Source organism: Frankia sp. R82 (assembly GCF_023716925.1).
In the GTDB taxonomy this organism is placed as follows: Bacteria; Actinomycetota; Actinomycetes; order Frankiales; family Frankiaceae; genus Frankia.
In genome coordinates this window covers 1-112,887 of sequence record NZ_JAMQQG010000020.1, presented here as the reverse complement: position 1 = coordinate 112,887, position 112,887 = coordinate 1, and the positions used below count along the sequence as shown (strand labels likewise).

General features: G+C 70.6%; 72 protein-coding genes and 3 pseudogenes. 41 read left to right on the top strand and 34 right to left on the bottom strand.

The window, feature by feature from the left end; translation table 11 throughout:
* From ND747_RS06195 to ND747_RS06180, 4 genes are all read right to left on the bottom strand, one after another.
* A partial coding sequence (locus ND747_RS06195; protein WP_251732490.1) for an AzlC family ABC transporter permease occupies nt 1-558 on the bottom strand: 558 nt, incomplete at its 3' end.
* Nucleotides 559-607: 49 nt separating this feature from the next.
* A complete protein-coding gene (locus tag ND747_RS06190; RefSeq protein ID WP_251732489.1) occupies nt 608-1,459 on the bottom strand; it encodes a hypothetical protein in 852 nt (283 codons plus the stop codon).
* Nucleotides 1,460-2,309: 850 nt separating this feature from the next.
* Nucleotides 2,310-3,329 (bottom strand): hypothetical protein, encoded by a 1,020-nt coding sequence (locus ND747_RS06185; protein ID WP_251732488.1) that lies wholly within the window; start codon nt 3,327-3,329, stop codon nt 2,310-2,312.
* 483 nt (nt 3,330-3,812) lie between these two features.
* Nucleotides 3,813-4,262 (bottom strand): MmcQ/YjbR family DNA-binding protein, encoded by a 450-nt coding sequence (locus tag ND747_RS06180; protein WP_251732487.1) that lies wholly within the window; start codon nt 4,260-4,262, stop codon nt 3,813-3,815.
* Nucleotides 4,263-4,833: 571 nt separating this feature from the next.
* On the opposite strand from ND747_RS06180, the gene ND747_RS06175 reads away from it, so the two are divergent.
* Nucleotides 4,834-6,573 carry an MFS transporter gene (locus ND747_RS06175; protein WP_251732486.1) on the top strand — a complete coding sequence of 580 codons (1,740 nt, stop codon included), beginning with the start codon at nt 4,834-4,836 and terminating at the stop codon, nt 6,571-6,573.
* A gap of 304 nt (nt 6,574-6,877) precedes the next feature.
* Here ND747_RS06175 and ND747_RS06170 read toward each other — a convergent pair whose 3' ends face one another.
* On the bottom strand, nt 6,878-8,356 hold the full coding sequence (locus tag ND747_RS06170; RefSeq protein WP_251732485.1) for a WS/DGAT domain-containing protein: 1,479 nt from the start codon (nt 8,354-8,356) through the stop codon (nt 6,878-6,880).
* 795 nt (nt 8,357-9,151) lie between these two features.
* Here ND747_RS06170 and lpdA point away from each other — a divergent pair.
* On the top strand, nt 9,152-10,555 hold the full coding sequence (gene lpdA, locus ND747_RS06165) for a dihydrolipoyl dehydrogenase (RefSeq protein WP_251732484.1): 1,404 nt from the start codon (nt 9,152-9,154) through the stop codon (nt 10,553-10,555).
* Nucleotides 10,556-10,625: 70 nt separating this feature from the next.
* Here the strand turns inward: lpdA and ND747_RS06160 are convergent, their stop codons facing one another.
* From ND747_RS06160 to ND747_RS06150, 3 genes and pseudogenes are all read right to left on the bottom strand, one after another.
* Entirely contained in the window at nt 10,626-11,186 is a 561-nt protein-coding gene (locus ND747_RS06160) for a Zn-ribbon domain-containing OB-fold protein (RefSeq protein WP_251732483.1), read from the bottom strand.
* Nucleotides 11,187-12,037: 851 nt separating this feature from the next.
* Nucleotides 12,038-12,733, bottom strand: a pseudogene (locus ND747_RS06155) (histone deacetylase); the annotation flags it as partial.
* Between the two features lie 104 nt (nt 12,734-12,837).
* Nucleotides 12,838-13,125 (bottom strand): annotated as a pseudogene (locus ND747_RS06150) (transcriptional regulator); the annotation flags it as partial.
* 310 nt (nt 13,126-13,435) lie between these two features.
* Between ND747_RS06150 and ND747_RS06145 the strand changes: the two are divergent.
* The 5 genes from ND747_RS06145 to ND747_RS06125 all read left to right on the top strand — a co-directional run bounded on the left by ND747_RS06145 (nt 13,436) and on the right by ND747_RS06125 (nt 19,702).
* A complete protein-coding gene (locus tag ND747_RS06145) occupies nt 13,436-13,837 on the top strand; it encodes a PPOX class F420-dependent oxidoreductase (protein ID WP_251732482.1) in 402 nt (133 codons plus the stop codon).
* A 37-nt stretch (nt 13,838-13,874) separates the two neighbouring features.
* Nucleotides 13,875-14,747 (top strand): class II glutamine amidotransferase, encoded by an 873-nt coding sequence (locus ND747_RS06140; RefSeq protein WP_251732481.1) that lies wholly within the window; start codon nt 13,875-13,877, stop codon nt 14,745-14,747.
* Between the two features lie 430 nt (nt 14,748-15,177).
* Entirely contained in the window at nt 15,178-18,108 is a 2,931-nt protein-coding gene (nirB, locus tag ND747_RS06135) for a nitrite reductase large subunit NirB (protein ID WP_251732496.1), read from the top strand.
* A gap of 74 nt (nt 18,109-18,182) precedes the next feature.
* Nucleotides 18,183-18,509, top strand: coding sequence for a nitrite reductase small subunit NirD (gene nirD / locus ND747_RS06130; protein ID WP_251732495.1), 327 nt, complete (start codon nt 18,183-18,185; stop codon nt 18,507-18,509).
* Nucleotides 18,506-19,702, top strand: coding sequence for a uroporphyrinogen-III synthase (locus ND747_RS06125; protein ID WP_374216155.1), 1,197 nt, complete (start codon nt 18,506-18,508; stop codon nt 19,700-19,702). Before nirD ends, ND747_RS06125 begins: the two co-directional genes overlap by 4 nt.
* Before the next feature lie 77 nt (nt 19,703-19,779).
* Here ND747_RS06125 and ND747_RS06120 read toward each other — a convergent pair whose 3' ends face one another.
* Complete coding sequence (locus ND747_RS06120) at nt 19,780-21,429, bottom strand: HNH endonuclease signature motif containing protein (RefSeq protein WP_251732480.1); 1,650 nt, start codon at nt 21,427-21,429, stop codon at nt 19,780-19,782.
* 264 nt (nt 21,430-21,693) lie between these two features.
* Nucleotides 21,694-23,211 carry an MFS transporter gene (locus ND747_RS06115; RefSeq protein ID WP_374216154.1) on the bottom strand — a complete coding sequence of 506 codons (1,518 nt, stop codon included), beginning with the start codon at nt 23,209-23,211 and terminating at the stop codon, nt 21,694-21,696.
* Between the two features lie 313 nt (nt 23,212-23,524).
* On the opposite strand from ND747_RS06115, the gene ND747_RS06110 reads away from it, so the two are divergent.
* Together ND747_RS06110 and ND747_RS06105 are read left to right on the top strand one after the other, a co-directional pair.
* Nucleotides 23,525-25,312, top strand: coding sequence for an alkaline phosphatase D family protein (locus ND747_RS06110; RefSeq protein WP_251732478.1), 1,788 nt, complete (start codon nt 23,525-23,527; stop codon nt 25,310-25,312).
* A gap of 310 nt (nt 25,313-25,622) precedes the next feature.
* Entirely contained in the window at nt 25,623-29,993 is a 4,371-nt protein-coding gene (locus ND747_RS06105; RefSeq protein WP_251732493.1) for a bifunctional nitrate reductase/sulfite reductase flavoprotein subunit alpha, read from the top strand.
* Here the strand turns inward: ND747_RS06105 and fxsT are convergent.
* Together fxsT and ND747_RS06095 are read right to left on the bottom strand one after the other, a co-directional pair.
* Nucleotides 29,987-33,082, bottom strand: a complete 3,096-nt coding sequence (gene fxsT / locus ND747_RS06100) for an FxSxx-COOH system tetratricopeptide repeat protein (protein WP_251732477.1) — start codon at nt 33,080-33,082, stop codon at nt 29,987-29,989. The two genes, ND747_RS06105 and fxsT, sit on opposite strands and share 7 nt — an antisense overlap.
* A gap of 395 nt (nt 33,083-33,477) precedes the next feature.
* Nucleotides 33,478-34,038 (bottom strand): Rieske (2Fe-2S) protein, encoded by a 561-nt coding sequence (locus ND747_RS06095; protein WP_251732476.1) that lies wholly within the window; start codon nt 34,036-34,038, stop codon nt 33,478-33,480.
* Nucleotides 34,039-34,259: 221 nt separating this feature from the next.
* Between ND747_RS06095 and ND747_RS06090 the strand changes: the two genes are divergently transcribed.
* Together ND747_RS06090 and ND747_RS06085 are read left to right on the top strand one after the other, a co-directional pair.
* Nucleotides 34,260-35,408, top strand: coding sequence for a DUF2889 domain-containing protein (locus ND747_RS06090; protein ID WP_251732475.1), 1,149 nt, complete (start codon nt 34,260-34,262; stop codon nt 35,406-35,408).
* A gap of 530 nt (nt 35,409-35,938) precedes the next feature.
* A complete protein-coding gene (locus tag ND747_RS06085; RefSeq protein WP_251732474.1) occupies nt 35,939-36,889 on the top strand; it encodes a LysR family transcriptional regulator in 951 nt (316 codons plus the stop codon).
* 13 nt (nt 36,890-36,902) lie between these two features.
* On the opposite strand, the gene ND747_RS06080 is transcribed toward ND747_RS06085, so the two are convergent.
* From ND747_RS06080 to ND747_RS06055, 6 genes are all read right to left on the bottom strand, one after another.
* On the bottom strand, nt 36,903-39,104 hold the full coding sequence (locus tag ND747_RS06080; RefSeq protein ID WP_251732473.1) for a beta-ketoacyl synthase: 2,202 nt from the start codon (nt 39,102-39,104) through the stop codon (nt 36,903-36,905).
* Nucleotides 39,091-45,453 (bottom strand): type I polyketide synthase, encoded by a 6,363-nt coding sequence (locus ND747_RS06075; protein WP_251732472.1) that lies wholly within the window; start codon nt 45,451-45,453, stop codon nt 39,091-39,093. The genes ND747_RS06080 and ND747_RS06075 overlap by 14 nt, the downstream gene beginning before the upstream one ends.
* Nucleotides 45,454-45,520: 67 nt before the next feature.
* Nucleotides 45,521-46,174, bottom strand: a complete 654-nt coding sequence (locus ND747_RS06070) for a GDSL-type esterase/lipase family protein (RefSeq protein WP_251732471.1) — start codon at nt 46,172-46,174, stop codon at nt 45,521-45,523.
* A 32-nt stretch (nt 46,175-46,206) separates the two neighbouring features.
* Nucleotides 46,207-47,433, bottom strand: a complete 1,227-nt coding sequence (locus ND747_RS06065) for an NAD(P)/FAD-dependent oxidoreductase (protein WP_251732470.1) — start codon at nt 47,431-47,433, stop codon at nt 46,207-46,209.
* A 129-nt stretch (nt 47,434-47,562) separates the two neighbouring features.
* Nucleotides 47,563-49,959, bottom strand: a complete 2,397-nt coding sequence (locus ND747_RS06060) for a 2Fe-2S iron-sulfur cluster-binding protein (protein WP_251732469.1) — start codon at nt 49,957-49,959, stop codon at nt 47,563-47,565.
* A 38-nt stretch (nt 49,960-49,997) separates the two neighbouring features.
* Nucleotides 49,998-50,744: an SDR family NAD(P)-dependent oxidoreductase gene (locus ND747_RS06055; RefSeq protein WP_285900066.1), complete on the bottom strand. Its 747-nt coding sequence runs from the start codon at nt 50,742-50,744 to the stop codon at nt 49,998-50,000.
* Between the two features lie 453 nt (nt 50,745-51,197).
* Between ND747_RS06055 and ND747_RS06050 the strand changes: the two genes are divergently transcribed.
* The 10 genes from ND747_RS06050 to ND747_RS06005 all read left to right on the top strand — a co-directional run bounded on the left by ND747_RS06050 (nt 51,198) and on the right by ND747_RS06005 (nt 62,721).
* On the top strand, nt 51,198-52,766 hold the full coding sequence (locus tag ND747_RS06050) for a PfaD family polyunsaturated fatty acid/polyketide biosynthesis protein (RefSeq protein WP_251732467.1): 1,569 nt from the start codon (nt 51,198-51,200) through the stop codon (nt 52,764-52,766).
* A gap of 300 nt (nt 52,767-53,066) precedes the next feature.
* A complete protein-coding gene (locus ND747_RS06045) occupies nt 53,067-53,873 on the top strand; it encodes an MBL fold metallo-hydrolase (protein ID WP_251732466.1) in 807 nt (268 codons plus the stop codon).
* Nucleotides 53,874-53,875: 2 nt separating this feature from the next.
* On the top strand, nt 53,876-55,201 hold the full coding sequence (locus tag ND747_RS06040) for an ABC transporter substrate-binding protein (RefSeq protein ID WP_251732465.1): 1,326 nt from the start codon (nt 53,876-53,878) through the stop codon (nt 55,199-55,201).
* A complete protein-coding gene (locus ND747_RS06035) occupies nt 55,198-56,172 on the top strand; it encodes a carbohydrate ABC transporter permease (RefSeq protein WP_251732464.1) in 975 nt (324 codons plus the stop codon). Before ND747_RS06040 ends, ND747_RS06035 begins: the two co-directional genes overlap by 4 nt.
* Complete coding sequence (locus ND747_RS06030) at nt 56,169-57,014, top strand: carbohydrate ABC transporter permease (RefSeq protein ID WP_251732463.1); 846 nt, start codon at nt 56,169-56,171, stop codon at nt 57,012-57,014. Before ND747_RS06035 ends, ND747_RS06030 begins: the two co-directional genes overlap by 4 nt.
* 8 nt (nt 57,015-57,022) lie before the next feature.
* Nucleotides 57,023-58,132, top strand: coding sequence for an ABC transporter ATP-binding protein (locus ND747_RS06025; RefSeq protein ID WP_251732462.1), 1,110 nt, complete (start codon nt 57,023-57,025; stop codon nt 58,130-58,132).
* A complete protein-coding gene (locus ND747_RS06020; RefSeq protein WP_251732461.1) occupies nt 58,129-58,695 on the top strand; it encodes a DUF4442 domain-containing protein in 567 nt (188 codons plus the stop codon). Before ND747_RS06025 ends, ND747_RS06020 begins: the two co-directional genes overlap by 4 nt.
* Nucleotides 58,682-60,316, top strand: a complete 1,635-nt coding sequence (locus ND747_RS06015) for a long-chain fatty acid--CoA ligase (RefSeq protein WP_251732460.1) — start codon at nt 58,682-58,684, stop codon at nt 60,314-60,316. The genes ND747_RS06020 and ND747_RS06015 overlap by 14 nt, the downstream gene beginning before the upstream one ends.
* A gap of 78 nt (nt 60,317-60,394) precedes the next feature.
* Nucleotides 60,395-61,909: a cytochrome P450 gene (locus ND747_RS06010; protein WP_251732459.1), complete on the top strand. Its 1,515-nt coding sequence runs from the start codon at nt 60,395-60,397 to the stop codon at nt 61,907-61,909.
* Nucleotides 61,906-62,721 carry a tyrosine-protein phosphatase gene (locus ND747_RS06005; protein ID WP_251732458.1) on the top strand — a complete coding sequence of 272 codons (816 nt, stop codon included), beginning with the start codon at nt 61,906-61,908 and terminating at the stop codon, nt 62,719-62,721. Before ND747_RS06010 ends, ND747_RS06005 begins: the two co-directional genes overlap by 4 nt.
* 51 nt (nt 62,722-62,772) lie before the next feature.
* Here ND747_RS06005 and ND747_RS06000 read toward each other — a convergent pair whose 3' ends face one another.
* On the bottom strand, nt 62,773-63,663 hold the full coding sequence (locus ND747_RS06000; protein ID WP_251732457.1) for an ABC transporter ATP-binding protein: 891 nt from the start codon (nt 63,661-63,663) through the stop codon (nt 62,773-62,775).
* Nucleotides 63,664-63,916: 253 nt separating this feature from the next.
* Here ND747_RS06000 and ND747_RS05995 point away from each other — a divergent pair, with 253 nt between their 5' ends.
* The 7 genes from ND747_RS05995 to ND747_RS05965 all read left to right on the top strand — a co-directional run bounded on the left by ND747_RS05995 (nt 63,917) and on the right by ND747_RS05965 (nt 69,813).
* Nucleotides 63,917-64,714, top strand: a complete 798-nt coding sequence (locus ND747_RS05995; RefSeq protein ID WP_251732456.1) for an enoyl-CoA hydratase/isomerase family protein — start codon at nt 63,917-63,919, stop codon at nt 64,712-64,714.
* A gap of 516 nt (nt 64,715-65,230) precedes the next feature.
* The gene (locus ND747_RS05990; RefSeq protein ID WP_374216156.1) at nt 65,231-65,770 is read left to right on the top strand and encodes an RNA polymerase sigma factor; all 540 of its coding nucleotides are present in this window, start codon (nt 65,231-65,233) and stop codon (nt 65,768-65,770) included.
* Nucleotides 65,767-66,531 carry a Rieske (2Fe-2S) protein gene (locus ND747_RS05985; protein ID WP_374216153.1) on the top strand — a complete coding sequence of 255 codons (765 nt, stop codon included), beginning with the start codon at nt 65,767-65,769 and terminating at the stop codon, nt 66,529-66,531. Before ND747_RS05990 ends, ND747_RS05985 begins: the two co-directional genes overlap by 4 nt.
* A 182-nt stretch (nt 66,532-66,713) precedes the next feature.
* On the top strand, nt 66,714-67,175 hold the full coding sequence (locus ND747_RS29705) for a cupredoxin family copper-binding protein (RefSeq protein ID WP_251732453.1): 462 nt from the start codon (nt 66,714-66,716) through the stop codon (nt 67,173-67,175).
* A gap of 80 nt (nt 67,176-67,255) precedes the next feature.
* Nucleotides 67,256-68,176 carry a metallophosphoesterase gene (locus tag ND747_RS05975; RefSeq protein ID WP_285900076.1) on the top strand — a complete coding sequence of 307 codons (921 nt, stop codon included), beginning with the start codon at nt 67,256-67,258 and terminating at the stop codon, nt 68,174-68,176.
* A gap of 214 nt (nt 68,177-68,390) precedes the next feature.
* The gene (locus ND747_RS05970) at nt 68,391-68,744 is read left to right on the top strand and encodes a group 1 truncated hemoglobin (RefSeq protein WP_251732451.1); all 354 of its coding nucleotides are present in this window, start codon (nt 68,391-68,393) and stop codon (nt 68,742-68,744) included.
* 184 nt (nt 68,745-68,928) lie between these two features.
* Nucleotides 68,929-69,813, top strand: a complete 885-nt coding sequence (locus tag ND747_RS05965) for a hypothetical protein (RefSeq protein WP_251732450.1) — start codon at nt 68,929-68,931, stop codon at nt 69,811-69,813.
* Nucleotides 69,814-69,830: 17 nt separating this feature from the next.
* Here the strand turns inward: ND747_RS05965 and ND747_RS05960 are convergent, their stop codons facing one another.
* A complete protein-coding gene (locus ND747_RS05960) occupies nt 69,831-71,396 on the bottom strand; it encodes a WD40 repeat domain-containing protein (RefSeq protein ID WP_251732449.1) in 1,566 nt (521 codons plus the stop codon).
* Nucleotides 71,357-74,620: a TIR domain-containing protein gene (locus ND747_RS05955; protein ID WP_251732448.1), complete on the bottom strand. Its 3,264-nt coding sequence runs from the start codon at nt 74,618-74,620 to the stop codon at nt 71,357-71,359. The genes ND747_RS05960 and ND747_RS05955 overlap by 40 nt, the downstream gene beginning before the upstream one ends.
* A 212-nt stretch (nt 74,621-74,832) precedes the next feature.
* Here ND747_RS05955 and ND747_RS05950 point away from each other — a divergent pair, with 212 nt between their 5' ends.
* The 7 genes from ND747_RS05950 to ND747_RS05920 all read left to right on the top strand — a co-directional run bounded on the left by ND747_RS05950 (nt 74,833) and on the right by ND747_RS05920 (nt 91,064).
* A complete protein-coding gene (locus tag ND747_RS05950) occupies nt 74,833-75,858 on the top strand; it encodes a fumarylacetoacetate hydrolase family protein (RefSeq protein ID WP_251732447.1) in 1,026 nt (341 codons plus the stop codon).
* Between the two features lie 387 nt (nt 75,859-76,245).
* Nucleotides 76,246-78,042 carry an HNH endonuclease signature motif containing protein gene (locus ND747_RS05945; protein ID WP_251732446.1) on the top strand — a complete coding sequence of 599 codons (1,797 nt, stop codon included), beginning with the start codon at nt 76,246-76,248 and terminating at the stop codon, nt 78,040-78,042.
* Between the two features lie 813 nt (nt 78,043-78,855).
* The gene (locus tag ND747_RS05940; RefSeq protein ID WP_251732445.1) at nt 78,856-82,419 is read left to right on the top strand and encodes a DEAD/DEAH box helicase; all 3,564 of its coding nucleotides are present in this window, start codon (nt 78,856-78,858) and stop codon (nt 82,417-82,419) included.
* Nucleotides 82,412-83,635 carry a hypothetical protein gene (locus ND747_RS05935; protein WP_251732444.1) on the top strand — a complete coding sequence of 408 codons (1,224 nt, stop codon included), beginning with the start codon at nt 82,412-82,414 and terminating at the stop codon, nt 83,633-83,635. Before ND747_RS05940 ends, ND747_RS05935 begins: the two co-directional genes overlap by 8 nt.
* Before the next feature lie 348 nt (nt 83,636-83,983).
* Nucleotides 83,984-88,219 (top strand): TIR domain-containing protein, encoded by a 4,236-nt coding sequence (locus ND747_RS05930; protein ID WP_251732443.1) that lies wholly within the window; start codon nt 83,984-83,986, stop codon nt 88,217-88,219.
* Nucleotides 88,216-89,520 carry an extracellular solute-binding protein gene (locus ND747_RS05925; protein ID WP_251732442.1) on the top strand — a complete coding sequence of 435 codons (1,305 nt, stop codon included), beginning with the start codon at nt 88,216-88,218 and terminating at the stop codon, nt 89,518-89,520. Before ND747_RS05930 ends, ND747_RS05925 begins: the two co-directional genes overlap by 4 nt.
* A 476-nt stretch (nt 89,521-89,996) precedes the next feature.
* A complete protein-coding gene (locus ND747_RS05920) occupies nt 89,997-91,064 on the top strand; it encodes a magnesium transporter CorA family protein (RefSeq protein WP_251732441.1) in 1,068 nt (355 codons plus the stop codon).
* Nucleotides 91,065-91,106: 42 nt separating this feature from the next.
* Here the strand turns inward: ND747_RS05920 and ND747_RS05915 are convergent, their stop codons facing one another.
* Nucleotides 91,107-91,934, bottom strand: a complete 828-nt coding sequence (locus ND747_RS05915; RefSeq protein WP_251732440.1) for a helix-turn-helix domain-containing protein — start codon at nt 91,932-91,934, stop codon at nt 91,107-91,109.
* A 70-nt stretch (nt 91,935-92,004) separates the two neighbouring features.
* On the opposite strand from ND747_RS05915, the gene ND747_RS05910 reads away from it, so the two are divergent.
* The 3 genes from ND747_RS05910 (at nt 92,005) to ND747_RS05900 (ending at nt 94,451) form a co-directional block, all read left to right on the top strand.
* Nucleotides 92,005-92,949 carry a TIGR03564 family F420-dependent LLM class oxidoreductase gene (locus tag ND747_RS05910; RefSeq protein WP_251732439.1) on the top strand — a complete coding sequence of 315 codons (945 nt, stop codon included), beginning with the start codon at nt 92,005-92,007 and terminating at the stop codon, nt 92,947-92,949.
* Nucleotides 92,950-93,001: 52 nt separating this feature from the next.
* The gene (locus ND747_RS05905; protein WP_251732438.1) at nt 93,002-93,616 is read left to right on the top strand and encodes a TetR/AcrR family transcriptional regulator; all 615 of its coding nucleotides are present in this window, start codon (nt 93,002-93,004) and stop codon (nt 93,614-93,616) included.
* 76 nt (nt 93,617-93,692) lie between these two features.
* Nucleotides 93,693-94,451: an SDR family NAD(P)-dependent oxidoreductase gene (locus ND747_RS05900; RefSeq protein ID WP_374216152.1), complete on the top strand. Its 759-nt coding sequence runs from the start codon at nt 93,693-93,695 to the stop codon at nt 94,449-94,451.
* Between the two features lie 202 nt (nt 94,452-94,653).
* On the opposite strand, the gene ND747_RS05895 is transcribed toward ND747_RS05900, so the two are convergent.
* Nucleotides 94,654-95,151: a MarR family transcriptional regulator gene (locus ND747_RS05895; protein ID WP_251732436.1), complete on the bottom strand. Its 498-nt coding sequence runs from the start codon at nt 95,149-95,151 to the stop codon at nt 94,654-94,656.
* 99 nt (nt 95,152-95,250) lie between these two features.
* Between ND747_RS05895 and ND747_RS05890 the strand changes: the two genes are divergently transcribed.
* Complete coding sequence (locus ND747_RS05890; RefSeq protein ID WP_251732435.1) at nt 95,251-95,862, top strand: NAD(P)-dependent oxidoreductase; 612 nt, start codon at nt 95,251-95,253, stop codon at nt 95,860-95,862.
* Between the two features lie 61 nt (nt 95,863-95,923).
* On the opposite strand, the pseudogene ND747_RS05885 reads toward ND747_RS05890, so the two are convergent.
* From ND747_RS05885 to ND747_RS05870, 4 genes and pseudogenes are all read right to left on the bottom strand, one after another.
* Nucleotides 95,924-96,635, bottom strand: a pseudogene (locus tag ND747_RS05885) (toluene monooxygenase); the annotation flags it as partial.
* A gap of 81 nt (nt 96,636-96,716) precedes the next feature.
* Nucleotides 96,717-97,160 (bottom strand): SsgA family sporulation/cell division regulator, encoded by a 444-nt coding sequence (locus ND747_RS05880; protein ID WP_251732434.1) that lies wholly within the window; start codon nt 97,158-97,160, stop codon nt 96,717-96,719.
* Nucleotides 97,161-97,247: 87 nt separating this feature from the next.
* Nucleotides 97,248-98,366 (bottom strand): phosphatase PAP2 family protein, encoded by a 1,119-nt coding sequence (locus ND747_RS05875; RefSeq protein WP_251732433.1) that lies wholly within the window; start codon nt 98,364-98,366, stop codon nt 97,248-97,250.
* Between the two features lie 193 nt (nt 98,367-98,559).
* On the bottom strand, nt 98,560-99,660 hold the full coding sequence (locus ND747_RS05870; protein WP_251732432.1) for an ABC transporter substrate-binding protein: 1,101 nt from the start codon (nt 99,658-99,660) through the stop codon (nt 98,560-98,562).
* 609 nt (nt 99,661-100,269) lie between these two features.
* Here ND747_RS05870 and ND747_RS05865 point away from each other — a divergent pair.
* Nucleotides 100,270-100,431, top strand: a complete 162-nt coding sequence (locus tag ND747_RS05865; protein ID WP_251732431.1) for a hypothetical protein — start codon at nt 100,270-100,272, stop codon at nt 100,429-100,431.
* Between the two features lie 537 nt (nt 100,432-100,968).
* Here the strand turns inward: ND747_RS05865 and mftD are convergent.
* Nucleotides 100,969-102,147: a pre-mycofactocin synthase MftD gene (mftD, locus tag ND747_RS05860; protein ID WP_251732430.1), complete on the bottom strand. Its 1,179-nt coding sequence runs from the start codon at nt 102,145-102,147 to the stop codon at nt 100,969-100,971.
* 188 nt (nt 102,148-102,335) lie between these two features.
* A complete protein-coding gene (locus tag ND747_RS05855; RefSeq protein ID WP_251732429.1) occupies nt 102,336-103,571 on the bottom strand; it encodes an amidohydrolase family protein in 1,236 nt (411 codons plus the stop codon).
* Between the two features lie 390 nt (nt 103,572-103,961).
* Here ND747_RS05855 and ND747_RS05850 point away from each other — a divergent pair, with 390 nt between their 5' ends.
* On the top strand, nt 103,962-104,627 hold the full coding sequence (locus ND747_RS05850) for a TetR/AcrR family transcriptional regulator (RefSeq protein ID WP_251732428.1): 666 nt from the start codon (nt 103,962-103,964) through the stop codon (nt 104,625-104,627).
* A gap of 324 nt (nt 104,628-104,951) precedes the next feature.
* Here ND747_RS05850 and mftC read toward each other — a convergent pair whose 3' ends face one another.
* The 5 genes from mftC to ND747_RS05825 form a co-directional block, all read right to left on the bottom strand.
* The gene (mftC, locus tag ND747_RS05845) at nt 104,952-106,274 is read right to left on the bottom strand and encodes a mycofactocin radical SAM maturase (RefSeq protein WP_374216151.1); all 1,323 of its coding nucleotides are present in this window, start codon (nt 106,272-106,274) and stop codon (nt 104,952-104,954) included.
* Nucleotides 106,271-106,534 carry a mycofactocin biosynthesis chaperone MftB gene (mftB, locus tag ND747_RS05840; protein WP_251732491.1) on the bottom strand — a complete coding sequence of 88 codons (264 nt, stop codon included), beginning with the start codon at nt 106,532-106,534 and terminating at the stop codon, nt 106,271-106,273. Before mftB ends, mftC begins: the two co-directional genes overlap by 4 nt.
* Nucleotides 106,535-106,674: 140 nt before the next feature.
* Nucleotides 106,675-106,794, bottom strand: a complete 120-nt coding sequence (gene mftA / locus ND747_RS05835) for a mycofactocin precursor MftA (RefSeq protein ID WP_251732427.1) — start codon at nt 106,792-106,794, stop codon at nt 106,675-106,677.
* Between the two features lie 186 nt (nt 106,795-106,980).
* Nucleotides 106,981-107,757: a polyprenyl diphosphate synthase gene (gene uppS, locus ND747_RS05830; RefSeq protein ID WP_251732426.1), complete on the bottom strand. Its 777-nt coding sequence runs from the start codon at nt 107,755-107,757 to the stop codon at nt 106,981-106,983.
* Nucleotides 107,758-108,312: 555 nt separating this feature from the next.
* Nucleotides 108,313-112,887 (bottom strand): type I polyketide synthase (locus tag ND747_RS05825; RefSeq protein WP_251732425.1); only part of this gene is annotated, 4,575 nt, incomplete at its 5' end.

Here is a 112,887-nt window from a genome sequence, read left to right as displayed (position 1 = left end):
CGCCAGGGCGGCGCGGCGGGTCGCGGCATCGCCCCGCAGCGCGGGCAGGACCAGGGCGAGCAGGACGGCGGGGAAGGCGGCGTCCAGGCCGAAGGCGTCCGGGTCGGGCACCGCCCGACCCGCGAACGCGCCGGCCAGCACACCGAGGTTCCACGCGACGAACAGGCCGAGGCCGCAGGCCCAGAACGCGGCCCGGTCCCGTCCCGACGGACGGCGGGCCAGCGCGAACACGACCGTCTCGTCCACCAGCAGGTGGCTGCCGACCAGCCGGCGCAGCCAGCCCGTACCCAGCGCGTCGCCGATCGCGAACCCGTAGGGCAGATGCCGCGCGTTGACCAGCAGACACGCGGCCACCGCCGGCGCCACCGCCCCACCGGCGGCGAGCAGCCCGACCAGCAGGAACTGCGACGCCCCGCCGAACACCACCACCGACAGCAGCACCGGCGCCCACACCGGCAGCCCCGCCCCCACCGCGATCGCTCCGAACGACGCCCCCACCAGCGCATCCGCCCCGCAGACCAGGGCAACGTCGCGCAGCACCTCCCGATCGCCCGTCATGCCACCGACACCGTCACGAGACCCTCCGCCGTCACGAGACCCACTGCCGTCACGAGCCGAGGGCGGCCGGGGTGGCCCATTCGGGGGCGACGGTGGTGCCGTCGACGGTGAGGCTGTAGCCGCCGTCCTCATCGAGCTGGGTGACGAGCAGGGCGAGCAGGGTCTGCAGCCGGGCCAGGCGTTCGCTGCCGGCGGCGTGCGGGGACCGCAGTGCCTCGACGAACGGGTCGAGCCAGCTCGCGAACTGTTCGTCGTAGTGGTCGTGGAAGTAGGCGAATCCGACGCAGACGGTGGCGGCGGCCTCCGGTCCGCGCATCAGCTCACCGATCGCCCGCTGCTCCTCCCGCCACAGCATGAACCGCGACCCGGCCGAAAGCTCGGCCTTGCGCAGTGAGCTCGCCCCCGCCGGCGGCCCGTTCTCGTCAGCTCCTGCCGCGGACGGGGCCTCGTCGTCGAACTGGTCGGCGGAGAAGACGCGGCCGATGTCGGCGAGCAGGGCGGCGACGAGCCGGGTGTCGGCGGCGCTGTCGAAGCGCAGCAGCGCCAGCCGCGAGTAGAGAATCTCCAGCGTGCCGAAGTAGCGGGCCACGCAGTACACCGTGCCGAGCACGGCGAGCCGCCCACGGCGCTGGGTCGATCCCAGATAGGCGTGCAGGCCACCCTCGCGGATCGTGTGCAGCCGGGCGCCGAGGTCGACGACGGCGAGTAGCAGCGGCTCGCGGTAGCGGTCGAGTTCCGCCTTGGCCGCTGAACGCTTCTCGTGGTCACGCGCCGAACGCTCCGACTCGTACCGCATCCGTTCCAGCTCGATGCCCTGGCGACGGGTCCACACCGAGGCCCCGACGGACACGGCGACACTGGCCACGGACGTGATCAGCGCGGCGACAATACCCGCGTCCACCGCACCCCCGCCCGCTCTCCCACCGTCCTCGGCCGTCCTCGGCCGTCCTGTCCTCGGCGGTCCTGTCCTCGGCCGTCCTCCCGCCGTTCTCGGCCGTTTGACCCGCCACCGTTGATCATCCTAACGTCACAGGACGCCCCACACCGGCGGTTTGCCACATACCGCCGCCGGGCCCGGCCCGCTGGGCGGTTTTTGTGGATCGGGGGTCTGTCCGTGCTCCGACGTGCCTCGCTCCAACGTGCCTCGCTCCGACATGCCTTCTGCCGTGTACGCCCGGCCGTCGCAACCCCCACGATCCGCGGGTCCGGGCCGACCGATGGTCCTGGCTCGTGGGAATGTAGGCGTCTCCTCACGTTCCGCCCAGACATGTCGGAGCGCGACCACCCCGGGAATCGGTAGACGTTCCACCAGAACATCCTCGCCCCGTTCACCCCCGACACGCGTCGACCGACACCTTCCGCGTCACCCATGCCACTTCCTGTGACAAAACCGGCTCGGTCAGGGATGACCGAAAGCCATGATTCATTCTTGCCGAGGCTTAGTGAAGGATCTGCGGACCGGAACCTTCACTCCGCCTCGGCAAGAATCCGTGACTTGGCGAAGTGGCCGCCGTCCAAGGCGGGCACGGGAGCACGGGGGCCCGGGGGCATGGGGCATGAGACGAGGAGGAGGCTGCCGTGGTCAGGGCGCGATGCACGGTCGCTGGGCACGGTGGTCTTCGGGCTGTGCGACCACGGTTCGTGGAGTGGTCCCGGGCGTGGCAGCGAAAGGGCCGTCCTGCGGACGCCTGGTGGTGACGTGGTCATGTTTCGCGAACAACGAGGATTGACCAGGACTCACGAGAAGTGGCCTATGGCACGGCGAGGGTGACGGCGGCGGTGTGCGGGTGGCCACCGGCGCGGAACTGCAGGTAGAGCCGCCAGGCGCCGGCGCGGGGCAGGTGGGCGTCGAAGGTGAGAGTGGGGCCGCCGTGACCGGTGGCGCCGTGACCGGTGGCGCCGTGACCGGTGGCGCCGTGACCGGTGGCGCCGCGACCGGTGGCGACGGAGCCGGCGACGACAGAGCCGGTGGGATGCAGGTGCGCGAAGGCGAGATCGCCCTGGTGGAAGGCGCTCAGGTGGGCATAGCTGGCCAGGTAGGGCTGCAGATCGGTGACGGGGCGGCCATCCCGGCTCACGGTGACGGCCAGCGGACCTGCCATCCCGGCCCGCAACGGGCCCCGGGGCATGGACAGGCGCAGGGTGTAGCCGTCCACGGTGGTGGTGGTCGTCGGCGCCGGTACCGGCGTGGGGACGGCCGCTCCCGGGATGGTGATCGGGGTGCTGAGCACGAACGGCATGACTCGTCCGTCCACCGGGGTCGTGAACGAGGCGTAGGCGCGGTAGAAACCACTCGCGGGGGCGGCGAGGTTGGCCGTCCACGTGCCGTCGGTGGCCATGGTCGGATGGACGTGCTGGAATCCGACCAGGTCGGAGCGAATCAGGTACAGGTGCATCGTGGCCCCCTGTTCCTGGACGAATCGGGTGATCGCCCGACCACCCGCGCCGCGCACCTGAAACCGCAGCTCCACCGGCCAGTTCGCGGCAAACCGCGTGGCCGCCGGCACCAGCGTCACCCCACCCACCCCGGCTGCCAGCCCCTCACCACCGGTTGCGCCGGGTCGCCCGAGCCCGGCCGGCGTCGGCGGGGCAGACGTCCCGGGCCGGGAGCCGGGCATGCCGGCTGGCTGGTCAGCTGGCTGGGCCGGGGACGTGGCGGTGACCGGGACGTGTGCCTGCGACGCATGCCCGGGGCCTGTGGCGCCGGTGGTGTCGGCGCCACAGGCAGCAGCCGCGACCGCGACGAGAGCCGCGACCGCGAACCCGACCACGGCAGCGGGCCACCGGACCGGGCGGGAGCCGACGGCGTTCTGTCCGGCGCCATGAGCCCAACCGGTACAGGAGCGGGCAGCACGAAAGCCTGCGGTACGAAAGCCTGCGGTACGAAAGCCTGCAGCGCGAGAGCCTGCGGTGCGGGGGCGGGCAGCCAGCATCGAACAGAGCCCTCCTCCGGGCGGAAAACGGGGGTCACACGCCCGGGTATCCCGCGGCGGGGAAACCCGGTTTCGATCCGGACCACAGACGCGGGATGTCCCGCCGCTCGGGAATCCCGCGCCGTCCGGCGTCTACGGGCGTTCGCCGCCATTCTAGGAAATGCGCCGCGTCTCACCCCACCATATGGCTCCCCCAGCCTTTCTCCGGACCCGCGAAGACCACCTGCCGGCGAACGCCGTTCACCAGTGAACGCCGTTCACCGACAGCTATCCCGAGATGGGAGCTCGCGACAATCGGATGTCCACAGAAGGGCGATGCCGTCAGCAGGGTTTGTCGGGGTGACGCTGGTCGAGGTGACGCTGGTCGAGGTGACGCTGCGCGAGCCGCTTCGGGGCACGGACCAGCCATGCCTCGGTGAGCAGCTCCGTGAGTTCGGCGACCCCGATCTCGCCGAGACGCACCAGCACCGCCGGGAAGTCCGCGAAGTGGGCCACGGTGAAGTACGCGTCGGGATCCTCGGCGATCAGCGCCGCCCGCACCCCGACATCGGCCACCCGGACGGCCAGCGGGATCTCGCCCGTGCCGACAACCGCGTCCGCCGCGGCGCCGCCCGGGTCGGCCCGCAGCACCTCGAGGTCAGCCCGACGAAGCGGGCGTTCCCACGCGAATGTCGCCCTACGCACCCGCCAGGCAACGTTGCCGTAGGACGTCCCCTCGCTGACCTCGGGCAACCCGAGCGCGATCCGCCGAACGTCCGCCCAGCCAGCCACGAACACCACTCTAATGATCTCGCCACGGCCACGGCCGTCCGGTGTTCACTGCCCCCGCTCCCCACGTTCGCTGCCGCCGCCGATTCTGCTGTTGGGAGGCCCTGCCGGCTTGTTCTGGGCGACGGGGGCACCACACTTCGGCCACGGTCACTTTCTACGACGCTCCTGTCGGGCGCCTCGGGTATGCAGGATGCACATGGGTCGCCATGGGGGCTTTTGTGTCCCGTTTGCCGCCCCACGACGACCCGTGTGGGCGGATCTTGCTGTGGGGCCGATGGCAGGGCGCGGTGGCGGCGGGGGTGATGTTGCTGCCTGTGCGAGCGATGCGGGTTTTGGCTGCGGAGAGTAGTGGGCGGACTGACGGGCGGCGAAATCATGACGCCTGTGTCGCCACCGAGCCGGTCAGCCGGGTCTGGTGAGAAGCCGGTGCCAACGCCGGTTCCGGTGCTGCCCAGGTAGGGATATTGATCCGTGGACGGGGCACAGGGGCGAAGTCAACATCGGCGTCCCGGCTGCACAGGCGCATCGCAGGCACGGACACGGGGTGCGGATCCGGACGCGGGGAGGTGGCATGGGCGACCACGGCACGGCGGGCGACACCACAGCGGCGGGCGACACCACAGCGGCGGGCATCACAGGGGCGAGCAACACGGCGGCGAGCAACACGGCGGCGAGCAACACGGCGGCGAGCAGGACGGCGGTGGGTGACACCAGAGCGCAGGACGGTCCGTCGCCCGGTGGCGGCACGTCGGGGGTCGTCCGCACGGCGATCCCGGCCCGGCTGGACCGGTTGCCGTGGGCCCGGTTCCACTGGTTGATCATCATTGGCCTGGGGACGGTGTGGATCCTCGACGGCCTTGAGGTGACCATGGTCGGTGCGGTCGGCTCGCGGCTGACCGAGGACGGCAGCGGAATCTCGCTGTCAGCCGGCGACATCGGCACCGCCGCGGCCATCTACGTGCTCGGGGCCTGCCTCGGCGCCCTGTTCTTCGGCCAGCTCACCGACCGGTTCGGCCGCAAGAAGCTGTTCATCCTCACCCTCGGCGTCTACATCACGGCCACCACACTGACCGCCTTCTCCTGGACACCGTGGTTCTTCTTCCTGACCCGCTTCTTCACCGGCGCCGGCATCGGCGGCGAATACGCGGCGATCAACTCCGCGGTGGACGAGCTCATTCCCGCCCGGGTACGCGGCCGGGTCGACCTGCTCATCAACGGCACCTACTGGGCCGGGTCGGCCGCCGGGTCGGGCCTGACCGTCTTCTTCCTGTCCGAGAACATCTTCCCGACCAACGTGGGCTGGCGGCTCAGCTTCGGGCTCGGCGCGCTGCTGGGCCTGGTGATCCTCATCGTCCGCCGGCATGTGCCGGAAAGCCCGCGCTGGCTGTTCATCCACGGCCGGGCCGACGACGCCGACCAGATTGTCGGCGACATCGAATCGTCGGTGGAGGCGGACACCGGCCGGTCGCTGCCGGCAGCGAACGGCACCATCACGGTTCGCCAGCGCCAGGTCATTCCGCTGCGGACGATCGCCGAGACCGCGTTTCGCACCTATCCCCGCCGCGCCGTCCTCGGGCTCTCCCTGTTCGTCGGTCAGGCCTTTCTCTACAATGCCTTCACGTTCGATCTGGGCACGATGCTCACGACGTTCTACGACGTGAGCTCGTCCGCCGTGCCGGTGTTCCTCGTCGTCTATGCGCTGGGCAACTGCGCCGGGCCGCTGCTGCTCGGCCCGCTGTTCGACACCGTCGGACGCAAGCCGATGATCGCCGGAACCTATCTGGCGGCAGCGGTGTTCGGTGTGGTGCTGGCGGTTCTGTTCCATTCCGGGGCGCTGACCGCATGGACGTTCCTCGCGGTCGTGGCGGTCACCTTCTTCTTCGCCTCGGCGGGTGCGAGCGCGGCCTATCTCACCGTCAGCGAGATCTTCCCGATGGAGACCCGGGCCCTGGCGATCGCGTTCTTCTACGCGATCGGCACCGGCATCGGCGGCATCGCCGGCCCCCTGCTGTTCGGCCATCTCATCGACACCGGACGCACCGGCCCGGTGATGGTCGGCTTCCTCGTCGGCGCGGCCGTGATGGCGATCGGCGGCATCGCCGAACTCCTGCTCGGCGTGGACGCGGCCGGCCGCTCCCTCGAGGAGATCGCCGCCCCCCTCACCGCCACCGAGGACGCCACCGTCTCCTCCACCTCCACCTCCACCTCCACCGCCTCCGCTCAGCCCGCGGGCCCAGGCCGTCCCGGCAGAAGTCAGGTAGGCGTGCCCGGAGCCACCTCGGCGCCGGGCACGCCACACCGACCGCAATGACCCCGAAAACTACACAGCGCCACCGGCATCGTTTGCTCGTAATGCGATCTTTTGGCGTTGCACTCGATGGGGTGCAGCGAAGACGGCGCGGGGTCGGCGCGAGGTGCGCGGTGGCCTCCAGGGGCGGGCATCCAGGGCCGTGATCAGCCGAAGCCAAGACCAGGCCCGAGGCCAAGGCCGAAGCCAAGGCTCAGAACCGGAACCGGAACCGAGGCGGGCGCCGGCCGGGAGGAGTGCCGGCCGGATCCCGACGGCTGCATGGTGGATGCGGGCGGCGCAATCAGTGCACCGGGAGGCATTCGTCCTACCGGGCGCGCGATCCCGGATGACGTTGGTGCGGAACCTGCACGCCGATCGGCGCGAGGCGGTTCATCTCGTCGAGTTCGTGTCGCCACAGGGTGGCCAGTCGCTCGTGGTTCGGGACGCTCTCGCTGGCGGCGAAGCTGATGCCGACCCGGTCACCGACGCCGAACAACGCCACCGACAGGTGCTGACGGCCGGCGAGCAGCGGTCCGGTGCCGATCAACTCGGTGACCTTGCGACCGGCGACGTGCAGCGGGCCACCGACGGTGCGGGCGTTGGTCGCGACCATCGCGAGCTCGTGGGTGCGTCCCCCGAAGCTGGCCGCGTACGACAGCATCCGCGGGGTGGCGCGCTGGGCGACCGCGGGGAACAGATGATGTTCGACCAGTCCGATTCCACCGCGCTTGAGCCCCTTGGTGACCTCGGCGAGCCGGGCGATTCGGTGGGCGGCGTCCGGTTCGCCGCAGGGCAGGGCGACGCGTACGCCCGAGGTGTAGTTCGACAGGACGTTCTGGTCGGCCGCCAGTCGGATGCTCACCGGCATCAGCGCGTGCACCGGACGGTCGTCGTTGCGCCATTCGAACTCCGACCAGGTGCGGATGGCACCGGCCAGCGCGGCCAGGTAGACGTCGTTGACGGTGGCGTTGTGCCGACGGGCCGCGGCCCGGATCTCGCCGAGGTCGGCGGTGGTCCAGGTGTGCCGGGCCGGGCCCTGCGGCGGGCCGCCCCAGGCGTCGAGCACCCGGGTCGGAGCCAGGACGTTCAGCCCTCGGGTGACAAAACGCAGGTAGTCGGCGGCCTTGGGCCGCGCGATGGACGCGGGCAGTCCGATGTCGGGATCGTCATCGCCGCCGAACAGCAGGTGCAGCGCCCGATAGAGGGCCGCGCCGTCCTGGGCGATGTGGCTGGTGCGGTACACCACCACCGAGCCGGACGTCGTGCCGCGCCCGGCCGGTCCGCCGCCCGACGCGCCGTCGAAGGACGCGCCGCCGGATGTTCCCGTGCTGTCGCAGATCAGGTAGATCTTCCACGGCTGGGTGGTGGTGTCGGTCGGCCAGGTGGCGATCTGGTCGATGGCGGCGCGGATGCGCCGGTCGCCGACGGCGTCGCTGTAGCCGAGCCGTTCGGCCTGCTCAAGGGTCGGCAACGGGACGGCGACGACGTGCGCGTCGACGTCCATGTCCGGCTGGGAGACCCAGTGGGTCTCGGTGACCGTCGAGCGGCGGTCGGTGGGGCGTACCGTCACCGTCTCCAGCCGGTCGGTGAGCATCAGTGCCCGGGGCTGACGCACCCGCTCGGCGATGTGCGCCCGCAGGTCGGCGAGTTCCACCGGACCATCAAGGAAAAGCACCGCGCCGACATCCTGGAACTCGCCCGGATTGAGCTTGTGGAAGGCGAGATAAGCTCGGTCGCCCGCAGTGAGCGGGCGTGCGAAAGCCCGGTTGTAGCTGGTCTTTGAGACCGTGTCGACGAGCGTCATCAGGCGCGCCCCCCACCCGAGGCCGGGCAGTTTTCCCCACCCGAGGCCGGGCCATGCTTCCCACCCGAGATCGGGTGGTGGGCGCAGGCGCTGATACCCCTCGGAACAATGCTAGCAGAACGGCGGGAAAGTGCGCCGCGCGGACCTGTACCCATGGACCTGTTTATCCCCGGGCCGTTCCGCCCTGACAACCTTGTGTCCCAGGTCTCGAGCTAACAGGACGTTAAACGCTGCGAGCCCGGGACCCCCCGCCCAGGTATCACCACGTCAATGCAGCCAAAACGGGTCTCCCGCGGCCCCCCGATGGCACTCTCGTGCATCACCACGAAAAGGCCGAACGTCTCCTACCGGCGGGGTCGCCCGAATGTCCCGGCCAGGCCGGACCGCTCCCGACCGCCGCACGTTCCCGAACTGCCCAACCCGCCGCACCCGCCGCACCCGCCGCACGCTTCGTCGACCCGATCTCCCCAGCCACTCTTTGTCCCGCTGCCTGCACCCCAGGGCCACCACCCGCCCGCGTCCAGCCGTCCCGAGCGCCCGAGCGCCCGACGTTCCGACTGCCGACGTTCTGAGCCCAGCGCAGCCCCCACCCCCGCCCGAGCGTCCGGTACCCTCGGCGGCCCGATCATCCGGGGACCCGGTCGTCCATCCGGGGGCCCGACGTCCCGGCCAGTTCGGGCAATGCGGGACGAACTGTGCCCCCCAGGCAGGGGACGGTCAGCCCACCCGAGGTGTGACCGAACGCCGGGTGACAGCGTCGTCGCCGGGCTGTCCAGGGTCGTTAGGCTTCCAGGTGTGAGCGAACATTTCGACGTGGTGGTGCTCGGCGCCGGGCCGGGCGGATACGTGGCCGCGATCCGAGCTGCCCAGCTCGGTCTGACCACGGCGGTGGTGGAGGAGAAGTACTGGGGTGGGGTGTGCCTCAACGTGGGCTGCATCCCGTCCAAGGCGTTGTTGCGCAACGCCGAGTTGGTACACACCCTCACCCACGAGGCCAAGACCTTCGGCATCTCGGTCAGTGGCGAGCTGTCGTTCGACTACGGTGAGGCGTTTCGGCGCAGCCGCAAGGTCGCGGACGGCCGGGTCAAGGGCGTCCACTTCCTGATGAAGAAAAACAAGATCACCGAGTTCAACGGGCGCGGCACGTTCGTGGACGACCACACCCTGTCGGTGGCGACCGCGGACGGCTCCACCCAGCAGGTGACCTTCGACCATGTGATCATCGCTGCCGGCGCGACCCCGCGGCTGCTGCCGGGCACGTCCCTGTCGGACCGGGTGGTCACCTACGAGCAGCAGATCCTCACCGAGACACTGCCACGCAGCATCGTCATCGCCGGCGCCGGCGCGATCGGCGTCGAGTTCGGCTATGTGCTCAACAACTACGGCGTGGACGTCACGATCGTCGAGTTCCTCGACCGGATGGTGCCGCTGGAGGACGCCGACGTCTCCGCCGAGCTCATCAAGCACTACAAGAAGGCCGGGGTGAAGGTCCTCACCTCGACCCGGGTCGACTCGATCGACGAGTCCGGTGACCTGGTGCGCGTCACCGTGACCGGCAAGGACGGCACGTCCCAGGTACTCGAGACCGAGAAGGTGATGCAGGCGATCGGCTTCGCGCCGAACGTCACCGGTTACGGCCTGGAGAACACCGGGGTCGCGCTCACCGAGCGCGGCGCGATCGACGTCGACGAGTACGCCCGGACGAACGTCCCGCACATCTTCGCCATCGGGGACGTGACGGCCAAGCTCATGCTCGCGCACGCCGCCGAGGCCATGGGGATCATCGCCGCCGAGACGATCGGTGACGCCGAGACCTACCCGATCGACTACGTCATGGTGCCGCGCGCCACCTACTGCCAGCCGCAGATCGCAAGCTTCGGCTACACCGAGGCGCAGGCCCGCGAGCTCGGTTTCGATGTGCAGGTCGCCAAGTTCCCGTTCATGGCGAACGGCAAGGCGCACGGCCTCGGCGAGACCGCCGGCTTCGTCAAGATCCTTTCGGACGGCAAGTACGGCGAGCTGCTCGGCGCGCACATGATCGGCCCGGACGTCACCGAGCAGCTGCCGCAGCTGACCCTGGCCCAGCGCTGGGATCTCACCGTGGCCGAGCTCGCCCGCAACGTGCACGCCCACCCGACCCTCGGCGAAGCCGTGAAGGAAGCCATCCACGGCCTCGCCGGCCACATGATCAACTTCTGAGGCGACCCGCCTGCCGAGCCGGCTCCCCCTGTGCGGCGGGCCGGCTACCGAGGCGCACCCGCACCCGAGGTCAGCGTGCCCCGGCGGCGGCCGGCACCCGCGGATGGAACACGACGCGGGGTTCGGCCGAGCCGGGCCGCAACGCCAGGGCCGCGCGTACCGGCTGACCGATCGTCACCGCGGCCACCGGTACCCCTTCGAGCCGCCCCGGGAGCCGGATCCCCTCGTCCAGGGTGACCAGGGCGAGGGCGTACGACGGACGTCCCGTGAACACCGGTGTGTCGGGATGGCGCATCACGAGAAAGCTGTCCACCACTCCCGCGCCGCTGGCCGCCTCGAAGACGGTCGAACCGGCGCAGAACCCGCAGGGACGTCCCGGCGCGGGCTCCAGCCAGGCCCGGCACCGCTCGCACCGGGACAGCACGAACCGTTCCTGTCGCATCGCCGCCCACAGATCCTCGTCACAGGCGCGCACCATCTGATGCGGACGGGTGACCTCACCCGCGTTCGCCGGCGGTGAGAGGTCCCGTTCGTCCCACTCGACGATCGCGTCCCGTTCGGCGGTCATCTCCCGCCCCGATGCCATCTCCAGCCCCGATGCCGTCTCCCGCCCGGTCACGACAGCCGGCATGTCCGGCACGGCCGACGTCGGCGACGCGGACCGGTCGATCACTCGTACATGCGGCTGGCCACTGATCACCTGACTTACCCCCGTCCTACGTGCCGGTTCCTTCCGTTCCAGCACAACACCACCGGACAACACCTGCCCCCGTTCCGCCCATTTTTGCTGGGCGGTCATCAAACCGGCTTCCCTGTTCACGGATCTCCCCTGGTCGCCGGACATCCCATCCGCGCGGCCCGTTCTCCTGCAGCCCGGCATCGTCCGTGCCACGGTCGGACGCCTGGTCAACATGCCGGTTCGCGCTCTTGGGGGTGGTACGCCCGGCAGTGCCCCGCCCCGCAGCCACACTCGTGCCCACCCGACCGGCGCCGTCCGCCCACCCACCCCACACACCGGCAGCAGTCGCACCACCAGGAACTTTGCGCGCCGCCTCGGACGATCAAGCACCCACCCCCAGCACATGGGACCCTCAACCGGGGACACATCGATGGCGACACCCGCCGCCTTCGGCCCAGCCCACCCCCACCGCCGCCCGCCCCCACCAACCATCGCCAGCCGCCAGCCGCCAGCCGCCAGCCGCCAGCCGCCAACCATCGCCAGCCGCCACAGCTCGCGGCGCGGTCAGGGCGTGGCGCGGTCAGGGCGTGGCGCGGTCAGGGCGTGAGGCTGTTCTGTCGGAGCGTGAGGCTGTCCTGTCGGGGCTCGGCGCCGTCCCGTTGCGCCGCAATCTGTGGTGCCGCCGCACCGTCGGGCTGACCCTGACCCAGGCCCTGGGGCTGGGGCTGGGGCTGGGGCTGGGACGGAATGGAGCTGGGTAGCCCGAGGACGGGTTGCGCGAGGGTGGTGTGGTCGTCGGGGGTGAGCAGGCGCTCGATGGCGACGGGGGTCCAGTGGCCGGCGGCGCCGGGGCGGGACGCGAGGTAGTCGGCGATCTGCTCGGGGGGCCAGTCGTGTGCCTCGCGCAGGCCCGCGGCGAGCATCGTCAGGTAGCCCTCGGAGGGGGCCGTCAGGGGCACGTCGGCCATGCGCCAGGGGGCGGTGAAGGTCAGCACCGGCACTCCCCCGCTGTGTCCGACGAGGACAAGCGTCTCGTACCGGCCGGAGCCCACCTGGGCCCGACCGGTCTGCAGCACGGCGGCCAGGTCAAGGTCGGCGTCCGGTGCGCGGTGCATCTCCTGCGCGGCGACATCGGCGAACTGACCGGCGGTCAGCAGGTAGGCCCGTCCGGCCACCTCTCCGGCGACGGTGGGGTCGTAGAAGGCGACTCCACCCGTCCAGATCGCCGACTCCGACGCGAAGTACATGGCTCCCGGCAGCAGGACCGGTGCGGCCAGCCGCGGCGGGCGCGGATCGCGGCAGCCCGGATGCCGGTGCGAACTTCCTGGTGGGCAGCCGCCGGCAAGGTAGTAGGTGAGCCGGGAAAGGCGCAGATTCGAGCCATAACTCGCATACCAGACCAGCTCCGGCCCGGCCGCGCTGGCCTGACCGGTAGGGCCGGCCTGACCGGTGGGGCCGGCGGGATCGAGCGGCAGAGCCGTTGCAGGGGCCTCGCGCATCGATCCAGCATGAACACTGAACGCCTGCAATGCCACGAGAATTGCCACTCAGGTGGCCATCGAACGAGCAGGTGGCCGTCCGACGTTCGCCCGCGGTCGCCGGCCGGTGCGGTGCAGACCAGCAGGGTGAGGCCGAGGTGGAGGGGAACCTTCAGGGCCTGAAAGTTCAGCTCGAGCGGGCCGATCACGGGGTGGCACAGACGCTTGCGCCCGGTGCGGTGAAACCGGACGTTGTGGGCCGCCCAGCGGGTGCGAAAGTCGGTGCTGCGGGTGGACAGCTCGCCGATCAGCGCAATCAGCTGCCTGTCGCGGGAATTTCGGCCGGCCTCGGAGCGCAGCATCGCGGCCACATCATCGGCGGTGCGGTCCCAGCCGGTGAAGAAGTCCCGCGCAGGCGGGTCGAGGCCGTCCGGCGATCACCACAGCGCCGAACAGCTGCAGATGATCGATCGCTGATCCCCGGGCCGACATCCCTGCCGCAACGGTCAGGCCGGTCAGGCCCCGGCCGCGGTCAGGTCGAGGTCGGCTCGTCAGCTCGCGGGCGTGGTCGGGTGTTGACCTCAACCCGACGTCACCTTCTACGGTGGCGCCGAAGCCCCGTCCGCGTTCCACCAGGCCACCGGGCCACCAGGCCACCAGGCCACCGGGCCACCGGGCCACCGGGCCGCGGGGCCGCGGGCTGCCCCACGAGAGGAGCACACCATGGTCTTCACCTCGGTCGAACTCGAGTACCTGCGTTCCCAGCGCCTCGGCCGGCTGGCAACCCTCACACCGGACGGGACGCTACAGAACAGCCCGGTCAGCCACGTCGTCGACGACGCCACCGGCGTGATCAGCATCTATGGCTACCACCTCGGCACCACCCGCAAGTTTCACAACATCGCCGCAAACGGGCAGGTCGCCTACGTCGTGGACGACATCGCCTCGCTCGAACCCTGGACGGTACGCGGCGTGGAGATCCGCGGCACCGCCGAGGCGCTGCGCGACATCATCCCGCCGACCGCACAGCTGAGCCCCGAGGTGATCCGCATCCATCCCCGCCGGATCATCAGCTGGAGCCTCGGCACCGACGGCACCCACGGTTCACGCCGCACTGTGACGTGAGCCTGGGTACCCGGTGGCCACGGTAGAGTCACTGCACATGTGCAGGCTGTTCGGACTGACCAGCGCCCCGCACGTCACCCGGGCCACGTTCTGGCTGCTGGACGCGCCAGACAGCCTGGACGAGCAGAGCCGTCGCAACCCGGACGGCACGGGCCTCGGCTTCTTCGCCGCGGACGGACGCCCCGAGCTGTTCCGCCAGCCGATCGCGGCCTGGCAGGACCAGCAGTTCGCCGCGCACGCCCGCCACGCCCGGTCGACCTCCTTCGTGGCGCATGTGCGGCATGCCTCGACCGGCGCGGTGTCGGTGCCCAACACCCATCCCTTCGAACGCTCGGGGCGGCTGTTCGCGCACAACGGTGTGGTCGAGGGACTGCCCGCGCTGGAACACCAGCTCGGAGCGGAGGTCATGGCCAGTGTCGGCGGCGAGACCGACTCCGAGCGGCTGTTCGCGCTCATCGACCGGGAGATCGACGCGGCCGGTGGAAACGTCGCCCGCGGCATCACCACCGCGGCCCGCTGGGTGGCCGCCGAACTGCCGCTTTACAGCATCAACCTGCTGCTGGCCAGCGCAACCGAGCTCTGGGCTCTGCGCTATCCCGATACCAACAGTCTCCACGTGCTGCGTCGCCCGCCCGGTGGCCAGCACGGTGGACGGGCACTGCACCACGCCGACGCAACCGGTGCGACCCGGGTGCACGCCTCGGATCTCATCGAGGTCCCGGCCGTCGTCGTCGCCAGCGAGCCGATGGACGAACACCCTGACTGGCGGGCCCTGGCCAGCGGCGAGCTGCTGCATGTCGGTCCGCATGGCGAGGTGACATCCAGGATCGTCCTACCCGACCCGCCGGCCCACCCGCTGCAGCTGGCCGACCTGCGTCCCGAGGCCGCCACCTCCCAGCACGTCGCCTGACCAGGGCGGACGCCCATCACCCAAGGCCGGTGTCACATTTCCACCGACCCGACGCAACGTCCCAGGTGACCCTGGATACCACAACCATCACATTCTCTCTCCCTCGAACCAATGTCACCCATGATGCACCGTAAAGAGCGAGCTAAATCCCACATTCCCACCCACCCACCCACCCACCCACCCAGAATCTCCATCCCGCACCACTTTCCCCACGGCGGCCCCGCGCCGCTTCCCCAGTGCCATTCAGGCGGCCGCCGCACACGAAAATCCCGACCAACAGCCCGGCGCGGCTATTCCGCACAGCGGTCCCGCAGGCACGGTGAGGCGGATTTATCGCCGCGTTAACGTCGACGCACAGACGGGTCAACAAGACGCCGACACCATCACGGACGTGGTCGACACAAGACAGCTGGTCGTCGTCGGTAACGGAATGGTCGGGCAGCGGTTCGTCGAGGACCTGCGAGAACGCGACACCGACCGGACCTGGCAGGTGACGGTGTTCGGCGCGGAACGCCAGCAGGCCTACGACCGGGTGGCGCTGTCCTCCTGTTTCGACGGCGTCGACCCGCAGACACTCGATCTGGTGGCTGACGGCTGCTACGACGGCCACGACTACGTCCTGCACCTGGCCGAGTCCGTCGACGCCGTCGACCGCGCCGCGCAGACGGTGACGACCAGCCTCGGGCGAACCGTCGGCTACGACGCGCTCGTGCTGGCCACCGGTTCGTCCGCGTTCGTCCCACCGGTGCCCGGTGCCGATCTGCCCGGCTGTTTCGTCTACCGCACCCTGGACGACCTGGCCGCGATCCGCACCGCCGCCGAACGCGCCAACAGCAGTTCTCCCAACCACCCTGCCACCAGCAACCCCGCTTCCAGCAACCGCTGCGCAGGCATCCCGAGCCCCGCACCGACGCCGCTGGGGTTGGTCGTCGGCGGCGGGCTGCTCGGCCTGGAGGCCGCCCGCGCGCTGCGCCAGCTGGGACTCACCGTCCACATCGTCGAGATGGCCGACCGGCTCATGCCCCTGCAGGTGGACGACGGCGGCGGCGCCCTGCTGCGCCGTCTCGTCGAACAGCTCGGCGTCACCCTTCACCTGGGCACCTTCGCGGCTGCAATCACCGCCGCCGAACCGCTCGCCGTCCCCGATGCCTCGACGACTCCGGCGAACACTCCCGCGCCCCTCACCGTCCCCGAACCGGGCACAGCCCCCAGGACCACTGCAGAGACCGGGCCGGCGGTGGACGCGTCCGGGCACCTGGTGGTGTCGTTGGGGGACGGGACGACGCTGGCAGCAGATGTCGTCGTCTTCGCGGCGGGTGTGCGACCACGCGACGAGCTTGCCCGAGGCGCGGGGCTGGCCGTGGGCGAGCGTGGCGGGGTCGTCGTGGACGGCGGCTGTACGACCGCGGATCCGGCGGTGTTCGCGATCGGCGAGTGCGCGTGCATCGGCGGCCGGGTCCACGGGCTGGTCGCACCGGGGTATGCGATGGCGACGCTGCTGGCCGAGCGCCTGCTCGGCGCCGAGGGCCGCGAACTGGGCGCTACGGACACGTCCACGAAGCTCAAACTGCTCGGCGTGGATGTGGCGAGCTTCGGTGACGCGCTGGCCAGCACCGCCGGGGCGCTGGAGGTGACCGTCAACGACCCGGTGGCCGGCAGCTACGCCAAGCTCGTCGTCTCCGACGACGCGTCCACGCTGCTCGGCGGAGTCCTCGTCGGCGACGCGTCGAAGTACGCGCTGCTGCGCCCGCTGGTGGGACGCCCACTGCCCGGGGACCCATTGTCCATGATCGCCCCTACCGGCGCCGATTCCGGCGCCAGCGCCGGAGCGGTCGGGGTCGCCGCGCTGCCGGCGGACGCGATGGTCTGTTCCTGTCATGCGGTGACCCGCGGGGCGATCGACACGGCCATTGCCGACTCGGGGCTCACCAGCGTCGCCGATGTGAAGGGCTGCACGAAGGCCGGCACCGGCTGCGGCTCGTGCGTGCCGATGCTGGCGGCACTGCTGGCCGAGTCCGGCGTGGCGGCGAACCCCGCGCTGTGCGAGCATTTCGACGTCTCTCGGGCCCGGCTGGCCGATCTGGTGCGCACCGAGGGCATCACCACCTTCAGCGAGCTGGTTGCCCGACACGGCCACGGTCGCGGCTGTGACATCTGCAAGCCGGTGGTCGCATCCATTCTCGCCAGTTTCGGCAACGGCCACATTCTGGACGGTGAACAGGGCGCGCTGCAGGACACCAACGACGCCTTTCTGGCGAACATCCAGCGCAACGGCACCTATTCGGTGGTGCCGCGCATTCCCGGCGGGGAGATCACTCCGGCGAAACTCATCGCGATCGGCGAGGTCGCCCGCGACTTCGACCTCTACACCAAGATCACCGGAGGGCAGCGCATCGACCTGCTTGGCGCCCGGGTCGAACAGCTCCCGGCGATCTGGCGCCGTCTGGTGGCCGCGGGCTTCGAGTCCGGCCATGCCTACGGCAAGGCGCTGCGCACGGTGAAGTCGTGCGTCGGCTCGACCTGGTGCCGTTTCGGTGTCGGCGACTCGGTGGCCCTGGCCATCCAGTTGGAGCTGCGCTACCGCGGCCTGCGATCGCCGCACAAGGTCAAGGCCGGGGTGTCCGGCTGTGCCCGGGAGTGCGCCGAGGCCCGCAGCAAGGACATCGGGGTGATCGCCACCGAACGCGGCTGGAACCTCTACGTCGGTGGCAACGGCGGCTTCCGCCCGCGCCACGCCGACCTGCTGCTCACCGACGTCGACGCCGAGACCCTGGTGCGCACCATCGACCGTTTCCTGATGTTCTACATCCGCACCGCCGACCGCCTGCAGCGCACCTCGGTCTGGCTGGAGGCCCTCGCCGCTCCCACCGCCCGCCCGGCCGCCACCGGCGGCGGTACCACCCATAGCGGAGGTACCAGCAGTGACGGCCGTTCCGGTGGTGCCGGTATCAGCACCGACACCGGCACCACCGGAACAGTCGATCTTGACGGCCTGGACGGTCTGGCCTACCTGAGGGCAGTCCTCGTCGACGATGCGCTGGGCATCGCCGACGAGCTGGATGCCGCAATGGACCGTCACGTCGCCACCTACCACGACGAATGGGCCGGAGTCCTCGAGGACCCCGAGCGGCTGCGCCGCTTCGCGTCATTCGTCAACGCGCCGGACACTCCTGACCCGGGCATCACCTTCGTCACCGAACGCGGCCAGCCCCGCCCGGTACTCCTCCCCCTGCCGACAACCGGGTCGCCGACCGGGTCGCCGACCGCCACGCTCCCGGCCACGCCAGCCACAGCGCAGACTGTGATGCCGGCGCCGCGTTCCGACAACCCGGCCGGCACCCCCACCGGTACGCCACGATGACCGAAACCGGAACGTCCGAGAACCAGACGTCCGGGGTGACCGGCAGGACCGCGGCGAGGAGGGACAGCGAGGCCATGTCCATGTGGACGACGGTGTGCCGCCTTGCCGACCTGACGCCCGAGCGTGGAGTGGCCGCGTTGGTCGGCCAGACCCAGGTGGCGCTGTTCCGAACGCACGATGATGCCCTCTTTGCGCTGGGGAACCAGGACCCGTTCAGCGGAGCCTGGGTACTGTCACGGGGCATCGTCGGCACCCGGGGCTCCCGACCGACGGTGGCCTCGCCGATGCACAAGCAGGTCTTCGATCTGCGCACCGGCGAATGCCTGGACGACCACGGCGTCTGCGTGCCCGTCTACGGCGTCCGTATCCGCGAGGGAACGATCGAGGTGAACTGCGCGTGAGCGGTGCCAGCCCGTCCGCGAGGGCGAGCTCGGAGTCCGGTTCGGGGTCGGCTTCGGCGGGCGTGGAGCCGCTCGCCGGCTACACCATCGGGATCACCGCCGCCCGGCGGCGGGAGGAGTTCGGCGCCGCACTCGAGCGGCGGGGCGCGAGCGTCCGTTACGGCCCGGCGATCCGGATCGTGCCCCTGGCCGATGACACGCAGTTGCGCGAGGCAACCGACCGTTGCCTGGCCGCTCCCCTGGATCTGGCTATCGCCACGACCGGCATCGGCTTCCGCGGCTGGATGGACGCCGCCGAGACCTGGGGTCTGGCCGAACCGCTCACCAAGGCGCTGGACTCTGCGGTCCTGCTCGCCCGCGGCCCGAAGGCTCGTGGCGCCCTGCGGGCCAGCGGCCTGCGCGAAGCCTGGTCGCCGGCGTCGGAATCGTCCAACGAGGTACTCGAGCACCTGATCGAACATCACGATCTTGATGGCCGCCGTATCGCCGTCCAGCTGCACGGCGAACCGCTGCCCGATCTGATCGAGACCCTGCGGGCGGCCGGCGCAGATGTCATCGAGGTGCCCGTCTACCGCTGGATCGGCCCGGCGGACCCGGCCCCACTGCGCCGTCTGATCGACGCGGTGGCCACCGCGGAGCTGGACGCGGTGGCGTTCACCAGCGCCCCCGCGGTGGTCAGCTTCCTGCGCACCTCCCAGGAGCTGGGCCTGCGGGAGGCGGTGCTGGAAGCACTCGGCGGCCAGGTCGTCGCCGCCGGCGTGGGCCCGGTGACCTCCGGTCCGCTGCTCGACCTCGGCATCCCGGTCGTCCAGCCGGCCCGGGCGCGCCTGGGCGCGCTCGTCCGCGAGATCGTCGAACAGGTCCCCCGCCGCCGCGGTCTGCTGCTGCCCGTCGCCGAGGGCTGGCTCGACATCCGCGGCCAGGCCGCCGTCGCCGACGGCCGGGTCGTGCCACTGAGCCGCACCGCGATGGCCCTGCTGCGGCGCCTCGCCGCCCGCCCGGGGCATGTGGTGACCCGCCGCGAACTGCTGCCCCCGGGTGGCAGCGACGAGCACGCCGTCGAGGTCGCGATCGGCCGCCTGCGCGCCGCACTCGGCAACCCGCGGATCATCCAGACCGTGGCCAAGCGCGGCTACCGCCTTGCGTTCGACCCCGAACGCGGCGCCGTCGACACCGCCGACTGGCGATACTGACGTCGCCAGCGCACCGGACAGACCTGCACCCGGCGAAGGCACATCAGCACCCGCCGCTTCGTCACGAAAGCAAGCCTTCACGACCTCACCCTGCTGAACAGGTCGGGCGACGACTGGCTGTGGATATTGCGGCGGGGACGCCGCAGGGGATCGATGTTCGCCGGCGGGACAAAAGAGGGCCTTCGGCCCCCCTCGACGAGGATATCCCATTTCTCCCGATGCACCCGATGATGATGAAATGCGCACAGAAGAACCATATTATCGATCTTCGTTTCACCGTTGTCAAGCCAGTGAACAATGTGATGAGCCTCCGTCCAGGAAGATGGTCGATCACATCCCGGAAAAGCGCATCCTTCGTCTCTCACGACCAGGGATCGACGAATATGTGGAGGCACCGTCCTCACTGTTCTCCCGACGTCAAGCGGAACGCCTTCCGGGTCGGGAATGATGCGGCTGACCGCGGCGTCGCAGGCAATGCGGCGGATCACCTCGCGGGGCAACGGCATTCCCCAGCTCGTCATCGCCGGCCCCAGACCGGTTGCGATCAGGGCCGCCCAGGGAATCGTGACCGTCAGATGCGGTCGCGTGCCCCCTGCCTTCGGCACCCGGCCCGCGGACAAAGCACGGTTGACCAGCTCTACCAGCGCGTCAACTCGGCGGCGCGCCGGGCTGCGCAGGTCGCGCACGCCCGCTTCGCCCGGCCGAGGCGCGCAGAGCCCGTCAAGAGCCGTGCGGAGCAGCGCGGCAGCTTCGGGATCGAGCTCGCCACGGATCAGGGTGGTGCCCTGGGGAGTGTCGATGAACGTCAGCTGACGCGCCGCCTGTGGATCCCGCCGCGGGGCTGCACCTTCCCCGCCGAGATCGCCGCCCTTCGCGGCCGGCGCATCACGATCACCTTCGCCCGCACTGCAGCCATCCGTACCCGCTGGGCCGCCACCATCGGCTGCGCCCGGCGCACCGGACTTGCCGCCACCTCCATCGGCGTTCCCGTCGTCGGTACTGCTGCCAGCCTCGCTGGTACCGCGGCGATCGTCCTCGGAGCTGTCCGCTTCCGGGCCCTCCTCACTCGGCGGGCGGCTGGCGGCGAGGAGCTCGTCCATCATCTGGGCAGCAGCCCGGGTCAGCTGGAAACGATCCTTCCGGGCGGCGTCGACAAGCAGAGCAGCCTCAAAGGACCGCCGCTGCTCGACACTGAACTGCTCGGGGAATCCCTGCACCGCCCGGACGATGACCTCGGCCTGCTCGGGACTGATCCTCCCCCGGATCAGGGCCACTCCCGTGGCCCGACATGGACCATCGATCACTGCCTCGGCAAAGACGGTCTGACGCCTCGCATCGCCGGGAGCAACCTGCATCTGCTCGCGCAGCCAACCAGCCAGATCCAGTGCGCCCCGGCCTGCCGCAAACCCATGGACGCCGGCCTTGAGGATCGCCCGGCCACGGGCCACGTACAGCTGCGAAGCCAGCTCGTACATGCCGAACAGCACGTTCTCGACATCGTCAGACGACCAGCACAAGGAATCTCCGGACAGGAGACCACCCATTCCAGCAGCAATCATCGCCAGATGGTTCGCTACCCCAGAAGCCGCATCCCCCACCCTGGTACCGCTGTCCGCAGAGATGGCCTGTGTACGGCCGCCAAAAATTCGCGTCCTCTCGCCTGGCGCATTTTTGCCAGACCCGCCCGGCGGCTCAGGGCCGGCCAGATCCTCCGGATGAAAAGGCATGGCCAGACCATAACCCGCACCACCTTCACGTGTCGAACATCAGTTCTAACTACAACCGGCATGGCCCTGTTGGCAGCACACCCCCCACGCGGACCAGGCAGGCAGATCTCCTGGACAGCGCACCCCCCGAACAGGCCGGTCGACGCAGTACCACAGGCCACGCACCCCCCAAACCGACTAGCTCGATGACTACCATCAGGTCACGCCAAACAGTGACCAGATCATCGATAATCCAATAATAGAAATGCGAACAGGATCTACTGGTTACTTCCGCCCAGCCGTCTCGACATCAGGGCTGCGTGCGGGAGTCGGAACATGAACCGACTCCGGCGCAGCGACCCGGCCTGCGCCTGCACCTGCGCGCGGACCACCGGCGGCCACCCGCGGGGCCGCATCGATGTCCAGGCCACTGCCGCGCAGGTAGCACAGCCAGGTCACGGCGGCCATCACGGAGAACAGGCCGACATACACCCAGAGTGCGGGAGCAATGGTGTGCCAGGCCTTGTTCGACTCGGCGTAGATGATCGGCACCAGGAAGCCACCGAATGCGCCGACCGCCGAACAGATGCCCAGCGCACCCGCGGCTTCCTTACGGGAGCGGCGCATGGTCTCGGCGTCTCCACCGGCGACGAGTCCGCGGCGAGCGAAGATGGCGGGGATCATCCGATAGGTGGATCCGTTGCCGATACCGCTGGCCAGGAACAGCAGCATGAACGAGGCGAAGAACAGGCCGAAACTGGGGTGGTCGAGGATCTTTCCCTTGGCCCCGATGGAGGCGACCGCGCCGAGGCCGCCGATCGTCATGGCGGCGAATGCCGCGACGGTGACCTTCGCCCCGCCGAAGCGGTCACCAAGGCGCCCCCCGAGCGGGCGGGCCAGTGAGCCCACGAGGGCACCGAGAAATCCATAGCTGAGCGCGACGTCGGCCCGGTCGAACAGGGCGGGGTTCTTCAGCAGGGCCGGAAAAGCCGTCGAGTACCCGATGAACGAACCGAACGTCCCGATGTAGAGAAAGGACATGATCCAGGTGTGGCCGCGCTTCGCCGCGGACGCCGTGGCACCGTAGTCCGCGCGGGCCTCGCTCAGGTTGTCCATGAACAGCCAGGCACCGACGGCCGCGATGACGGCCAGCGGGATGTAGATCAGGCCGAGGTGGGCGAGCGCCGCACCGGAGCCGGCGGCGATGACGGTGGCGCCGAGCTTCTGGATGACGGCGACGCCGAGGTTTCCGCCGGCGGCGTTGAGGCCGAGCGCCCAACCCTTCTCCCGTTCCGGGTAGAAGAACGAGATGTTGGTCATCGACGAGGCGAAGTTCCCGCCGCCGACCCCGGCCACCGCCGCAATCACCAGCAGCGTCCCAAAAGACAGACCGGGATGCTGTACCGCCCACATCATCAGCCCGCACGGAACGACCAGCAGCAGCGCGGAGAACACCGTCCAGTTCCGGCCACCGAACACGGGGACGGCGAAGGTGTAGGGCAGCCGCAGGAACGCGCCCACCCCGGAGGGCACCGCGACCAGCCACAGCTGCTGGTCGGTGGTCAACGAGAATCCGGCCGGCCCGGGACCGCCATGGGAGCTGGCACCCATCTTGACGACCAGGATGCTCCACATCACCCACACGGAGAAGCCGAAGTGCTCCGCGATCACGGACCAGAGCAGGTTGCGGCGGGCGGTCCGGCGGCCGGTCTGCTGCCAGAACGCGGCATCCTCGGGATGCCAGTCGTCAATCCATCTGCCGGATCGGTGGTCTCTGCTCATGGTCTGGGCTCCTCGGGCCATCACACACAGGTCACATCGCTCGCGTCGAGAACGCTAGGGAGCCGGTGTTTCACGATCTTCAGCCTGAGGATTTCGTCCCCGGAAAACACTTCTCTCCTGCCGGGCGCCGATGATGTGAGCCGACGGTGCAGCCCGTGGAGGCGGCGAGCCGACCGCCCCGACCTGGGTGCGGCGAGGCCGTCACACGTGGCTGCGGGTCCTGGCTGGGTAGGTCGCGTTGGTGACGTCGACAACGTAGCGCGCGACCGCGCCCGACCAGGAGTCGGCGAGGCGGGCGTAGTGCCCGCACCCGACCAGAGCAGAAGGAGCAGTTATGGCGAGCCTGGTGCTGGGCCCGGTGCAACGCCACATCGACGCGACCAGCGTGACGATCTGGGTCGAGACCGGGAGCCCGGGCCTGGTCGAAGTCATGACACTCGCCGGGCCCGACGTCCCGGCTGGTGGGACCGGGCCGGCAGGCACGGACGCCCTGGCGGCCAGCGGTCGACGGCCGGCAGCGGGTGGATCGGCGCACACGTTCACGGTCGGCGGCCATCACTATGCGGTGGTCACGGTGGGCGGACTGTCCGCGGGCACGGCGTGGCCCTACCAGGTGCGTCTCGACGGTGAGCCGGTGTGGCCGCTGCCGGGCGAACCGCCGAGCATGCTGCGGCCAGCGCCGAGCTCGGCCAGTCCCCGTCCGCTGACCCTGGCGTTCGGGTCATGCCGGGTGACCGCCCCGCAGGACAAGCCCTACACCTTGAACTCCGACGAGCACACGTCGGGACTCGGCACCGACGCCCTGCATGCGCTGGCCCTGGACCTGCGCGACCAGTACGGCGAGCCGGGCCGGGCGGCGGGCGACCCGACCCCCGATGCGCTGCTGCTGCTCGGCGATCAGGTCTACGCCGACCATGTCTCACCGGAGACACTCGCCTGGATCAGACGGCGGCGGGACACCACCGTGGCGCCGGGCGAGGAGATCGCCGACTTCGAGGAGTACACCCGGCTCTACGCCGAGGCGTGGTCACAGCCGGAGATCCGCTGGCTGCTGTCGACGGTGCCCACCGCCATGGTTTTCGACGATCACGACGTCCGGGACGACTGGAACATCTCCTCGTCCTGGCGTGCCGAGATCAGGTCGCAGACCTGGTGGGACGACCGGATCACAGGTGGCATCATGGCGGCCTGGCTCTACCAGCACCTGGGCAACCTGAGCCCGGCGCAGCGGGCGTCCGATCCGATGTTCGCCGCGCTGACCGGCCCGGACGGCACCGGGGCCGAACCGCGGCAGGCGACCGACGCACTGCGGGCCTTCGCCCGGCGGTCCGACGCCCGCGCCGACGGCGTCCGCAACGACGACATTCGCTGGAGCTATCGCTGGGACCTGGGACGCACCCGGCTCGTGGTGATCGACTCCCGTAGCGCGCGGGTCGTCTCGCCGGACGGACGCCGGGTGATGGTGGCCGACGCCGAGTGGGACTGGGTGATCGGCCAGACCCACCAGGACGGGGACGTCGACCATCTGCTGCTCGCGACGTCGCTGCCCTATCTGCTCTCCCCGGGCATCCACTGGGTGGAGGCGGCCAGCGAGGCTCTGGCCTCCGGCAGCCGGGGCAGGTTCGTCGCCCGACAGGCCGAGAAGCTCCGGCAGCGGATCGACCTGGAGCACTGGTCGGCGTTCGGGGAGTCGTTTGCGGCGATGGCCGAGTTGCTGCGTGGTGTGGCGGCGGGCGAGCATGGTCCGGCGCCCGCCTCGGTGGTGCTGCTGTCCGGCGACGTCCACCATGCCTATCTCGCCCGCGCCGATCTGCCGGGTCAGCGCAGCCAGGTGTTCCAGGCGGTCTGCTCACCGTTTCGCAACCCGCTCGGCAAGGGCATCCGCCGGGTCGACCGGCTGGCCCGCCGACGCCTGGTCGCCGGCGGCATCCGCGCCGTCGCGAAGCTCGCCGGCGCACCGGATCCGGCGATCGACTGGCAGGTGACCGACGGGCCGTGGTTCGAAAGCCAGATCGCCTACCTCGACGTCGACGGCCGCGTGATCACCGTCCGGCTGGACAAGACCGAACCGGACGGGACCCCCGGCGGCCTCGACGAGGTGTTGCGCGCCCGGCTGACCTGACCGGTCGTGGGCCTGTTGGCCTGTGGGCCGTTCACAGCGAACACCTGTCCGGCGTGCGGACACCGTCACCCACTCGCCACGCGGGACGGGGCCGAGGCGAAACACCCCGCTTCTACCGTCGGGGCAACCCACGCCCGGGTGCGCCCGACGAGCCGAGTATCCGTGCGCGCGGGCTCCCTGGGAACCGGAGGACCGGAAACGGGAGGACAACGTGCCGGCGTCCACAGGTACCGAGGCAGCGGCGGCGGCCGAGACGGCGGCGGCCGGCCGGGTCAGGTCGGTGTGCTCGTACTGCGGGGTGGGCTGCGGCATGGTCCTCGACGTCGTGCCCGGCCCGAACGGGCGGCCCCAGCTGCGCCGGGTCAGCGGCGACAAGGAGCATCCGGCCAACGGTGGACGACTGTGTACCAAGGGCGCGACCAGTGCCGACATGCTCGCCGCCGCCACACCGGGACGGCTGGCCACCGCCCGCACCCACGCAACCCGCGGCGCCGCACCACAGGACGTCCCCGTCGACGAGGCGATCACCACCGTCGGCCACCGGCTGCGCGCCATCGTCGACGAGCACGGCCCGGACGCCGTCGCACTCTATGTCTCGGGACAGCTGACGCTGGAGGCGCAGTACCTGGCGAACAAGCTTGCCAAGGGGTTCATCGGCACCAACCAGATCGAGTCGAACTCGCGGTTGTGCATGGCCAGCGCCGGCAGTGGCTACAAGCTGTCGCTCGGCGCGGACGGCCCACCCGGCTCCTACGACGACTTCGACCACGCCGACGCGTTCCTGGTCATCGGCGCCAACATGGCGGACTGCCATCCGATCCTGTTCCTGCGGATGATGGAACGGGTCCGCGCCGGCGCGAAGCTGATCGTCGTCGACCCGCGGCGCACCGCGACCGCGGCCAAGGCCGACCTGTTCCTGCAGGTCCGCCCGGGCACCGACCTTGCGCTGCTCAACGGCCTGTTACACCTGCTGGTCGCCGGTGGTCACGTCGACGACGGTTTCGTCGCCGAACACACCGAGGGCTGGGCGGCGATGGAACCGTTTCTTGCCGACTACTCGCCGGGGGCGGTGGCCGAGCTGACCGGCCTCGCCGAACACGACCTGCGCCGCGCCGCCGACTGGCTCGGCGCGGCCCGCGGCACGTGGATGAGCTGCTGGACGATGGGCCTCAACCAGAGCACCCACGGCACGTGGAACACCAACGCGCTGGTCAACCTGCATCTGGCGACCGGTGCGATCTGCCGCCCCGGCGCCGGCCCGTTCTCGCTGACCGGCCAGCCCAACGCCATGGGCGGCCGGGAAATGGGGTACATGGGCCCGGGTCTACCCGGCCAGCGTTCGGTGCTGGTCGAGGCCGACCGCAGCTTCGTCGAACAACAATGGGGTCTGCCGCCGGGACGGCTGCGCACCGACGTCGGCCGTGGCACGGTCGAGATGTTCCAGAAGATGGCCGACGGCGAGATCAGGGCCTGCTGGATCATCTGCACGAACCCGGTCGCCTCCGTCGGCAACCGGTCGACGGTGCTCGCGGGCCTGGCCGCCGCGGAGCTTGTCATCAGCCAGGACGCGTTCGCCGAGACCGAGACGAACGCACACGCGGATGTGCTGCTGCCCGCGGCGATGTGGGCCGAGACCGACGGCATCATGATCAACTCCGAGCGGAACCTGACGCTGACCCGCCAGGTCGTCGACCCGCCCGGCGAGGCGCGGGCGGACTGGCAGCTCATCGCCGGTGTGGCCACCGCCATGGGGTACGGCGCGGCGTTCACCTACGCCGATGCCGAGGAGATCTTCACCGAGATCCGCGCGTTCCACAATCCGCAGACCGGCTATGACCTGCGCGGCGTGTCCTACGACCGGCTGCGCGCCGGTCCCGTGCAGTGGCCGGCGGCGCCCGGTGCCGGCCCGCGTAACCCCATCCGCTATCGCAACGACGGGGTGAGTCAGCCCCTGCTCGTCCACCCGGACGGCACCCGGCCGCGGCTGGTCTTCCCGACGCCGAGCGGACGCGCGGTGTTCCATCCCCGCCCGCACCTGCCGGCAGCCGAACTGCCCGACGACGACCATCCGTTCCTGCTCAACACCGGTCGGGTCGCGCACCAGTGGCACACGATGACCAAGACCGGCACCGTCGCGAAGCTCAACCGCCTCAACGCCGGTCCGTTCGTCGAAATCCACCCGTCGGACGCCGCCGCTCTCGTTGTCCACGACGGTGACCGGGTGCGGATCGCCTCACGCCGGGGCCAGGCCGTACTGCCCGCGGTGGTCACCGACCGGGTGCTGCCCGGCAGCTGCTTCGCGCCGTTTCACTGGAACGACGTGTTCGGCGCCGATCTCGCCATCAACGCCGTCACCAGTGACGCCGTCGACCCGATCTCCTTCCAACCCGAACTGAAAGTCGCCGCTGTGTCCCTGACCAGGGTGGACGTCACACCTCCCGCCCCCACCTCGCCCTCGGACGGTTCCACGGAACACGTCGGTACCCCCGCCGGCGGTTCCGCGGAACACCTCGGTGACCCCGCCCGTCCCGGTACACCGACGGGTCCTGCGGACGGTTTCGCCCGGCCGAGCCCGGCCGGGACGGGACGGGCCGATCACCGGTTGGCGTTGCTCGCGGCCTTGGGCACCACGTTCGACCTCGACCCGGCGCCACCGTCGCTGACCGATCCACAACGCCACTACCTGGCCGGCTTCCTCGCCGCCCAGGCCGCACTGGCGACAACGACCACCGGTGCCCCGACGGACGGCACCCCGACCGCCCTGCGCATTCCCGCGGGCGCACCGTTCGACGCGGCGACCGGCCAGTGGCTCGACGGCTTTCTCGCCGGCGGCGCCACCGCCTCGGCGCCGAGCCCGGTCCGCCAGCCCACCACCCCCTCCACCACCGGCAGCAGCGGCGCCGAGCCTGGTCCGGAGCCGCGCACGCGGGTGGTGCAGGTGCTGTGGGCGTCGCAGACGGGCAACGCCGAGGAAGCGGCCGCCACGGTCCGCGAACGGCTGGCGCAGGCAGGCTGGCAGGCGCGGCTGCGGGAGATGTCGACCCCGGCGGCGGACATCCTGCGTGATCCCGGGGATCTGCTCGTCGTGACCAGCACCTTCGGCGATGGGGATCCTCCCGACAACGGCTGCGGCCTGTGGGACGACCTGAACGCCGAGGACGCGGCCCGGCTGCTCGAGGGTCGGCGTTTCGCCGTCGCGGCACTCGGCGACTCGAGTTACGCCGACTTCTGCGGCCACGGCCGACGCCTGGACGAACGTCTGGGCGCCCTCGGCGGCGACCGGCTGCTCCCCCGCGTCGAGTGCGAGCCCGACTACGCCGACGCCCTCGGCGCCTGGCTCGACGACGTCCTGACCGCCCTCGCCGCCAGTCCGGCCGCCAGCGGCTCCGCGCCGTCCGATCATGCCGGGGTGCAGGTCACGGCGCGTCCGCAGCCTGCTGCACTGCCTCGGCCGCGGACGTCCGGCGAGAGCCCGGCCCCGAGCCGTACCGATCCGCTGTCGGCGCCCCTGATCGGCAACCGGCTGCTCAGCGGGGACGGGTCGACGAAGGAGGTTCGCCGGTTCACCTTCGACGTCGCCGCCGAGCGCCTCGACTTCGCCGTCGGTGACGCGCTCGGGGTGTGGCCGGTGAACTGCGCCGAGCTGGTCGACGAGTGGCTCGCCCTGACCGGCCTCGACCCGTCCACCTCCGTCACTCTCGACACCGGCGCTGCGGCCGCCAACGGCACGGGCGGCTTCGCCGGTCGGCAGGGACCGTCCCCGCACGAGTCGATGCCGCTGCACTCGGCGTTGCGGTACCACTTCGATCTCACCTCGGTGCGTGCCGACCTGCTCCGCTTCGTCGCCGAGCGCGGCACCCCCGGCAGCACGGACGAAGCGGGAGACCGCACGCAGCTGCGTGCGCTGGTGCGGGCCGACCGCCGCGCGGATCTGGCCGCATGGGCGTGGGGACGGCAGCTGGTCGACGTCCTGGCGCAGTATCCGGTGCGGGCGGACGCCCGGCAGTGGCTGGCGGTACTGCCCCGGCTGCGACCGCGGCTGTACTCGATCAGTTCGTCCCCGCTGGTCGACCCGACGTCGGTCAGCGTGACGGTCTCGGTGGTGCGGTTCACCGGCCAGCGGGGACGTGTCCGCAAGGGCGTGTGCTCGACGTTTCTCGCCGACGCCGCACCGGGCACGCCGGTGGACGTGTTCGTGCAGCGCTCGCCGCACTTCCGGCCGCCTGCCGACAACACCACCCCGATGATCATGATCGGGCCGGGGACGGGAGTCGCGCCCTTCCTCGGGTTTCTGCAGGAACGCCAGGCCCGCGGCGCCTGCGGTCGCAGCTGGCTGTTCTTCGGGGAGCGTCACCGCGCCACCGACTTCCACTACGCCGAGGAACTGACGGCGCTGGTCGGGGCGGGCACCCTCACCCGGCTGGACACGGCGTTCTCCCGCGACCAGGACACCCGCGTCCACGTGCAGGACCGGATGCGTGAGCACGGCGCGCAGCTGTGGTCGTGGCTGGCCGACGGCGCCCACCTCTACGTCTGTGGGGACGCCACGCGGATGGCCCGCGACGTCGACACGGCGTTGCGCGAGATCGCCACGACCCACGGCAACCTCACTCCCGAGGGCGCCGCCGCCCACCTGCGCGCCCTCGCCGCGCAGCACCGTTACGTGCGCGACGTCTACTGACCAGCTCGGCCGTCCCAGCCAGGCAGAGTCGGAGCGGGGGAGGCAGTAACAGCGGTGAGGCGGGCACGGAAGTTCTGGGTGTCGGGGTTGGTGGCGCCGAGGACCCGTTCGGCCAGGCCGAGGTTACGTTCGAACAGGTCGATGGCCTCGGTGGGCCGTCCGGATTCCTGGTATGTGGTGGCGAGCAGGTCGCGGGTGTTGAGCGTGGCGGGATGATCGACACCGAGAATACGTTCGGCGTCGTGGAGGGCGCGCTCGAACCCCTCCAGGGCCTGCGGCAGCCGGCCGGCGGAGCGCAGAGTGGCGGACAGGTTGTGGCGGGAGGCCACACAGTCGGGATGGTCGGGGCCGAGAATCCGCAGGCGGTCGGCGAGGATGTCGTCGAACATGGTGATCGCCTCGGCCAACCGGCCGGCGCTGCTACAGGCCGCCGCGACGTTGTTGCGGGTGATCAGGGTGTGCGGGTGTTCCGGGCCAAGGGCCCGTTGTACGCCCTCGAGGGTCTGCTCGTACAGGCCGATGGCCTCCTCAAGCCTGCCCGCCGACTCGTAGCTGAAGGCGAGCGCGTTGCTGGTGCCGAGGGTGTCGTGGTGGTCGGGCCCGAGCAGCCGTTGCGCATCCCGGAGTGTCTGTTCCTGTAACGCGATGGCTTCGTCGATCCGGCCGGCCTGTTCGAAGGCGATCGCCAGATTGTGCCGGGACGTCAGGCAGTCGGGGTGGTCGGGGCCGAGAATCCGCAGGCGGTCGGCAAGGGTGTGCTCGAGCAGGACGATCGCCTCGTCAAAGCGGCCGATCTCCAGGCAGCAGAGACCGAGGTTGCTCCGGGCGAACAGCACCGCGGGACTGTCCGGGCCGAACACCCGCTCCACCTCGGGAACGATCTCGCGATACTGGGCGACCGCCGCGGTGGCCCGTCCCGCGGCCTGCAGGGCCAGTGCCAGATTGTTCCGTGAGCCAAGGGTGTGCGGATGGTCCGCGCCGAGTGCGCGCACCCGTGCGGCGAGGGTCCGCTCGTGCAGGGCGACCGCATCGCCGAGGCGCCCCGCCTCCTGGTAGGCGTAGGCGAGATTGTTGCCGGTCATCAGGGTGTCGATGTGCTCGGCGCCGAGAAGCCGGCGCTGGTCGTCGTGGGTCTGCTCGAACAGCGTGATCGCCTCCTCCAGCTCGTTCGCCAGCCGGCAGGTGAAGGCGAGGTCGTGCCGTGCCGTCAGGGTGTCCGGGTGATCGGGACCGACAGTGGCCTCGTGCAGGGCCACCGCACGGTAGGACAGGGGCAGTGCCTGCACCGGCCGGCCATGTTCACCCAGGTAGACGGCGGCCCGCTGGTACAGCGGGGCCAGCTCGACAGCCAGCGCGGGAAGGCCCGGACGAGCATCGAGGCCGGCCACGCCGCCGGTCCCACGCACGGCGGCGGGATCGGCAGCGGGATCGGCCTGGGCCAGGACGGCGCGGACGTGCGGGAGCAGCTGGCGCCAGCGTGGCCAGGCCGGCGGGTTCTCCCGGATCTCCGCCGGCAGGTACCCGGCGAGCACACGCACCAGCGTGGCGAGGCCGGCCGCGACCCGCTCGGCGGACATCGCCTGCCGCGTCGCGGCCTGCACCAGACGGTGGGTGACCAGCGCGTCGTGTTCGCGGCGGGACAGGCTGAAGCCGGTGAGCGCAGCAACCGCTTCCGGCCAGGCCAGCGCGTCGTCCTCCGCCGCTGCTTTCAGCGGGCCGTCGTCGAGCCACTGCACGCTGGCGGGAACCAGGTCGAGAGGGAGGGGTTCCGGGGCCGCGAGCGCGCACAGGTCGAGCAGCTCGACGGCGGCTGGCGACTCCTCGCCCAGCTGTGCCACCGACAACGTCCACAGGTTGCTGATCGTGATCTGCGGGCGCTCGGCCACCGTGCCTCGTCCAAGCATGTCGCCCAGCCGCTGCTCCAGATGCCGCAGGTACATGGCCGGACCGAGGCTGACGCGGTTCAGGTAGGCGGCGGCCTGTTCCACCGCAAGGGCGAGATCACCGAGCAGCTCGGCGATCCGGTCCGCGTCCACGGGGTCAAGGCCGGTAACCCGCGTGGTCAGCAGCTCCACCGATTCGGCCCGGGTGAACGTCGGCACGTCGAGGACCGCCCCTATCGCGTCGAATCCGGTGCGCCGCGACGTGAGCAGTAGCCGACCGCTGCCGGCCGGGCGATACTGCGCGACCTGACCGGGCTCGTCGACGTTGTCCGCGATCAGCAGGTGACGTGGGTGGCGACGTCGCAGCATGGCCAGTACGTGGCTGGTCGGCGCGTCGACGGGCATCTCCAGCTGGGCGGCAAGGTCGGCGAGAGGTTCACCGACCGGATCGATGTTCTCCGTCGGCAGCCACCACACCGCGTCGAACTCGGCGGCGTGCCGGTAGGCGTATTCGATCGCAACCGCGGATTTCCCGACTCCGCCCATTCCCGCCAGCGCGGTCACGGTGACGGTGCACGTGCCCCCACCCGGGCCGTCCGCGGTGAGCTGGGTGTGCAGCTGCGCGAGCAGGTCCTCCCGACCGACGAAACACGCCAGCCGCGGCGGCACCCCCCACACCGCAGGCAGATCCGGTGGAAACGTCGGGCTGTCCGTCAGCGCCGCCGACGCGCCCGGCGCAGCTGGATCGGTGGCGGGAAAGCCCGGTGCCTGCGTGGGTTTGGCCCGCCCACCCACCGCGGCGGCGAGCACCCGGCGCCGGGCCGTTTCCTCGTCGAGGCCGAACAGGTCGACGGCGACAGTCTGGCCGAGCAACCCGGGCAGCCGGCATTGTTCGACCCGAAACACCAGTAGGCCGCAGGCCCGACCGTTGTCGTCGCCCGCCCAGGCCGCCTGCCAGGCCGCGGTGGTCGACGAGGAGACCAGCGCCGCCTCGGACGCCACGATGATGGTGCGCGCGGCCCGTTGCGTCGCCTGGTGCAGCTCCTCGACGACCCGGGATCCCGGCCCGAAGTCCCAGGCCCGCAGCACCACCTGGTGCTCCGCCGCCTCCAACACCCACGAGACCCACTCCGCCCAGCGGCGGTCGACGTCGGTGTACGCGACAAAAAAGGCCGGCTGGGTAGCGAACCCTCCCCCGTCCGTCATGCCAGCAGTATGTCACTGTTACGATCCGTAACCACCGACTGGGATTGCCTGGCACTGGGCACTCGGGTGACACCGGATACTCGGGTGACACCGGGCCGCGCACACGGCTGGGCCGTCTTGCCCGGTCGCAGGCCGGTCTCCTGGCCCTGGCGCTCGCCCTGACGCCTGGCGGTGGGATCTGGGCGGTGGTGGCCCTGCACGGCGCCGGTCATCCAGGTGCGGGACAGTCCGGTCACGCCTGCCGAGGACGTCCGCGAGTTCGAGGTTCAGGCGCCATGGTCGATCCGGGTGTGTGATCCTACCTTGCCGGCCGCCGCGGGGAGTCGTCAACAGCGTTGATTATCTTTGGGACTCCGCCGCGAGCGGTCGACTGTCGGATCAGGTGCTGGCGAAAGTCAGCTGTTGAGGACGATGTTCGCACCGTCCACGGACACGTTCGCCGCGGGCAGTGCGGTCTGGGCCGGACCGGCCTGCGGCGATCCGTCGGTGATGCTGAAGTCGCTGCCGTGACACGGGCACTTGATGAGCCCGTTCGCGACCGTGTTCACCTGGCAGCCGCGGTGCGTGCAGGTGCTGCTGAACGCCTTGTACGTGCCGGCGGTCGGCTGGGTGACCACCACCTTCTGCGCCGCGAAGATGGTGCCGCCGCCGACCGGGACCGAGCTGGCGGCGCCGAGCACCGTGCCGCCGCTGCCGGCACCGCCCGAGGCGCCGGCGCTCGCGGACGCACTCGGCTGCGTGCTCGCCGCCGCCGACGCGGACGCGGTGGAGCCCGACGACGCCGCGTCGTCGGAGCTGCCCGAACTGCCACAGCCCGCGACGAGTACCGCGCCGGAGGCGGTCGCGACGATCGCCGCGGACGAGAGCACCCCGCGCCGCGTCGCGGGACCGCGCGTGGCTGTGCCGCCGCGCCGGTCGTCGCGCGCGTGCTGGGCGAGGTCGTCGAGAGTGGTCATGGTCGCTCCTTACGGGTGGCCGGCCAGGGTCGATTCGCTCACCGGGTGACACGGGGGCGCGCGCAGACCGGTTCAGCCCGGATCGCGGCATTTTCCGGCCACAGTGTCCACACAGGACACACAGCTGCGTCATAGGTCAGCGACACAGCGCAGAGGAAGGCCAGTGCGGACAGTAACAGTCCGCGGACGAGAACCACCGATCTCCACGCCGGACGTACCCGGTGGACCTGCCCGTCCCGTCCGACCAGGGCGATCATGGCGCCGCCCGGGCAGGTCGGAGTACCGTCGAAATGGTGCATCCTCGGCATGGCGTCCATGATCCGAGCGTCGGCACACCGCCACGGCGCCCCGGCTCGGTGCGGCGCACCCTCGCCGTCGAGACCCGATATTCCACCGGACTCGTCGGCGCGCTGCAGGTCCACGGCTCCGGGCGAGACCTGGTGACCCATCCGGACGGCACGGTCACCACCCGCGCCGAGGGGGCGCTCGACATCGACATCGACGCGTTCGGCAGCCGAGTCGTGACAGCGATCCGCAGCACCCCGCCGCGCCCGGAGCTCGCCAGGTTGGTCGGCACCCCACTGGGCCGCGGGTTCCGCTCCCGGCTCCGCGAGGTCGCACCGGATCCGGCGGGCCTGGACCCCATCCTCGCCGCGCTGCTCGACGACGTCCCGATCGCCGTGCTGGTCAGCGGGACGATCCTGCTGCACGCCGCGCGCACGGCCGCTCCGGGCACCGCTGGGACGTCTGCCGCCACCGGGGCGACGCTGGCACTTCCCGCCGAGGCGACCTCGGCGTCAGCGCTGGCCAGGGGGGCCGACCAGTGCGCCGGATGGCGCCGCGGCGCGACGATCATGATCGAACTCGAAACGACGGGTCGTCCCCCCGCTCCGACCGGACCGCCCGCGCCCTCCCTGGCCTCCCCCGACGATCCGCTGGCCTGGCAGGTCGGCGCCCTCGACCCGCTGCCGCCCCACAGCTCCCGGCGCCTACGTCGCATCGACCTGATCCCTGCCGAAGCCACCGGCCCGGCCGCTGAGCTCACTGTCGACGTCCTGTTCCGGGACAGCTTCCAGCCCGACGGCGAACCGGAGACGGTCGTGCACGAGTACGAGGTGCACGGCGCGACGGACCGCCAGGACACCCGGTTCACCCGCCTCGCCGCGACGCCACGGGTACTGCCGTGGCTCGAATGCCCCGAGGCGGTCCCCAGCGCCGCCTGGCTGGTCGGCCAGCCCGCCGCCGACGCCCGCACGACCGTGCGCCGCGCCTTCGTCGGCCCGCCGACCTGCACCCACCTCAACGACACCCTGCGCCACCTGGCCGACCTCCCGGCGCTGGCGGCGTTGCTCGACCGCCGCCCCGGGTAATCCAGGCAGGGTGCATCGAAGCCAGCCAATCGACCTGCGGACAGAAGCGGGGCCCAGCCGGTTGAAAGCTCGGCAACGACCGACGTGAGGGTCGAAAAGACCGCGTTCCGCCGATCACCTGGACCGCCGGCGCGCGTCGCCTTCCCAGGTCACAACAGCACCCCGCGACCACTACCGAGAATCAGCGGATGTGATCTTTTTCGGGCCCACCAGAACTTCGACCCGTGGTCACCCATAGTTCAGCACCAACCAATAGTATTTTTCGTGCACCACCTGGCGTCACAACGACCCATCGTGATTTCAGCTCGCCGAAACTCGACCAGAGTATTCTGGACGTATTTCCAGTAATTGGCCGGCACCGAGAGGCGCAGATCGATCCGGCGCCAGCGAACCGTGATCTACGGCGGGTGCCCGTGGGCCGGGTCGGCCAGCGGCCCGATGTCCGGGCAGGGCGCCGACTCGGCGGCACCCGCCCACCTGCTCCATCCACCACAGGGCCGATTCCCGACAGCCTGCTGACAAGTGAGATCATGATGGAGATCAAGCACATCAGATCATTCCTCGCCGTGGCCGAGGAACTGCACTTCAGTCGCGCCGCCAAACGTGTTCACATCACCCAGCCGACACTCAGTCAGCACATACAGATCTTAGAGCGAGATCTCGCGGTCCAGCTTGTCAACCGCACGTCGAGAAAAGTCGAGCTGACCCCGAGCGGTGAAGCCTTCCTGATGAATGCCCGCAACGCCCTGGCCGAATTCGAGCAGGCCTGCGCGAACGCTCGGCTGGCAGCTTCCGGGCACATCGGATCCATCAAGGTCGGGTACAGCGTCGTGGCCAGCCGGACGGTACTTCCGGGTGCGGTCAGTGCCTTCCAGCGGGAATCGCCGCGCGTTCATGTCCATCTGCAGCAGCTACGCACAGGTCCGCAGTTGGCTGCCCTTGAGGCCGGCGAACTCGATATGGCGATCACCTCCGGAAAACCGTCTGCGTCGGACCTCTCGGCCCGGTGGCTGCACCCGATCCAGGTACAGGTGGTCGTCGTGCCGTCCGACCGGCTCGCGGGCCGCAGCGTGGTGCGTTTCAGCGACCTCGCGGGCCGTCCCTGCATCCTTTTCGAACGTGCGCAGAGCCCGATGATGTACGACGCCATCGCGAGTGCTGCAATGCAGGCCGGAGTCGATCTGAACGTCTTCGACCTCGTATCCGACCCCTGGCATGCCAATGCACTGGTGGCCTCGCGCTCGATGGTGGCTTTCACCACCGGCGTGGAACGAGAACGCCGTCAGGCACGCCCACCGGCGAGCGGCCCCATGACATACATCCCGTTGGTCGAGCCAACTCCTCTACTGGCCCTGCACGTACTGTGGCGGAAATCCCACGAGACCCCGTTGCTCGGCCGTTTCATCAACGCCCTCGGCGCGGCCGCGACTGCCATGAAGAAACCCGGCGGGACCGCTGCCGCGACCCCGCCGGGAGGTTGAACGGCGCATTCTCTCACCAGTCGGGAGCGCCTGCATCGCGCAGTTCGATGCACATCCGATCGATCCGGTAGATACGCATCTTCGGCTTCCAGACGTTCCCCTCCGCCATGACCCGCACCCGGCCCGGCCGGCGTTCGACGCCGACGATGTGGACCTCGAAGATCATCGGACTGTCGGACCGAAGAAACTGACCACGGTATTTCCACCGCAGGGTGGCGCCGACCGGAACGACGAACTCGGGACGTTCGAGCTCCCGGTCGAGTCCGGCGTCCAGTGCCCATTCCTGGACTGCCTGGAGCAACGTCTCGACTCCGAACGACCCGGGGATCACCGGGTCGAGGCGGAAATGCTGATCGAAATACCAGGCGTTCGGATCGACAGGCTGCTCCCAGCGCAGATAGCCCAGGCCGGCGTTCCCGCCGTGGTCAACGACGTCGAACTCGTCGACCAGCGCGAGCTGTCCCACCGAGCAGGCAGTCCCTCCCGCGGCGGACCGGCGTGTGGCCACATCGACAGTCCGGAGCGCGGCGGTGTCGTTGAGCTCGAGCCACGTCGGCGCACACCGTCCGCCATCAAGGCCGACCTGGTTGTTCAGAGCCTCGTTGCTGAAGTACCCGAACAGCGATGTGCCCCGGTAGAAGGGCTCGCCGGCCAGCGAGCACTCGTAGGCGAACTCCTGCAGCAGTGCGCTCGGCGTGATCGACGTCGCGAGCACCGAGCTTTCCTGGCTGATGGTCTGGTCCCGGAGCTCGACCTCCCGCAGCAGTGTCGCCTGCCCCTCCAGATTCCGCAGCCGCAGTGGCTCCTCGCCCCCGCCGAGCAGCGTGCCGCCCAGGTACGGACCGATGAACGCCGCGGCCTGCAGCGAGGATTCCATGTGAACGCAGTTGGGCATCCCGGCGTTCGCGCTGTCCCGGTAGTACCAGGCGTCGGCCGGTGAGTCGTACTCGGTCCGCCAGCGCGATTCGCCACGGGTGTCACCCCGGCGACCGGTCAGGGACATGACGCGGTCGACCAGCAGCAGGTCACCGCTGGGCAGCCGGACTGACGGAACGTCGGAGAACCGGGCGAACTCCGGGCCCATCGCGATCGCCTGGTCTCCGTCCGCGATGTGGGCGATGTTGAATTCGCTGAGCAGCGCGCGCTCGCCGCGGCCGTTGAACCGGCCGAGGAACTCGGGCACGGTCCCGCCGACGCCAGGCCCCAGGGGCATGCCGGGTCTGGGTCTGGCCTGGATGGCGAGCCCACCGATCCGGCCGATGATCGCGCCGTGGCGGTCGTGGAACGTGACATCGGCCATCAGCCAGGGCAGCGGGACCAGCTCGACAGCGGCCACCTCGACGCGCACCGTGGCGGCGTTCGGCTCGGCCGACAGTGACAGGACGGACGCCGGCCAGCCGGCAGGAACTGCGCCGACGGGAAGCCCGCCGACGAGCTCACAGTCGGCGAAGCACAGATGGATGCCGAGATAGAGGCCCATGACCTCGACTGCCTGCCGAGCTGCGGCAAGGTGGTGCTCCGGGAGACCCGCCTCGGCTCCACCGGTGGCGCCGGCGCCTCCCCCGCCCCGGCGGCGTGCTTCGAGGACACCGCGACCGGCCGGCCCGCCACGATGGTCGAGCCGGTCGACCGCGGCCAGTTCCAGCGGCCGGCCCGCCCCGAGCGCCACCCGCCGATTGAGCCCTGGTTGGGCGTACGCGGATCCGAAGACGGCGGCGATCTCGCCGCGGGCGAGTGCCGCCAGATCCTGTTCGGCAAGGGCCCTGCGGGCCGACGATGCCAGAGGTTTGGGAGTGGAACGCCGCGACGGCCACGGGCGGGGTGCTGGTGGCGGACCCGGCCGTTCGACGAGCCGGTCGTCCCAGATCTCGTACGAGCGCCCGACGCTGGCCGCCACACCGCGGGGTACGGGTAGCGGCGTGGGCAGCAGGCCGGCACCGGCCGTCGCGGTGCGCTCCTTCGCCCACTGCCGTACCAGAACCCTCTGCAGCGCCTGCTGTGCGGCGAGGGCGTTGCCGTGCGCGTACGCCACGCCGCGATGGAGACGATCGGCGGCCCCTGCCGGGCCGGACGCCCGGTCGCCCGGCCCGTCCACAGCACCGCCGGTCGCGGCGGCCTCGGCGGAATCGGACCAGCCCAGTTCGTCGATCTCGACAACCAGGTTCTCGATGTCGGTGCCGACGGGCCTGTCCTGGCTCGGGTCAGACGTCGGCATGGCTTCCTCCCGGTGTGCCGGACAGCGTCCAGCTGCGCGCCCCGGCCCGGAACTTCTCGTCCAGACCGGGCGAGGTGACCAGCGCGACGCCCGTCAGTCGCTGCAGGACGCGGCCGGAGACCGAGTGCGCTTCGGCGTCCACGCGCATCCGGTTCGGGTCCGACCCGACCTTCCACGCCCGGACGGTGAAGGCCTCGCCGAGCGGGAGCGGCTCCCACAGCTCCACGTGGTCGATACCGAGCGGCAGCCACCCGACCGTCCCGGATTCGGCGGCGAGCACGAGCGCCACCTGCAACAGCAGGTCGGTGGGCACGGCCCGGTACCGGTGACCACCGTAGCCGGGCCGCTCGACGGCCGGGTGGGGCAGCTCGCAGCGGACCAGCAGCTCGTCCGAACCGCGGCGCAGGACCGAGCGGATTCCCTGTAGCACCGGGCCGTGAAACAGGATGCCCCCTTCGTAGACCTGCGTCCCGTCCTCCGGCGCCACCGGGCTGTCTCCTGCTGGCCTCCGGTGCTCACCCGGCGGCGCGGAGCGATGTCCCGCGAGAGGGGTGAGCGTGAGGGTCGCGCGGTAGCGTGCGGCGCCGGGCGGCGCGTCCCGGGCCGGGCGACCATCGGCGATCCTGGCGGTGACGACCAGCTCGTCCCCCCGTTCGGACCGGGTGGTCAGCCGGACATGGTGGGGCTGCTCGCCGTCCGTGTCGAAGGTGATCCCGCGCAGCACCTCGAACGCCTCGGTCGAGGTCACCTGCCGGCCCGGGTGGGCCGCCTCGGCCACCGCGATCATCCAGCCGAGGGCGTGGACCGCCGGTAGCACGATCGTGGCGCCGATCCGGTGTGCCCGCAGGACGTCGTCAGCCGAAAGGTCTGCGATGTCGCGGCAGGCGACATGGTCCGCCCCGGCCGTGGCCGGCGGGTTGCCGGTCAGGGGCAGCGCCGGCGCGAGCAGGATGCTGGCGCTGTCTCGGTGCGCGGTCATCTCGGCGACGAAGGCGGCGGCGGCGGCGTCGGCGTCCAGGAGCTGCACGCCCCGCGACTCGAACAGGGTCCGCAGGTCGGCGGTCACCATTCCGCCGTCCCACGCACCCCAGGCGATCGCCACGACGCGCGGGTGCGGACCGTCCGAGGTCGCGCAGACCGGGACGGGCCAGCGGCTCAGTGCCTCGTTCGCGACGGCGTAGTCCGACTGGCCGCTGTTGCCGAAGACCCCGGCCACCGAGCAGAACAGCGCGACCTGTCGCAGCGGCGCGTTGGTGATCGCCCCGAGCACACCGGCCAGGCCGACCAGCTTGGGGCCGAACACGGTGCGCAGATCGTCACCCCGCTTGCGGGTGAGCAGGCTGTCAGCCAGGGCTCCGGCGCCGTGCACCAGCACCGTGATCCGGTCCCGGTCAGCCTTGAGCGTCTGGGCGACCGCGTCCGGGTCGCTGATGTCGACGCTGAGGTAGCGGGCTCGGGCCCCGACGGACGTCACCGCCTGCAGCGTCCTGACGATGTCCCGCCGCGCTCGTACCTGCGCCGTTGCGGTCGCCACGGCCCGTGGATGCGGCGTGACCCCCTCGCGCGCCTGGTCGGCGACTATCGCGCGGGCCAGGTCCACGTCGTCGACTCCCGCGCACCATGCGGGCTCCGGGTCCGTGATGTCGGTCCGTCCGACCAGGATGAACTCGGCCGAGACCGCCTCAGCCAACGCGATGACACAGCGGGCGGTGATACCTCGACCGCCACCGGTGACGAGAACGACGTCGTCGGGGCGAATGGTCAGGTCAGGTTCTTCGCCCCCGGCAGCTCGGAGGTCGCGGGTCTCCGCGGCAGGAACCGGAATGATCGTGCACCGGTTTCCCGCGGAGTCGAGCCCGACCGCAGGCGGTGCGACGGCCGCGTCGCACAGCTCCGCCAGGACCTTGCGGCCAAGATGTTCGGCCGGCAGATCGGGATGGATGTCCAGGGCCCGGGCGAACAGGTCGGGCGTCTCGGCGGTGATCGTCCTGGTCAGGCCAGCCAGGCCGCCAAGCAGCCGGCTCGCCGCCTCGGTTTTCACCGCGATGTTCTGTTCGCCGACGTCATGCGCGCCGACGTCATGCGCGCCGACGTCATGCGCGCCCAGGCGTCCATCAATGCGGGTCAGCGTGACGAAGGCGGCCCGGTGGCCGGCGACGGCGTTCGCCAGGTGCATGGTGGCGTGCTTTGCCACGAGCACCGTTTCGGCGAGGCGCCGGATGTTGTGACCGACGTCGTCCGAAGCTCCCGCGCACACCACACAGGCGTCGAGCCCGGGCCACGCGGCGAAGAAGTCGGCCAGTCGTCGTTCCAGGCCAGCGTCGTCCCAGTCCACGCCGATCCAGTCCACGCCGATCCAGCCTGCAGCGGGCTCATCGTCGAATGCCAGTTCCGCGACGGTCCAGCCCGCGGCGGTGAGGTGATCTGCCAGGGCTCGGGCGTCGGCGGTGCCCGGCCCCAGCCGGACGATCGCCGCCACCGGTTCGCTCGGGAACGGTGCCGGCGCCTGGTCGACCGGGGGCAGATCCACCACGGTGAGGCGATGGCGCGGGATGGTGGTGAGCGCGCCGCCGCTGACGGTACTGGCGACGTCGGCAGTGCTCTCGGCGTTCTCCCCGTCGGCGGACGGTGCTCCCTCGGCCGTGGCCGGCGCGCGGGCGGTCAGATGACCGACGAGCTGCTCGATGGTCCGCAGCTCCGCCAACGTCTCCGGCCCCGGCGACGGCAACAGCGGATACCGCTCACGCAGGAGACCGACGATCTGCACCCGCTTGATCGAATCAACCCCCAGATCCGCCTCCAGATCCATCCCCGGATCAATCATCTCCACCGTGTAGCCCGTGCGGTCGGCCACCATCTCGACCACCGCCGCCCGTACCGAATCCCCGCCCGCCCCGGCTCCCACAGCGGGGTCCTGGTCCGGCAGCGGCGATGCGCTCCCACTGGTGACCGGCGCGGGCTCGGCGGCCCTGACAGCGGCCGGGTCGCTGACCGGCGACGGCAAGATCGGCGGATCCGGCACGACGGCCGGCGACGGCACCGCCCGCGGCTCGTCCACCCGAGCCACGGCTGCGGCGACGCCGCCGGCCGGGGCGCTGTCCAGATCGGACAGACCGGCGTGGGCAAGCCGAGCCAGGACACTGTTGGCCAGGGAGTGTGCGTCGCTGATCGCCTCGCTGACCGCCGCGATGCTCCCAACAAGGCCCGGGCGTCGCTCGACATCCGGTTCGCGCAGGGCGGTCAGCAGCTCGTCGGCGATCCTGAGCTGACCGTCGAGGTAGCGCGTGTGCAGGTCGGTGTGCCGGTTCAGGATGTCGGTGAACCGCGTGACGGGGTCGCCGGCATCCAGCTCGGCCGCCGCATCCCAGTCGTTTCGATGGGCACAGGCTTCGTTGCTCTGTGTCGACACGGTGATGGGCTCGGCGGGCTCGGCGGGCTCGACGGGCTCGACGGGCGCGCGCAGAGTTGGGTCCGCGAGCGCCGGCGCCGGCGGTATGGTCGCCAGGCGGTAGTCGGCCACGATCGCGTCGGCATAGGCCTGGCGACGGGTGGGTGGTATGTACTCGGCGCCGGTCAGGGTCACCGTCCCGGCGGCCGATGACGTGCCCGGGCCGGCGGATCCACCCGCGGCGGACGTGCTGGCGGAGGCGAACGGCAGGCGCAGGGGAAGGCCGAGGACGACCAGCTGGGCGATGGCGCGGTGGAAGGCGACGTCGCTGTCGCCGAGTGGCCCCGCGTCCACGGCGACGGTGACCACATCCTCGGCGACCGTCCGCCGGGCAAGCTGGGTGAGCACCTGCTTCGGTCCGAACTCCACGAGGATGTTGCAGCCGGACTCCTCGGTGATGGCGCGCAGCCCATCGACGAAGTCGACCGGACTGCGCAGCTGGTTCACGAGCAGGTCCCGGTTCGTGGCCGGGTCCGGCCCGTAGCTACGGCCGCTGATGTTGGCATGGACGGGAGCATCGGGCGTCCGCAGGTCGACGTCCGCGATCCTCGTCCGGAACTCGTCCACCGCATGGGCAACCAGCGCTGTGTGGAATGCGGCGGACACCGGCAGTCGCCGGGCCCGGATCCCGGCGTCCTGGCAGGCAGCCACGACCGCGTCGACCTGCGCTGTCGGACCGCCGACGACAACCTGGTCAGGCGCGTTGTAGTTACAGATCGTCACCTCCGCCGCGGCGGCCACCAGGGGGCGGGCATCAGTGGCCGAGCACTGCAACGCAGCCATCGCTCCGGCGTCGTCGCTTCCGCGGCGCGGGGCCATCGCCTGCCCTCGCGCGCGGGCCAGCTGGAAGAAGTCGCCGTCACCAAGCACACCGGCCGCCCAGAGCGCGGTGAGCTCACCAAAGCTGTGCCCCAGGTAGGCCGCACAGGTCAGACCAAGATCGCGCAGAGCCCGGAACTGGCCGACGGACAGGGCTCCGATCGCGGGCTGGGTGAACTCGGTACGGCGTAGTGTCTCCTGCGCCTCGCCGGCGTCGTCCTCGCCGAAGCCGCGCGGCGGGAAGACGACCGGTCCCAGGCGCGTCCCGCTGCCCGCGAAGGCCTGCTCGGCGTCGTCAAACGCCCGCCTGACCTCGGGTTCGGTCAGGGCCAGTTCCAGCCCCATGTTGACGTACTGGCTGCCTTGGCCGGCGAAAAGCGCGCCCACCCGGGGCTGTGGCAGGGCCCGCGATCGGAAGTAGATCCCGGCCGGGGTGGACCAGGCGTCCGCGCCGGGCCGGGCCTCGATCAGGTCAGCAGCCTGTCCGCACAGCTCGGCCAGCTGATCGTCGCCGCTGATGACCAGGGCCAGCCGCGGGGCGTCTGCCCGCACCGGCCCGACGGACGCCGCCGCCACTCCCGACCGGACCGCCCGGGCCAGCGCATCGACGTCCTCGGCGTCCCAGAGATGAATCCGCGTGCGCCGGTGGAGGGCGACAGCCGGCGCCTCACCGTGTTCCTGCAGCACGATGTGGAAGTTGGTGCCGCCGAAGCCCATCGCGGACACACCGCCCCGGCGCCGCGGCCGGCCGGGATCGCGGATCCAGGGCCGGGCGGTGGTGTTGAGGTAGAGCGGGCCGTCGGCGAGCGCCGCGTTCGGGCTGTCGACGCCGATCGTCGGTGGCAGCACCTTGTGATGGAGCGCCAGCGCGGTCTTCATGAGGCTGGCCGCGCCGGCGGCACCCTTGGTGTGCCCGATCTGGGACTTCACGCTGCCGATGGCGGCATACCGGCGGTCGGCGGTGAACGTGTCGAGAACGGAGACGAGCGCACCGATCTCGGTGCGGTCACCCACCGCGGTGCCCGTCGCGTGCGCCTCGAACAGTTCCACCGAGGAGATGGGGAAACCGGCGTCCAGGTAGGCCCGCCGCAGCGCGAGCTGCTGCCCCTCGGCCCGGGGCGCGTAGATGCTCTTGGCCCGCCCGTCGCTGGACGCGCCGATCCCGCTGATCACAGCGTAGATCCGGTCGTGGTCGCGCTCGGCGTCGGCAAGGCGCTTGAGCGCCAGCAGTCCGATGCCCTCACCGAGCAGGGTGCCATCGGCGGACTGGTCGAACGGCCGGACCCGGTCGGAGTGGGCGAGCGCGCCGGTCTTGCTGAAGCACATGTATGTGAAGATCGAGTTCTCGGTGTCACAGCCACCGGTGATCATCATGTCGGCGCGCCCGTCGACCAGTTCGTTGACCGCCATCCGCACCGCGGACAGCGACGCGGCGCAGGCGGCGTCGACCGTGCAGTTCATCCCGCCGAGGTTGAACCGGTTGGCGATCCGCCCGGCGGTGACGTTGGCCAGCAGACCGGGGAAGCTGTTCTCCTCCCATGGCGCGAACGCGCTGGTGAAACGGTCGGCAATCTCCTCGGCGTCGGCCTCGGTCAGCCCGCAGCTGCGCACGACCTCGCGCAGCACCGGGGTTGACAGCCGCATCGCCAGCGGGTGCATCAGCCCGACGCAGCCGACGACCCCGAGGACAACGCCGGTGCGGGCGGGGTCGTACCACGGCGCGCCGATCGCACCCGCATCCAGCAGGACATCCCGGGCCACCAGCAGGCTCAGCGTCTGAAGGCTGCTGGTGACGCCGAGCAGGTTCGGCGGCAGCCCGAACTCGATGGGGCTGAACTCGATCTCGGGCAGGAATCCACCGCGCCGGGCATAGGATTTGTCCGGGACGGTGGGGTCCGGGTCGTAGTAGTCGTCGACCCGCCAGCGGTCGGGCGGGACCTCGGACGAGCAGTCGACGCCGTCGACGATGTTCTGCCAGTACTCGCCGCTGTTGCGGGCCCGAGGGAACAGCCCGGCCATTCCGACGATGGCGATCGGAGTGTTCTCCAGTCGGCGGTGGTCGAACGAGGAAGTCGAATCCATGATTTCCCTTTCTCGTGGTTCCCGCATTCTCGTGGTTCCCGCCCGCGGCCCGGCGCGCGGCGGCCGATCAGTGACACTCGAGCGCCCGGGGTTGTCGGACCGAATCCGGTGCCGTCCCCGTGAGCACGACTCCCAGACTCTCGGCGACGGCGCCGGCGAGTTCCCCGGCGAACCGGAGATGGCCGGCGCGGCTGGGATGAATCCCGTCATCAGACCAGAGCACGTCGTCGTCCCAGTCTGTTTCCGAATGGTCGACGTCCAGACAGACCAGGTCGAGCTGTGCCGCGATCTCGCGTAGTGCGGCGTTCGCATCCTGGATCCGGGATCTCAATTCGGCCCGCACCGGAGCGGTCAGGGACATACGCCGGGTCACGTCCGGATAGGTTCCGGTGAAGGCGAGCGACGCGTGTCGGGTCATTGTGCCGAATATTGTCGCCAGATTACTCCGGAACTCGGCCGGCTGGTATTCGCCGACGATGTCGTTGAAGCCGGCGATCATTCCGGCCAGCCGGGGTCGTGTGGAGCGGACCGCGTCGAGCTGCCGGTCCACGACCGAGGCTGTCGTCGCCAGGTGCTCGCCGTGGTTGCGGCACTCGTCGGCGCGCAGGCCGAGAAGACCCGCAAAGGTCGGTAGCCAGCCGCGGTAGCCCGACCCGTGCGGGTCGGGGTCGCCGCGGCCTTCGACGAAACTGTCGCCGATCACCACCAGTCGGACTGACATGGCCGTCCCTCCGTCCAGGAGAACGAGGCGCGTCAGACCTCGACGGTCGGCTGGAATCCGACCTCGCGGTACATGCGCGTCAGCCGCTCGGGGGCGAAGAACTCGTGACCGGGCATCGCGCCGGCCAGCAGCCGGAAGAACTCCGTGCGGTAGCGCGGAGCGCGGCTTGACGCGTCGAAGGCGTCGTAGATGTCCTGCGGCAGGTCGAGCTCGGAGATCGTGCAGGTGAAGTCGTAGGTCTCCGCAGATTCCTCGTCGCGCCGGTGGCCGTATCCGCGCAGCGCCGCGCCGAGAACGTCGTCGTTCTCGTCCAGGCCGGACAACAGTGCGCGGGAGAGCATGGCGGCATGCCGGAACGCGTCGGCGATACCGTTTCCCGTGTACGGGTCCTTGTGATATCCGGCATCACCGACCAGAGCCCATCCCGGCCCGCTGGCCTGCCGGTAGTAGTTGTCCGGATAGAGCATGGCCTGCAGCGGTGCCACCCGCTCGGCCTGGCGGAGGTCGTCGCCGAGTTCGGGGGTGATCTGATCGACGACCTGCTGGAAGTTCGCCTCGGCGGCGGAGCGGAACTCCTGGAACCGGCTCCGCTTGCGCATCACGGCGACCAGGTTCAGCTCGTCGTTGGTCGGCCAGGTTCCCATCTGCTGCTCGTCGTGGCCGGTGCGGTGGTGGAAGGATTCCCAGGGCAGGCCGGCGAAATAGCTGTAGTAGATGAAGCAGGACGCCGGCAGGTGCCTGTAGGTGGCGGCGCCGGCCAGCCGGGCGACAGTGGAGTTCGAGCCGTCCGCGCCCACGACGACCCGGGCCCGGTCCTCACTGACCGCCCCGGCGGCCGTACGCCCCCGGATGCCCACGACCCGGCCCTCGTCATCGAAGACGAGCGCCTCGACCATGTAGCCCGCACGGAACTCCACTCCGGCGGCCTGTGCTGCCTCGACCAGCGCGACATCCATGACAGTCCGGCGCGGCGCGTACACCGCGTCGATGCCGTCGATCGGGTCGGCGAACCCGCTGATGCTGATGCCCTTGAAGGAGAGGGTCATGTACCGGATGGGCCTGGCGTTGCCCACCGCGGCCTCCAGCAAACCCCAGTCACGCAGCAGCGCAAGGCCTGTCTGCTGGATAAAGTGGGTCGAGATGGTGTCGCTCGGAAACGTCGCTCGATCCACCAGCAGAACCTTTCGGCCCGCGCGGGCCAACAGCATCGCGAGAGGGGATCCGGCGCAGCGTGCGCCGACGACGATCACGTCGTACATGGCGGGTTTCCTTCCGCGGGAGTGTCCGCCCGGTGCGCGGGCGGACGGGGCCGACCCGCACGCGCCAGCACCGCGGCACATGCGAGCAGAGCAGGAGAGGGTACGGCCGGAAAGATCAGTAGACGCTGATCACAGATCGAGCACGAGGCGTTCGGAGCCGGCCCCGGAGACGCAGACCATCATCGTGTTCCCGGCCAGCCGTTCCTCGTCGGTCAGCACCGAGTCCCGGTGCACGATGTCGCCGGCCAGCACCCGCGTCTCGCAGCTGGCGCACGTTCCCTCGCGGCAGGAGAAGGGCACCTCGATGCCGGCCGCACCCAGCTCGTCGATGAGCGACCTGCCGGGCTCGATCGTCAACGTGATCCCGGAACGGCGTAGTTCCAGCTGGTAGAACTGGACGGTGGTCGCATCGGCCCCGGCCGGGCGTGGACGGAACCGTTCCACCCGCAGGGTCAGAGCAGGGCGCTCACGGCAGAGCCGTTCGACGGCGGCAAGCAGGCCCTCGGGTCCGCAGCAGTAGACCGTCGTGCCGTCCGGCGGCTCGGCGTCGAGGATGGCCTCCAGCGGCAGTGGGCCGGCTTCGTCCTGCGGATACAGGGTGCAGCGCGGGTCGTCAGCCAGCCGCCCGGCGAAGGCCATGGCCGCACGACAGCGGCCGCCGTAGTGCAGCGACCATGACCGGCCCGTCGCCCGCAGCTCGTCGATCATCGGAAGGAGCGGGGTGATGCCGATACCGCCGGCGATCAGCACCGTGTGGTCGCCGGGGACGAGCGGGAAGTTGTTGCGCAGGCCCACGACCGTCAGCCGCGCGCCCCGGACCGCCTGCTCGTGCAGGTAGGCCGAGCCGCCGCGGCCCGCCGGCTCGCTCAGCACCGCGATCCGCCACTGGGTGATCTGCGCCGGATCGCCGCACAGCGAGTACTGCCGGACCGCACCGTCGCCGACCCTGACGTCGATGTGCGCCCCGGGCGTCCAGGGCGGCAGAGGGGTCCCGTCCGGACGGGCGAGGGTCAGCGAGATCACCCCGTCGGACTCGTCGGTCCGCTCGCGCACGGCCAACGTGCCCACCCCGGTTGCGCTGTCCGTCGGCAGGACGGCCGCCGGCGGTCGCGGTGCCGGCACGTTCGTCGCCGGGCCGCTCGCCGCCGGCGACCTGTCACGGCGACGCGCCGGCCAGGTCGACAGGCGACGGGACGCGGCGAGTCCTCCCAGGCGTACGGCGACCCCGGGGTACAGGAGCACCCGGGGGTCGCGGGTCAGGTTGATGACCTCGAGCAACCGGGCGGTGATGTACGGGGAAACCGCGGTCGCCATCTGGACATGCTTCAGGTACTGCCCGAACAGCGTTCCGAACCGGGTTCGCTCCCCTTTGACCAGCGGTGAGCGCAGGTCGATCGCCGTGGACATCCCCCACGCGTTGTCGATGACCGGGGCGATGCGCCGATACCAGCGCCCCGGTTGGACCGGGCCCGGCTCCCCCAGCAGGGCGCGCAGGACCAGTGCCTGCTGTGCGGCGACGGTCATGCCCTGGGCGTAGATGGGGTTGAAACTCGTCACCGCGTCGCCCATGGCGATGAGGCCGGCCGGCTGATCCGGCAGGTCCTCGTAACGTCGGCGGATGGAATCGCGCACCCGATGCTGGACCGGGTCATCCAGGGCCTCGGCGTTGCGGATCAGCTCAAGGACGTCCGGAACCGGCAGCCGGGCGGCGTATTCGAGGTAGCCCGCCGGATCCGTCGGCGCCCGCCGGCCGAGCGTGCCCGACAGGGTGACGTGCCAGGCGTCGCCCTCGATGGCCAGCACGGCGGCACCCGGCATCCCCGGCACGGTCGACGCGGTCAGGGCGACGTCCCCGCCGAGGTCATCCGGGCGGCGGCGGTAGCGCCGTGAGCAGTAGCCGAGGTCGACCTCGACCCGCGACTCCGCCGGGCTCCGGTACCCCAGCTCGGCCAGCCACCGCCCAGCAGCGGAGTTACGACCGGTCGCGTCGACGATCAGATCGCCTGGAATGATCTCACTGACGTCGGATCCGTCGGTCACGGTTCGGATCCCGGTGATACGGCCCGGTACGTGGGCCAGGCCGACCACCGTGACCTGGTCGCACAACGTCACGTTCGGGTAGGCCGCCACCCGGGTCCGCAACAGCTTTTCCAGCAGCGGGCGGCTCGGCGTGGCGAGGGTGGTCTCGTTGTGGCGCGGTGCGATCATGGGCGTACCGCCCAGATACCAGCGGGACCGTTCCAGCCATCGGGTGTGGGGCACGCCCAGAGCGGCCATCTCGGCCAGCAGTCCGGGAAAGAGCTCTTCCATGATCTGACTGCCACGGTGCATCAGGGCGTGGATGTGGCGGGCCTGCGGGACACCGTCCCGGTAGCCCTGCGCCGTGAACGGGTCACGCTCGAACACGGTCACCCGGTCGAAGTGATCCGCGAGGACACGCGCGGCCAGCAGCCCCGCGATGCTTGCACCGAGGACGTGCACATGTCCGCGGGGTGTGCTGTCGCGACCGCGACCGGCATCGGTCATCGCGATTCCTCCTAGCTCGCTTGCGGCGGGCACCGGATTCAGCTCTGGACTTTTCCACCGTCGACGTTCAGCGCCTGACCGGTGATCGACCTGCCTCCGTCAGAGGCAAGTAGCACGCAGACGGCCGCGACATCCTCGGCCGATACCAGGCAGCGCTGCGGGTTGAGGAAAGGCCTGATCGCCTCTTCATGGTCGCACCCCTTTGCCTGCATACGATCGCCAATGACGCGTCGCGTGCCAGGGGTGTCCACGTAATACGGGCAGACGCAGTTCACGGTTACTCGCCGATCGGCGTACTCGGCGGCGACGGATCGGGTCAGCCCGAGCAGAGCATGTTTCGCGGCGGTGTACGGGGCGGCGTAGGGAAAACCGACGACGGCGGCGCTCGAGCCGATGTTTATGATCGCGCCGCCGCCGACGGAAACCATAGCGGGGAGGACCGCCCGCATGAGCACGAGCGGACCTTCCACGTGCACTCGCATGACGCTTCGCCAGAGATCGACAGTGACGTCGGCGAACCGCCGGCTGTCCGGAGTTCCGGCCGCGTTGACCAGCACGTTCGGCACAGCCAACTGCATGCCGACCGCTGCTACCGCGGCAAGGACGGCCTTCTCGTCGGTCATGTCGAACGCCGATGTGACAACTGCCACGTTCTGCTCCCGGCAGTTCGAGGCCACGCGTTCGAGCGCTCCGGGGTCACGGCCCGCCAGCGCGACGTCAGCCCCCTCACGGGCGAAGGCCAGCGCCACCGCTCGACCTACTCCACCGGAGGCTCCGATCACCATTGCCGTCCGACCCTGCATTGTCCGTGCCATCATCGTTTTTCCCTATACGTGCATCTGGGGCGCCTGCGGCAGGCCCGCCGGAGGCAGGAAGAAACGTGCAGTCATGATCCTTCGATCGGCGTCGGTACGCGCCTTCGTCGACACCAGCGCTACGCACACTCATCCTGGTGGCCGGTCCGGAGCACCCGCGTCACCAGGCTGTTGATCTCATTTCAACACCAGCTCGACCATCGATCCAGAAGCATCGACAATCCTGATGATTCACCATGTGGAATCGTCTGGATCAATTCTTCTTCCGCTGCAGTTAAGGCCCCTTTGGGACTGCCGTGGCGCCTCGTTCACGACCAGTTCAGATGCCACCGCGAGCGTTGGTCTCCGGCCCGGTCGGCCCTCCGGATGGCCGGTGCGAGCCGCCGGCCTCCTTCTTCTCCTTCTCCTCCATGAGGGACTCCCATGGCGCATGTTCTCGACGCCACGACCCGGACCCAGTCGACGGCCGACGTCTACCTGGTGCTGAGCCGACTGGACGAACCCGTCCACGTCGTCCGGCACACGGACGGATACTGGCTGTCCAACGACGGCAGCGGCCCGAACGGGACGCGCGGGCGGCGGCTGCTCACCCTCGGGCCGCTGCCGCCCGAGCACCTCGGCTCCCGCGCGTTCCTGCGCGCACACGGCGTCCGCCAGTGCTACCACGCTGGTGCGATGGCGGGCGGGATCGCGTCGACAGATCTGGTGATCAGCCTGGCCGAGCACGGGCTGCTCGCCTCGTTCGGTGCCGCCGGCCTGCCGACCGACCGCCTGGACGGTGCACTCGGCCTGCTGCGGCACCGGCTGACCGGGCGCCCGTACGCGTGCAACGTCATCCACAGCCCCAGCGAGCCGGCGATGGAGCGCGACACGGTCGATGCCTGCCTACGTCACGGTGTGCACTGCGTCGAGGCATCGGCGTTCCTCGACCTGACCCCGGACATCGTCCGTTACCGCGCCCGCGGCCTGAGCGTCGCCCGCGACGGGCGGCCCACGATCGCCAACCGGGTCATCGCGAAGGTCTCGCGCCGGGAGATCGCCGGGCTGTTCCTGCGGCCGGCGCCGCCGGGACTCCTCGATGTCCTGCTGCGCGGCGGTCAGATCACCGCGCAGCAGGCGCGCCTGGCAGCCACCGTGCCGATGGCCGATGACATCACCGCGGAGTCCGACTCCGGCGGCCACACCGACGGGCGCCCGCTGTCCGTCCTGCTCGGCGAGATCATCGCCCTGCGCGACGAGATCGGGTCGAGCCACTCCGGTCGCCCGGCACGCGTCGGCGCGGCCGGCGGCATCGGGACGCCGGCGGCCGCGGCGGCGGCCTTCACCATGGGCGCCGACTATGTGGTCACCGGGTCGATCAACCAGGCATGTGTGGAGTCCGCCCAGTCCGCGACGGCGAAGGCCATGCTCGGCGCGGCGGAGATGGCCGACTGTGAGCTGGCGCCCTCGGCTGACATGTTCGAGATCGGCGCCCAGGTACAGGTCCTGCGGCGTGGATCGATGTTCGCCGCTCGCGCGCGCCAGCTGTTCGAGCTCTACCGACGCTACGACCGCATTGCGGACATCGCGGGGCCGGAACGCGCCGCGCTGGAACGCAACGTCTTTCGCGTTCCACTGGAGGAGGTCTGGGCGGACACCCGCCGGTACTTCGCCGAACGCGACCCCGCTCAGCTCCAGCGAGCCGAAGGCAACGACAAGCGGCAGATGGCGCTGATCTTCCGCTGGTATCTCGGGCTGTCCTCGCGCTGGGCCACGTCCGGCGCCGCCGACCGGGTCGCGGACTACCAGATCTGGTGCGGCCCGGCGATGGGAGCCTGCAACACCTGGCTGCGGGGAACCCACCTGGAACCAGTCGAGGCCCGCCGGGCAGCGGAGCTCGCCCACCACATCATGCGGGGCGCCGCTTTCCATCACCGGGTGACCGCGCTGCGTATCCACGGAGTGACGCCGCCGTTGCGGGCCAGCCGCTACCGGCCGCTGCCCTCACCGTAGTCAGGGCCCGCCAGGGCGGCACCTCCCCAGCACCTGGCCACACGCAGGTGCCCACACACACCCGGGTAGCCGCACCGGGAACGCAACGGTAAATTCTCGGAAACAGCTGGTCGGAATCACCCACCCCAGCGGGCGAACAAGCCGGGTAAATGCCATTCCAGTCACCGCGCACATAGAACTATTGGCAGTCCAAATGCTTCCTGGTGAACCCCTTCGCGGCGGGCTAATCTGAGGTCCGCCAGCACATTAGTCCAGAATGAGGAGCACATGGAGTTGACAATAGTGGGTAACCGAGCTGGAATGCCCGCGGACGGCGCGGCCAGCTCGGGATACCTGGTGCGGACGGAGCGGTCGAGTATCCTCATGGACTGCGGTCCGGGGATTGCGGTGATGCTGACGAAGTTTATTCATGCCAGCCAGCTGGACGCGGTCGTCATCAGCCACATGCATCTCGACCACTGCTACGACGTGCTGCCGATCGGAAAGCAGGCGATGCTGCCGTACGGAAAGACCTGGCTGGTCGACACCGACGGCAGGGGCGAGTTCCACGGCGACGACAGCGGCCGCCGGATCAAACTGCTCGTCCCCCAGGGCGGACGGGTGACGCTCGACCGGCTTGCCGAGCTCTTCCCGGTCCGTACCATCCCCCACCTCAACAGAGCCTTCGAACTGGCTTTCGAGGTCATCGAGTACAGGCGCGGCGCGTCGTACGAGATCGCCGACTGCACCGTCAGCATGATCCCGATGGTGCACTCCTCACCCGACTGCGGAATTCGGGTCGACGGCCCGTCCGGTAGTCTCGGATTCACGGGTGACACCAGCTACAACGATAACCTGGTGACGCTGGCCAAGGACACCGACATATTCCTCGCCGAAGCATCGCTGCAAGCGCCCGACAGCACCCACCACGGTCATCTCTCGGGAGCCGAGGTCGGCCGGGCGGCAGCTCTGGCCGGCACCCGGAAACTGGTGCTGACACATTTCACCGCGCCACAGAGGGAATGGAAGCAGGCGCGGCGGGACGATGCCGCTGCCGAATACTCCGGCCCCATCCATGTCGGCGAGCCCGGCATGACCTTCTCGACCGTCACAAAAGACGAGCGGTGATGATGGGAGCCGAAAGAGGCAGGTTCCGTTTCGGGCTCGCCGCGACCGTGGTCGCCGTGGCGCTGGGACTGACGGTGTCCGCCTGCGGCGGGTCGAGCAGCGGCACGGCGGCCGGCGGCAGCGGCCCGGTGACGATCCGGTTCATGTCGTACAACTACGGGACTCCCTGCTGCGGCGCCGGTACGCAGCAGCTGATCGACGAGTTCGAAAAGGCCAATCCGGACATCAGGATCAGGCCGGAGGCGGTCGCCGCCGCGGACGTCCTGACCAAGCTTCGCACCGAGATCGCGGCGGGGAGTTCGCCGGACGTGGTCCAACTCGGCTGGAGCAAGGCCGGCGAGGCCCGCGCGACCCTTCCCCTCGTCCCGGTCCAGGACATCCCGACGACGACCGAGTGGCAGACCGGCATCGACGGGATCTACCCGAACATCCTGAAGGCGGTCCGCAACGGCACCACCGGCAAGGTCGACATCATGCCGTTCTCCGTCTCGGTGCCGATCCTGTACTACAACGCAGACATCTTCCGCGCGGCCGGTCTGGACCCGGACAGGCCGCCGACGACGCTCGCCGAGGTGAAGACCGCGGCGAGCGCCATCACCAGGACCGGAAAACAGGGCGTCTATGTCGCCGTCGCGGATTCCGGTAAGTCCGACTACCTGACCCAGTCGGTCATGAACAGCACGGGCGGCGGCGCCGTCAATGCCAGCGGCGCCGTCACCGTCGACTCGCCCCGTTCGATCGCCGGCCTGAACGCGATCCGGGACCTCGTCGTGAGCGGCCTGCAGCCCAAGGTGTCAGCGACCGATGCCCAGGCCGCCTTCGCGGGCGGGAAGATCGGCATGATGGTCTACACGACGGCGGCCATGTCCGCGTTCGAGAAGTCCGCGAAGGGCACGTTCGATCTCCGCACCACCGCGTTCCCCTCGTTCGACGGCTCGAAGGCCAGGCCCACCTACTCGGGCGCCGGCCTGGCGGTCTTCGGCAAGGACAGACGCAGACAGCAGGCGGCCTGGAAGTTCATCCGGTTCCTCACCAGCCCACAGGGCTTCACGATCCTCACGAAGACCATCGGGTACCTGCCGCTGCGGCCGGCCATCGTGTCGGATCCGGCCTATCTCGGCACCTACTTCCAGCAGAACCGGCATCTCCTGCCGTCGCTGAGCCAGCTCAACGACGTGACGCCGTACACCTACTTTCCGGGCAACCACGCCAATCAGGCGGTGGTCGCACTCCAGGACGAGGCGGTCACACCGATCGTCCTGCAGGGGGCAGACGCGGCGTCGGCGCTCAGGGCGACCGCGACCAAGATCCGGTCTCTGGCCCGATGACCGAGGCGATGATGGCCGGCGTCACGCTCGAGCCCACGCCGGTCAGTCCCACCCCGCCTGCGCCGCCCGCTCAGGGCGGGTGCGGCGTCAGAGCCCGCTCGGGGCCCTGGGTGTACTCGGCGCCGGCCATCCTCTCGCTGGCGACCTGGGTCTACGTGCCCATGGTCGCCACCGGCGTCGCGAGCCTGCTGGACTGGGACCTCATCACGCCGGCCCGCTACGTGGGGGTGGCGAACTATCGCCGTCTGCTCGCCGACCACGACTTCCACCGTGCGATCTGGCAGACCGGGTGGTACGTGCTCATGATGCTGCCACTGGCCACGGTGGTGCCACTCGCCCTGGCCATCACCCTGTGGCTGCGGCCCGGACGGGTGTCCAGCCTTTACCGCGCACTGCTGTTCCTGCCGGTGGTGCTCGCGCCTGCCGCCAACGCGGTCTCCTGGCAGTTCGTCCTCAACCCGTTGCAGGGCATCACGAACACCGTCCTCGCCGACCTCGGGCTGCCCGGCCCGGGATGGCTGAACGACCCGTCGTGGGCACCCGTGGTCATCGTGGCCATGACCACCGGAAAGATCATCGGCCTCAACACCCTGCTGTTCTCCGCCTCCCTGTCGGCGATCGACCAGTCAACCATCGAGGCGGCCCGGGTTGACGGCGCCACGAGCTGGGAGATCGTCCGCCACGTCATCGCAGCGCAGCTGATCCGACCAGTCGCCCTGCTCGGGTTGTTGTGTGTGCTGTTGGCCGGGCAATGGGTCTTCACCAACGTCGCGCTCGTGACCCAGGGGGGCCCGAACGGCGCCACCGACAACGTCTACTACCGGCTCTACACGTATGCGTTCACGTTCTTCGACACCGGCACCGCCGCGGCCGCGGCAGTGGTGATCACCGTGGGCGTCGCCGCCGGATACGTGCTGGTGCGGCTGGCGATCGGGCGGGTCCGCCATGCCGACGCACCGACGGCCGGGTGATCGCGGTGCGCCACGTCGGACTCCGCCCGCGGGTCGCGGTCGCCGCGACCGGTCGGCACGCGGCGATACTGATCGTCATCATCGGGTTGCTGTTCCCGCTGTTCTGGGTGGCGGTCACGTCGCTGCGGCCGGCGAACGACCTGTTCTCGACCAGCCCGATCCCCTGGCCGATGTCGGTGGAGAACTACCGGGACGCAATATTCCGCTTCCCGATCGGGACGATGCTGCTGAACACCGCCATCATGGCGATCGCCGCCACCCTGCTGCAGGTCACGGTGGCGATCGGCGCGGCGTACGCACTGGTGCGCTTCCGCCCGCGCTGGGGCGGTGCCGTGGTACTGCTGGCCGGCGCGGCGGTGGTCATACCGCCGCAGATGCTGATCATCCCGCAGTTCCTGATCGCCAGCCACCTCGGCTGGCGCGACACCTACCTCGGGCTGATCATCCCGCAGCTCGCGGCGTGCGGCCTGCCGATCCTGCTGCTGCGGGAGTACCTGGTCGACATCCCCACCAGCCTGCTCGAGGCGTCGATCATGGACGGCGCCCGGCCGGCGGAGACGCTGCGCCTGGTGGTGCTCCCACTGTTACGCCCGGCGCTCGCCGCCGTGTCGATCCTGGTCTTCGTCAACACCTGGAACGAATACCTGTGGCCGACGCTGATCGCGCCCCAGGTGAACCACACGACCATTCAGGCCGGACTCCAGTTGCTCGGGAACCAGGAGGGCCCGACGTCCGGAGCACTGCTCGCGGCCGCGATGATCACGACGCTTCCCGTCCTCGCGGTCTACGCCATCGCGTCGCGGCGCATCACCCATGCATTCCTGCAGTCGGGAATCAAATGACAGACGTGATGAGACAACCCGAGTCCGCGGCCCGGGAACGGGGGCGGGTGCCCACGCCGCCGGCCGTGGTGGCGGCCGCCCCCTCCGGGGGCATCGAGCTGCGCTCGGTACGCAAGTCGTTCGGCTCGACGCCGGCGGTGGACCTGCCCGCGTTGTCCGTCCCGGCGGGTTCCCTGACGGTGCTCGTCGGACCGTCCGGCTGCGGCAAGTCGACGCTGCTGCGGATGATCGCAGGGCTGGAGACCCCGGAGGCCGGGCACATCCACATCGACGGGCAGGACATCACCGCGGCCAGGCCGGGCGAGCGGGGCGTGGCAATGGTCTTCCAGGACTTCGCCCTGTACCCGCACATGACGGTGGCTGCCAACGTCGGCTTCGGACTGGTGCTGGAGGCGAAGCACGCCGGCCGGGGTGCCCTGCCACGAGCGGAGATCTCCCGACGGGTGCGCGACGTGTGCGACCTGCTCGGGCTGGGAGACAAGCTCGGCCGCCGACCCCGCGAGCTGTCCGGCGGAGAACGGCAACGGGTGGCCCTGGCCCGGGCCCTGGTCCGCCGCAAGCCCGTCCTGCTGCTCGACGAGCCGCTGTCCAACCTGGACGCCGGCCTGCGTGCGCAGGCACGGGCCGAGCTCATCCGGCTGCACCGCGAGGTGGCGGGAACCTTCGTCCTGGTCACCCACGACCAGGCCGAGGCGCTGTCGCTGGGTACGCGGGTGGTGGTTCTCCGCGCGGGCCGGCTCGAACAGGCCGGCACGCCCGAGGAGATCTGGCGCTGCCCGGCGAACCTGTTCGTCGCCCGCTTCCTCGGCAGTCCCGCGATGAACATCGTGGCGGATTCCCGAGGCCGGCTGCTGGGCTGGCGCCCGGCCGACGCGATCGCCCTGGGCGTGACCAGCCCGCCAGCCGCGCCGACCGACGCGGGCGAGGTGTTCGAGGGTGAGGTCGACGTCACCGAGTTCGTCGGGGATCGGCGGATGGCCCACTGCGTGGGCGACCACGGCCCATGGAGTGTCGAGTTCCCGGCGGCCACCCCGGTCGCGGTCGGCCAGCGGATCCGCGTGCTGGTCCCCGCCGGGTCCCTGCACCATTTCGACGCGCAGACAGGAACGAGGCTGTGACGGGTATCCCGGCGCCGGCCGGAACTGTGTCCACACCATTCTCCGTGCTCCACCCGTACGCGGGCGAAAATCCCGACTACGACGGCCTGCGTGCGGTTCTCCAGGCCTCCGTCCCGTTCAACACCCTCGTCGACCTGACCATCGCCGAGGTCGGCCCGACCGGCGGCCGCGTCGAGATCGCCCACCGGGCGACGCTGACCAACACCGTCGGCACCCTGCACGCGGGCGTGCTTTTCCTGGCGGCCGATCTGGCGGGTTCGGCGGCCTTCCTCGGGGCGACCACCCGTCGGCTGCGGGAGCTGTCCATGTTCTTCCTCAGAAACTGCCGGATCGACTTCCTGAAGCCCGGCACCCGTGATGTGTCCGTGTCGGCCGTCATGGACGAGCAGATGCTGTCCGCCGCGCTGGCCGATCCCGGCGCGGCGCGGGTGAACTGCGATGCCAAGGCGTACCTGCACGACAGCGCGGGAAACCTGATCGGAAAGGCGTACCTCGAGTTCGCCTGCGCCTTCGAACCCGTCGGTACCCACGAGGTGGGCCCGGTGAGCCATGTCCCGCGCTGAGCCGGGTGGCTCCGTCCCCGCCACGGTGGGCCGGGACGCGGCCGGGGACGGTTCCGCCGGTCTCGCCGAGCAGGAGAGCATCTGGCCCCTGCTGGACCGAGGCTGCCGCCGGCATGGCGACAGCGCCGCCATTCGCCACCGGACCCACCACGGCTGGGAGGCCGTGAGCCACCGGGAGCTCGCTGAGCTGGTGGCACGGTTCGCCGACCGACTGCGCGGCCACGGCCTGCGCCATGGCGACCGGCTGGCGCTGATCGGCGACAGCGGCCTGGACTGGGTCGTCGCCGACTTCGCCGCCCTGCGGATCGGTGCCGTCGTGGTGCCGATCTACCCGACCAGCTCGGCTGACCAGGTCAGGCACATCGTCCGGACCACCGCGCCCGCGGTCGGCGTGGCCGACATCGCGCCGCGGTGCACCCTGCTGCGCGAGTCGGGCGTGGCCGCGGTCATCGCCGACCCCACGACGGCGGTCGACCCCGTCACGGTCGCGGCCGGCCGCGACGGGCCGGTGAGCGCCGGGGACGTCGCCACCGTCGTGTTCACCAGCGGCACGACCGGCGAACCGAAGGGCTGCATCCTCACCCATCGCAACGTCTACTGCGGGGCGGCCAACGTCGCCGCGGCGCTGCCGGAGATCTTCACCCCGGCGGACGGAACGCGGCCCCGCACGGTGATCGCCCTGCCGTTGTCCCACATGTACGGGCGCTCCGCGCTGCTGGCCACGCTGCTCGTCGGCGGTGAGGCCACGGTGGTCGGACAGCCGGCCGAGATGTTCGACGCGATGTACCAACAACCGCCGACCTTCCTCGCGCTCACCCCCTACCTGCTGGACAAGCTCGACCGGACGGTGCTGGCGGACGAGCGGGAGGGCCGTGGCCGTGCGGCCCGGGCGATGGGCGGACTCACCTACGTCATCTGTGGCGGGGCCTCGCTCGCACCCGAACACCAGAAGTCGTTCCATCGCCGCGGGATCACCGTCCTGGGCGCCTACGGGATGACGGAGTCGGCGGCCGCCGCCGCGATCAACCGGGCCACCGACAACCGGCTCGGCACGGTCGGCCGCCCGAACCCGGGAACCTCGATTGCCGTCGACGAGTCGGGCGAGCTGATCATCACCGGCGGCAACGTGTCGCCGGGCTACTGGGGAGAGGTCGATCCCGGCCGATGCGGGCCCGGGCCCTTCTCGATCCGTACCGGCGATCTCGGGGTCGTCGACGGCGACGGTTTCATCCGGATCACCGGCCGGCGCAAGGACATTCTGATCACATCCTCGGGCAAGAACGTCGCGCCCGCTCCGCTCGAGGACCGGCTGCGCGCCGACCCGTTGATCACCCAGTGCGTCGTTGTCGGCGACCAGCGGCCATACGTGACCGCGCTGATCGCCGTGGACGCCGCCGAGGCGGCCCGGCGGCGGCTGTCACCCGGGGAGGTCGAAACCTGGATCCAGCGTGCCGTCAACGCCGCGAACACCCTGGTGTCCCGGGCCGAGTCGATCCGCCGATGGCGGCTCGTCCCCGGCGACCTCAGCATGTCCGCCGGCCATCTCACCAGCTCGGGAAAGCTCGTCCGGGCCAAGGTCCTGCACGACCTCGCGGACGAGATCGACGCCCTCTACCGCTGAGCGCCGTCTCGACCGCCCAGCTCGCCGCGGCGCGGCGACACCGCGTCCGCCACATCCCCACCAAGGGAGGACGTCACCATGGCAGCCAGAATCTCCAGCGTGACCACCGGCGGCGCGCCGCCGGGTCCGGACGGGATACCGGAGGCGACCGTCACAGCGGAGGAGTTCGGCGACGACGGGTACAGCCTGGCCTGTGTACGGGTCGCCCGTCGGCTGGGGCCGATCTACCGCTGGCGGATCAGCGACGACTACGCCCCCCTGCTGGTCTCCTCGCAGGAGCTGGTGGCCGACGTCTGCGATGACTCGCGCTTCGGCAAGGACCTGGGAGCGGGGCTGCGCTTCGCGCGGGAGTACATCGGAGACGGACTGTTCACCGCCTACACGGAGGAGGAGAACTGGCGCAGGGCCCACACCATTCTGCGGCCCGCGTTCGCGGTCGACGGCCTGCGCGGCTACCACGCGTTCATGCTCCGCGCGGCACGCCGACTGCTCGACCGGTGGGACCAGGCAGCGGGGCAGGGCGGGACCGGCCCCACCCCGGTCGACGTCCCGGGCGACCTGACCAGAATGACGCTGGACACCATCGGCCTGGCCGGATTCGGCTACGACCTCGAATCGTTCACACGCGAGGAGCCCCATCCGTTCGTCCGCGCGATGAACGGCGCCCTGACCTACAGTCGCCTCCAGGTGGGTCGGGCACCGGGAGCCGAAGACCCGGACCTGACCGGGCAGTACCGAGCGGACTGCGCGACCATGGCGCAGACCGTCGACGAGGTGATCAGGGCCCGCCGGGCGGCGCCGTCCACCGGCCCGAAGGACCTGCTCGACCTCATGCTGGCCGCCCCGTACCCGCAGACCGGGGAACTGCTCGACGAGCTGAACGTCCGCTTCCAGGTGATCAGCTTCCTCATCGCCGGCCACGAGACGACGTCCGGGCTGCTGTCGTTCGCGCTCTACTATCTGATGAAGGACCCGGAGACGCTGCACCTGGCCCAGCGGGAGGTCGACGTCGCCTTTGGCGCCGATCCGAATCCCGAACCGGCGTTCGCCGAGGTCCGGAAGCTGACCTACATCCGGCAGGTCCTGCAGGAGGCGTTGCGGCTGTGGCCGACGGCGCCGTCGTTCGACCGCCGCCCCCTGCACGACACCCTGCTGGCCGGACGGTATCCGGTCCGAGCCGGGGAGACGATCAGCGTGGTGACCTCCATGCTGCACCGGGACGCGGTGTGGGGGGACGACGTCGAGCTGTTCGATGCCAGCCGATTCGGTCGGGACCAGATGGCGCAACGGCCGCCACACTCGTACAAGCCGTTCGGCACCGGGCAGCGATCGTGCATCGGACAGCAGTTCGCGCTGCACGAGGCCATGCTGATGCTGGCCCTGCTCGTCCACCGGTACCGCCTGCTCGATCACGGCGGCTACTCCCTCGACGTGCGGCAGACGCTGACCCTCAAGCCGGCGGGCTTCACGATGACGCTGGCCCGCCGCCGCGCCGCCGAGCGCGAGCGGTGGACCACCGGCGCCCCCGGCCAGCAGAACCCGGGCACGCCCGAGCAAGGAGAAAGCGCGAGCCGTCCGGATGCCGTCGCATGACCGCCCTCGGGAACGAGCCGCACTGGATCGATCTCGTCGGCGCGCACAACGTCCGCGACCTGGGCGGACTTCCCGCCGCCGGAGGTGTCGTGCGACCGCGGGTGCTGCTGCGCGGCGACAGCCTCGACGCCGCGACCATCGGGGACATCGCACTGTTGCGGGACGACGTCGGCCTGCGTGGTGTGGTGGATCTGCGTGCGCCGTTCGAGCATCCCCGCCCGGCCGCCTGGTTTCCGCAGCTCGGCATCACCTGGCTGCACGAACCTCTGGTCGACCTCTCCGGCCTGGCCGATCCGGCGGCGTTGCGGTACCGGGCCGGCGAGGAGCTCGCCGAGCTGTACGCCCTGATGCTCGAGTCGGCCGGTGCCAGGCTGGTCCGCGTCCTGCGGTTCCTGATCTCGGACGGGCGTACCCCCGCACTGGTGCACTGCGCGGCCGGTAAGGACCGCACAGGAGTCGTCACAGCGGTCCTGCTCGCGGCCGCGGGCGTCGAACGGGAGGCGATCCTCGCCGACTACCTGGCAACCAGGCTGCGGATCCACCTGGTCCGGGCGGCGCTGGACCGCCGTGCGGAGTACGCCCACCACATGCGCGCCGCACCATCACCGGACACCACCGGCAGGCAGGCGCCCGCGATGGACCCGCAGGCCATCGGCAGCGTGCTGGATCTACTCGAGAGCGCATTCGGGGGCGCTGCGGGGTTCCTCGCCGCGAACGGCGCGGACGCCGGACAGCTCGCCCGCTGGCGGGAGTTGCTCATCGGTCCCGGCGACGAGCCGCGCGTGCAGTCGCTCGGCGCGGGCACGCCCTGATTCGGCACACCGTCACGGCGTCCCGGATCGGTGCGGCGCACCCGATCGGTGTCAGCGCGGTCGCCTGCGGGCGCGGGCGCTCCAGCGGCCGTCGTCGTGGCGGACGTCGATGGGATGCCCGAAGCAGGCGGTGATGGCCGCCGAGGTGATCGTCGTGTGCACCGCGCCGGCACCGGTCAGCTGCCCGGCCCCCAGCAGGGCGGCGTGTGTGATCGCGGTGGGTAGTTCCTCCAGGTGGTGGGTGACGAGGATGCAGGCCAGGTCGGGGTCTGTTCGGGGCAGTGCGTCGAGGGTTTCCAGCAGTTGCTCCCGGGCCGCGATGTCCAGGCCGGTGGCCGGCTCGTCCAGCAACAACAGCCGCGGACGGCAGAGCAGGGCGCGGGCGACCAGGACCCGGCCGCGTTCGCCCTGGGACAGAGTCGGCCAGCGGTCGTCACTGCGGGCCGCAAGGCCGAGTGCACCGATCAGCTGGTCTGCCTCGGCCGTCTCGTCGGGGCCGGGCCGCCAGCGGGGCGGGGTTTCGACCGAGCCGGTCAGCCCGGTCAGGACAACGTCGCGCACCCGCAGCGGCGAGCGCAGCGGATGGCGGGGGTTCACATGCCCGATGACCCGGCGCAGCCGCTGCAGCTCGACCCGGCCAAGTTGCTCACCCAGGACCTCCACCGTGCCACTGCTGGGATGCGCCACCGCACCGCACAGGCTCAGCAGGGTGCTCTTGCCCGCCCCGTTGGGGCCGATCAGCGCCCAGAACTCCCCGGGACGCACGGTCATCGAGACGTCACGCAGGATCTGCCGGCCCGCGCGCCACAACGAGACCGCACGCAGTTCGAGCACGGGCGCAGGCCCGGCCGCCGACGCGGCCCGCGCAGCCGACGCGGCCCGCGCAGCCGGCAACGGGTCGGCCGCCAGCACGTCGGCCGGGACGGAATTCGCGACTCTCATTGCATCACGATGACCGATCGCCGCGGCCGCGTGCGTGCAGGCCCGCCACCGGTCGGCACCGCGTTCAGGCCGAAGGCCACCCGGTGGGCGAGGGGAACCCGTCCCTCGCCGAACGTCGCCGAACGTCGCCGGACGGGAGGACGCAGTGATCCTACTGCGTTCGGCCGGTGAACGCGGTAGGACTCCATCAGTGGCACGTCCGGCCCTGCCTGCGCCGCATGAGCTTGACCGGGGTGTCGAGAGGAGCTCTGTCATGAAGGACGACCTCGGGGCCGCGGGGCTGCGCTTCGAGCGCGACGGCGTGATCGGCTGGTGTGTGATCGACCGTCCGGCCGCCCGCAACGCGCTGACCCCGGCCATGTACTTCGGCATCCGCCGGGCGGTCGGGCTGGTCAACTCCGATCCCGACCTCGCCGCCCTCATCATCACCGGTACCGGGGACGTCTTCGCTCCCGGAGGCGATCTGGGCGCTCGCTCCGAGCCCGGTGACACACCCGTTCCCGACTTCCTCGGGTCAGACCTGCTGCCGTTCCTGACCATCCGGGACAGCCCGGCGCCGGTCATCTCCGCGGTCAACGGCATCTGTCAGGGTGGCGGACTGCTGATCGCGATGTTGTCGGACATCGCCGTGGTCAGCGACCGAGCGACCTTCCGGGTCCCGGAACTGCTGCGGGGCATCACCGACGCCACCTATGCGGCGGTCCTGCCCGCCCACGTCGGGCTCGCCGTCGCCCGCGACCTGCTGTTGTCGGCCCGCCGGTTCGACGCGGCCGAGGCGCAGCGGCTCGGCGTGATCAGCCGGGTCGTGCCGCACGACCAGCTGCGCGAGGCGGCCCTGCAGGCGGCCGGGGAGGTCCTGCAGACAGCTCCGGAGGCTCGTCTGCAGGTCAAGCGCATGCTCAACGAACGCTACGGGCTCATCGACTACCAGACCATGTACTGGACGCTGTCGCACTCCGCCGAGCCGCGCGAGGGCATGCAGGCCTTCATGGAAAAGCGGGCGCCCAGCTGGGTGCCCGACCAGTTCGCCGACGACCGCACCCGCCGCTGAACACCGCTCGGTGAACGGGGCGCACGGCGGGCCACGCCCGCACGGCGGCCACGGACTCGCGGAAGGTGTCGTGTCCACGACAGAACGCTCCGTGTAACCCCGGGTGCTATTTGCTGGTGTGCGCGAGACATCGAGTGGACCAGTCGGCATGGCGCGTCCGGGGCAGCCCGGATGGCCGGCTCGGCGGACGACACGGGACGGTGGCACCCGGTGCGGGACGGTGCAGGACGTCGGTTCGGGCGCAGGGCGTCCGACATGACGCGTCCGGCGCGTGACCAGCGCGTCACCAGCATCGGGACGGCCCCGCGGCTGCGCATCGTCGGCCCGGCGGACGAGCCGGTCGCCATGGTCGGTGCCGCGCCGACAGCTGATACCGCACCGACAGCTGGTACCGCACCGACAGAGGGCGCCACGGCGGCCGAGGACGGCGGATCGGCGGCGGACAGCGCACCGGCAAGCGCCGCCTACCCGGGCTGGGAGGACATCTACCGCGACAATGCCGATCGCATCTACCGGATGATGTTTGCGAAGGTCGGCAACCGGGCCGATGCCGAGGACCTGACCGCCGAGGTCTTCACGACCGCGCTGCGCCCGCTGCGGATCTCGGCGAGCATCGGGGAGGTCCGCGCCTACCTCAACGCGGTCGCCCGCACCGCCCTGGCCGCGCACTGGCGGCGGACCCTCGGTGTTGCGGTCACCATCCTGGACACCGAGCAGCTGGACGCGGTGGCCGCCGAGTCCATGCGCGACCCGGTGCGGGCCGCGGACAGCCCGAGTGCCGTCCCTCCCCCTGGCCGGGGCACCGGCGGACCTGGCACCGACGAACCTGCTGGCAGCGCAGGACCTGGTTTCGCCGGCGGTTCGACCGCTCAGGCCGAGCAGATCCTCGCGGCGTTGTCACCGCGCTACCAGAGCATCCTGCGGCTACGGTTCCTGGAATCCCGGACGATCCGGGAGGCGGCGGCCGAGCTCGGGGTAAGCGTCGCGAACGCGAAGGTCCTGCAGCACCGGGCCCTGCGCAAGGCGGCACAGGTGACGCAGGTTGGGGGGGCGTGATGCGGCGCGCAACGCACCGTTTCGTCGAGGATCTGCTGCACGGTCGCCGTCCCCGACCGTTCGCCGCCGCCCCCGAGGACGCCGCCGAGCTGCGGGCGGCCATCATCCTGCGGGCGGCCGCCCCCGGCGCGGACGCCCCGGACCCCGGCTTCCTCGCCGATCTGCACCGCCGGCTCGCCGCCACCCTGGACGCCGACCCTCCCACGACCGACAGCACGACCACCAACAGTCCGACCGTGGACAAGGCGACCGTGGACGAGCTGGCCTCCCGGCGTGGTCGGGCGGGGACCCGGCGTCGGTTCGTCGGCGGCGCGTCCGTCGCGGCGGCGGCGGCCACGGTGGGAGGCGCGGTCGGGGCGTTCGTCCAGCGCACAGTCGGTTCCGCGGACACCACGCCACCACCGGACACCGAGGCATCGACGCTGATGCCCGCCACCGCCAGCTGGTGGACGGTCACGACCACCCAGGACCTGCCCGAGGGGGGCGTGCGCGCCTTCGACCTGGGCACGGTGAGCGGCTTTGTCCGCCGCAGCGGCGGCCAGGTGCGCGCCGTGTCCGGTGTATGCACCCATCAGGGCTGCCAGCTCTCCCTGGACGCGGCGGCCAGCCGACTGAACTGCCCCTGCCACCGGACCAGTTTCGCGATTACCGGCGAGGTGGTGCATTCTCAGTTGCGCACCCCACCACGGACGCTACCGGAAATTCAGGTGCGTGAACTGTCGGGTGTCGTACAGGTGTATGCACCACCCCGTTCGGTGTGACAGTGAATACATTCGCGCCGACGCCCCGGTGTAACCCGCCGCCTTATTGAGAAGTGAGGAGTCCGCACCGGAGCGGACCATGACAGCCAAGGCCCAACCGGGGCCGGAACGGTTCTGTGGTGAACAATCAGTCTCTTGTCCGGTGGCGACGTGCACCTTTTTCCGGGGCCATTCTGGTGACGGTGGCGCTCACTGTCCTCGCCGCCTGCGGATCGTCCGGAAACAACACCGCCGCCGCGGCCCCGCCGCCGGCCGCCAGCGCACCCGCCGACGGTGGCGGAGCCGCGGCGGCCGCTCCCTCGCCGGGGATGCCGACGTCGGGTACATCAATGCCGGGAATGCAGATGCCCGCCGGTGCCGGCGCCGCCGGTCCCGGGGCACAGGCGCCCGTGACGGGAACCGCCATCGACATCAAGAACTTCGCGTTCTCCCCGGCGAACCTGACCGTACGGGTCGGCACCACGGTCACCTGGACGAACCGGGACTCGGACGCGCACACCGTCGTCAGCTCCAACGGTCCGCTGCATTCACCGACTCTGGACACCGGCGACACCTACCGCTACACCTTCACGAAGGCCGGGACCTACTCGTACCTGTGCTCGATCCACCCGTTCATGCTCGCCACCGTGCAGGTGACCGCGTGAGCGAGCAGCCAACGCCCGAGCAGCCAACGTCCGAGCAGCCAACGTCCGACCAGCCGGATTCCGGGCAGGCCGGCCCTGGCATGTCGCGGCGACGGCTCGCCCGGCATGCCGCCTGGTTCGGTGCGGCGGTGGCGCTGACGGTCGTCGGCGGCGAGGTGACCCGCCACGTTGTGGACGACGATCACGGGGGCGGCGCCGCAGCGGCCGCCACGCCGAGCGCGGACATCCGGTTCGTGCAGGTCAGCGACAGTCATCTGGGGTTCCGCGGAACCGCGAACCCGGACGTCACCACCTCCTTCCAGCGGGCGGTCAACCAGGTCAACACGCTGCCGTACCGGCCGGACTTCGTCGTGCACACCGGCGACATCAGCCATCTGTCCACCCCGGCGCAGTTCGACCAGGCCAAGCAGATGATGTCCGCGCTGCGCACCGGTGCCGTCTACACGGTGCCCGGCGAGCACGACTCCGTCGACGACGGTGGACGTGCCTATCTGGCCACCTTCGGCGCCGGTACCCGTGGCCAGGGCTGGTACAGCTTCGACCTGCGCGGCGTGCATTTCCTGTCGCTGGTGAACACGTTCACCCTGGAGGCACTCGGCCACCTCGGCGCCGAGCAGATCGAGTTCGTCCGCAAGGACGTCGCCGGCCTGTCCGCCGACACACCGATCGTCGTGTTCAGCCACATTCCCCTGTTCGCCATGTACCCGAAATGGGGCTGGGGCACCGACGACGCCGCAGCCGTCCTGAGTCAGCTCAGCCGGTTTTCCTCGGTGACCTGCCTGAACGGCCACGTCCACCAGCTGTTCACCAAACGGGAGGGCAACGTCACCTTTCACAGTGCGACCACAACCGCCTATCCTCTGCCTCGTCCCGGGGAGGGTCCCGCGCCCACACCGGTGACCCTGCCACCGGGAAAACTCGCCGGCGCCCTCGGCATTCGCGAGGTCACCTACCAACCGGCCAACCCCGCCCTTACCATCACCGACGCCCGACTCGCCTGAATCCCCGCCTGAGCGCTGACAAGGGTGGTGGACCATCGGTGCCATGCCGACGCCGACACCGTGGAAAACAAGCCAGGCGGCCCTCGGGCCGCCGGCCTTCCTTCCCGGAGGTGCGGACTTCCGGCACCTTTCCCGTCCGACCGCCCGCGGGTTGAGTAGAGCCGTGGCCCATCCCCGGTCAGGCCGGGCCTCTACTGCGAAAGCGAGTCCTTCGATGAGCTCCTACGAAAAGATCGGCGGTGCGAAGGCCGTCGAGGCCGCCGTCGACGACTTCTACGTCCGGATCACGGCCGACCCGCAGCTCGCCCCCTTCTTCGCCGGCAAGGACATTCCCAGCCTCAAGGCCCACCAGCGGGCGTTCATCTCCGCCGCAATCGGCGGTCCGGAGACCTACTCCGGCCGGGTCATCCCCGCCGTCCACGCCCCCCTGAAAATCAACAACGCCCAGTTCGACGCGGTGGTGAACCACCTGCTCGCCGCCCTGTCCGGCCTCGGCGTCCCCGCCCCCACCGCCGGCGACATCGGCGCCGCCCTGGCCCCCCTGCGCGCGGAGATCGTCACCGCCTGACCGCAGGGCGACCGCACGCAACGCACCACGCCAGGCCACGCCACAGCTGCCCGGGTCGGGCCAGGCCATCACCCGACCCGGGCTCGCGGCCGTGCTCGGTCCCATTCCGAAGCCGCCGATGACCGTCGCCACCACAATGTCATTGCTGTGCGACAATCCGGCGACATCGGCTTCGGGGGGCTCCATGGCAGTGCGTCGGTTCGGCATCACCGCATGGGCGGCACTGTCCGTCCTGTCGGTCGGTCTGCTCGCCGCCGCCTGCGACGGATCATCCGGGTCGGATGCGGCAGCCACAAACAGCACCGCGCAGGCATCGCCCTCCGGTGGCGGCCGGACCACCTCGGTCGGCTCAACCGGTTCGGCGGGCGCCGGTGAGGCCGAGCTGATCCACGAGGCCAGCGGTACCCGGTTCGACTGCCCGCCGCTGCAGCGCAACCCACGCATCCCCGCCGACGTCACCTGCGTCAACGTCGCCGTGAGCGACCTCGACGGCGACAGCCGGCCCGACCGTCTGCTCGTCTACGAGCGCACTCCACCCGGCGGCCAGCGCACCCTGCTCGCCCGTGCGATCCTCGCCACCGGCCAGGAGTCAGAGGTACCGCTGGACAGCCAGCTGGAGGCGGGCGACGCCCTGCACCCCACGATCCTGCAGACCGTGGACCTCAACGGCGAACCCGGCAACGAGGCCCTGGTCGCCGTCGGCTACGGCGCCTCGACTGCCGATGCCGAAGTCCTCACCGTCGTCAACAGCCGTCTGAGCTCCGTCCAGGACGACACCGGTGCCCGTTTCCCCCTGCTGATCGGCGCCTCCGCCGCAGGCGGCGACGGCTACCGCTGCGTCTCCCACCAGAACTCGACGAAGCCGTCCCTGCTGGTCAACCGGGTCGAGGTTGACGGCGCCGCGGGCACCTGGAACGTCACGAAGATCCTCTACGACTGGCACGGCTCCCGCCTGACCGAACTCCGGCAGTCCACCGCCCAGCATTCCGGCCAGCCCTCCGAAGCCCAGCTCAACGCCCTCTCCTATGGTGCCCTCACCTGCACCAAGCCCTATCCCGGGCAACAGTGACGTGATCTGTGTAGCTGTCACAGTCTCCCCGCCGCGGAAAAATCACCGTCTACCATCCCAGGAACAGGTTCGTCGACGGAGAGACGACGGACGGACGGGTCAATCCGCTCGATTTCCCCTGACTCGATCCGGTTCAGGCCGATCGACCACCACAGGCGGCCACCGGGGTCTCCGTCCAGTTTGTACGAACCATCGGGCAGCAGGATGGCCGAGGTGTTCTCGTCGAACAGGGTGAGGGTGGCCAGGCGTCGGGGAACAGCACCGTACTCGTGTTCCCCGGGGATACTCCAGATCTGGATGCAGCCGTCCTCCCCGCCACTGGCCAGCCGCCGTCCGTCCGGACTGAACGCGAGTGTGGTCACACCGCCGGGATGATCCGCGCACTCCCACAGCAGCTCGCCGGTCGACGAATTCCACAGCCGCACGCGCCCCGCGCCGGACTCAACGCCCTGGTCCCCGGTCGCCAGCATGCGTGCACGCGGGTGAAACGTGACGCTGAAAACAGTGCCGTCATGGCCATGAATCTGCCGTACCATCCGCATGAGACCGATATCCCACAGTAATACCCGGCTGTCCGACACCGACTTTCCGGCTGCCTTCGCCACGGTGCAGAGCATGCCCCCGTCGGGACTGAACGCCATCTCCGCCACCTCTGCCGCGGGCACCTCCATCTTCACCGGTTCGACCCAAACATTCCCATGGGGCCAGAAGTGGATCCGCGCCGACTGCGACGGGGCCCTGTCGGCCACGGCGTAGGCGAGGGTGCGGCCGTCCGGACTGAAGGCGAGCGCGCTGACATCGCCCCCAGCGATATCCACGAACCCCGCGGACTTCGTTCCGTCCGGCAGCCGACGGTGGACCTCTACCCGAGCGCGTGGGCCAGAAAGTGGCCGTACGGCGGTCGCAACCAGTACACCGCTCCGATCGAAGGTCACCGCGGTGATCTCGGCGACCGCCTTTGACTCACGATAACCGGTCGCGAACCTCCAGTCCGGAAGGGCGACTGAAACGCGGACCTCGACCTGTCCGACGGACATCTGCCGTCGCCTTGCGATGGCGACACAGACGGACAGGTCTCGTGGATCAAAATCCAGCACCTGACCAGGGTGAAAGGGCTCCTCCGACACGAGAAGATCACCTGAGGTTGGTTTCTCCCTGCGTCGCAGAGTTTCACTTTTCCACCGAGATGCCCGCCACTGCACACCGGCGGAATCCCGATTTCCAATGCTGTAGCTTACCGCGAACTGCCGACCGTCTCCGCTGAATCGCACGACGGAGACACGCGGAAACAGGCTGCGCCGGAAGACCCCCGCCTCCCGGCCCGAAGACACATCTAGAGAACGTATCCCATCGAAGGATCCGGCAACCAGCCGCCGACCCGTCGGGGCGAATTCGAGGACGTTCGGCGGCCGCCAGCCAAATTCCTTGTTGTCACTGCTCCACAGCCGGCGTCCGCTACCCATATCAGTCACAATGATTGATCCCTGACGAAACTGATCGGCACCGAGGAGCCGCCGGACGATTCCGCCGCTATCTGCACTTGCTAATAGCGCACCATCCGACCCCAGAGCCAGCACCGCCACCTCACCGACGTGACCGGTGATCTCATGCCATTTTTTCGCTGCGGCTCGATCAATGACTTTCCAGCTACCTCGGCGTACCGCAGATCACCATGGGCGCCTTCGCCCACCCTCGCGGCTGCCAGCAGCAGGCGAGGCCGACCAGCCCTGTCCGGGGTCAAATCGAACGTGTGTAGTTCATAGGCCGCGCCAACGAAAGGCGGGTCAACCATCCGCGTCCCGGCGGCAGCAGGAATTCCCCTCAGGGCCGACCCTGGCGCCGCTATCCGCATTGTGCCGGCAGCTGAACTCGCCTGGCTGCGGTCAAGTCGCGTGCCGCCCGGGACCGACCAGCCATCGGACGAGCCGTACGAATGCACGCCGATGACACTGCCGCCATCCGCGGCGAAGGCGAGCGAACGTAACCAAAGCGGACCGTGGGCGAGCACTCTGAGCGGCTGCAACGTCGTTGTGTCGTGCAGCACCACCGAGCACTCCCCCTGGACCGAGGTCCACAGGGCGGCCAGCACTCGGCCGTCAGGACCGTGGACGAGCGACGAGACGTGGCTTCTCGGTGGCATCCACTGCGGAAGTGCCGGATCTCGGCCCACCACCGCCGCGGCGGCAAGTTCGGGGGATCCTGCGGCTGCCTCGTCCAGATCAGCCTCGATGAGCAGTGCGCCAGTCCAGCGGCTGCCGGCCAGGAGCGTCCCGGACAGCCGTACCCGGGTCAGTCGGACGTCACGCAGGTCGGCCCCGGAAAGGTCGGCCCCGGAAAGGTCGAGATCGTGGCAGCGCAGGCCGGCCAGGTTCGCGCCACGAAGATTCGCCGACCGCAGATCCCGGACGGACAGGTCCTCGCCGCGCAGGTCCTGGCCGGACAGGTCGGATCCGATTCCCGGCAGGCCGAGCCGCCGGGCGATCCGGAACAGGTTCTCCTGTACCTGTGGGTGAAATGGCTTGGCATTCCCGCTGAGAGCTGTCCGTACCCTGACGGCGAGCCGGTTGCCGTCCGCAACAGTCACCAGAAAGTCGATGACAAGGGCTGACATCGACCGGGCGCCGAGCAGCACACCGTCGACGGCCGTGCTGTCGATCCGCCGGGCCGTTTCGACGGCCACCAGGTATTCGAGGACCGATCGGTGGACGAACTGGAATCGGTCGTCCTCGTTACGGACGAGGAGGCTGCCTGATCCGACCGCGAAGACAGCCTGCCGCGGGCCGAGTTTTGTCGCGCTGAGATCAGCCACGTCCTGGCGCACGCTGGCGGCGAGTCCGTCGAGATCGGTCGAGTCCTCTCCTGACAGCCACAGGTGCAGGGCCAGACCCCGGACAGCGTCGAAGAGCTGGCGTCGGCCGCGTTCCTGGTCGCTGCGCGGCGATGGCCAGCGCCGCCTGGCCTCGTAATCGAGCCATTGCCACAGCAGCAGGTCATAGAGGTCGGCGGAGTTGATCCGACCGTCGCCGTCCCGGGCAGCGCGCAGTTCACGCTCGTCCAGCTCGGCGATGAAGGACAACATCCGCGGGTTCTCCGACAGCCCGAGAAGGTCACGGATATTGCTGATCAGGTCAAACCTGAGTTCCGCCTGTCGACGTGCTGCGGCCAGAACAGCCGCAGAATCCATCACTGGTGCACGTGATCCGACGTGCGGCTGTCCCGCCAGGTCTGTGCCGGACAGCTGATCCGCGGCGAGCCGACGAGCCAGCAGACGGGTGAGGAACGCGCGGATGCGCGCCTCGTCGAAACCCTCGAGGCGCACAGTACGGCTGCCGGCAATACGGTGGACGCGGTCACCAAGCGCGGTGCGCCACTGGTCATCGCTGGCGAAGTGCTGGGTGCGACTGGTCAGCACGATCTTGGCCCGGCCGGAGACAGCCGAGGCAATCATCGCCAGATGATCGGCGGCCCGGTCGAAGGTCACCCGCATTGCCAACTCGTCGAACCCGTCGAACAGCAGCACGATCTGCCCTCGGTCGAGCATCCGTCGGACCGCGCGAACGCTCACCCCGTCCTGGCCGGACTTGGCCAGGTGCAGGGCGAGCAGGTCATCGATGCTCTGGCTCTTCTCGAGGTCCCGCAGCTCGACCAGCATCGGCACCGTCCGGGGCAGCTCTCCCGGCAGTCTGCGGGCCAGCTCGCGCAACAGAAAGCTCTTCCCGTGCCCGAAATCGCCTAAAACCAATAGAAAACGGGCGGGGATGGCATCCAACCAGTCGACCAAGGCGGCGCACAGATCCTCGCCGCGGGGCGGGTCGTCCCACCCTGGAGCGTCTGGCCCGTCAAGCTGGACGTAGCGCTGCGCGACGTAGAGATCTGCCGGGTAGACCGGGTCCTGCTCGAGGCACTCCCGCTGGCGGGTCAGATAGTCCGCCGGATCCCACCGGCCCTCGTAGGACGCCAGGCTGTGGACGAGGATGCCGCTACGCCTGCCCAGCCGGGCGAGATCCGCCGAGGGTGACACATCCGCGCAGACAAAATCGGACTCGGCGAGCTGTTCGAACGCCTCGTACCGACGATGCACCAGCTCGCGGAAGGCAGTCAAGGTTGCCGCGTCGAGTGGCCGGCCCGCGAGGACACCTACCGCCCACTGACGACGCTGGTCGCCCGCGCCGTCATCGACGTCCAGATAGGGCACCGGTTCCGCGTCCGGCACCGGCCGAACCACAGCCGTGGGATGTCGAGTGGCCACGGCCGCCGCCACCCGATCAAGCAGCGCAGACGGTTCGCCAACCCCGGGGAACAGCGGTGAGCTACCCATACCAGGACCGGCGCCCGGGAAAGCCGGGGACGCCGATGGCCAGTGACCGCCACCGAGGTGGGCGGCTCGCATCCGTCGCCGAAGCTGGTCACGAGCCTCGTCTTCATCCAGGTCGAACAGATCGATATGGACGATCTGCTGCAGCAGGCCGCCGAGGTCGACCTGCTCCACCCGCACCGGGACAACGCGACGCTCCCCTGGTCTATACACGCTGCGCCATTCGACACCCACCCAGCCCGAGGCCAGCGACTCGCCGGAAACGACCAGGACCAGGTGGTCGACGGTTTCCAGGCGGGTGTGCATCCAGGCGACGAAGTCGTCGCCGGCGACCACATCCCAGAGCTGGATATCAACGTGCCAGCCGTCGCTGCGCAACTCCCAGCCGATCCAGCTGGCCCAGCGCTCGTCCACCTGCGTATACGAGACGAACACCCGCCCGACCGGCTCGCCATCGTTGTTGCTGTTGGTACTGCTACTCCCCCGAGTCACGCCCTGATGATGGCACTGTCGCACTCCGGCATGAGCGTCGCCCAGTGGTCACCGCGAAACGAGTGGAGTAACGCGATACGGCGCGGTTACTCGGATGGGAGCCGAGGACCCGATCTCTGGGTAGGGTACGCCGCGTGTTGGCGGCGCAGGCGCCGGGCACTCGACACGTTCCACCTGCAGATGCCAGACCTGGTTCCGAAAGGCTGTGGTGCATGCGGTTCACAGGTGTACGCGAGGGGCGGCGGGTCCTGGTCGGCCTGATGCTGGAAGCCGTTACGCCGGATCCGGAAAGTGCCTCCACCGGGTCCCGCGCGCCCGCGGCTGGCGCTGCGACGGCCGGTGGCCGGGTGGCGTTGCTGGCCGAGGTGGACGACTTCTACGCCGACCTCGCGACGTGGTCCCGCACCGCACGGCGAATCGTCGCCGCACAGGGCTATCCCTCCCAGTCGCAAAGGCCGATATCCGACCCGCTGGCAGCGGACGCCCCGCAGAAAACGACGGATGGCGTTCGAACAGCGACGGACGACGTGCGGGCAGCGGCAGCCGAGATGCGGACGATGAGCGAGGTGGATCTTGTGCCGGCCGCACGGGCGGGGGCACGGGTGCTTGGGATGGGGCTCAACTACCACGATCATGCTGTTGAGACGGGGCTGGCGGTACCGAAGTATCCGCCGCTGTTTGCTCGGTGGACGGCGTCGTTGTGCGTCGACGGGACACCGGTGCCTGTCCCACCGGGCGAGCGGGGGCTGGACTGGGAGGGCGAGCTCGCGGTGGTGGTCGGTGCCCCGCTCACCGATGTGGACGAGGCGACTGCCGCGGCATCGGTGTTCGGGTACGCCGTGTTCAACGACCTGAGCGCGCGGCGGGCCCAGGGATCCTCGGCACAGTGGACGCTCGGGAAGAACGCCGACCGTAGCGGGCCGATCGGTCCGGTGGTCACGGCGGACGAGGTCGGCGATCCGGGGGCGGGACTGCGGCTGGTCACCACGGTCAACGGCGAGATCGTCCAGGACGGCAACACCAGCAACATGATCTTCTCGATCGGCCAGATCCTCTCCTTTGTCAGCCGGACGCTCACCCTCAACCCCGGCGACATCCTGATCACCGGCACCCCTGCCGGCGTCGGCTACACCCGAACCCCACCCCGTTACCTCCATCCCGGCGACACCGTCGAAGTCACCATCGACCGCCTCGGCACGATCCGCACTCCCGTCGTCGACTCCACCCACCGCCCCTGACCGGTGTTGCTGCACCTTCCGTACCGACCCGACGCCGATCTAGCACCGATCTCGCACCGATCTCGCACCGATCTCAAGCAACCTCTCGCGCTGCTTTCACGGCGGTCTCCGTTCGGCCTGGTGCCACCCCGGCGCTACCTCACAGCGGCCTGGCGACAGTCGGCAAAGCGCCGGTAGTCAGGCACGTTGCGGCGTCAGGTCTCCAGCGTTCGCCTTTCGAGCAGGGCCACCACCTCAACGCCGGCCGACAGACGCGATCCGTCACGGACCAGGCTGCGCGGAACCAGCGCCCCAGAGCCAAGGATCTCGGAGCTCCCTTGAGCTTGACCTCTCGATGCGGTCGCCGCATATCTCCAGGAAGGATGATGCGACGTCTAGCCCGTTCGGATGGCACGTTTTCCACAGGGCCACTTCTCCACAGGAGGCGAACGCACGTTCGACATCAGGCGCGTGATGCGCTATCGTTCGATCATGCTCATTCATCCGAATGAAGCTGCCAGCCCTGAACCGCCTGGTGGCCCCACCGAAGGCCCTTCCTTCCGCGAAGAGACCGACTCCTCCTCCCATTCCTTCACGCATACTTCACGGGGCGTGAGCGACGGCTTCTCTTTCTCTGGCTACGACGACTCTCCTGGCCTGCCGCACGAGTTTCCCGCAACGGCGGGCGCCGCCTTCCACGAAGATCTCCCCAAGGCAGCAGAGGAGCCGATCGAAAGTTCCGCCGCCGGCAGAAGCAGCCCGTTCGAGGATGCCTGCGGCGGTGGCCTCTCGGAGGCGGAGAGTCTGCTGGGCTCGTTGGACTCAGTAGTGGAGAGGCTGCTGGACTCGGACACGTGGCGCTGGTCGACGGATGATGTCACCGAGGCGATCTGCACGCTGCGCGATCTGGAGGCGCGGCTGGCTGCGGTACGCAGTCAGGTCCTGCTCGAAGCAGAATCACGGGGTCTGGCGAAGAGCGCCGGTGCGGTTGATCTGGCGCAGTGGCTGGCGGGCCGGATGCTCATGCCTCAGTTCGAAGCCGTCAAGTGGGTCACCCTTGCACAGCAGTTGTTCGCCGGCCCTTACCTGGCCACCGGCGAAGCGCTGGCCGCCGCGCAGATCAGCGAGGACCATGCTCGGGTGATCTGCGCGGGGATGGAGGCTCTACCCGAAGAGGTGCCCGCCCAGGTCCGGGAACGCGCGCAGGCGCGTCTGCTGGAAAACGCCCAGCAGCTCGACCACGTCCAGCTGAAGAAGGCTGCGATCCGACTCCGCGAGCAGCTCACCCAGGTAGATCGCTCCCCCGGCGGCGACGATCCACACGAGGACAGTCGCACCGGCGAGCACTCCAGATCCCGCCGCAACGCAAAGAACAACAAGGACAGCGCAGACGCCGGGGCTGGCGACTCCGACGACGACGGGAACACGTCCGTCGGATCGGGGCGGCAGCAAGATCCGCATGCAGCACGGCAGCTGAATTTTTTCGACACCCCGGAAGGCACCACGCAGATCCGCGGGGAGCTCGATGCCGAAGGTGCCGCTCTGCTACGTACAGCCCTGGATGCGCTGTCTGCCCCGGCACCAGCCAAGGACGGGCGGCGTGACCCGCGCAGCCCTGCCCGCCGCAGGGCGGACGCGCTGGTCGAGTTCGTCCGCCATGCTCTGTCCGCCGACGTCGGCCCGGCCGCCGGCGGCACCCGGCCACATCTGAGTGTCGTCATCGGTTGGGACACGCTTCTCGGTAACGGAAACGAGCCTGGGATGACCGACTGGGGCCTCCCGCTGCCCCTCGAAGTCATCCGTCGGATCGCCTGCGATGCCCAGGTCAGCCGGATTGTCCTCGGTCCCGACAGCGTCCCACTGGACGTCGGCCGGACAGAAAGAATTGTTCCGGCACATATTCGCCGGACACTGGTTTCCAGGGATAATTGCTGCGCTTTCCCATACTGCGATCGTCCGTCGTCGTGGTGCTCCGCACATCATGTGCGTCATTGGGTCGATGGCGGGGCTACGAGTCTTGACAATCTTGTCCTGCTTTGCGATCAGCACCATAGTCAGGTGCATCGCGAGAAATGGCAGATCGTCATGGATGAGGATCGTCGCCCCTCGTTCATCCCGCCCACTTTCATAGATCCGCAGCGTCGCCCTCGACGCAATCCCTACTCGCTGCCGATCCCGGATCTGTTCAGCGCGACAACAAGCTGAATCCTCGTTCTTCTTGCAAAGCATTCTGGGTAATGCCCGTCCAGGCACCGGCAGGAGAACACCAGCCAGTCGAGCAGGAGCAGCGCAGCCGGGCAGGCCTTGACCGGTCGTCTCTGCGACCGCCCTGGCCAGTAAGCAGACCTGGCATGGCACGACGCTGCGGACAGTCAGGCATGGCTGGCCGGCTGACCACCCGCGGCAGCGCGGACAGCGCAGGAACTGGGCATCGGTCAAGAGGCTGGCGCCGGTCGAACTGACAGCGGCAGCGGTGACAGAAAAGACCGGTGACAGAGACGGCGGACAGGCGGTGGCAGGGACGGCGGTCACGACAGCAGCGGTAACAGAGATGACAGCGGCGTGGGCGAACGACAGTGACAGGGACAGCGGTGGCGCTGGTGACAGAGATGAACATGACGCCAGGTGGTGACGACCGTACAGAAACGAACGGGGTGCACGTGAGCGGTGCAGGACGGATGGCGGTGACAGAGATGAACGTGAGGCGAACGGGCCTCGGTGGGTATCCGAGGCAGGTTGGGGCCCTGAGGGCAGCGGGCTGTGCAGGTAGGGTGGCCGGCGGAGGTAGCGACTCGCATGCTCGTACTCCATGCACTGTCCGGCCCAGACGGTCCGTGGCTGTGGGCCGAGGACCCAGATCCATCGCTGTCGGACGCCCGGGTTCAGGTGCGACCTCGAGGTGGGGCACGACGCCGCGGCCAGGGGCGAGACCCTGAGCAGGGCCATCCCTTCGCGGCCTGTCTGACCGCGATTCTCGGTTTGGATGTACTGGGCCACCGGTCGTCAGCCCCAGCCGCCGTGAGCGTCGACGCACTGTTGCCGAGTCAGGACGGTGGTCCGCTGCCGTCGCCCATCCTTGCCGGACTCCGTGCCGACGCCAGCACCAGCACGGACGTCGGTGGCGACGCGCATCTCGAGGCGTCCGCCCAGGTGACGTTGCGCGCGTGGCGGGTGGTAGTCGTCCGTCCGGATCTGACGGCCGCCCCGCACGTGTTGCGGGAGGGTGGTGCCGGCTGGGTTCCGGGTGCATCACTGCGGTACCTGGCCGAGGTCTGTGCCTTCGCGGAGGACCTGGTCGACCGCGGTCGCGTCCTGCCCGACGTGGTACTGGCCCCGGACGGGCCCGAGGCCCGCTGGACACCAGTTCTCGCCGGCCCCGACCTGCGTCACTACGCCGGCCTTTGCAAAGCCATGCCTCCCGCGTTTCGTGCGATGGAGGCACGGCCTGAGCCACGGGCAGCATCGAGGCCGCGGGGGGCGCCGAGAGCGGAGGCCACGCCGAAGGCAGGAACAACGCCGGAGGCAGGGGCGAGGGCATCGGGGACAGGGAGGACGGCGCACGTCGCCATGGCACCGGACGATGCACTGCGCACAGCCCTGGCCGCAGCCGTAGACGCACGGGCCCGCCAGCGCATCGCCGCCGCCGAACCGAGCACCAGCACCAGCACCAGCACCAGCACCAGCACCAGCACCAGCACCAGCACCAGCACCAGCACCACATCCGATGACGCCAGCTCTGACATTGCAACTCCCGACAGCACAACACACGACAGCGCCAGACCTGGCAGCGCCGCACTCGGCGGCGCCATGCCGAACGGCGCGGCACCCGACGGCACCACACAGCGCAGCGTCGCGGCCGACGGCACTGCACCTGACGGGACTGCACCTGACAGCACGGCATCCGGCGGTCTCGAGTCGCCGGGCACCGCGTCCGGCCGCATGCCGGTCGAGGGTGCCGGGATCGAGACGGACGAGGTCAGCCGGCGGTGGGTGTCCGCGCTGGGAGGCGATCCGCGGTTCGGCGGGCCAGCAGACGAGGTGCGCAGGCTCGCCGCTGTGGTTGCGGACTGGCGGGCTCGGGGCGCCGTGGCGCCGGCCGTCGTCACCTGTTTCCGGTTGCACGAGCCGAAGGACGCGGCCAATCCCGAAGCCGGGTGGCGGGTCGAGTTTCTGCTGCGGCCGGCGTCCGAGCCGAGTCTGCTGGTCGATGCCGACCGGGTCTGGGACGGTCGTGCCGACCGGCTTGCCGTGTGGCCGGTGCATCCGCAGGACACACTGTTGGCCGCGCTGGGACGGGCCGCCGCCGTCTGGCCGCCGGTACGGCGCGCGCTGCTCGAGGCCAAGCCGTCCGCGCTGCAGCTGGACGTCACCGAGGCCTATGCGTTCCTGCAGGCCGCGGACGACCTGGAGCAGGCCGGCTTCGAAGTGCTCGTGCCGACCCGTTGGCGCCGGCCGGCCCGGGTGGGGCTCGCGTTGAACCTGCGAGCAGTGAACCCGGTGGTGGCGAGTGTGCGGGACGCGGCGATGAGCCTGGACGAGATGGTCGACTTCCGCTGGGAGGTATCACTCGGCGACCAGCGCCTCAGCCGCGCCGAACTCGCCGAGCTTGCTGCGGCGAAGGTGCCGTTGGTGCAGGTCCGCGGCCGATGGACTCGTCTGGACCCGACCCTGCTGGCCGCCGGACTCGACCGCACCCGGCGCGCGTCGAGCAGAACATCGACAGCGGGAACCCCGTCCGCCGGAATGATGACGGCCCGCGAGGCCCTGCGCCAGGTCGGCCTCCACCTCGGCACCGGCGCCCGCACCGAACTCGACGGCGTCACCAGGTCGGACGGCGACGGACTGAACGACCCGGCCGGTACCAGGGGGCAGGGTGGGGTCAGGGACCAGGGCGCAGACAGAGGCCCGGGCAAAGGCAGGGGCTGGCGCGAAGGCGGGAGCTGGGGCAAAGGCGGGAGCTGGGGCAACGATGGGAGCTGGGGCAAAGATGGGAGCTGGGGCGAAGGCGGCGGTGGGGATGACCTCGACGTCGTGGTGCAGGCCGATGGCTGGCTCGGCGCGCTGTTGGACGGATCGCTTGCCGCAGGCAGTTCGGCCGGCGGCACGGCGAACGATGTGGTCGAGTTCGTCGACGTGCCGGCGGGGCTGGCGGTGACGTTGCGGCCCTACCAGCGCCGCGGGCTGGCGTGGCTTGCCTTTCTGGACCGGCTCGAAGTCGGGGCGCTGCTTGCCGACGACATGGGGCTCGGCAAGACCGTCCAGGTGCTGGCCCTCGAACTGCACACCCGCCAGGCGGGCTCTCGGGCGCCGACGTTGGTGGTGTGTCCGACGTCCGTGGTGGGGCACTGGGCGGATGAGGCGGCACGGGCGGCGCCGGGGCTGCGGGTGCTTGTCCATCATGGCGCCGAACGGGCGCGGGGGGCCGAGCTTGCCCGCCACGTCGGCGCGCACGACCTGGTGATCAGCAGCTACGCGGTCGTGCGGCGGGACACGGCCAGCCTGGCCGCGATCGGGTGGGACCGGATCGTCCTCGACGAGGCGCAGCAGATCAAGAACAGTGGCACCCAGCTTGCCCAGGCGGTGCGCCGGCTACCGGCGCGCCACCGGGTGGCGCTCACCGGCACGCCGGTGGAGAACCGGCTCGCCGACCTGTGGTCGATCATGGATGTGCTCAACCCCGGGCTGCTCGGCAGTGCCTCGCGGTTTCGCGCCCGCTATGGCGTGCCGATCGAACGGTACGACGATGCGGACGCGGCGCAGCGGCTGCGGGCCCGGGTCCGTCCGGTGTTGTTGCGCCGGTTGAAATCGAACCCGGCAGTGCTCGCCGACCTACCCGAACGCACCGAGCTGCGCGAACTGTGCACCCTCACCGCCGAGCAGGTCTCGTTGTACCGAGCCGTCCTCGACGACATGCTCGACCGGCTCGCCGACACCTCGCCGACCCGGCGCAAGGGCGTGGTCCTCACCGCGATGACCCGACTCAAGCAGGTGTGCAACCATCCGGCGCACCTGTTGGACGATGCCTCCGCGCTGCCCGGGCGCTCCGGCAAACTCGCGCGGATCGAGGAGGTGCTCGACCAGATCGTCGCCGCCGGAGAGCGGGCGTTGTGCTTCACCCAGTACGCCCGGTTCGGCACCATGCTCGCGCCGTACCTGGCCGAACGCCATGGCGTCGACGTCACGTTCCTGCACGGCGGCACCCCGCGCCGCGACCGCGACGCGATGGTCGAACGGTTCCAGCACGGCCGCGGCCCGGGGATCTTCCTGCTGTCGCTGCGCGCCGGCGGGACGGGCCTGACCTTGACCGCCGCCAACCACGTCCTGCACCTGGACCGCTGGTGGAACCCGGCCACCGAGGCGCAGGCCACCGACCGGGCCCATCGGATCGGCCAACGCCGCAGCATCCAGGTCCGCACGTTCGTCTGCATGGGAACCCTCGAGGAGCGCGTCGACCGGATGCTCGCCGACAAGACCGCCCTGGCCAGGACGATGATCGGCAACGGCGAGTCATGGCTGGCCACCCTGTCCGCCGCCGAGCTACGCGACCTGTGCACCCTCGCCCCCGAAGCCCTCGATGTGTGACCAGCCGCCGCACGACACGGCCGGGTCCACCGCCGCCGCGCCGAACGCCGCAACCACCGCTCCTGCCAGCGCAACCGGTTCTGGCACAGGCACAGGCACCCTCTCCCGATCGCTGTGGTCGCGGCGGCTGCTCGCCCTGGTCGAGGATCTCGGTATGACCGCGGCGCTGCGCGACGGACGCCGCCTGGACCGCACCGGTGCCGTCCTCGACCTGCGCCGGACGGGCAACCTGGTGGTTGCCCGGGTCCGCCATCCCGACGGGGATGTCCCTCCGGGCCCCGTGACCCGCGCAAGCTCCGTGACCCGCGCAGATCCCGTGGCCAGCGCAGGCTCCGGGGGGCGGGCTGGCTCCGGGGGGCGGGCTGGACCTGGGGCGGAGCGGGCAGCGCCCGAGATCCACAAGGCGCGGCTTGCGGTCCGTACGTTCACCGGCGGTGACTGGGCCCGGATCGAACGGGCCCTGGCCAGCCGGGCCAGTTATGCAGCGTCGCTGCTTGTCGGGATCGTTCCCCCGGACATCGACCGGCTGTTCACCGCGCTCGGCCTGTCCCCGCTGCCGACCGGCGCGGACGACCTGGCGATGGACTGCACCTGCACCGACTGGCAGCGCCCGTGCGCCCACCTGGCCGCGGCCTGCCACGCCCTGGCCCGCCACCTCGACCACGACCCGTTCGAGCTGCTTGCCCTGCGTGGACGCGAACGCGACGTCCTGCTTGACAGTCTGCGCGCCTACCGCTCCGTCCCCGTGTCGCTGCCCGACGACGGCACGGTGGCCCACGACGGCACGGTGGCCGACGACGGCACGGTGGCCGACGAGAATCTGATGCCCGACGTCGGCCGGGTGGCCATCAGGGGCAAGCTGCCCGGTAGGACAGGCGGCAGGGCAGCCGACGCAGCTGGGACGGACATCGGCCTACCCCTCGATCTCGCGGCCTTCTGGACCGCCCCGGCTGGCCTGCCGCCACATCTCGACATCGAGCAGGCAGCCGAGATGTCTACCTCGCCGGCGCCATCGGACCCATCGGACCCATCGGACCCATCGGTGCGCTCCACTCTGCTCGACCGGTGCGGCCCGCTGGACGCCCGCGTGCGCGGCACGACCAACCTCGACGCCGCTGCCGTCGCGGACCCGACGAGCCCGGACCTACGGACGCTGCTCCAACCGGCCTACCTGGCTTTCGCCAGCCGACGACGGCAACACCGACCAGACCGCTGACCCGACCCGACCAGACCGCCGACCCGACCAGACCAGACCAGACCGCCGACCCGACCCGACCGCTGACCCGGTCGCTGCGTGGCTCCACGGGGGCACCGGGACGATCTCCAAAGGCCAGATCGGGACACCCTTCCGGTGCGGATCGCGAATATCGGGAGTCACCGAGGCCTGATAGGCATCACGCCGAGGCCCGGTCGAGGTTTCCCAGGCGCCTTTCCGAACAACCCTCGGCCGGAGGCGTCGTAGCACGGAGGTTGAGGAAATCCGGCATTTTGCTCTCTGTGCCAACGGGATCCACGATACCCTCCGCTGCCGGGCATTGGCGATTCCGGCGCGGAGGGGGTGCCGATGGCGCGGGTGTTCATCAGTTATGCCCGGCCGGACGCCGCCGTCGGCGAGTCGATACGCCGGAGGATGTCCGATGCCGGGCATCACGTGTTCCTCGACGTCGACGAGGACCGGGGTGTGATCATCGGCGAGGAGTGGGAAAAGCGGCTTTACCAGGAACTACGGGCTGCCGACGCGCTGGTCGCCGTGATCACGTCCCGATATGCAGCTTCGAGCTGGTGTCTGGCGGAGGTGGCTGTCGCCCGTTCGCGCGAGGTGGTTTTACTCCCGCTGCTCGTCGAGCCGGGGGTGACGCTGCCGCTGTTGAGCTCGCTGCACTATCTGGACTATGCCGCCGACCCACAACGGGCGGTGGGAGCCGTCCTCGACGCACTGGTACGGATCGGTCTGGGCAGCGGCCGCGGCTGGGCCGACGGGCGAAATCCCTATCCCGGTCTCGAGCCGTTCTCGGATGACCGGCGGGCGGTGTTCTTCGGCCGGGAGGATGACACTCAGCGGGTACTCGGTTCCCTCGCCGCCGGTGCCGGCGGGAAAGGCGTCAGCGAACAGAGCCCGATACTGCTCATCACCGGGCAGTCCGGGGTGGGCAAGTCATCCCTGCTGCGCGCCGGGGTGCGGCCGTCGATTCTGGACCAGCCGCGCTGGCGAGCGCTGCCGGTGTTCGCGCCCGGAGACGATCCCATCGAGGCGCTGACAACCGCGTTTCTCACCACGTCGCACCGGCTGAACCTCGGCTGGCGCCGCGAGGACGTACGGGCCCGGCTGCGGGACGGGCGGAACCTGCACGGGCTCGTCGGAGAGATTCTCGCCGCCCCACCCGCCACGGACCATCTTCTGCTCCCGATCGACCAGTTCGAGGAACTGCTTGTCACCACCTCCGTCCCCCGGCGCACGCGGTTCGCCCGGCTGCTCGTCGAGACCTGCGCGTCCGAGCTGTCATCGAGTCGCCGGCTGCACATCGTCGCGACGTTACGATCCGAATACGAGCAGCTGTTGCGCGACGATCCGGCGCTGTGCGCCCTGCCCGTCGCCCACTACAAACTCGAAGCGCTGTCCAGCACGGCGCTGCGCACCGTGATCGAGGGTCCGGCCCGGGAGGCGGGCCTGCAGATCGACAACGGGCTGCTGTCGCGCATGGTGGCTGACACCGAGGTCGGCACGGCCCTCCCGCTGCTGGCCTTCACGTTGTGGAAACTCGCGGCGGACCTGCACCGCGGTGACCACATCACGCGCGGGGCCTACCAGGACCTTGGCGGGGTTCATGGCACGATCGCGGGCCAGGCCGACCAGGCGCTCACCGCGGCCTCCCAGCCGGACACGGTCACCGAGGAGCAGGTGATCGCCAGTCTGCTGCGGTTGGTCTCCATGGACGAGGCCGGCACGGCGACCCGCGGCAGGGTGGAACTGGCCGCACTCGGCCCGGCCCATCAGGCCCGGCTCGCGCCGTTCGTCCGCCAGCGCCTGGTGATTACCGACGTCGTCGACGACCGCACGGTGGTCAGAATCGCCCACGACGCGTTCCTGACCGCCTGGCCGCCGCTTGCCCAGCAGATCGGGGCGCAGCTGGACGTGTTGCGCAGTCGCAGCCAGATCGAACGCGACGCGCGGTACTGGCGCGAGGCGGGCCGGCCGACGTCGCTGCTGTGGACGCGCCTGCAGCTACGGTCCTATCTCGACCGCGGGGCCCTGCGGGTGGGCCCGGCGGCAACGGCCAGGCCGGAACTGAGCGCCGACGCGGCGGAGTTCCTGCGCGCGGGCGTGCGCCGGGACCGACGGCTCCGGGCCAGGGTGATGACGGCGCTGGCCGCACTGCTGGTGGCGGCGTTGGCCGCCGCGACCGTCGCCATCGCCTACAGCCGATCGGCGTTGCACGAACGGCGCCTGGCGGTCAGCCGGGGGCTGATCCAGGAGGCGATCACCACCCGCCAGAGTGACCCGCGAGTGTCCCTGCTGCTCAGTATCGAGGCCTATCGGATCGCGCCCACCGTGCAGGCCCGAGGAAACCTGCTCAGTGCCCAGGCGACCTACTACGCCGCCACCCTGGCTGGCGGTACGGATCCGGCGCAGCCCGTGCATGCCGTCGCCTATGCGCGTCCGCAGGTGCACCGGATGGCCACTGCGGGGCATGACGGGGTGGTGCGGGTATGGGACACCACCGACACCCAGCGCCCTGCGCTGGCCGTTCTGCACCATGACACGCCGGTGTACACGGTCGCGTTCAGCCCGGACGGCCGGCGGCTCGCCACCGGCGAGCAGAACGGCACCGTCACCCTGTGGGACGTCGAGGGCCAGCGGCAGCTGCGCCAGAGCGCCATCGCCCGCGAGGCCGTCTACCAGGTGGCGTTCAGCCCGGGCGGCGACCTGCTGGCCGTCGCCACCGGAGACGGCCGGTTGGCGCTGCTGGGGACGTCACGGTTCGAGGTTCGCGCGCAGGCCCGGGTCGGGCCGGGCCCGGTGGAGACGACGGCGTTCAACCGGGACGGGACACTGCTCGCGGCCGCCGGCGCCGACGACACCATCTCGATCTTCCACACTGCCCTGCTGCTCGCAACCGGCCCAGGCGCCGCCGGCCCAGGTACCGCCGGCCCAGGTACCGCCGGCCCAGGTACCGCCGGCATTCGTCCGGAGCCGACGGTGCTCGGCGGCCACACCGGCACGGCGCGCTCGCTGGCGTTCTCTTCCGCCGCCGACGTGCTCGCGGTCGGCAGCGACGACCGGACGGTGCGGCTGTGGGCGGTGGCCGATCTCCGGCGGCCCACCGTGCTCGCGACGTTCGTCGGGCACGCCGGGCCGGTGAACGCCATCGCGTTCGCCCCGGACGGCCGGGAACTCGCCAGTGGAGGTGACGACGGATCGGTGCGGGTCTGGGACGTCGGCGCCCGCGCCGAACTCATCGCTCTCGCCGGGCCGTCCGAATCCGTACTCTCCCTGGCTTTCAGTGCCGACGGGCGCACCCTGGCCGGATCCGGGTCCGACGGGGTCACCGGCCTGTGGCACGTGTCCGGTCCGATCCGGCGCGACCTGCCCCCGATCGCCGGATCGGTGGCGCTGGCCCACAGCACCGCGTCGGCGGACCTGCCGCAGGCCGCTCTGGGCAGCTCAGGCGGGTCAGGAACCTCAGGCGGGCAGCTCGCCGCAACGGCCGGAGCCGATCGCACGATCCGCCTCTGGCAGACCGATCCGCCCGCCTACCTGGGTGCGCTCGATCCGACCTCGCTGCGACCAGTCGCCGCTGCCCTCTCCCCACCAACGGCGCCAGCCCCAGCCACGCCAGTACCAGCCACGCCAGTACCACCAGCGGTGCCAGTGCCACCAGCGGCAGCCTCACCGCTGGCGCCGGCCTCGTCCGACCCGCAGCGCGACGTCGCGTCCGTGGAGGGATCGTGGGCGGCCTATGCGCTGGCCTTCGACCGCGACGGGACCCGGCTGGCCGTGTCGCAGGCGGGCCGGGTCGCCGTCGTCGACCTGCAGGCGCGCGTCACACCGACGGTGCTGATCGATCCGGCGCCGCGCACCGGTATCGAGGCGACCGACGTCGCGGTGAACGCCGTCGACGTCTCGTCGTCCGACGGGCGTCTCGTCATCGGCGGCACGGACAACGCGGTGCGGCTGGGCGATCCGGCCACCGGCCGCCTCGACCAGGTGCTGTACCGACATGAGAGCCCGGTCAACGCCGTGCGGTTCACCCCGGACGGACGCACCGTCGCCAGTGCCAGCGACGACGGCCTGGTCACCCTGCATGACGTGGGGCGCGGCGCGGCAAGGCGGGTCGACCTGCGCGGGCCCGGCCCGATGAAGTCCCTGGCGATCAGCTCCGACGGGCGGCTGCTGGCCAGCGGCTCGGATGACGGCTCGGTAGGGCTGTGGATGATCGACCGCGGGAACGCCGGCCGGCTTCTGCGCACGCTGCGGGGTGGCGACCAGGCAGTCATCTCGATGGCCTTCAGCCCGGACGCCTCCCTCGTCGCCGGGGCCGGCGTCGACGGCTCCATCCGCCTCTGGAACACCCGCACCGGTGCCCTGTACGCCGTGCTGGGTGGCCGCGACGCCAGCGCCGTCGCCTTCAGCGCCGACGGCCACGAGCTCCTCACCACCGACCACGACGGAACGCTGATGACCTGGTGGATCGACCCAGAACGGGTTGTGAGCGCCCTGTGTGCTCCCGGTCGGGCCATGGGCCGGTCGGAATGGGCCCGTTATCTGCCGACCGACGACTACCGTCCGGCCTGCCGATGATCGACCTCCCACCACCCACGCGACGCCGGGTGCTGCAGGGCGCCGCGGCGGGCCTGGGCGTTGGCGTGGGCGGGCTGACCCTCGCCCGGCTGCTGCCCGAGCGAGGAACGTCACACCCCGACCCGGATGTCCGCCACGTCCGCTGGGCGGCCAGTTCCAACGACCAGAACCTCGTCGATTCCCGGCAGGTGCTGATCAGCGCCTTTCAGAAGGCCTATCCGGAGATCACCGTCGAGCTGCGCCTGGTGCCGTTCGGCACCGATGCGGCTCGGGCGGCACTCACCGACCTGGTCAGCGCCGGCGCGGACGGGCCGGACGTCTACCTCGGCGACGTGATCTGGCCGGCCGAGTTCGCCGCGAAGCACCTCGCGATGCCGCTCGACGGGGAGTTCCACCAGGACTTCTGGGCCCGGTTCGACAAGGTGGTGCTGAACGCGTCCCGATGGCAGGAACGGATCTACGCGGTGCCGTACTTCGCCAACCGCAGCGTCCTGTACTACCGGCCGGACCTGCTGCGCCGGGTCCACCGCCCGGTGCCCACCACCTGGGAGGAGCTTGCCGACACCGCGGCCCGCCTGCGCACGGTCGGCCGGATCCCCCATCAGATCGTCTGGCAGGGCGACGCCTATGAGGGCCTGACCTGCGTGTGGACGGAGTTCGCTGCCAGTGCCGGGGGCGGCAGCACCTCGGACGACCAGAGCCGGGCGACGATCGACACACCGCCGTGCACACGTGCGCTGCGGTACCTGCGCTCGATGATCGACCGGGGCCTGGCCCGCCCGGACGTGCCGAGCCTGCGCGAACCGCAGACCACCGAACTGTTCGTCAACGACGAGGTCGCCTTCATGCGCGGCTGGAACACCGCGGACACGGCCCTCGCCACCAGCCCGGAAAAGTACGCCGCGGCGCCGCTGCCGACCTTCGCTGGACGGCCGGCACCCGGGCCTTCCACGATCGGCGGCTGGAGCATGTTCGTGAACCCGCACACCCGTCGTCTTGACGCGGCCCGCACGTTCATCGACTGGATGACCCGCCCGCCGGCCCAGCGCACCCTCTCCCGGTACGGCCAGATGCCGGCGAACGACGGCGTCCTCAGGGACCTGATGATCGACAATGACAGTCCCGTGCTCGACGTGGCCCGCCGGGTCAGCTCGGTGGCCCGCCCCGCCAACACCCCGCACTACCCGGAACTGAGCCGCGCCATCTACACGAACATCCACCGGGCCCTGCTCGGCTCCGTCTCTCCCGAGCAGGCTCTGGCCGACGCTCAACGGGACATCACCACTGCCCTGCGCACCTGATCCGGCCCGGAGATGCACCGCGACCATCCGCACCCGTGGGCCCAGCCGACGCGACCGCGCTCGGACTCGCCCATCGAGCCGGGGCCGTCGCGCGCTGGTTGGCATGGTCGATGGCGGTGACGAGCTCGTCCTTGGTCATCGACGAGCGACCGCGGATGTCGCGTGTGCGGGCGACGTCCTGCAGGTGGCGCGCTTGCCGGCGTTCGCGTCGACACCGCCGTGGCTGGTCCCCCCGGCGCCGCGGGGGTGGCCACATGCTGGTCGAACGGGCCTCTGGCCCCGTCGGCCCTGGCCTCCCCGTGGTCGCCGACCTTCTCGAAGGAGTGCTTGAGTGCGGCGAAGGCGGTCTGGTGGGCCCGGCGGCCCGCGATGAGACGGCGCCTCCCCATGGGATCCCGGCTCCCGGTGGGATGAACGTCGCCACCGGGGTAGAGCAGCCCAATGGCACGGGTGCAGGGACGGGAGCGGCGGGGGCGATGACCAGGCAGGCGACACGCGGTGAGCGGTACGGCGCGGTCCAGCGATGCGACAGCCCGGCGGACGGCGGCGGGCCGGACGGCGGCGGGCCGGCGGCGGCGGTGCGGACACGGGCCTGGCGAGCGGGGGTCGTGGTGGAGGAGGACTTTCCGCTTGCCGAGCTGCACCGGTACCGCGAGCAGGAGGACGTCGTCGTCTGGGTGGACCTGTGCGCCCCCCGCTCGGACGAGGTGCGCCTGGTCGCCAAGGAGCTCCAGCTGGACGCGCATGCCGTCGAGGATGCGCTGGCCGCGGGCGAACGGCCGAAGTTCGACCGCTATCCGTCCCACCTGTTCCTCAACACCTATGCGGTGCGCATCGATGTGGCCTCCGGCGAGCTGACCAGCCATGAGATCTCCGCCTTCATCGCCGGACGGACCCTGGTCACGGTGCGCCCCGACGACGGCTTCGACCTGGCCGCCGTCACCCGGCGTTGGGATGGGGAGACGCTGGCCGCGCACGGCGTCGGCCACCTCGTCCACGGGCTGGTGGACGAGGTCGTCGACGGCTACCTCGCCGCGGCGCAGACCCTCGACGACGCCAGCGAGGACCTCGAGGACATGCTGTTCGACGAGCAGACCCCCGAGCAGGCCGTGCACCGGCGCAGTTTCGAGCTGCGCAAGAGCCTGGTGCTGCTGCGGCGCCGGGTGGTGCCGATGCGCGACGCGCTCACCCGTCTGATGCGCCCGGACGTCGGGCTCGTCACCGACGGACTGGTCGCCTCCTACCAGGACGTGTACGACCACATCCTGCGCGTCATGGAGTGGGCCGACAGCCTGCGCGACCTGATCACGTCGGTGCTGGACACGAACCTGACCATCCAGAGCAACCGGCTGAACCTCGTCATGAAGAAGCTCACCGGCTGGGCGGCGGTGATCGCCGTACCGACCCTGGTGACCGGCTTCTTCGGCCAGAACGTGCCGTTTCCCGGCAACGGCGAGCACTGGGGGTTCGAAATCGACCTGGGCCTGCTCGTCATCTCCATGACGGCCCTGTTCGTGATCTTCCGCCGCCGCGGCTGGCTGTGAGCTGCCGCCGGCCGTGAGCTGCCGCTGGCTGTGGACCTCCGGCTACGGTGCGGACGCCGCGACGAGGACGCTGGTGCCGGGCTCGCCAGTCGGATGCAGCAGGTGGGCGGTGGCGGGCTGGCCGTCGAGCTGCAGCGGCGGGTGGCCGAAGGCGCCGATGCCGCGGCAGTCCCACAACGGTCGCAGCACCGGATGGTCGGCGCGAAGCAGTCGGCCGATCTCGGCGGTCCGCGGTTCGTCGGCGTACAGGTCCGCGGCCATGCGGAACTGCCGAGCGAGCGCCGGAAGCAGGTCGGGCACCGGGGTGGGCGCACCGGCGAGCAGCCAGAGCACGTGACGATGCGCCGGTTCGTGGTCGGCGGGGTGGCCGAACGCGCGGTCCCACGAGGTGTTGGTGGCGACGACGTCAAGCCGATGGTCGAGCAGCGCCGCGGGGCTTGCCGGCCAGGTCTGCAACAGCGCACCCAACGCCGCCGAGGTACGCAGCACCTCCGAAGTACGCAGCGCCGCCAGCGCACTCGACGGACCCGACCGGCCCGGTGCCTGCGACGTCGTGTGCTCGCGTGGCAGGGCGCTGGCAGGACCGGGTTCGGGCGCGGCAAGACGGTGCAGGTGCCGCCGGCCGACCGCGTCCAGGCGCAGGACCCGACCGACCGCGTCGAGAACCTGCGCGGACGGTGTCACCCGACCCTGTTCGAGCCCGGTGTACCAGGTGAGGCTGACGCCGGCCAACGCGGCCAGCTCCTCCCGGCGCAGACCCCGGGTGCGGCGCCGGCCGCCCCCGGGCAGCCCGACGCTGGCCGGTTCGATCAGGTTCCGGTAGGCGCGCAGGCAGGCGCCGAGCTCGCGCCGCCGGGCAGCCAGCGTCATGCTGTCACTCCTACTTGCACCATCAGCAGGCTCCTGGTTCGCAGGCCTGGTCCCGGCCACAGTTGGCCTGGTGATCCGTATCGGTGTCAACCTCGCCGCCGGCCTGGGCACTCCCAGCTTCGGCAACCTCCTCGACGACCTCGCCGTGGCCGCGGGCACCGTCGCCGCCGCCGGTGTCCGCACCGCCTGGCTGCCCCAGGGCTATGGGTACGACGCGATCGGCGTGCTGACCGCGATCGCCCGGGAGGTGCCGGGTCTGGAGCTCGGCACGTCGGTCGTGATCGTCCAGCCACGCCATCCGCGGGTGCTCGCCGCGCAGGCCCTGACCGCGCAGGCCGCGGCACACGGACGGTTCACCCTCGGGCTCGGCGTCAGCCACGCCGGCCTGCTGGAGGTCTACGGCCAGCCGTTCCACCGGCCGGTCGCCGCGCTGCGCACCCATCTCGACACGCTGCTGCCGATCCTGGCCGGTCGCCCGGTTCCCGGGGCCACCGGAGCAGGCTCCCAGCCGGCCGACAGCGCAGTGCCGGGGGCGCCAGCGGGCGTCCCGGTGCTGCTGGGGGCACTCGGCCCGGCGATGCTGCGCCTGGCCGGTGAGCGCGCGGACGGCACCATCACCTTCCTCGCCGGCCCCCGCACCATCGGTGATCATGTGGTGCCGCTGATCGGCACGGCCGCCCAGGATGCGGGCCGCCCGGCCCCTCGCGTCGTCGTGGGCCTGCCGGTGGCGGTCACCACCGAGCCCGACCGCATCCGCACCGGCCTGAACGTCGAGTACGGCGGCTACGCCCAACTGCCCTCCTACCGGGCGGCGCTCGACCGCGACGGATTCACCGAGCCTGGCGCGATCGCCGTCGTCGGCGACGAGGACGCGGTCCTCGCCCAGCTCACCGCCTACGCCGCCCTGGGTGCCACCGACATCCTCGCCAGTCTGGTCGGCACCGCCGAGGAACGCGACCGCACCCTGCGCACGCTCGGTTCCCTCGCTCGGGACACGGTGACGCCAGCCCGGTGACCCGAGCAACAACGTTCTAGACCGTTCGATCCTGAACTGGTACCGTCATGCCGTGCCCAGGCCCAAGGAGTTCGACGAGGACGAGGCACTGCAGGCCGCCATGGAGCTGTTCTGGGAGCGGGGCTACGAGGCGACGTCCATGTCCGCTCTGGTCAAACGACTGGGCGTCGCCCGGGCGAGTATTTACGCCACATTCGGCGACAAACACCAGCTGTATCTGGCCGCGTTGGACCGCTACGTCCGCCAGCGCGACCCGGAGATCGTCCGGGGGCTGTCCACGCCGGGACCGGTCCTGCCACTCATCCGCACCCTCGTGGAGGGTTACGTTCGCGAGAGCCAGGATCCTGAGGCGTCCCGCGGCTGTCTGGTCGTGAACGCGGCGGTCGAACGACTGGCCGCGGACGAGCAGGCCTGCCGGCGCGTCGAGACGAGCTGGACGACCCTCGAGGTGGCGCTCATGTCCGCCCTGGAGCGCGCCCGACTGCAGGGCGAGCTGAACCCGGAGGCCGACCCTCGGTCACTCGCCTCGTTCCTGCTCGTCGTGCTGCAGGGCATCAGGGTCGTCGGCCGGAGCCCGAACCGGCGGACCGGTGTGTCCCTGGCCGCCGAACAGGCGCTGGACGCGGTCGCGGCTTCCGCTCGCGTGGGCCATAAGCAGCCAGAATAATAAGAGAACGTTCGATTCAGAAAACCCGCGGACGACACCGCTATGCGGTCTGTCGACGAGAGGAAGAGAGTGCCCTGTGACCGGTCGTTTTGCGGGCAGACGCGCGGTCGTCACCGGCGGAGGTTCAGGGATCGGACGCGCCATCGCGATGGGACTCGCCGCAGAGGGAGCCGCGGTCGCGGTCGCGGGCCGCCGCGCCGACGCCCTGGCGGAGACCATCGACCTGATCGAGGCCGCCGGTGGTCAGGGCATCGCCGTACCAACTGATGTGACCCGCGAGCGCGACGTCGAACAGCTCGTTGCCACCACGGTCGACGCCCTCGGCGGGCTGGACATCGCCGTCAACGATGCCGGCGTCCATCGCCCCGGGCTGCTCGCCGACCTGGACGAGGCCACCTGGCAGTCGGTGATCTCGGTCAACCTGACCGGCACCTGGCTGTCGATGAAGCACGAGATCGGACAGATGCGGCGCTCGGGTGGCGGAGCCATCGTCAACATCGCCTCCAACCTCGGTGCGCATGCGCGGCTGCCAGGGATGGGGGCGTACGTCGCCTCGAAGGCAGGCGTGAGCGCCCTGACGCGCAACGCCGCGCTGGAATACATCGACGCCGGCATCCGCATCAACGCGGTCAGCCCCGGACCGGTGGACACACCGATGTCCTATCGGCCTGGAGAGAGCCGAGCCGACTGGAAGAATCGACTGAAGAGCACCAACCCCGCCGGTCGTGGCGCCACCGTCCAGGAGATCGCGGATGCTGCCCTGTGGCTTGTGTCGCCTGCCGCCGGATTCACCGTCGGACACGACCTGGTGATCGACGGCGGCGCCTCGAGCTGACGATCAGAACCCGTAGCACGGGTTCCACCCGGCATGTCCTGCGGTGGTCGCTGGCGTCGACAGGGCGCATCTGGATTCGCCGGGCAGCCCGCCAGTTGTCAAGGGCCGATGTCTACCGTGTCGTGCACCTGACCCAGCTTTCTGATCATGACTTGGCCATCGGGCTCGTGGGAGCAGGCATGTTCCGATGGTCCGTGAGTCGTCACGGGCGGGGCCCGGTACACGGCCGGGTGGCGGTGGGCGCCTGGCAGGTGAAACTGCTCGGATCGGCCCCGGCTTTGGCGAGCAGCGTATGGAGGTGCTGTCGGTCGTCCGGTGAAAGCCGGGTGAACGGAGAGTCCGCGGTCAGCGCGTGAACGAGCCGGCTACGGGCCTCGATACCGCTGGGGGTCAGGCTGATGACCTTCTGGCGTCGATTGGTCGGCACCGGCTGGCGTCGGATGAGGCCGCGCTGTTCCAGCCGGTCGGTGAGAAACGTGACGGTGGACGGGTCACAGTTCAAGGTGGCCGCGAGGGTGCGCATCGAGGGCGCGGGCGCGTCGGGGTCCAGCCGCCACAGGGCGTTCGCGAGCGGCTCGGTGAGATCGAGGTCCTTGAGCAGGTCCGCGGCGAGCGCGCCGATCGCGCCCGCGAGGATGATCACCTGCTTGACGACCGCGTGGGTCAGCGCGTCGTCGACAGGACCGGCGGGGTCAGCCACCCCTCGACGTTACCTGGACCCTCCAACACTTGACGACTCCAACCATCCGCTCAATGCTTGGAGCCTCAAACTGTTTTCTGGGTCGGAAGGACACCCGACATGCATCTGGCGGTCTTCGGCGGCACCGGCCACACCGGGCAGCATCTGCTCGAACAGGCCCTGCGGCAGGGCCACACCCTCACCGCGCTGGCCCGCGACCCGGGCCGTCTCACCCCCCACGAGAGCCTGCGGGCGGTGGCCGGCGACGTCCGGGACGCGGACGTCGTGAAGCACGTCGTCGCCGGCAGCGATGCCGTGCTGAGTGCGCTGGGCCAGCGCCGCTGGGGCAGCACGGTCTGCACCGAGGGGATGCGCACCATCCTGGCCGCGATGGACGTCCACAGCGTGCACCGCCTGGTCGCCGTCAGCGGATACGGCGTGGCCGACAGCCGCCACCGCACCCTCTACGTCGCCATCACCCGGATCGCGATCAGATCGTTGATGCAGGACAAAGAAGGAATGGAGGAACTCATCCGCGCCAGCGACACCGCCTGGACCGTCGTGCGCCCGGCCGTTCTCACCGGCGGCAGCCACACCGGGCACTACCGCACAGGCATCGACCTGCGCCTGACTTTCGCTTCCAAGGTCTCGTACGCCGACGTCGCCGATTTCATGCTCACCCAGCTCACCCACGACACCCACCTCCGCCACGCCGTCGCCATCACCTCGTAGCCAGCGGGCCAGAACCCGGGCTGACCCCGCAGACGGGCAGGTCCGGCCGCGGATCCGGCGTCGAGACCGCATGGTCGAACTGGTAGAGGCGGCCCCGGTGGACCACCTGGTGTGGGGCGGGATCGTGGCGGGAGGCGGCGGAGCCCAGCGGCAGCTGGGTGAAATTACACCGGGCCGGAAGGGTTTCCGGCAGGGTCTGCCCAACCGCCCCTCGTTCCAGGTCGGGCACTTCTCGTTCAGCCACGCCCGTTCGTCCTTCGAGCCCCCGGCACCCGGTTTCCAGAACAGCGTCGGGCGCCAGAACCAGGTCCCGATGTGCATCGCGTGGTGGCCGTTGTCCAGCGAGTGCAGAAAGTCGTCCCAGTACCAGGGCTTCGCCAGCCCGTAGTCCTCGAGAATCCGTTCGTGGTGGTGCACGACCCCTTCGGGCATGAACTCCCTGAAGGACATCTCCCGCTGGTCCAGCGGGGTGTAGCAGTCCATCGCCGGGCCGGTCTGCGCGTGGCGGGCCTCGTCGGTCTGGATCGAGGCGAGCAGGTCCGACCAGTTGATGTCGCCGGCGGCCAGGGCGTCGGCGGCCAGGGCGTCGGCGGCCAGGGCGACGGACCGCAGGGTGGTGAAGCCGTGTTCCACGGTCAGGCTGGTCGCCAGCGCCGCCTCGACGCAGTCGGCGTTCAGCATCACGTCGTCGAAGAAATCCCTGACCGCCAGTACATCCCACTCGCTGGTGTGGAAGGCCTCCGCGCCCAGCCGAACCGCGGGTCGTGCTTCAGTGTTCGACACAATGACACCCGCGGAGTTCCGGACCCGTTTTCCGACGACATGCCGGATGCCGGGGTCAACACCTCGCCCGGTTACTGATCGCCGTCGGTGCGCAGGTGGGCGAGTTCGGCGTTCCAGTCGACGTGGTCGCCCTCGGCGCCGGGCGGGACGGCCTCGTAGGCGTCCCGTAGGAAGGCGACGACCGTCGGGTAGGGAAGCTGCACCTCGGCGCGGCCCGACGCGGACGTGAACGACAGGGCGAGCAGCCGGGTGTCGCCGTGAAAGGCCGGGCGCACCTCGACCGCGCCGACCCCGGCGGGGCGGCGGGCCCCGTCGATGAGCAGCTGGCGGGCGAACGTCCAGGTCACCGTGCGCACGTCGGTGGTGCGCAGCCGCAGGCGCACGGCGTACGGGTCGGCCGGGTCGAAGCCGAGCGTCGCGGTGAACGGCACGCGGGTCCCGTCCGGCTGCAGGTGGTAGGCCGTCATCGGACGCTCGAAGGAACCATCGCCGGCCGGCCCGCCCTGCGACGACATCCGTCCTCCCGCTCCCCGACATCCCCTGTGCCTCGGACGTTGCGGCGCCTCGCCCGGCTCCACTCCCGGCAGGGCCCTGGCCCATCGTCACACACCGGCGCCGGGGACCCAAGGCCGGGCGCGGGTACGCAGGTAGGCGGCCCCGACTCCGGTTCTGCCCTGCGACTGCCGGCGGTCCCGTGCCACGTCTGCGCCGTCGGCGGCCGGTTCGGATGGCGGTCCGGATGGCGGTCCGGATGGCGGTCCGGATGGCGGTCCGGATGGCGGTCCGGATGGCGGCTGGGCGCGGCGGGAACGGAGGCGGGCCAGCAGGCGGCGCCGGGCGGTGCTCAGGGCGCGGCCGGCCAGCACGGCGAGGGCGAGCAGAACAACGGCGAGGATGCCGTCGGCCCACCAGTGGTTGGCGGTGACGACGACGACCAGGCTGGTCACGATCGGATGGGCGAGGATCAGCCAGCGCCAGCGGCTCGGGCTGATCCGGATCACCTCGTAGGCGATCAGGCAGGCCCAGCCGACGTGCACCGACGGCAGGGCGGACAGCTGCGCCGCGACCCCGGCACCGAACTCGCCGTAGACGGACTGGCCGAGCACCACTGCCTCGTCCACGAAACCGACGGAGGTGAGCATCCGCGGCGGCGCGGTCGGCAGGAACATGTGGAACAGCAGGGACGATCCGGTGAACAGCACGATCGTCGTGCGCACCGACGGATAGGCCCGCCGGTGGCGCAGAAACAACCAGACCAGGAACACGTTCATCGCCGGGAAGTGCACCCAGCTGTAGAACACGTTCGCCGCGCGCAGCCACGACTCGTGGTGCAGCATGAACCGTTCCATCGCGAGCTCGCTGGGCAGGTGCACAGCCCGTTCGGTCCGCCAGATCCAGTCGGCCCGCTCCATCGCGCCGCCGACCCGGGTCACCCCGAGGATCCGGGCGATCTGCCAGAGGGTGAACAGGCCCAGGATCGTCCCGGCCTCCTGGCTGGCCGCACCGACGAAGCCCACCGCCCGCCACAGCCGCCGACGCCCGGCCGAGCGACCGGCCATGGCCACGCCACCGGCCTCAGCCTCGATCTCATCAGCCTCGGCCTCGGCCGCTCCCCTGGCAGCCGCTCCCCTGGTAGCCACCACTCGGGCGACGACCCTGACCACCAGCGCCAGCGACAGCAGCACGCCGGCCGCGATCCCCGCCTGCTGCCACAGCGGCATCGTCCGCACCCTCCCGCCTGGCGACGCAGCGCCGAGGCTCCCGAAGCGTCACGTTACGTCCCGCCCGTCCTGGACGCCGACCGGCCCGGACGGTGCGCCCCAGCGCACCGGATCAGGCGGCGGATCGGACCAGATCAGGCAGCACGGCGTGGTGCGGCGTGGCGCCGTGGATCAGGTGGTGCGGCGGAGCAGCTCAGAGGGTGGGGGTGAGCTCGCGTCCACAGAGGTTGCGGTCCTCGGCGTCGAAGCCGGTGGACGTGGGGTTGACGCGCAGCAGGGCGACGCAGGTCGTCGGGTGCGCCCGGGCGACGCCGACGTTGGTCGGTGCGAGCAGGCCGTCCGCGGTGTAGGCGGTCAGCGAGCGCAGCGCGGTCACCACGGACGCGCGGGTCGGGCAGGGCCCGGCGGCACGCAGGCCGCGCAGGAGCAGGTCGGTGTCGATGTAGGAGACCAGGGCGCTGTCCTGGCGCGGTTCGGTGAGTTGCGGGGCGTAGCGGCGCATCGCGTCAAGGTAGCGCTCCACCGGGGCGCCGCCGGCCTCCAACGGCCGGTACGACACGGGGACGACCACGCCCGCGACCGACGCCGCGCCCGTGCGCAGCAGGGTGCGGTCGTAGCCGCCGAGGGCGAGCACCACGTCGGGCTCGCCCCCGGCCTGATGGATCGCCTCGAGCAGCGCCGGCAGCGCCGCCGGCGCCAGCATGGTGACGACGGTGTCCGCGCCCGAGGCGACGATCTGCTCGGCGAGCCTGGTGGCACTGTCCGCCCCGGCCAGGTACGAACTGTTGCCGACCACCTCGACGCCGGCGGCCCGCAGGCCCTGGCCGATCCGGTCGGCCGTCCCCGACATCCCGGCCGACATCCCGGCCCGAACGACATACGCCCGCGTGCCGCCACGGGCCGTCACGGCACGGCCGTAGGTGTCGACCGCGCCGCCGACGGAGTTCACCACCCCGAACATGTTCGGATTGCGCAGCCACACGTCCTCGGTGGCGAAGCCGGCCACCGGAACTCCCCGTTCCGCGAGAAAAGAGGCGCCACCGGCGGCGGCCGCGGTGAACTCCAGCAGCCCGAACACCCCCTGGCCGTCGACCAGGTCACGCGCGCCGAGGAGATTTCCCTGCGCCGTCCCGGCATCGTCTCGCCAGGTGTAGGAAATCTTACGGCCGTTGATTCCCCCAGCCGCGTTGACGGCGCCGATACGCGCGTCGACGCCGGCCCGCACGGCCTGATACCCGGTCGCCAGTACCCCCGAGTCGGGCAGCAGCAGCCCCAGTCGGATCTCGTTCTTCATCAGCCCCGGGATACTGTCCGAATCCGCGCACGACGATGCGATACCGGGTGTCCGGGTGCACGTCGATATCCCGACAAGAAGCAGGGAGAGCATCGCCGGCAGTCCCATCCACGCTGCCAGTCGCCCCGCTTCCCGCCGATGTGGTCGCGTGCGCCGGGCAATCATCCGCAGCCGCCTGGCCGCCCCCGTTCCCGCCAACCGCGCTCCCAGGACGCGGGGCCTCGCCGCTCGCAACCCCGACATCCGCAACCCCGACATTCGCAACCCCGGCACCGGCAACTCCGGTACCCGCGAACCCGGTACCCGGATCCGCGCCGCCCGGGCCGATTTGATCATCCGCGTCCGTGCTGCGCGCATCCGTACTGCGCGCGTCGCCGCCGGGCCCGAACCGGTCTCCGTGGAGTTCGTCCGAGCCAATCCCGCCACCTGCGTATTCGCCGGCTGCGTATTCGCCGGCTGCGTGTTCGCCGGCTCCGGTTTCGTCAGCCGTGGCTGCGACCGGCGCGTGCCGGCCCGGTGCGACGTCACCACCCGCGGGCTCGGCACACCCGGACCCGCCGGCCTCGGCGTCGGCAGCCGGTGCAGCGGCAGACGCGGAGCCGGAACGCGGTGGCTCTGCGGGCGGCGGCTCGGCAGCCGGTGCCCCGGCAGGTACTGGCTCGGCAGGTACTGGCCGGGCAGGTACTGGCCGGACCCGTGCTGGCCGGGCAGGTGCTGGCCGGGCAGGTGCTGGCCGGGCAGGTGCCGGGTCGGCTGGTACTGGCCCGGTAGGCGGGGGGCTGGAATGGACGGGGCCGGCCAGCCCGGGCCCGGCAACTGCGGGCTCGGCGGGGTCATTCGGCATGCGCATTCACGCCGGACATTCCGCCGCCGGGACGCCGGCGGCAGCGGCCGGCGTGCAGCGTGGGCCGCCGGGACGCCCGGCCGGCCGATACCACGATTCGGCCGAGGAATACATTCTCATCGGCGACCGGCGACAAATCCGCCAGGACGTCCGCCCCCGCACAGGCCCCATCCGGGCGCTCGGGAACGGGGACCGCTGGGACCACAATGCGAGGGCGACAGGGCATGCCACTATGGTGCACACCCCGCCAGATACGGACAACCATGCAAGTCGGTTTCGCCCCGGGTGCAACTGGGCGTTGCACCCGCCATTCCTTTCACCCGGGGCGACCGAGTTTCCTCATGGTATCTCGTATGTATCTTTCGAGTTTCTTTCCGCGTACATCCGATCGAATGCCGTCTGACCTGCGACGCAGTAGGACAAGCAGTCAAAACGACCGCGGCGAACCCGACAACCGGGTAGGGTCAGACTTTGCGGTCCAACGCGAAGCCGGCCGGTACGAGCAGGTCCTCGGGCGACAGTTCGTGCACCGAGGAGTGACCGAGGCCGAGCAGCGTCTCACTCACGCCCTGGCGGAGGATCTCCAGCACGTTGGTCACGCCGCGCTCACCACCGGCCGCCATTCCCCACAGGTACGCCCGGCCGACCATGACCGCGCGGGCACCGAGCGCCAGGGCCTTGACCACGTCGCTGCCACGGCGGATGCCGCCGTCGAGCACGACCTCGATCTGGTCACCGACCGCGTCCACCACACCGGGCAGGCAGCGGATCGACGCGGGCGTCGAGTCGACGTTGTTGCCGCCGTGGTTGGACACCGAGATCGCGCTGGCGCCGACGTCGACCGCCCGGCGCGCGTCGTCCGGCCGGGTGATGCCCTTGATCATGAAAGGGCCGTCCCACTGCTCACGCAGCCAGGCGAGATCCGCCCAGGTCGGCGGCGGGGTGCCCATCCACTGGCCGTAGGCGCCGAAGAAGGTCGGCGGGGTGGCCTCGCGCGGCCCGAGGTTGGGCACACCGAGGTCGGGCAGCGAGCCGCTGCGCAGCCAGGTGGCCAGGTAACCCGGCTTGATGGCGACCTGCGGGGCGTAGCGGGCCATCGCCTTGAGGTTGAGCTTGTCCGGGATGAACGGGCTGCCCCAGTCCCGGCGGGAGTCGAACACCCAGTCCAGGGTGACGATGAGCCCCTTGGCGCCGGCGGCGCGGGCCCGCTCGGCGCGGGCGAGGATCTCCTCGCGGGACCCGAGCCAGTAGGTCTGGAACAGCAGCTTGTCGATCGCCTCGCCGACCTGCTCGACCGGCTTGGACGCGAACGCCGACAGGCCCATCGCCGTACCGGCGCCCGCCGCCGCCCGGGCGACCGCGAGCTCCCCGTCGGGATGCACCGCCTGCACCCCGGTCGGCGAGATGATCACCGGGAAGCTGATCTCCTGCCCCATCACGGTGGTGGCCAGGTCCCGCGTCTGCGGGAGGTCGGCGACGTGCGGTCGGACCTTCAGCTCGGCGAACGCGGCGATGTTGTCATCCATCGTCACCCCGGCCTCGGAGCCGGCGACCAGCGCCAGGTAGACGCCCTTGGGCAGCCGCTTCTTCGCCCGCCGCTGGGCCTCCGCGACCGTCTCGAACCAATCCCTCGTGCTGGCCATCGCACTCCCGCCTCGTTCCGTCGTGTGGCGCCGCTCAATTTGGCACCGAGTGCCACTGTAGCCGTGCGCCCTGCCGGACGCACCACGGCGCCCGCGGCGGCCCACCACGCACAGACGGGGTGAGTCCCGTGGGACCCACCCCGTCCAGGTGCGCTCAGGCCGAGGCCAGGCGGAGATTCAGCCGGAGATCAGGCGGTGACCAGAGCCTTCTTGGCCGGGTCGATATGCATGATCTTGGCGAGGTTCTCGCCCATGACCTTGCGCTGGTCCGCCAGGGGGAGGCTGTCGATCTCGTCGACGAAGGTCACCGGGTCGAACAGGCCCTCGGGGTGCGGGTAGTCCGAACCGAACACCACGTTGTCGGCGCCGATGGTCTCGACCAGGCTGACGACGTCCTCCTCGTGGAAGGGATGGACGAAGATGCTGCGCCGCCAGGTGACCATCGGGTCCTCGTCGAACAGGCCCGGGGTGCGGGAGTAGTGCTTCTGGAACTGGGTGACCAGCGGGCGGACCCACGAGCTGCCGTTCTCGACCGGCAGGAAGCGGATACCGGGGAAGCGGGTGGCCAGGCCATGGGCGATGATCGAGGTGATGACGTCCTTGATGTAGCGGTGCTCGCTGTTCACGAGCAGGTTGAACGCCGAGGGCTTGCTGTCGAACGGCAGGAACTCGCCGCGCACGCCCTCCCACTCGTTGAGGTAGCGCTGGAAACCGTCGTCGGAGGCGTGCATGCCGACGACGACACCGGACTCCTCGACCCGCTTCCAGAACGGGTCGAACTCGGGCAGCGCGAACGAGCGGCGCGTCCCGTTGAGCGCCGGCACCGGCGCCGGACGGATCAGGATCGCCCGGGCACCCCGCTCGAGGACGTAGTCGAGCTCGCGCAGCGCCGAGTCCAGGATCGGCAGGGTGATGATCGGCGTCGGGAAGATCCGGTCCTCGAAGTTGTACGACCAGTGCTCGAACATCCACTCGTTGAGCGCGTGGACGACGATGGTGGTGGCCTCCGGGTCGTCCGCGAGGCGCTCCTCGAGCAGGCTGGCGAGCGTCGGCCACATCATCGCCCGGTCGATGCTGAGCTCGTTCATGAGCTCGAGCCGGTCGGCCGGGTTGAAGTACGCCGGCGGGGCCTGGATGTACTTGGGCGGCGGGGCGGCCTCGATGTCGCCCGCCTTCGTCTTGGAGGACGGGTTCTTCAGCCGGAACTCGATCTCCTGCGCCCCGGGGGGCGCCACGACGTTGAACGTCGGGTTCGGAATGTACTCGCTGATGACATTCCGCAGAGCGATCTTGGTCCGGCCGTTGATCTGGACGTACTTCACCAGACCGGCGTGGCTCGCCGGCAGGTACTTGGTGAAGGCGTCGGTGGTCTCGTACATGTGATTGTCCGCGTCGAAGACGGGGAAATCGAGAACTCTCGACATTCTCTACTCCTGTGCAGTCTCACCTGAGTGGTGACTTCTGGGATCACGAGGACAGACGGCGACTGGCAGCGCCGACGCCACGGTCCTCGCAGCTCTACGGTGGGTGATGGCTGGTGGGGCGGCGCGCGCTCCGGCACGGAGGGCACCGGTTGCCGGCCAGGTGGCGGTCGCCCACGGCGACGGTGGCCCACGGTGACGGTGGCCGCGAACGGTGGTCGGACCCGGGTGTTCCTGCGAGACGGTCGCGGGAATGGTGACCGACCAGGCAGACTGGGCAACACCGGGCAGCAGCCCGGACCCGGACCGCCGGAGCACAGCCTGTCGGGGCACAGCCTGTCGAGGCACAGCCTGTCGGGGCACAGCCTGTCGAGGCACAGAGGAGAACAACACGTGGGACGGCCCAGATCGCCGCTGGTGGACCGCCGGGAGGCGATCACAAAGGCGCTCGACATTATTGATCGCGACGGCCTGCCCGCCCTGAACCTGCGCCGGCTCGGCACCGAGCTCGGGGTGAGCGGCGCCGCGCTCTACCACCATTTCACCGACAAGGACGAGATCCTGCGGGGCGTCGTCGGCGCCGTCATGTCGAAGACCATCGTGCCGCTCAACGCCGAGGGCGAGTGGGACGAGATTCTCATCGCCTCGGCGACCAACTTCCGCCAGGTGCTCGTCTCGCACCCCAACGCGGCGCCGCTGTTCGTACCCGGCAGCCTGCCGGCCCGCAACGGCGGCAACGCGGCCCGCGAGCACATGGCATCGCTGATGCTGGCCAGTGGCGTGCCCGAGCAGCTGTGCTACCCGATCATCGAGAGCGCGGAGATGCTCGCCTACGGCTCGGCGATGATGAACCCCAACCGTCTGCCGCCCGCCGCCCGCCTGGGGCTGAGCCCCGCCTCGGCCACCAGCCCCGAAAACCTTCCGCGGGTCATCGCCGCGACGCCGACGTCCACCGACGAGCTCTTCGACCTTGAGCTCGCCGCGCTGGTCCGCGGCTGGCAGAGCCTGATCGCGCAGGCCCGCACCAGCGAGGAAAAGCACCTCGAGGACATGCACTGAGGCGACAGGCGCCGGCCGGCAGACCGGGCACGGCCCTCGGTTTCGGCCCATCACCCGCTCCCTCCGCCTGGCCGCCCGGTCGGGACGACACCCCAGAAAACTGAACAACGTTAACTTTTGCCGGACGCTATGATCCGCTGCTCCTGAACCATGCTCCGCACCCAGAACCACCTGGTGCGTACCACCACCATGCGCACACTAAGCCCACCGCCGCAACCGTTCCCCGTCGAGCCTCGCCAGACGGCGACAAACGCCCAGGTGGGGGGCCTGACAGCACGACGGCCCGACGGCCAGAAGAACTGGCAGCCGGGCCGAATCCGCCACTCAGACGCGGGCGGCGCCCGGGTCGAAGCCGGCGAGGGGGTCCTCCTGGCAGGCGCTGACCGGGGGCAGCGCCGGCGCCAGGGCACTCGGGGCCCGTCCGATCGTCACCGGAACCGGGCCGCCGCTCCTGCGGCCGGCCCGCTCATCCCGCGCCTGCGACCGTGCGCGGGTCGACCCGGTGCCGGCCAGGATCGGACGGGAGTGGTCGACCGTCGAGCGGGGCGGGGCGACCTCGCCGCGAGCGAGCAGCGCATCCACCCCGTGACCCTGGACGCATTCGGGGTCGGGGCCGTCCAGCGGCAGGCCGGTGAAGAACTTCGCCGCCATGCAGCCACCGCGACAGGAGTCGTAGTGCCCGCAGGACGCGCACGCCCCGCCGGTCTGCGGCTCGCGCATCACCTCGAACAGCTCGGACTCGCGCCACACGGAGGTGAAGCCCCCGGCGTCACGCACGTTGCCGGCGAGGAACTCGTCGTGGATGGCGAACGGGCAGGCGTACACGTCCCCGACGGGGTCGATGAGGCAGACCACCCGGCCGGCGCCGCACAGGTTGAGCCCGGGCAGGGCCTGGCCGTAGGCGGACAGGTGGAAGAACGAGTCGCCGGTCAGCACGTTCTCGCCCGCGGCGACCAGCCAGTCGTAGAGCTCGCGCTGCTGGGCGGCGCTGGGGTGCAGCTCGTCCCAGGTGTCGGCGCCGCGCCCGGAGGGACGCAGCCGGGTCAGCCGCAGCTGCGCGCCGTAGCGGTTCGCGATCTCGGCGAAGCCGTCGAGCTGGGAGACGTTGTGCCGGGTGACGACGACGGACAGCTTGAACCCGCGGAACCCGGCCGCGGCCAGGTTCTCCATCGCGCGGATCGCCGTGTCGTACGAACCCTCGCCGCGCACGGCATCGTTGATCTCGGCGGTCGCGCCGTCGAGGGAGATCTGCACGTCGACGTAGTCGCTGCCGGCCAGTCGGGTGGCCACCTCGGGGGTGATCCGCACGCCGTTGGTGGAGAACTTCACCCCGACGTGGTGTGCGGTGGCGTAGTCGACGAGCTCCCAGAAGTCGGCACGCACCGTCGGCTCACCACCGCCGATGTTGACGTAGAACACCTGCAGCCGCTCGAGCTCGTCGATGACGGCCCTGCACTCGTCGGTCGACAGCTCCCGCGGGTCACGCCGCCCGGAGCTGGACAGGCAGTGCCGGCACGCCAGGTTGCAGGCGTAGGTGAGTTCCCAGGTCAGGCAGATCGGTGCGGCAAGCCCGCGGGCGAAGTGATCGATCAGCCGGGTCGGGCCGACCGTGCCGGCCGGCGTGCCGGCCGTCGCCGTCGTGGTCACAGCTGACTCCCCTCGACGAGCATCTGGGACGCGGCGAGGGCCGCCAACGATCCCTGGTAGCGGCCGAGATCCGTGGCGGACAGCCCCACGGCGGCAGCCGCGGCCCGCGCGGACTCGTGCGCGGACAGCGCCTCGACCAGCGCCAGCAGCCCCGGTTCCTTCAGGAACGACAGCCGCCGCGTGCCAAAGTGGTAGAGCAGCGCACCGAACGACTCCGGCCGCACCGACACCTGCGGATGCAGCCGCCACGGCCGGTCCAGGTCAAAACCGCCACCTCGAACCGGCGCCGCCGCCGGGGCCGCGTCCGTCCCACCAGCGCCGCCGGCGACACTGCCGAGAGACAACGGACGGACGGACGCGACCGGACCGGCGGATCCAGCGGACGTGGCCGGATCCGTGCTCAGTAGACGCCGCACATGCCGTCGATGGAGACCTCCTCGACGAGAAGATCCTCCACCACGGGCGCCTGTGCGTCGGACGCCTCGACGGCCTGGTCGATCTGGATCCCGCTCGGTTCCATACGCACTCCCCTGACCGCACGACTGGTGCCCGGACGGATGTGGTCCGGCCGGGACCGTTTCCGGTCCCGCTGGGGCAGAACTGTAGTGACACCGGGTGCCAAAGAAAAGCGGTTCCGCCAAGCTCGGCCAAAATGCCCGGCCGTCTCCGCCGTCCCGACCGTCTCCGCCGGCGGCGCCCGACCCCGCTACGAACCGTGGCGGCGTTCCCGGGCGGCGAAGCTGCGCAGCGCACGCAGGAAGTCGATCTCACGGAACGCCGGCCAGTACGCCTCACAGAAGTACAGCTCGGAGTACGCACTCTGCCACAGCAGGAAGTTCGACATCCGCTGCTCACCGGACGTGCGGATCACCAGATCCGGATCGGGCTGCCCCGCCGTGTACAGGTTGCGGGCGATGTCGTCACCGGTGAGGGCGGCGGCGACGTCGGCCAGGGAGTCCCCGGCCTCGGCCCGCTCGTACAGATGCTCCCGGATCGCCTCGATGACCTCCTGTCGCCCCCCGTACCCGACGGCGAGCGTCACGTGGAACCCGGTCGTGCAGGTGCGGGTCGTCTCCACCGCGTTCTTGAGCACCCGCGCGGTCGAGTCGGGCAGGACGTCCAGCATCCCGGCGAGATGCACCCGCCACCGCGCGTCCGGACGGGCGAGCCGGTCGGAGACCACCTGCTCGATCACGCTCATCAGATAGGCGACCTCGGCATCCCCCCGGCGCTGCAGGTTCTCCGTCGAGCAGACGAACACCGTGACATGGCGGATCCCGACGGCCTCGCACCAGGACAGCACGTCCTCGGCATGCTCGGCGCCGTAGCGATGACCGAGACTGGGATTGGCCATCCCCATCTCCCGGGCCCACCGCCGGTTACCATCCATGACCAGTCCGACGTGCGCGGGCAGCGGACCGTCCATCACCTGCCGGCGCAGCCGCCGGGTGTAGAACGCGTAGAGGGGGCCACCGAGGGCCATCGTGAAACCTTCCGCCGCGAGCCTGCAGGGACGCCGCGGACCCCGCACCCACCGCCTGACCCACGTTCCGGCAGCTGCGCGGCCCGACCTTGCCAGGACATGACCCCCGGCCAGGACATGACGGGGATGGATGACGATACCCCGCCGCTCCGCGGCACCAGCCACCGCCAGGCACCTCGTCCCCCGCCTCCCCCGCCCGAGCACACAGTCAGATCACACACCCGAGCCACACACCCGAGCCACACAGCCGGACCAGACAGCCGGACCACACAGCCGGACCACACAGCCGAGCCACACAGCCGGACCAGACAGCCGGACCACACAGCCGGACCACACAGCCGGACCACACAGCCGAGCCACGTCCCCGGATGACCGCAGCGCTGCGGGCTGTTCCCGGAAGGTTGCTCGCCGAGATGTGGAGGGTTGTTCGGCTGTCAGGCCCGAAATCCCCGAACAACCCTCCACATGCCGGCGCGACCGCCGGTTCCTCGGCGTTGGGGACGGGCCGGCGACGGATGCCGCGGGTAGGAGACGAACCGTCGGTCCGGCGGACCGTCAGCCGGCCCGGGGAGCGGCGGCGGCCGGCAGCGGTGCCTGTTCCAGGTTCGTCAACCAGCGGTGCAGGTCGTGGGCGGTGGCGGCGGCGTGTTCGTGGAGCATCGACTGGTGGTCACCGGCCACGTCGAAACTGTCGTGGTCAAGGGTCCACTCGCTGGTCCAGGCCTGACCGGTGCCGGTGATGTCCTCGGTGACGGTGCGCCGGGGCAGCCGGGTGCCGGCCCGCACCAGCACGACCGGCGCGCACACGTCGCGGGGCCGCCAGTTCTCGAACAGGTCCAGGTAGGCTCCCTGGGCGGTGACCTGCGCCTCGGTCATCAGCGCATACGCCTGCTCGTTGACGGCGATGCCGCGCAGCTCGTCCTGGATATCACCTTCGGGGATGCGGTCGCTGGGCAGCCAGGTGTCCAGCAGCACGACGGCCGCCGGGCGCACGCCCCGTTCCTCCAGCGCGGACGCGATCGCGTGCGCGAGCCAGCCGCCGGAGGAGTAGCCGGCGAGCGCGATCGGACGGTCCGGAAACGACGCCGTGATCGTCTCGACGTGCCGGGCGACGACGAGGTCGGCGGTGGCGGGCAGCAGCTCGCCGTCGCCGAACCCGGGATGTGCCAGGGCGTGGACGTCCCGGCGTCCGTGCAGGTGCAGGGCGAGCCGGGCGAAGGTGTGCGGCCCGGACGGCGCCACCATCGACGGCAGGCAGAGCAGTGCCAGCGGCGCCGACCCCGAGGCCAGGCGCACCGGCCGTCCGGGTGCCCCGAACCCGCCGACAGAGGTGCACACCGGCCGCAGCTTCGCCGCCGCCCGCAGTACCCCGACGCCCGCGGCGAACTTGCCGTCCGCGCAGGCCTGCCGGTACAGCCCCCGCACCCCGACCGCCTCGCCGTCCCAGGCCGGCGCGGCGGACGGAGCAGAGGACGGAGCAGAGGTGGCGGACGGAGCAGAGGTGGCGGACGGGGTGGCTGCGGCCAGGGTGGCGAGGTGGGCGGCGAGGTCGATGACGGTGGGATGTTCGAACACGGCCTGGGTGGTGAACGCGAGACCGGTGGCCGCGACCAGCCGGCGCCGCAGCTCCACCGAGGCCAGCGAGTCGAAGCCGAGTTCGAGGAAGCGCCGGGACGGATCGAGTTCGTCGGGCGAGTCGTGACCGAGAACGTCCGCCGCCTCGGCCCGCACCAGCTCCGCCAGCTCGCGCCCGGCAGGCACCGCCGCGCCGCGGTGCTCCGCGCGACCGCCGGCCCCGCACCCCCCGACGCCGGGAGGTCGTGCGCAACCGCGGCTGGCCGTCGCGGGCAGGGGTAGCGCGGCAAAGAAGCGGGAGTCGCGGGCCGCGGTGATCGAGGGCAGGAACCGGTCCCAGTCGACGTCGACGACCGTGATCGTTGATGTCCCCGGACCCGGCCCGGCGAGCGGGCCCGGACCGAGACCGAGACCGGGACCGGGACTAAGGGCAGGGCCGAGGGCGGCGACGAGGGTGGTGGACGCCGGGGCCGGCGGGAGGGGACGCAGGCCCCGGCGGGTCAGGTGGTCGCGCAGGGCCGGTTCGGCGCCGATGCCGGCGCCGGCCCAGGGACCGTAGGCGACGCTGGTGATCCGACAGCCGCCCGGGTTGGCCCGCCCGGCCAGGCCGTCCAGGTAGGCGTTGGCGGCGCTGTAGGCGGCCTGGTTGCCGCTGCCCCACACGGCGGCGATCGACGACACCAGCGCCAGGTCGGTGACGGTGGCGCCGGCGGGGGTGGCGAGCAGGCGATCGAGGGCGACGGCGCCCGCGACCTTCCCGGCGACGACCTCGGCGATCTCGTCCAGGGTGAGGTCGGTCAGCGCACGGTTCGGCCCGACGACGCCGGCGGCGTGCACGACCGCGGTCACCGGCGAACCCGCGTCCGCGTGGCGGCGCAGCAACCCGGCGAGGGCCGACTCGTCGCCCACGTCGCAGGCCTCGGCCGTGGCCTGAACGCCGAGCGCGGTGAGCTCGGCGACAAGCTCCGTCGCGCCGGGACTCGCCGGGCCCCTACGGCTGGCCAGCACCAGTCGTCCGGCTGTGTGCTGGGCGAGAGCCCGGGCGACCTGCGCGCCCACGGCACCGGTTCCACCGGTGATCAGCACGGTTGCCGTCGCACGCCCCGCCCGACCCGGCTGCGCTCCCACCACCGGCTGCGGTCCCGCCGCCGGCATCGGCCCAAACGGTGCCCGTTCGTCGTCGGGTACCGGTCCCAGCCGCGGGACGCGCAGCCCCGATGGCCGGGCGGCGTACTGGTCCTCGTAGGCGCCCGGGACAGTACCGGCACCGGGGCTGCCTCCCGCAGCCGGAACACCAGCAGCCGGAACACCAGCGGTCAGGGCACCAGCGGTCAGGGCACCAGCGGTCAGGGCGACGCCGAGCCACAGCAGCGACTGGTCGTCGACGTCGTGCTCGTCCCGTCCGCGCAAGGCGGGGTCGAGCCGGCTGGCGGGCAGGTCGATCAGGCCGCCCCAGGTACGCGGTTGTTCCAGGGCGAGGGTGCGCCCGAGGCCCCAGATCATCGTCTGGTCGGGTCGGGTCACCGGATCGTCGTCACCGGTGGCGACGGCGCCGGTGGTGATCATCCACAGTGGGATGTCCGACGGCGTGTCGGCCAGGGCCTGCGCGCAGGCGACGGACAGGGCGAACCCGCGGGACAGTCCCGGATGGTCCGGGTGGGGGGTGCCGTCCAGGGCGAGCAGGGAGAGCACCCCGCTGATCGGCGTCTCGCCAGTGGTCCGGTCGGCGCCGCGGCGCTCGGCCAGGCGGGTGGCGATCTCGTCGCGGTCGGCCCGCTCAAGCTGGATCACCTCGCTGCCCCCGAGCCGTTCAAGCACCCAACCCAGCCGGCTGACCAGCGCCGGTTCCACGCCGCTCGGCGGGACGAGCACCCACCAGCGTCCCCTGGGGGTTTCGCCGGTGGCGGCACCGACCGGGCTCGGCGGGACGGGCCGCCGGCGTGGGCCGATGCCGGCATGCGCGGTGAGCACGGCGGTGACGTCGGCGTCGGCGAGCGCCTGCCAGACGGTGCGGTAGTGCCATCCGGACGTCGCGGCGCCGGCAGGCCACGAGCCCGCCGGCAACGGACCCGCCGGCAACGGACCCGCCAGCCCGGACCTCGGCGCCGGAACCCGAGCATCGGCTGTGGCCACAGCGCTCACCTGGACGGCAGTGCTCACCTGGACGGCAGCGCCCACCTGGACGGCAGCGCCCACGGGGCGAGCGGAACCGGCGGGGTCGTCGAGCCAGTGACGGCGGCGCTGGAAGGGGTAGGTGGGCAGGTCGACCAGGTGGCCGCGGTGGCCGAGGACCGCCCGCCAGTCGACGTCGAGGCCGTGGCAGTCCAGACCGGCGACCGCGGCGAGCAGCGTGTCGGTCTCCGACCGTCCCGTGCGGGCCGTCGCGACCGCCAGCGGCGCCCGGCGCCCGGCACCGGCACCGGCACCGGCGACCGCGTCGTCGCCAGCGTCGTCCACGAGGGTCGCCGGGACGAGGGGGGTGAGGATCGCGTCGGGGCCGAGTTCGAGGTAGGCGTCGGTGCCTTCGGCGGCGAGGCGACGCAGGGCGGCGGCGAACTGCACCGTGCCGCGGGCCTGGCGGGCCCAGTAGTCGGGGGTGCGCAGCGACGCCGGGGCGAGCTCGCCGGTGAGCGTCGACACGATCGGGATGGTCGGCTCGTGCCAGGTGAGGTCGGCGGCGACCGCGCGCAACGGCGCCAGCATGCCGTCCAGGTGCGGGGAGTGGAAGGCGTGGCTGGTGGTGAGCCGGCGGGTGGCCACGCCCCGGGCGGCGAAGGTGGCGGCGAGGTGCTCGGCGGCGCCGGCGTCCCCGGCGATGACGACGGCGGACGGCGCGTTGACGGCGGCGAGGGTGACCCGTCCGGCGTGCTCGGCCGGTGCGGCGGCCAGGGCCGCGCGCACCTCGTCGGCGCCGGCGCGGATCGCGATCATCGCACCGCCGGGCGGGCAGGCCTGCATGAGCCGGCCGCGGGCGGCGACCAGGCGGACGGCGTCGTCGAGCGTCCAGACGCCGGCGACATACGCGGCGACGAGCTCGCCGATGGAGTGCCCGGCCAGCAGCGCCGGACGCACCCCCCAGGAGGTGACCAGCCGGAACAGCGCGGTCTCGTGGGCGAACAGGGCCGGCTGGGTGTACTCGGTGCGGTCCAGCAGGGCCGCCGCGGGCGAGCCGGCCGGGGCGAACATCACCTCGAGCAGCGGACGGTCCAGGCCGGCGTGGGCGTCGAACCGGGCGGCGATCTCGTCGAGGGCGGCGGCGAACACCGGAAACGCCTGGTGCAGCTGTCGGCCCAGCCCGGGACGCTGGCTGCCCTGGCCGGTGAACACCATCGCGAGCCGCGTCGTGGCCCCGGGCACGCAGCTGTCGCGCACGATGGCCGGCCCGCTCCGCCCGTCGGCGAGCCGCCCGAGCGCCGCCACCAGCGGCGCAGGCCCCACGGCCGGTCGGCCCGGCGCCCCGGCGGGGGGGATGGGCGGGGTGGTGACGAGCACGGCCCGGTGTTCGAACCGGGACCGTCCGGCGAGGGTGTGGGGGACGTCGACCAGTTCGAGCTC

Coding starts and splice junctions, on each gene's coding strand:
- ND747_RS06175 (WP_251732486.1), top strand. CDS start 4,834: ATGGGCGACCACGGCACGGCGGGCGACACCACAGCGGCGGGCGACACC.
- ND747_RS06170 (WP_251732485.1), bottom strand. CDS start 8,356: ATGACGCTCGTCGACACGGTCTCAAAGACCAGCTACAACCGGGCTTTC.
- ND747_RS06160 (WP_251732483.1), bottom strand. CDS start 11,186: ATGCCGGCTGTCGTGACCGGGCGGGAGACGGCATCGGGGCTGGAGATG.
- ND747_RS06145 (WP_251732482.1), top strand. CDS start 13,436: ATGGTCTTCACCTCGGTCGAACTCGAGTACCTGCGTTCCCAGCGCCTC.
- ND747_RS06140 (WP_251732481.1), top strand. CDS start 13,875: ATGTGCAGGCTGTTCGGACTGACCAGCGCCCCGCACGTCACCCGGGCC.
- nirB (WP_251732496.1), top strand. CDS start 15,178: ATGGTCGGGCAGCGGTTCGTCGAGGACCTGCGAGAACGCGACACCGAC.
- nirD (WP_251732495.1), top strand. CDS start 18,183: ATGTCCATGTGGACGACGGTGTGCCGCCTTGCCGACCTGACGCCCGAG.
- ND747_RS06120 (WP_251732480.1), bottom strand. CDS start 21,429: ATGCCTTTTCATCCGGAGGATCTGGCCGGCCCTGAGCCGCCGGGCGGG.
- ND747_RS06115 (WP_374216154.1), bottom strand. CDS start 23,211: ATGGCCCGAGGAGCCCAGACCATGAGCAGAGACCACCGATCCGGCAGA.
- ND747_RS06110 (WP_251732478.1), top strand. CDS start 23,525: ATGGCGAGCCTGGTGCTGGGCCCGGTGCAACGCCACATCGACGCGACC.
- ND747_RS06105 (WP_251732493.1), top strand. CDS start 25,623: ATGGTCCTCGACGTCGTGCCCGGCCCGAACGGGCGGCCCCAGCTGCGC.
- fxsT (WP_251732477.1), bottom strand. CDS start 33,082: ATGACGGACGGGGGAGGGTTCGCTACCCAGCCGGCCTTTTTTGTCGCG.
- ND747_RS06095 (WP_251732476.1), bottom strand. CDS start 34,038: ATGACCACTCTCGACGACCTCGCCCAGCACGCGCGCGACGACCGGCGC.
- ND747_RS06085 (WP_251732474.1), top strand. CDS start 35,939: ATGATGGAGATCAAGCACATCAGATCATTCCTCGCCGTGGCCGAGGAA.
- ND747_RS06080 (WP_251732473.1), bottom strand. CDS start 39,104: ATGCCGACGTCTGACCCGAGCCAGGACAGGCCCGTCGGCACCGACATC.
- ND747_RS06075 (WP_251732472.1), bottom strand. CDS start 45,453: ATGGATTCGACTTCCTCGTTCGACCACCGCCGACTGGAGAACACTCCG.
- ND747_RS06070 (WP_251732471.1), bottom strand. CDS start 46,174: ATGTCAGTCCGACTGGTGGTGATCGGCGACAGTTTCGTCGAAGGCCGC.
- ND747_RS06065 (WP_251732470.1), bottom strand. CDS start 47,433: ATGTACGACGTGATCGTCGTCGGCGCACGCTGCGCCGGATCCCCTCTC.
- ND747_RS06060 (WP_251732469.1), bottom strand. CDS start 49,959: ATGACCGATGCCGGTCGCGGTCGCGACAGCACACCCCGCGGACATGTG.
- ND747_RS06055 (WP_285900066.1), bottom strand. CDS start 50,744: ATGGTGATCGGAGCCTCCGGTGGAGTAGGTCGAGCGGTGGCGCTGGCC.
- ND747_RS06050 (WP_251732467.1), top strand. CDS start 51,198: ATGGCGCATGTTCTCGACGCCACGACCCGGACCCAGTCGACGGCCGAC.
- ND747_RS06045 (WP_251732466.1), top strand. CDS start 53,067: ATGCCCGCGGACGGCGCGGCCAGCTCGGGATACCTGGTGCGGACGGAG.
- ND747_RS06040 (WP_251732465.1), top strand. CDS start 53,876: ATGGGAGCCGAAAGAGGCAGGTTCCGTTTCGGGCTCGCCGCGACCGTG.
- ND747_RS06035 (WP_251732464.1), top strand. CDS start 55,198: ATGACCGAGGCGATGATGGCCGGCGTCACGCTCGAGCCCACGCCGGTC.
- ND747_RS06025 (WP_251732462.1), top strand. CDS start 57,023: ATGAGACAACCCGAGTCCGCGGCCCGGGAACGGGGGCGGGTGCCCACG.
- ND747_RS06015 (WP_251732460.1), top strand. CDS start 58,682: ATGTCCCGCGCTGAGCCGGGTGGCTCCGTCCCCGCCACGGTGGGCCGG.
- ND747_RS06010 (WP_251732459.1), top strand. CDS start 60,395: ATGGCAGCCAGAATCTCCAGCGTGACCACCGGCGGCGCGCCGCCGGGT.
- ND747_RS06005 (WP_251732458.1), top strand. CDS start 61,906: ATGACCGCCCTCGGGAACGAGCCGCACTGGATCGATCTCGTCGGCGCG.
- ND747_RS06000 (WP_251732457.1), bottom strand. CDS start 63,663: ATGAGAGTCGCGAATTCCGTCCCGGCCGACGTGCTGGCGGCCGACCCG.
- ND747_RS05995 (WP_251732456.1), top strand. CDS start 63,917: ATGAAGGACGACCTCGGGGCCGCGGGGCTGCGCTTCGAGCGCGACGGC.
- ND747_RS05990 (WP_374216156.1), top strand. CDS start 65,231: ATGATGTTTGCGAAGGTCGGCAACCGGGCCGATGCCGAGGACCTGACC.
- ND747_RS05975 (WP_285900076.1), top strand. CDS start 67,256: ATGTCGCGGCGACGGCTCGCCCGGCATGCCGCCTGGTTCGGTGCGGCG.
- ND747_RS05970 (WP_251732451.1), top strand. CDS start 68,391: ATGAGCTCCTACGAAAAGATCGGCGGTGCGAAGGCCGTCGAGGCCGCC.
- ND747_RS05965 (WP_251732450.1), top strand. CDS start 68,929: ATGGCAGTGCGTCGGTTCGGCATCACCGCATGGGCGGCACTGTCCGTC.
- ND747_RS05950 (WP_251732447.1), top strand. CDS start 74,833: ATGCGGTTCACAGGTGTACGCGAGGGGCGGCGGGTCCTGGTCGGCCTG.
- ND747_RS05945 (WP_251732446.1), top strand. CDS start 76,246: ATGGCACGTTTTCCACAGGGCCACTTCTCCACAGGAGGCGAACGCACG.
- ND747_RS05935 (WP_251732444.1), top strand. CDS start 82,412: ATGTGTGACCAGCCGCCGCACGACACGGCCGGGTCCACCGCCGCCGCG.
- ND747_RS05930 (WP_251732443.1), top strand. CDS start 83,984: ATGGCGCGGGTGTTCATCAGTTATGCCCGGCCGGACGCCGCCGTCGGC.
- ND747_RS05925 (WP_251732442.1), top strand. CDS start 88,216: ATGATCGACCTCCCACCACCCACGCGACGCCGGGTGCTGCAGGGCGCC.
- ND747_RS05920 (WP_251732441.1), top strand. CDS start 89,997: ATGACCAGGCAGGCGACACGCGGTGAGCGGTACGGCGCGGTCCAGCGA.
- ND747_RS05915 (WP_251732440.1), bottom strand. CDS start 91,934: ATGACGCTGGCTGCCCGGCGGCGCGAGCTCGGCGCCTGCCTGCGCGCC.
- ND747_RS05890 (WP_251732435.1), top strand. CDS start 95,251: ATGCATCTGGCGGTCTTCGGCGGCACCGGCCACACCGGGCAGCATCTG.
- ND747_RS05880 (WP_251732434.1), bottom strand. CDS start 97,160: ATGTCGTCGCAGGGCGGGCCGGCCGGCGATGGTTCCTTCGAGCGTCCG.
- ND747_RS05875 (WP_251732433.1), bottom strand. CDS start 98,366: ATGCCGCTGTGGCAGCAGGCGGGGATCGCGGCCGGCGTGCTGCTGTCG.
- ND747_RS05870 (WP_251732432.1), bottom strand. CDS start 99,660: ATGAAGAACGAGATCCGACTGGGGCTGCTGCTGCCCGACTCGGGGGTA.
- mftD (WP_251732430.1), bottom strand. CDS start 102,147: ATGGCCAGCACGAGGGATTGGTTCGAGACGGTCGCGGAGGCCCAGCGG.
- ND747_RS05855 (WP_251732429.1), bottom strand. CDS start 103,571: ATGTCGAGAGTTCTCGATTTCCCCGTCTTCGACGCGGACAATCACATG.
- mftA (WP_251732427.1), bottom strand. CDS start 106,794: ATGGAACCGAGCGGGATCCAGATCGACCAGGCCGTCGAGGCGTCCGAC.
- uppS (WP_251732426.1), bottom strand. CDS start 107,757: ATGGCCCTCGGTGGCCCCCTCTACGCGTTCTACACCCGGCGGCTGCGC.